At 62.9% G+C, this 114,619-nt stretch carries 98 protein-coding genes and 1 tRNA gene (2 of these 99 running past the window's edge); 47 read left to right on the forward strand and 52 right to left on the reverse strand.

All coding sequences use genetic code 11. From position 1 onward, the window contains the following. From ACFQ2F_RS11980 to ACFQ2F_RS11995, 4 genes are all read left to right on the forward strand, one after another. On the forward strand, window positions 1-198 hold the end of the coding sequence (locus tag ACFQ2F_RS11980; RefSeq protein ID WP_379090144.1) for a hypothetical protein. 342 nt of this gene lie to the left of the window's left edge; 198 of the gene's 540 nt are visible here — the last part of the coding sequence; its start codon lies beyond the left edge, outside the window; the stop codon is at window positions 196-198. A 14-nt stretch (window positions 199-212) separates the two neighbouring features. Continuing rightward, a complete protein-coding gene (locus tag ACFQ2F_RS11985; RefSeq protein ID WP_379090146.1) occupies window positions 213-686 on the forward strand; it encodes a hypothetical protein in 474 nt (157 codons plus the stop codon). Window positions 687-1,095: 409 nt separating this feature from the next. Beyond that, complete coding sequence (locus tag ACFQ2F_RS11990; RefSeq protein ID WP_379090148.1) at window positions 1,096-1,575, forward strand: hypothetical protein; 480 nt, start codon at window positions 1,096-1,098, stop codon at window positions 1,573-1,575. Next, complete coding sequence (locus ACFQ2F_RS11995; RefSeq protein ID WP_379090150.1) at window positions 1,572-2,339, forward strand: hypothetical protein; 768 nt, start codon at window positions 1,572-1,574, stop codon at window positions 2,337-2,339. The genes ACFQ2F_RS11990 and ACFQ2F_RS11995 overlap by 4 nt, the downstream gene beginning before the upstream one ends. Window positions 2,340-2,380: 41 nt before the next feature. Here ACFQ2F_RS11995 and ACFQ2F_RS12000 read toward each other — a convergent pair whose 3' ends face one another. Together ACFQ2F_RS12000 and ACFQ2F_RS12005 are read right to left on the reverse strand one after the other, a co-directional pair. Continuing rightward, window positions 2,381-2,704, reverse strand: a complete 324-nt coding sequence (locus ACFQ2F_RS12000; protein WP_379090152.1) for a hypothetical protein — start codon at window positions 2,702-2,704, stop codon at window positions 2,381-2,383. A gap of 94 nt (window positions 2,705-2,798) precedes the next feature. After that, window positions 2,799-2,875: transfer RNA gene (locus tag ACFQ2F_RS12005), tRNA-Ile, on the reverse strand. Between the two features lie 193 nt (window positions 2,876-3,068). On the opposite strand from ACFQ2F_RS12005, the gene ACFQ2F_RS12010 reads away from it, so the two are divergent. The 5 genes from ACFQ2F_RS12010 to ACFQ2F_RS12030 all read left to right on the forward strand — a co-directional run bounded on the left by ACFQ2F_RS12010 (window position 3,069) and on the right by ACFQ2F_RS12030 (window position 9,549). Further along, entirely contained in the window at window positions 3,069-3,818 is a 750-nt protein-coding gene (locus ACFQ2F_RS12010) for an SIMPL domain-containing protein (protein WP_379090154.1), read from the forward strand. A 163-nt stretch (window positions 3,819-3,981) separates the two neighbouring features. Further along, window positions 3,982-6,021: a protein-L-isoaspartate(D-aspartate) O-methyltransferase gene (locus tag ACFQ2F_RS12015; protein ID WP_379090708.1), complete on the forward strand. Its 2,040-nt coding sequence runs from the start codon at window positions 3,982-3,984 to the stop codon at window positions 6,019-6,021. Window positions 6,022-6,119: 98 nt separating this feature from the next. Next, a complete protein-coding gene (locus ACFQ2F_RS12020) occupies window positions 6,120-7,571 on the forward strand; it encodes an efflux RND transporter periplasmic adaptor subunit (RefSeq protein WP_379090156.1) in 1,452 nt (483 codons plus the stop codon). Then, window positions 7,568-8,320 carry an ABC transporter ATP-binding protein gene (locus ACFQ2F_RS12025; RefSeq protein WP_379090158.1) on the forward strand — a complete coding sequence of 251 codons (753 nt, stop codon included), beginning with the start codon at window positions 7,568-7,570 and terminating at the stop codon, window positions 8,318-8,320. The genes ACFQ2F_RS12020 and ACFQ2F_RS12025 overlap by 4 nt, the downstream gene beginning before the upstream one ends. Continuing rightward, entirely contained in the window at window positions 8,317-9,549 is a 1,233-nt protein-coding gene (locus ACFQ2F_RS12030; RefSeq protein WP_379090160.1) for an ABC transporter permease, read from the forward strand. Before ACFQ2F_RS12025 ends, ACFQ2F_RS12030 begins: the two co-directional genes overlap by 4 nt. Before the next feature lie 183 nt (window positions 9,550-9,732). Here the strand turns inward: ACFQ2F_RS12030 and panD are convergent, their stop codons facing one another. From panD to ACFQ2F_RS12045, 3 genes are all read right to left on the reverse strand, one after another. Continuing rightward, window positions 9,733-10,089, reverse strand: coding sequence for an aspartate 1-decarboxylase (gene panD / locus ACFQ2F_RS12035; RefSeq protein WP_379090162.1), 357 nt, complete (start codon window positions 10,087-10,089; stop codon window positions 9,733-9,735). Window positions 10,090-10,175: 86 nt separating this feature from the next. Further along, a complete protein-coding gene (locus tag ACFQ2F_RS12040; protein ID WP_379090164.1) occupies window positions 10,176-10,400 on the reverse strand; it encodes an excalibur calcium-binding domain-containing protein in 225 nt (74 codons plus the stop codon). 145 nt (window positions 10,401-10,545) lie between these two features. Then, window positions 10,546-11,007, reverse strand: a complete 462-nt coding sequence (locus tag ACFQ2F_RS12045; protein WP_379090166.1) for a hypothetical protein — start codon at window positions 11,005-11,007, stop codon at window positions 10,546-10,548. Between the two features lie 297 nt (window positions 11,008-11,304). Between ACFQ2F_RS12045 and ACFQ2F_RS12050 the strand changes: the two genes are divergently transcribed. Together ACFQ2F_RS12050 and ACFQ2F_RS12055 are read left to right on the forward strand one after the other, a co-directional pair. After that, a complete protein-coding gene (locus ACFQ2F_RS12050; RefSeq protein WP_379090168.1) occupies window positions 11,305-11,946 on the forward strand; it encodes a L,D-transpeptidase in 642 nt (213 codons plus the stop codon). A 361-nt stretch (window positions 11,947-12,307) separates the two neighbouring features. Further along, window positions 12,308-12,442 (forward strand): hypothetical protein, encoded by a 135-nt coding sequence (locus tag ACFQ2F_RS12055; protein ID WP_379090170.1) that lies wholly within the window; start codon window positions 12,308-12,310, stop codon window positions 12,440-12,442. Between the two features lie 489 nt (window positions 12,443-12,931). Here ACFQ2F_RS12055 and ACFQ2F_RS12060 read toward each other — a convergent pair whose 3' ends face one another. Next, the gene (locus ACFQ2F_RS12060; protein WP_379090172.1) at window positions 12,932-14,425 is read right to left on the reverse strand and encodes an RNA-directed DNA polymerase; all 1,494 of its coding nucleotides are present in this window, start codon (window positions 14,423-14,425) and stop codon (window positions 12,932-12,934) included. A gap of 283 nt (window positions 14,426-14,708) precedes the next feature. Here ACFQ2F_RS12060 and ACFQ2F_RS12065 point away from each other — a divergent pair, with 283 nt between their 5' ends. After that, window positions 14,709-15,533 carry a lytic murein transglycosylase gene (locus ACFQ2F_RS12065; protein WP_379090174.1) on the forward strand — a complete coding sequence of 275 codons (825 nt, stop codon included), beginning with the start codon at window positions 14,709-14,711 and terminating at the stop codon, window positions 15,531-15,533. 378 nt (window positions 15,534-15,911) lie between these two features. Then, window positions 15,912-16,295 (forward strand): hypothetical protein, encoded by a 384-nt coding sequence (locus ACFQ2F_RS12070; protein WP_379090176.1) that lies wholly within the window; start codon window positions 15,912-15,914, stop codon window positions 16,293-16,295. Here ACFQ2F_RS12070 and ACFQ2F_RS12075 read toward each other — a convergent pair. The 3 genes from ACFQ2F_RS12075 to ACFQ2F_RS12085 form a co-directional block, all read right to left on the reverse strand. Further along, window positions 16,292-18,298, reverse strand: a complete 2,007-nt coding sequence (locus ACFQ2F_RS12075) for an alpha/beta fold hydrolase (RefSeq protein ID WP_379090178.1) — start codon at window positions 18,296-18,298, stop codon at window positions 16,292-16,294. The genes ACFQ2F_RS12070 and ACFQ2F_RS12075 overlap by 4 nt on opposite strands. 67 nt (window positions 18,299-18,365) lie before the next feature. After that, window positions 18,366-19,601 (reverse strand): aminotransferase, encoded by a 1,236-nt coding sequence (locus tag ACFQ2F_RS12080; protein ID WP_379090180.1) that lies wholly within the window; start codon window positions 19,599-19,601, stop codon window positions 18,366-18,368. A gap of 443 nt (window positions 19,602-20,044) precedes the next feature. Next, a complete protein-coding gene (locus ACFQ2F_RS12085; RefSeq protein ID WP_379090182.1) occupies window positions 20,045-20,572 on the reverse strand; it encodes a hypothetical protein in 528 nt (175 codons plus the stop codon). Between the two features lie 148 nt (window positions 20,573-20,720). Between ACFQ2F_RS12085 and ACFQ2F_RS12090 the strand changes: the two genes are divergently transcribed. Next, window positions 20,721-21,005, forward strand: a complete 285-nt coding sequence (locus ACFQ2F_RS12090) for a hypothetical protein (protein ID WP_379090184.1) — start codon at window positions 20,721-20,723, stop codon at window positions 21,003-21,005. Between the two features lie 224 nt (window positions 21,006-21,229). Further along, entirely contained in the window at window positions 21,230-21,475 is a 246-nt protein-coding gene (locus tag ACFQ2F_RS12095; protein WP_379090186.1) for a DUF3072 domain-containing protein, read from the forward strand. Between the two features lie 188 nt (window positions 21,476-21,663). Here ACFQ2F_RS12095 and ACFQ2F_RS12100 read toward each other — a convergent pair whose 3' ends face one another. Further along, the gene (locus tag ACFQ2F_RS12100; RefSeq protein ID WP_379090188.1) at window positions 21,664-22,365 is read right to left on the reverse strand and encodes a zinc metallopeptidase; all 702 of its coding nucleotides are present in this window, start codon (window positions 22,363-22,365) and stop codon (window positions 21,664-21,666) included. A gap of 194 nt (window positions 22,366-22,559) precedes the next feature. Then, window positions 22,560-22,832 (reverse strand): hypothetical protein, encoded by a 273-nt coding sequence (locus ACFQ2F_RS12105; RefSeq protein ID WP_379090190.1) that lies wholly within the window; start codon window positions 22,830-22,832, stop codon window positions 22,560-22,562. Window positions 22,833-23,645: 813 nt separating this feature from the next. Between ACFQ2F_RS12105 and ACFQ2F_RS12110 the strand changes: the two genes are divergently transcribed. The 4 genes from ACFQ2F_RS12110 to ACFQ2F_RS12125 all read left to right on the forward strand — a co-directional run bounded on the left by ACFQ2F_RS12110 (window position 23,646) and on the right by ACFQ2F_RS12125 (window position 29,510). Then, window positions 23,646-24,272 carry a hypothetical protein gene (locus ACFQ2F_RS12110; protein ID WP_379090192.1) on the forward strand — a complete coding sequence of 209 codons (627 nt, stop codon included), beginning with the start codon at window positions 23,646-23,648 and terminating at the stop codon, window positions 24,270-24,272. A 350-nt stretch (window positions 24,273-24,622) separates the two neighbouring features. Beyond that, on the forward strand, window positions 24,623-26,695 hold the full coding sequence (locus tag ACFQ2F_RS12115) for a pyrophosphohydrolase domain-containing protein (RefSeq protein ID WP_379090194.1): 2,073 nt from the start codon (window positions 24,623-24,625) through the stop codon (window positions 26,693-26,695). An 85-nt stretch (window positions 26,696-26,780) separates the two neighbouring features. Then, the gene (locus ACFQ2F_RS12120) at window positions 26,781-28,028 is read left to right on the forward strand and encodes a putative DNA modification/repair radical SAM protein (RefSeq protein ID WP_379090196.1); all 1,248 of its coding nucleotides are present in this window, start codon (window positions 26,781-26,783) and stop codon (window positions 28,026-28,028) included. A 33-nt stretch (window positions 28,029-28,061) separates the two neighbouring features. Then, window positions 28,062-29,510 carry a UdgX family uracil-DNA binding protein gene (locus ACFQ2F_RS12125; protein WP_379090198.1) on the forward strand — a complete coding sequence of 483 codons (1,449 nt, stop codon included), beginning with the start codon at window positions 28,062-28,064 and terminating at the stop codon, window positions 29,508-29,510. A gap of 20 nt (window positions 29,511-29,530) precedes the next feature. Here the strand turns inward: ACFQ2F_RS12125 and rpoD are convergent, their stop codons facing one another. Together rpoD and dnaG are read right to left on the reverse strand one after the other, a co-directional pair. Continuing rightward, the gene (gene rpoD / locus ACFQ2F_RS12130) at window positions 29,531-31,540 is read right to left on the reverse strand and encodes an RNA polymerase sigma factor RpoD (RefSeq protein ID WP_379090200.1); all 2,010 of its coding nucleotides are present in this window, start codon (window positions 31,538-31,540) and stop codon (window positions 29,531-29,533) included. Window positions 31,541-32,127: 587 nt separating this feature from the next. Continuing rightward, window positions 32,128-34,077 carry a DNA primase gene (gene dnaG / locus ACFQ2F_RS12135; protein WP_379090202.1) on the reverse strand — a complete coding sequence of 650 codons (1,950 nt, stop codon included), beginning with the start codon at window positions 34,075-34,077 and terminating at the stop codon, window positions 32,128-32,130. Between the two features lie 231 nt (window positions 34,078-34,308). Between dnaG and ACFQ2F_RS12140 the strand changes: the two genes are divergently transcribed. After that, window positions 34,309-34,542 carry a hypothetical protein gene (locus tag ACFQ2F_RS12140; RefSeq protein ID WP_379090204.1) on the forward strand — a complete coding sequence of 78 codons (234 nt, stop codon included), beginning with the start codon at window positions 34,309-34,311 and terminating at the stop codon, window positions 34,540-34,542. Between the two features lie 172 nt (window positions 34,543-34,714). Here the strand turns inward: ACFQ2F_RS12140 and ACFQ2F_RS12145 are convergent, their stop codons facing one another. Next, complete coding sequence (locus tag ACFQ2F_RS12145; RefSeq protein ID WP_379090206.1) at window positions 34,715-35,164, reverse strand: GatB/YqeY domain-containing protein; 450 nt, start codon at window positions 35,162-35,164, stop codon at window positions 34,715-34,717. A 249-nt stretch (window positions 35,165-35,413) separates the two neighbouring features. Between ACFQ2F_RS12145 and carA the strand changes: the two genes are divergently transcribed. Continuing rightward, window positions 35,414-36,637, forward strand: coding sequence for a glutamine-hydrolyzing carbamoyl-phosphate synthase small subunit (gene carA, locus ACFQ2F_RS12150; protein ID WP_379090208.1), 1,224 nt, complete (start codon window positions 35,414-35,416; stop codon window positions 36,635-36,637). Here carA and ACFQ2F_RS12155 read toward each other — a convergent pair. Beyond that, window positions 36,634-37,881, reverse strand: coding sequence for a YihY/virulence factor BrkB family protein (locus tag ACFQ2F_RS12155; protein WP_379090210.1), 1,248 nt, complete (start codon window positions 37,879-37,881; stop codon window positions 36,634-36,636). The two genes, carA and ACFQ2F_RS12155, sit on opposite strands and share 4 nt — an antisense overlap. Before the next feature lie 215 nt (window positions 37,882-38,096). Here ACFQ2F_RS12155 and carB point away from each other — a divergent pair, with 215 nt between their 5' ends. Both carB and greA read left to right on the forward strand, forming a co-directional pair. Further along, complete coding sequence (gene carB, locus ACFQ2F_RS12160; protein ID WP_379090213.1) at window positions 38,097-41,513, forward strand: carbamoyl-phosphate synthase large subunit; 3,417 nt, start codon at window positions 38,097-38,099, stop codon at window positions 41,511-41,513. Between the two features lie 129 nt (window positions 41,514-41,642). Beyond that, complete coding sequence (gene greA, locus ACFQ2F_RS12165) at window positions 41,643-42,116, forward strand: transcription elongation factor GreA (protein ID WP_379090215.1); 474 nt, start codon at window positions 41,643-41,645, stop codon at window positions 42,114-42,116. Between the two features lie 24 nt (window positions 42,117-42,140). On the opposite strand, the gene ACFQ2F_RS12170 is transcribed toward greA, so the two are convergent. After that, window positions 42,141-43,127: an AraC family transcriptional regulator gene (locus tag ACFQ2F_RS12170; protein WP_379090217.1), complete on the reverse strand. Its 987-nt coding sequence runs from the start codon at window positions 43,125-43,127 to the stop codon at window positions 42,141-42,143. Between the two features lie 164 nt (window positions 43,128-43,291). Here ACFQ2F_RS12170 and ACFQ2F_RS12175 point away from each other — a divergent pair, with 164 nt between their 5' ends. Continuing rightward, window positions 43,292-43,756, forward strand: a complete 465-nt coding sequence (locus ACFQ2F_RS12175) for a cupin domain-containing protein (protein WP_379090219.1) — start codon at window positions 43,292-43,294, stop codon at window positions 43,754-43,756. A 58-nt stretch (window positions 43,757-43,814) separates the two neighbouring features. Continuing rightward, window positions 43,815-44,699, forward strand: coding sequence for a class A beta-lactamase (gene bla, locus ACFQ2F_RS12180; RefSeq protein ID WP_379090221.1), 885 nt, complete (start codon window positions 43,815-43,817; stop codon window positions 44,697-44,699). Here the strand turns inward: bla and glk are convergent. Continuing rightward, entirely contained in the window at window positions 44,696-45,706 is a 1,011-nt protein-coding gene (gene glk, locus ACFQ2F_RS12185) for a glucokinase (RefSeq protein WP_379090223.1), read from the reverse strand. The two genes, bla and glk, sit on opposite strands and share 4 nt — an antisense overlap. Window positions 45,707-45,950: 244 nt before the next feature. Here glk and ACFQ2F_RS12190 point away from each other — a divergent pair, with 244 nt between their 5' ends. From ACFQ2F_RS12190 to modC, 8 genes are all read left to right on the forward strand, one after another. Further along, on the forward strand, window positions 45,951-46,874 hold the full coding sequence (locus ACFQ2F_RS12190) for a LysR family transcriptional regulator (RefSeq protein WP_379090225.1): 924 nt from the start codon (window positions 45,951-45,953) through the stop codon (window positions 46,872-46,874). Window positions 46,875-47,146: 272 nt separating this feature from the next. Next, window positions 47,147-47,620: a formate dehydrogenase subunit gamma gene (locus ACFQ2F_RS12195; RefSeq protein WP_379090227.1), complete on the forward strand. Its 474-nt coding sequence runs from the start codon at window positions 47,147-47,149 to the stop codon at window positions 47,618-47,620. After that, window positions 47,617-49,176 (forward strand): formate dehydrogenase beta subunit, encoded by a 1,560-nt coding sequence (locus tag ACFQ2F_RS12200; RefSeq protein ID WP_379090229.1) that lies wholly within the window; start codon window positions 47,617-47,619, stop codon window positions 49,174-49,176. Before ACFQ2F_RS12195 ends, ACFQ2F_RS12200 begins: the two co-directional genes overlap by 4 nt. A gap of 59 nt (window positions 49,177-49,235) precedes the next feature. Continuing rightward, window positions 49,236-52,088, forward strand: coding sequence for a formate dehydrogenase subunit alpha (gene fdhF, locus ACFQ2F_RS12205; RefSeq protein ID WP_379090231.1), 2,853 nt, complete (start codon window positions 49,236-49,238; stop codon window positions 52,086-52,088). A gap of 16 nt (window positions 52,089-52,104) precedes the next feature. Beyond that, a complete protein-coding gene (gene fdhD, locus ACFQ2F_RS12210) occupies window positions 52,105-52,932 on the forward strand; it encodes a formate dehydrogenase accessory sulfurtransferase FdhD (RefSeq protein WP_379090233.1) in 828 nt (275 codons plus the stop codon). Continuing rightward, on the forward strand, window positions 52,922-53,215 hold the full coding sequence (locus ACFQ2F_RS12215) for a formate dehydrogenase subunit delta (protein WP_379090235.1): 294 nt from the start codon (window positions 52,922-52,924) through the stop codon (window positions 53,213-53,215). Before fdhD ends, ACFQ2F_RS12215 begins: the two co-directional genes overlap by 11 nt. Window positions 53,216-53,278: 63 nt before the next feature. Next, window positions 53,279-53,974, forward strand: coding sequence for a molybdate ABC transporter permease subunit (gene modB / locus ACFQ2F_RS12220; protein WP_379090237.1), 696 nt, complete (start codon window positions 53,279-53,281; stop codon window positions 53,972-53,974). Then, entirely contained in the window at window positions 53,971-55,074 is a 1,104-nt protein-coding gene (gene modC / locus ACFQ2F_RS12225; RefSeq protein ID WP_379090239.1) for a molybdenum ABC transporter ATP-binding protein, read from the forward strand. Before modB ends, modC begins: the two co-directional genes overlap by 4 nt. Window positions 55,075-55,101: 27 nt before the next feature. Here the strand turns inward: modC and ACFQ2F_RS12230 are convergent, their stop codons facing one another. The 7 genes from ACFQ2F_RS12230 to ACFQ2F_RS12260 form a co-directional block, all read right to left on the reverse strand. After that, window positions 55,102-56,121, reverse strand: a complete 1,020-nt coding sequence (locus tag ACFQ2F_RS12230; RefSeq protein ID WP_379090241.1) for a PQQ-dependent catabolism-associated beta-propeller protein — start codon at window positions 56,119-56,121, stop codon at window positions 55,102-55,104. Window positions 56,122-56,253: 132 nt separating this feature from the next. Then, the gene (locus ACFQ2F_RS12235) at window positions 56,254-57,627 is read right to left on the reverse strand and encodes an ABC transporter substrate-binding protein (protein ID WP_379090243.1); all 1,374 of its coding nucleotides are present in this window, start codon (window positions 57,625-57,627) and stop codon (window positions 56,254-56,256) included. 30 nt (window positions 57,628-57,657) lie between these two features. Then, window positions 57,658-58,182: a c-type cytochrome gene (locus ACFQ2F_RS12240; RefSeq protein WP_379090245.1), complete on the reverse strand. Its 525-nt coding sequence runs from the start codon at window positions 58,180-58,182 to the stop codon at window positions 57,658-57,660. Between the two features lie 742 nt (window positions 58,183-58,924). Beyond that, entirely contained in the window at window positions 58,925-60,658 is a 1,734-nt protein-coding gene (locus tag ACFQ2F_RS12245; RefSeq protein ID WP_379090247.1) for a quinoprotein dehydrogenase-associated putative ABC transporter substrate-binding protein, read from the reverse strand. 327 nt (window positions 60,659-60,985) lie between these two features. Next, window positions 60,986-62,908, reverse strand: a complete 1,923-nt coding sequence (locus tag ACFQ2F_RS12250) for a PQQ-dependent dehydrogenase, methanol/ethanol family (protein ID WP_379090249.1) — start codon at window positions 62,906-62,908, stop codon at window positions 60,986-60,988. A 604-nt stretch (window positions 62,909-63,512) separates the two neighbouring features. Continuing rightward, window positions 63,513-64,172, reverse strand: coding sequence for a response regulator transcription factor (locus ACFQ2F_RS12255; protein WP_069095618.1), 660 nt, complete (start codon window positions 64,170-64,172; stop codon window positions 63,513-63,515). Continuing rightward, window positions 64,169-65,614, reverse strand: coding sequence for an ATP-binding protein (locus ACFQ2F_RS12260; protein ID WP_379090252.1), 1,446 nt, complete (start codon window positions 65,612-65,614; stop codon window positions 64,169-64,171). Before ACFQ2F_RS12260 ends, ACFQ2F_RS12255 begins: the two co-directional genes overlap by 4 nt. A gap of 444 nt (window positions 65,615-66,058) precedes the next feature. Between ACFQ2F_RS12260 and ACFQ2F_RS12265 the strand changes: the two genes are divergently transcribed. Both ACFQ2F_RS12265 and ACFQ2F_RS12270 read left to right on the forward strand, forming a co-directional pair. Further along, a complete protein-coding gene (locus tag ACFQ2F_RS12265) occupies window positions 66,059-66,415 on the forward strand; it encodes a hypothetical protein (protein WP_379090254.1) in 357 nt (118 codons plus the stop codon). A 288-nt stretch (window positions 66,416-66,703) separates the two neighbouring features. Then, on the forward strand, window positions 66,704-67,003 hold the full coding sequence (locus ACFQ2F_RS12270) for a hypothetical protein (RefSeq protein ID WP_379090256.1): 300 nt from the start codon (window positions 66,704-66,706) through the stop codon (window positions 67,001-67,003). Window positions 67,004-67,130: 127 nt separating this feature from the next. Here ACFQ2F_RS12270 and ACFQ2F_RS12275 read toward each other — a convergent pair whose 3' ends face one another. From ACFQ2F_RS12275 to ACFQ2F_RS12335, 13 genes are all read right to left on the reverse strand, one after another. Further along, window positions 67,131-68,393: an ABC transporter substrate-binding protein gene (locus tag ACFQ2F_RS12275; RefSeq protein ID WP_379090258.1), complete on the reverse strand. Its 1,263-nt coding sequence runs from the start codon at window positions 68,391-68,393 to the stop codon at window positions 67,131-67,133. Window positions 68,394-68,611: 218 nt separating this feature from the next. Then, window positions 68,612-69,622: a beta-propeller fold lactonase family protein gene (locus ACFQ2F_RS12280; RefSeq protein ID WP_379090260.1), complete on the reverse strand. Its 1,011-nt coding sequence runs from the start codon at window positions 69,620-69,622 to the stop codon at window positions 68,612-68,614. Window positions 69,623-69,627: 5 nt separating this feature from the next. Next, window positions 69,628-70,152, reverse strand: a complete 525-nt coding sequence (locus ACFQ2F_RS12285; protein ID WP_379090262.1) for an SRPBCC family protein — start codon at window positions 70,150-70,152, stop codon at window positions 69,628-69,630. Further along, window positions 70,143-71,183 carry a vWA domain-containing protein gene (locus ACFQ2F_RS12290; RefSeq protein WP_379090264.1) on the reverse strand — a complete coding sequence of 347 codons (1,041 nt, stop codon included), beginning with the start codon at window positions 71,181-71,183 and terminating at the stop codon, window positions 70,143-70,145. The genes ACFQ2F_RS12285 and ACFQ2F_RS12290 overlap by 10 nt, the downstream gene beginning before the upstream one ends. Beyond that, the gene (locus ACFQ2F_RS12295) at window positions 71,180-71,839 is read right to left on the reverse strand and encodes a hypothetical protein (RefSeq protein WP_379090266.1); all 660 of its coding nucleotides are present in this window, start codon (window positions 71,837-71,839) and stop codon (window positions 71,180-71,182) included. Before ACFQ2F_RS12295 ends, ACFQ2F_RS12290 begins: the two co-directional genes overlap by 4 nt. Further along, window positions 71,839-72,882: a vWA domain-containing protein gene (locus tag ACFQ2F_RS12300; protein WP_379090268.1), complete on the reverse strand. Its 1,044-nt coding sequence runs from the start codon at window positions 72,880-72,882 to the stop codon at window positions 71,839-71,841. The genes ACFQ2F_RS12295 and ACFQ2F_RS12300 overlap by 1 nt, the downstream gene beginning before the upstream one ends. 3 nt (window positions 72,883-72,885) lie before the next feature. Continuing rightward, on the reverse strand, window positions 72,886-73,902 hold the full coding sequence (locus ACFQ2F_RS12305) for a nonribosomal peptide synthetase MxaA (protein ID WP_379090270.1): 1,017 nt from the start codon (window positions 73,900-73,902) through the stop codon (window positions 72,886-72,888). After that, a complete protein-coding gene (locus ACFQ2F_RS12310) occupies window positions 73,899-74,783 on the reverse strand; it encodes a DUF58 domain-containing protein (protein ID WP_379090272.1) in 885 nt (294 codons plus the stop codon). Before ACFQ2F_RS12310 ends, ACFQ2F_RS12305 begins: the two co-directional genes overlap by 4 nt. Before the next feature lie 10 nt (window positions 74,784-74,793). Then, window positions 74,794-75,876, reverse strand: coding sequence for an AAA family ATPase (locus tag ACFQ2F_RS12315; protein ID WP_379090274.1), 1,083 nt, complete (start codon window positions 75,874-75,876; stop codon window positions 74,794-74,796). A gap of 158 nt (window positions 75,877-76,034) precedes the next feature. Next, a complete protein-coding gene (locus tag ACFQ2F_RS12320) occupies window positions 76,035-76,334 on the reverse strand; it encodes a methanol dehydrogenase [cytochrome c] subunit (protein WP_379090276.1) in 300 nt (99 codons plus the stop codon). An 89-nt stretch (window positions 76,335-76,423) separates the two neighbouring features. Further along, window positions 76,424-76,981, reverse strand: a complete 558-nt coding sequence (moxG, locus tag ACFQ2F_RS12325) for a cytochrome c(L), periplasmic (protein WP_379090278.1) — start codon at window positions 76,979-76,981, stop codon at window positions 76,424-76,426. Window positions 76,982-77,040: 59 nt separating this feature from the next. Continuing rightward, window positions 77,041-77,967, reverse strand: a complete 927-nt coding sequence (gene moxJ, locus ACFQ2F_RS12330) for a methanol oxidation system protein MoxJ (protein WP_379090280.1) — start codon at window positions 77,965-77,967, stop codon at window positions 77,041-77,043. Between the two features lie 78 nt (window positions 77,968-78,045). Continuing rightward, the gene (locus tag ACFQ2F_RS12335) at window positions 78,046-79,938 is read right to left on the reverse strand and encodes a methanol/ethanol family PQQ-dependent dehydrogenase (protein ID WP_379090282.1); all 1,893 of its coding nucleotides are present in this window, start codon (window positions 79,936-79,938) and stop codon (window positions 78,046-78,048) included. A gap of 515 nt (window positions 79,939-80,453) precedes the next feature. Between ACFQ2F_RS12335 and ACFQ2F_RS12340 the strand changes: the two genes are divergently transcribed. From ACFQ2F_RS12340 to ACFQ2F_RS12360, 5 genes are all read left to right on the forward strand, one after another. After that, window positions 80,454-81,062: a hypothetical protein gene (locus ACFQ2F_RS12340; RefSeq protein WP_379090284.1), complete on the forward strand. Its 609-nt coding sequence runs from the start codon at window positions 80,454-80,456 to the stop codon at window positions 81,060-81,062. Next, window positions 81,059-81,511, forward strand: a complete 453-nt coding sequence (locus ACFQ2F_RS12345) for an FKBP-type peptidyl-prolyl cis-trans isomerase (protein ID WP_379090286.1) — start codon at window positions 81,059-81,061, stop codon at window positions 81,509-81,511. Before ACFQ2F_RS12340 ends, ACFQ2F_RS12345 begins: the two co-directional genes overlap by 4 nt. A gap of 72 nt (window positions 81,512-81,583) precedes the next feature. Next, the gene (locus tag ACFQ2F_RS12350) at window positions 81,584-83,122 is read left to right on the forward strand and encodes an ATP-binding protein (RefSeq protein ID WP_379090288.1); all 1,539 of its coding nucleotides are present in this window, start codon (window positions 81,584-81,586) and stop codon (window positions 83,120-83,122) included. Next, window positions 83,119-83,784, forward strand: a complete 666-nt coding sequence (locus ACFQ2F_RS12355; protein ID WP_379090290.1) for a response regulator transcription factor — start codon at window positions 83,119-83,121, stop codon at window positions 83,782-83,784. The genes ACFQ2F_RS12350 and ACFQ2F_RS12355 overlap by 4 nt, the downstream gene beginning before the upstream one ends. 317 nt (window positions 83,785-84,101) lie before the next feature. Beyond that, the gene (locus ACFQ2F_RS12360; RefSeq protein WP_379090292.1) at window positions 84,102-84,560 is read left to right on the forward strand and encodes a hypothetical protein; all 459 of its coding nucleotides are present in this window, start codon (window positions 84,102-84,104) and stop codon (window positions 84,558-84,560) included. A gap of 111 nt (window positions 84,561-84,671) precedes the next feature. Here the strand turns inward: ACFQ2F_RS12360 and glnT are convergent, their stop codons facing one another. From glnT to ACFQ2F_RS12395, 7 genes are all read right to left on the reverse strand, one after another. Beyond that, entirely contained in the window at window positions 84,672-85,979 is a 1,308-nt protein-coding gene (glnT, locus tag ACFQ2F_RS12365) for a type III glutamate--ammonia ligase (RefSeq protein ID WP_379090294.1), read from the reverse strand. A 33-nt stretch (window positions 85,980-86,012) separates the two neighbouring features. Beyond that, entirely contained in the window at window positions 86,013-87,353 is a 1,341-nt protein-coding gene (locus ACFQ2F_RS12370; RefSeq protein ID WP_379090296.1) for an FMN-binding glutamate synthase family protein, read from the reverse strand. After that, on the reverse strand, window positions 87,353-88,042 hold the full coding sequence (locus ACFQ2F_RS12375) for a GltB/FmdC/FwdC-like GXGXG domain-containing protein (RefSeq protein WP_379090298.1): 690 nt from the start codon (window positions 88,040-88,042) through the stop codon (window positions 87,353-87,355). The genes ACFQ2F_RS12370 and ACFQ2F_RS12375 overlap by 1 nt, the downstream gene beginning before the upstream one ends. Next, window positions 88,042-88,944, reverse strand: coding sequence for a class II glutamine amidotransferase (locus tag ACFQ2F_RS12380; protein WP_379090300.1), 903 nt, complete (start codon window positions 88,942-88,944; stop codon window positions 88,042-88,044). Before ACFQ2F_RS12380 ends, ACFQ2F_RS12375 begins: the two co-directional genes overlap by 1 nt. Window positions 88,945-89,070: 126 nt before the next feature. Next, entirely contained in the window at window positions 89,071-89,685 is a 615-nt protein-coding gene (locus ACFQ2F_RS12385) for a helix-turn-helix domain-containing protein (protein ID WP_379090710.1), read from the reverse strand. A 438-nt stretch (window positions 89,686-90,123) separates the two neighbouring features. Then, window positions 90,124-90,276 (reverse strand): hypothetical protein, encoded by a 153-nt coding sequence (locus ACFQ2F_RS12390; protein WP_379090302.1) that lies wholly within the window; start codon window positions 90,274-90,276, stop codon window positions 90,124-90,126. A gap of 12 nt (window positions 90,277-90,288) precedes the next feature. Continuing rightward, window positions 90,289-91,656 (reverse strand): ammonium transporter, encoded by a 1,368-nt coding sequence (locus ACFQ2F_RS12395; RefSeq protein WP_379090304.1) that lies wholly within the window; start codon window positions 91,654-91,656, stop codon window positions 90,289-90,291. Between the two features lie 625 nt (window positions 91,657-92,281). Here ACFQ2F_RS12395 and asnB point away from each other — a divergent pair. Both asnB and ACFQ2F_RS12405 read left to right on the forward strand, forming a co-directional pair. Then, window positions 92,282-94,210, forward strand: a complete 1,929-nt coding sequence (asnB, locus tag ACFQ2F_RS12400; protein WP_379090306.1) for an asparagine synthase (glutamine-hydrolyzing) — start codon at window positions 92,282-92,284, stop codon at window positions 94,208-94,210. A gap of 57 nt (window positions 94,211-94,267) precedes the next feature. Continuing rightward, on the forward strand, window positions 94,268-94,726 hold the full coding sequence (locus ACFQ2F_RS12405) for a DUF6790 family protein (protein WP_379090308.1): 459 nt from the start codon (window positions 94,268-94,270) through the stop codon (window positions 94,724-94,726). A 36-nt stretch (window positions 94,727-94,762) separates the two neighbouring features. Here ACFQ2F_RS12405 and ACFQ2F_RS12410 read toward each other — a convergent pair whose 3' ends face one another. Further along, the gene (locus tag ACFQ2F_RS12410; RefSeq protein ID WP_379090310.1) at window positions 94,763-97,054 is read right to left on the reverse strand and encodes a hypothetical protein; all 2,292 of its coding nucleotides are present in this window, start codon (window positions 97,052-97,054) and stop codon (window positions 94,763-94,765) included. Between the two features lie 193 nt (window positions 97,055-97,247). On the opposite strand from ACFQ2F_RS12410, the gene ACFQ2F_RS12415 reads away from it, so the two are divergent. Further along, on the forward strand, window positions 97,248-100,256 hold the full coding sequence (locus tag ACFQ2F_RS12415) for a hypothetical protein (protein ID WP_379090312.1): 3,009 nt from the start codon (window positions 97,248-97,250) through the stop codon (window positions 100,254-100,256). A 22-nt stretch (window positions 100,257-100,278) separates the two neighbouring features. Here the strand turns inward: ACFQ2F_RS12415 and ACFQ2F_RS12420 are convergent, their stop codons facing one another. The 7 genes from ACFQ2F_RS12420 to ACFQ2F_RS12450 form a co-directional block, all read right to left on the reverse strand. Then, window positions 100,279-101,649, reverse strand: a complete 1,371-nt coding sequence (locus tag ACFQ2F_RS12420; RefSeq protein WP_379090314.1) for an NAD-dependent succinate-semialdehyde dehydrogenase — start codon at window positions 101,647-101,649, stop codon at window positions 100,279-100,281. A gap of 58 nt (window positions 101,650-101,707) precedes the next feature. Then, entirely contained in the window at window positions 101,708-102,940 is a 1,233-nt protein-coding gene (gene doeA / locus ACFQ2F_RS12425; protein WP_379090316.1) for an ectoine hydrolase, read from the reverse strand. Further along, window positions 102,937-104,184, reverse strand: a complete 1,248-nt coding sequence (locus ACFQ2F_RS12430) for an aspartate aminotransferase family protein (RefSeq protein WP_379090318.1) — start codon at window positions 104,182-104,184, stop codon at window positions 102,937-102,939. Before ACFQ2F_RS12430 ends, doeA begins: the two co-directional genes overlap by 4 nt. A 26-nt stretch (window positions 104,185-104,210) precedes the next feature. After that, window positions 104,211-105,458 carry a N(2)-acetyl-L-2,4-diaminobutanoate deacetylase DoeB2 gene (gene doeB2, locus ACFQ2F_RS12435; protein WP_379090320.1) on the reverse strand — a complete coding sequence of 416 codons (1,248 nt, stop codon included), beginning with the start codon at window positions 105,456-105,458 and terminating at the stop codon, window positions 104,211-104,213. 70 nt (window positions 105,459-105,528) lie between these two features. Next, window positions 105,529-106,848, reverse strand: coding sequence for a multidrug effflux MFS transporter (locus ACFQ2F_RS12440; RefSeq protein WP_379090322.1), 1,320 nt, complete (start codon window positions 106,846-106,848; stop codon window positions 105,529-105,531). Window positions 106,849-107,074: 226 nt separating this feature from the next. After that, entirely contained in the window at window positions 107,075-109,069 is a 1,995-nt protein-coding gene (locus ACFQ2F_RS12445; protein WP_379090324.1) for a transglycosylase domain-containing protein, read from the reverse strand. Between the two features lie 34 nt (window positions 109,070-109,103). Continuing rightward, on the reverse strand, window positions 109,104-109,586 hold the full coding sequence (locus ACFQ2F_RS12450) for an SH3 domain-containing protein (protein ID WP_379090326.1): 483 nt from the start codon (window positions 109,584-109,586) through the stop codon (window positions 109,104-109,106). 373 nt (window positions 109,587-109,959) lie between these two features. Between ACFQ2F_RS12450 and ACFQ2F_RS12455 the strand changes: the two genes are divergently transcribed. The 4 genes in view from ACFQ2F_RS12455 to galT are tightly spaced (at most 33 nt apart) and all read left to right on the forward strand, a layout consistent with a single transcriptional unit that may run on beyond the window. Then, on the forward strand, window positions 109,960-112,338 hold the full coding sequence (locus tag ACFQ2F_RS12455) for a phosphoketolase family protein (RefSeq protein WP_379090328.1): 2,379 nt from the start codon (window positions 109,960-109,962) through the stop codon (window positions 112,336-112,338). Between the two features lie 17 nt (window positions 112,339-112,355). Next, the gene (locus ACFQ2F_RS12460; RefSeq protein ID WP_379090330.1) at window positions 112,356-112,718 is read left to right on the forward strand and encodes a SpoIIAA family protein; all 363 of its coding nucleotides are present in this window, start codon (window positions 112,356-112,358) and stop codon (window positions 112,716-112,718) included. A gap of 33 nt (window positions 112,719-112,751) precedes the next feature. Further along, entirely contained in the window at window positions 112,752-114,008 is a 1,257-nt protein-coding gene (locus tag ACFQ2F_RS12465; RefSeq protein WP_379090332.1) for a glycosyltransferase, read from the forward strand. 31 nt (window positions 114,009-114,039) lie between these two features. Further along, a protein-coding gene (galT, locus tag ACFQ2F_RS12470; RefSeq protein WP_379090334.1) for a galactose-1-phosphate uridylyltransferase crosses the window boundary here: on the forward strand, window positions 114,040-114,619 show its 5' portion. It continues 398 nt past the right edge of the window; only the first 580 of its 978 coding nucleotides appear in the window; its start codon is at window positions 114,040-114,042; its stop codon lies beyond the right edge, outside the window.

A 114,619-nucleotide genomic window follows, 5' to 3' on the forward strand; every position in this document is an offset into this window, starting at 1 on the left:
GACAGGGAGCGCGCGTACCGCCGCGCACGCACCCGCGAGATCGCGGCTCAGAACTGGCACGAGGCCGAGCGAGCCGCCGCGGCCGGTGACCACCGGCGCGCCAGGCGGAAGCGCCACGACGCGCTGCGCGCCCGCCACCTGGCGGAGCGAGAGATGAACCTCCGCCCGTCGCTGCGCGGCTTCGACTTCCCTGGATAGAAAGGAGACCACCCATGCCACTACCTCAGCGAAGGAAGCGCATCATGCGCGAGTTCACCATCGACGAGCTATCCGCCGTCGATCGCCCCGCCCAGCAGCACGCCACCATGGCCATCATGAAGCGCGATGAAGGCGACGAGCCCGCTGCCCCGATCGCGGACGGCAAGGACGACGTGGCGCACTTCGACAGCTTCGAGCAGGCCGTCGAGCAGCTGGCTGCGATCCTGTCCGGCGGACGGACCGAGGCGATGAAGAAGGTCGCCCGCGAGCGACCCGACCTGCTCCAGAAGTACAATCAGGACGGCCGCGATGCCTTCCAGAAGGCGCAGGCCGAGGCGAGCCGCCCCGCAGAAGTATCGAAGGCGAAGGAGGACTTCGATCTTCTGGTCGATGGCATCATGGACGAGCGGAAGGTGAGCCGTACGCAGGCGATGACCATCGCCCGAGCCAAGCACCCGGCCGCCTACAGGCGCTACCAGGAGGCGTAACGTATGACCTTGAGGGCCTAGCCGCCTTTTCCACGGCCTGGTCCTCGGAAGCTGGCGCAGCGGGTTAGGATCGCCGTCTTCGGCCCGCAGCAACAGCTCTTGGGAGAGGGCCGTGTCCGTCCTTCGGCGTCAGTCGCGGGCGCGGTCCCCTCCCGTCCCATGGCCCGGTCCCACTCCTGCCGGGCTCCGGGCGCGCGTGGTTCTTCTCTGGCTAGGCGCGCCACCTCCCAGAGGCCGCGGCACCCGGGGCGCACAGGCATCGCCCCGGACCCGCGGTCTCGTTAGGAGGCATAGTCGAACAGGTATGACGCGGAACCGTGTTTGTTCCAGAGTGTGGAACATCGGACTACCACCCCAGTGCGAATCGTGCTAGCCGTGCTATCCGATAGCACGATCTGTGAGGTGGGTAATGACAACGGACAAAGACGAGCCGAGAAGGCAGGCAAAGGTTGAAATCAACGTTGGAGATCTGAGGTTCTCTGGTGAGGGTGATGAGGAGTGGCTCGGCGAGCAGGTTGCGAAGCTCCTGAAGGCGGCTGAACAAATTGGCAAAACAGCAAGAGTGGATGCGGAAGAGCCTTCTGGTCCCTCACCCGCCGCACGGTCATCTGGAAGCACGCCCTCACTCGCAAGCTACATCAGAGCCAAGGGGGCAGACTCCAATCAGATCCTGCGGTTCTTGGCGACTGCTGCCTGGCTTCAGAAGCGTGGATCTGAAAACCTCACAACGTCTAGCGTAGCGAAGGCTTTGACTGACAACCAGCAGAAGCGGCTAGCCAACGCTTCTGACTGCCTCAACAAGAATGTCAAGAAGGGGCTCTGCGAGAAAACCAAGGACGGCTTCTTTATCACTCCAGAAGGTTGGGACTCGCTGGGCGAAGAGCAATGAGCCCTGACGATGCCCTTTCCGTGATCCCCGACGGTCTGCGGAACCCGTTACTGACTGAGTACGAGTCAATCGTCCAAAACTACGTGGAGCATAGGTGGAAACCATCTGAGCTGAGCGGAGGCCACTTCAGCGAAATCGTCTACACAATATTAGATGGGTATTCCGGGGGAACCTATGCGTCACAGCCCACCAAGCCGCCCGACTTCGTTGGCGCCTGCCGAAGGTTGGAACAGAACGCAGACGCGCCTCGAAGCTTCCAAATCCTAATCCCGAGGCTGTTGCCGGCCCTGTACGAAGTTCGCAACAACCGGGGCGTGGGGCACACCGGAGGGGATGTTGATCCCAATCATATGGATGCGACCTTTGTCCTGACCAGCTCAAACTGGGTGATGAGCGAGCTAGTCCGCGTATATCACAGCCTGACTACTCAGCAGGCCCAGCAGGTTGTAGACGGCTTGGTAGAGCGAAGGATCCCGCTTGTGTGGGAGGGCACCAACATGCGGCGGGTCCTCGACCCAAAAATGAATCTGAGATCACAGGTTTTGGTATTACTCGCGACGTCACCCCTGGAAACGAGCACAGCAGAATTGCTTAAGTGGACTGGCTATCAGAATCCAACCTACTTCAAAAAGCTTTTGCGGGATCTTCACAGGCAAAGGCTGGTCGAACTCTCAAAGGACGAAGCAACCGTCCAAATTCTGCCGCCGGGAAGCCATCAAGCAGGGGAAATTGTACGCTCCGCGAACACGGCTTGGGGGGCATGACTGCGGCGCCACCTATAGTCAGTCGGAAGGGCGCCCAAAAATTACTTCACTTTGAAGCGCGGGCTCCTCACCAAGTCCTGCTTCTCACTCGGCAGGATAGCAGGCCTCATCGGCACCGCCCCCTGCAGAAACTCCAACGAGTCGATGCTCACCGTAGGCCTAGCTGCGGGCTGGTCTAAGAAGTGCATGTCGCCGTTTTTATCGAGTCTGAATCGGTTCCTGTGCGCTTGGCGATCAGCGAACACTGCGATGCCATCCGCGATCTTGGCGATGCGGTATTCTTTGTCTTCGATGATGCACAGGTGGCCGACGCAGGGGCCGCGCTTAACATTCCATAGCCGAATTGCCCTTTCATCTTCGTCCATGAGCCGGATTCCTCTTAAGGTCGAACTTAAGGCCTTTCGAAGGTAGGCATCGCACTTCTTCCCGTCAAATGCGACATAAGCCACTGAAAAGGTTTGGTGGGCCCGGGAGGACTCGAACCTCCAACCAGACGGTTATGAGCCGTCGGCTCTAACCAATTGAGCTACGGGCCCCCGTGCCCCCTTTCGGCTCGACAGCCATGCGGCTAACACCGTAACCGCCAAGGAATCTCCGGGCTGTCGCGTCATAGCAGAGTTCGAAACGTTCGCGAATATTTTCGAAATGCCAAACTTCTGTCCGAGCGATTGCGCTAAGGGGGGCGCCACTGCATGTTGCGCCCGCCGAGACACCCCAAGGAGAACTCTCATGATCCCGTTCCATTCGAACTCCAGCCCCACGCGTTTTGCGGCGCTGACCGCAGCCCTTGTCCTGACCCTCGGCAGTCTTTTGGCATCGCCGGCCATGGCGGACGATAAGGAGCAGCCGCGCACCATCAGCATCACCGCCGAAGGCGTTGTGGAATCCGCCCCCGATCTCGTGGAGATCACCGCCGGCGTGGTAAGCGAGGGCAAGACGGCCAAGGCGGCCCTCAAAGAGAACACCGAGCGGATGACCAAGGTGGTCGCGGCGATGAAGAAGAACGGCGTCGCGCCGAAGGATCTTCAGACCAGCACCTTCAGCGTCCAGCCCGTCTACCAGACCCACCACAAGCCCGAGGAAGGCCGGACCACGCGCAAGCTCACCGGCTATGAGGTGGTGAACCAGGTGCATCTCACGGTGCGGGAGGTTGGTAAGCTCGGCACGATCCTGGACGAGCTTGTGAGCCTCGGCGCCAACAAGATCGACGATATCAGCTTCGGGCTGGACGACCCGACCGAGCAGAAGAACGAAGCCCGCAAGCAGGCCATGAAGGCGGCGATCGCCAAGGCGGAGCTCTATGCGAAGGCTGCGGGCGCCAAGCTCGGCAAGGTGATGTCGATCTCTGAGAACGATTACGGCCCCATGCCGAAGCGGAGCGCCATGCGTATGGAAGCGGCCGATGCCGCGCCGGCCCCAATCGAAGGCGGCACGACGGCGACATCCATCCAGCTCAACGTCACTTGGGAACTGGAGTGATCTGGGAACTGGAGTGATCTGGGCGCTGGAGCAGCAGACGGGCGCAAGCTGGCTGGTACAACATGCCTCTTGCAACCGTCGCCCAGGGGCCCAAGATCGATAGATGAGAGTTGTAGACCGGCCTTACGGGCCGGTCTGGCCGACCAACTGGTCTTCAGTCGAGATGGCACCGCCACAAACAAATCCGCGCCATGCCGAACACCGTGCTTTCATGGTGGAGCGGCATCTGCGCGCCCGTGGTATCCGCGATCCCCTGGTGATCGCGGCCATGGGTGAGGTGCCGCGGGAAGCTTTCGTCTCGGGCGAGCTGGAAGAGTTCGCCTATGAGGATTCGGCTCTGCCCATCGAGGCGGGCCAGACCATCTCCCAGCCATACATCGTCGCCCGCATGGCGGAGCTCGCCACGCTCGAGCCCACGGACAAGGTCCTGGAGGTCGGCGCGGGGTCCGGCTTCGCGGCCGCCGTGTTCGGGCGCATCGCAGCCCAGGTCTATGCCATCGAGCGTCATGAGGAGCTGGCCAACCTGGCGCGGTCGCGCATCGCGCGGCTCGGCTACGACAATGTCGAGATCATCTGTGGCGACGGCACCAAGGGGTTCGCCGAAGAAGAGCCGTTCGACGCCATCATCGTCTCCGCCGGCGGCCCCCGCGTGCCCGAAGCCTTGAAGCGGCAATTGGCGCCGGGCGGGCGGCTGGTGCTTCCCGTCGGCACAGGCCGCATGCAGGAGCTGATCCGGGTCACCCGCAACGAGGACGACACGTTCGAAGAGGAAAGCTTCGGCGGCGTCGCCTTCGTGCCGTTGATCGGGGAGGAAGGCTGGCCCGACCAGAATGCCGACGACGCAACCGAGATGGACTCTCAGCCGGGTCCCCTCGCCGCGCCGATCCAGGCGCGCAGGACTCTTGAAAAGCGCGGGCCCAGCCAGCTGATGTCGGAGGCGGCGGAGCCCTTCGCCGAGCTGGACGAACTTGCTCGCATGGTCGATCGCTTCGCCGACAGGCGCATCGTCATGCTTGGCGAGGCAACCCATGGCACGTCCGAATTCTATCAGGCGCGCGCAGCGATCACCGAACGGCTGGTGCGGCAGCATGGGTTCAATATCGTCGCTGTCGAAGCCGATTGGCCTGACGCTGCTGTCTACAACGCCGTGATCCAAGGCCTCCCCCGTCCCCGCCTGCCCGAGCGGCCCTTCTCACGCTTCCCCACCTGGATGTGGCGCAACGCCGAAGTCGAGGCGCTTCTGAAACGCCTTGCGGCGGTGAACGCCGAGATCCGTGGGCCTGAGCGGCGTTGCGGCTTCTACGGGCTCGACATCTACAGCCTCGCCACCTCGATCGGCGCGGTGCTAGACTATCTCGACCGGGTGGACCCGGAAGCCGGTAGGATTGCGCGCGAACGCTATAGCTGCCTGGCGCCCTGGCGGGCAGAACCGGCCCGCTATGGCCGCATGGCCATCTCCCGCGGCTACGAGGCTTGCGAACGGGCGGTGGGCCAGGCCCTGCAGGACCTGTTGGCCAAGCGGCTGGACTATCTGCATGACGACGGCGAGGCCTTCTTCAGCGCCGCCCAGAACGCCCACATCGTGGCAGGCGCCGAGGAGTATTACCGGACCATCTATTACGGCGGGGCGCTCTCCTGGAATCTCCGCGATCAGCATATGTTCGACACGCTGGAACGTCTGCTGGAGCATCGCGGGCCCGGCTCCAAGGCGGTCGTCTGGGCCCACAACTCCCATATCGGGGATGCGCGCGCGACCGAGATGGGCCAGGTGCGCGGTGAGCACAATATCGGCCAGTTGGCGCGGCAACGCTTCGGCGATCAGGTCGGGCTGATCGGCTTCGGCACAGATCGCGGCACTGTGGCGGCGGCGTCGGACTGGGACGCGCCCATGGAGGTCAAGCGGGTGCGCGCGGCCCGGGACGATTCCTTCGAAGGCGTCTCGCGGGCCACCGACATTGCCGCCTTTCTGCTGGAAACGGGGCCCGGGCAGCGGGAGGAGATTCGCACCGCTCTCGCCGAGCCGCTGCTGGAGCGCGCCATCGGCGTGATCTACCGGCCGGAAAGCGAGCGGCTCTCCCATTATTTCGAGGCGGAGCTCTCCAACCAGTTCGACGCGTGGATCTGGTTCGCCGAGACCCAAGCCGTCACCGCCCGGCCCCACGCCGAGCACGGGCCGGAAGAGACTTACCCGTTCGGCCTATAGGCCCCCTCGCCTTTTCCTGGACGTTTTGTAAGACTCCGCGCCTCCGGCTTCATGATAAGCCGGGGATGGATGGGTTTGATTTCTGACTGGGATTTCCGATGCGGCTTGCTCTGATCCTGCTGGCGATTCTGATCGCCGGCGGCGGTGGCTATTACTATTGGCAGGGCCAATCGCAGAACGGCTTCGAGGTGCAGACCGCGCCGGCGAAGCGCGGCGATATCCGCCGGGCGGTCTCCACGACCGGCACGGTGACGCCGCTGGTGACGGTCAATATAGGCTCCCAGCTTTCCGGCAATATCGGCAGCATCAATGTCGATTACAGCGACAAGGTGAAGGCCGGCGACGTGCTGGCCAGGATCGAGCCGTCGACCTTCGAGACCAAGGTGAAGGAGGAGCGCGCGGCCGTCGCCATCGCCAAGGCCAATGTCGCCCTGCAAGGCGCGGAGGTCGAAAAGGCCGAAGCGAATCTCATCAAAGCGAATCTCGATCTCGACCGGGCGAAGAAGCTGGTGGAGCGCGGTGCGAGCTCGCAAGCCACCCTGGACGAGGCGGTTGCCGCCCAGGCCGCCGCGGAAGCCGATCTCGCCATCGCCAAGGCCAATGTGGAGAACGCCAGCGCGACCGTCGATCAGAAGGAGGCGACCCTGGAGAACGCCGAGGTCGATCTCGCGCGCACCTATATCCGCTCCCCCATCGACGGGGTGGTAATCGAAAAGGCGGTTGAGGTCGGCCAGACCGTGGCGGCGAGCTTCACCGCGCCGGAGCTCTTCATCATCGCCCAGGATCTGTCCCAGGTGCAGATCGAGGCGGAGGTGGACGAGGCCGATATCGGACAGGTCACGGCGGGCGATACGGTGAGCTTCTCCGTCGACGCCTACCCGTTCGAGACCTTTCCGGGCAAGGTCGACCAGATCCGTCTTGCGCCCACCGATCTTGAGAATGTCGTCACCTATACGGTGATCATCACGGCTGCGAACCGCGAGGGAAAGCTGCTGCCGGGCATGACGGCCAATGTCTCCATCGTCACTGGCGAGCATGACGACGTGGTCACCGTGCCGAGCCAGGCCTTGCGGTTCGAGCCGCGCGGCGCCGCGGAGGCCCTGGTGCAGCAAAGCGACGACACCTCCACGGAAACGTCCGGCGGAAGCGATCCGGAACAGCAGAAGACGATCCGGCAGCTGAAAGAGTATCTCGATCTGAGCGAGGAGCGGATTGCGCGCATCCGTGATGCACTGGCGGCGGAATTCGAGCGGAGTTCGGAGGAGCAGCCCGGGCTCGGCGTGCCGTCCCGCGGCGAAGAGGACGAGCGCAACCGGCTCCGTCGTAACAATGTGCTGCGCACCCAGCTTTCGGCAGAGGAGTACCGCCAGTTCGAGATGGGTCAGCGGCAGGCTCACGGCCGGCGCGGCACGGTGTGGCTCTACGAGAACGGCAAGCTCGTGCCCCGCGACGTGCGGCTCGGCCTGGCGGACGCCACCGACACGGAGGTGCAGGAAGGGCTTGAGGCCGGCACCGACGTCGTGATCCGGGTGCGCGAGAGCAGCGAATGAACGAGGCGGCGCCGCGAAAGAGGGCGCAGCGGCGCACGACGTCGCGCCGCCGGACGAGCGCGAAAACCGCAGGCGCGGCGCAGATCGTCGCGCGGGATCTCTGCAAGACCTATGTGATGGGCGGAAGTGAAGTGCACGCCCTGCAGGACGTGACCCTGGAGATCGCGGCGGGCGAATATCTCGCCGTGACCGGTCAGTCCGGCTCCGGCAAGTCGACGCTGATGAATCTGATCGGCGCGCTCGACCAGCCGACCAGCGGGACGCTCACGGTAGAGGGCGACGACCTCGGCAGGCTGAATTCCAATGCCTTGGCTCAGTATAGAAACGAGAAGATCGGCTTCGTCTTCCAGACCTTCAATCTCCTGCCCCGGACCTCCGCCCTGGATAACGTGGCGCTGCCCCTGCTCTATGCGCACGATGCGGGCGACGCGAAGGCGCGGGCTCGGGCGAGCCTGGAGCGGGTCGGGCTGGCGGAGCGTGCAAACCACGAGCCCTCGGCGCTTTCCGGCGGGCAGCAACAGCGTGTAGCCATCGCCCGCGCCCTGGTGAACGAGCCGAAGATCTTGCTCGCAGACGAGCCCACGGGCGCGCTGGATTCCAAGACCACCGAAGAGATCATCTCGCTGTTCGAAAGCCTGAACGAGAGCGGCATCACGGTGATCGTTGTCACCCACGAGCTCGACATTGCGGCCCGGGCGAAGCGGCAGATCACCTTCCAGGACGGGCGCGTGGTGGAGGACCGGTCATGAGCCTCTTCGCCTCCCTGAAAGTGGCGCTCATCGCACTCCGCGCCAATGCGCTGCGCAGCTTCCTTGCCATGCTCGGCGTCATCATCGGCGTCGCCTCGGTGATCGTGATGATCTCCATCGCCACCGGCGCGTCGCAAGCCATCGAAGAGCGCATCCAGTCGCTGGGCACCAATGTGCTGATCGTCTTCCCCGGCTCCACCCGGAGCGGCGGACGGCGGGGCGGTGCGGGCACGGCGCTGGCCCTGTCTGAGCGTGATGCGCAAGCGATCCGCCGGGGCGTGCCCGGTGTGGCGGGCGTCGCCTCCATGCTGAACGGCTCGGCCAGCGTGGTGGCCGGCGCGAAGAACTGGACCAGCAGCATCCAGGGGGTGAACGAGGACTATATCTCCGTGCGTAACTGGCCGCTGCTGGCGGGCCGGAACTTCACGCCCGCCGACGAGCAGTCGGCCGCCAAGGTCACCATCCTCGGCCAGACGCTTGCGAAGGAGTTGTTCGGTACCTCCGACGTGGTCGGCGAGCGCATCCGCATCAAGAACGTGCCCTTCACGGTGATCGGCGTGCTGACCGAGAAGGGCCAGTCCGGCTGGGGCCGCGACCAGGACGATATCGCGCTGATGCCGTTATCGACGGCGCGGCGGCGGGTGGTCGGCGGCGACGAAACCGTGCCCGACAATGTCGAGATGATGATGGTGCAGTTTCAGAGCGAAGAGGACATGGAATACGGCCAGGCGGATCTGGAGCGGCTGCTCCGCCAGACGCGCCGGGTACGCCCGGGGGAAGCGGACGATTTCCGCATCATCGACATGGCGGAGTTCATCCGCACCCGCAGCGAGATGCAGGCGATCCTGAGCGTGCTGCTCGGCGCCACGGCCGCTATCTCTCTCGTGGTCGGCGGCATCGGCATCATGAACATCATGCTGGTCTCGGTGACCGAGCGGACGCGGGAGATCGGCCTGCGCATGGCGGTCGGCGCGCGGCGGCGTGACATCCTGGTGCAGTTCCTGATCGAGGCGGTGACACTATGCGTGACCGGCGGGCTGATCGGGCTCGCCAGCGGCGGTGCGGGGGCGCTCGCTCTGTCTGTGTGGGGCCAGTTCCCAGTCGCGATCTCGCCCAGCCTCGCGGTGATCGCGCTTCTGTCTGCGGGATTCGTGGGCGTGTTCTTTGGCTACTACCCGGCGCGGAATGCGTCGCGGCTCAATCCCATCGACGCGCTGCGGTATGAGTGATTGGAGCTGCTGCGCGCGCTCCAGTCACAGGCCCGTCATTGCCGGGCTCGACCCGGCAATCCATGCCGTTCCCATCCAGCTAATGCCCTGCCCCTCCAATGAACTCCGTTTCCGCTGAGCCGTAACGGCGTGGATGCCCGGATCATGTCCGGGCATGCCGATGGAGAAGGTTGGGAGATCGTCCTAGCTGACGCTGGCGATCTGGTTGCCCTCGTCGAACAGCACGACGGTGGGCTTGTAGTTACGGGCCTCTTCCGCCGGGATCTGGCAATAGGCGACGATGATGACCTTGTCGTCCTTCTGGACCAGGCGGGCGCCGGCCCCGTTCACCCCGATCTTGCCGGAACCGCGGGGCGCCTCGATAGCATAGGTCGTGAAGCGCGCGCCGGTATTGATGTTGAGCACATCCACCTGCTCGTGGGGCAGGATCCCGGCCGCATCCAGAAAATCCCGGTCGATGCCGATGGAGCCTTCGTAGTTGAGATCGGACTCCGTGACGCTCGCCCGGTGGAGCTTGGCTTTCAACATGGTCAGAAACACGTGGATACCCCAAGACTTCGTCTGCCGCTTGAGCCCCGGCCTATAGGGCAGAAGACGGCGCCATGCAATGAGGGTGGGCGCGAGGCCTAACGGGAGCAGCCAATCGAGGCCTGGATTGCCATCACGATCGCCCGGGTCGGACAGACATTCTCGCACGGGATGCCGTCGTTATCGCCATCGGCGCGCGGATGGGCGCCAGTGCACCAGGCATGGACCGCTTCTTCGCAGCTGGAGAACTCTTTGCACGTCACGGCTTGCGCGCTCGTCGGAGCGAGCAACATCGCAAGACATAGCAAGGCGCAGATACGCATACACACTGTCCCTCACGTCGAAGAGACAGCCGACCACAACCTTGAGTGTCTTTCAATTCCCCGGTTCGCGCAGGGTGCGCCACACATCACGGCCGTCATCCCGGATCAACCCGGGCATGACGAAGGTCGTGGGCGTCACCGCCGCTCAGTGATCGTCCTCGCCGCGGTCTGAGGGCGTGACCTGCTCGGCATCCTTGGGCATGCGTTCGCCGTGGAGCTTCGGCGGCGTATCCTTGTCGGGAAGCTCGCGCTTCTCGGTCTTCCGATAGCTCTGGTCGTCGCGGTTGTTCTGGTCGTCCCAGTCCTGGATCAGCGTCTTGATGGCCGCTTCCGTGGACGGCTGATCCGTCGAAGGGCGCACGGGCCCGGGATGGGCTTCGTCGGGCATGTCGCCGGTGCCGGCCTCGGCCGTGCCTTGGGTCCGGTTCGACAAGATCTCCTCGGCGTCCTTGTTCTCAGCGCGGATATTCTGGGTGGCGCCTTTGGGGGCTGCGCCGCTATCGGGCACGTCCGGCGGCTCGCCGCCCTCTTTGCGGATCTTGAACTCCTCGGGCGTACCGTAGGAGATCTCCTTGCCCTTCAGCCAATCGCCCACCTTGGTTTTCATCGCCAAACCTCCGATCTCGCGTTCTGCAATTCCGCCTCTGAAAAATCGCGCCTTGAAACGCAGCCGCCGCGCGCCACATTTCGGCTTTCAAATCGCCGCTTCGTAAGGGTAACGCGCCGGCGGCAAAGCCGTTCAGCGAGGGTTCATCGGATCTTTGAAACCATTAACGCTGTCGGCAGATGATGCCAGAATGCAACGGGGCTTGAGACAAATCGACCGCGGCGGCAAGCAAACCGCAACGAATTGCCTATATGGTCGTTACCGTCTTTCCCCCAAGGTTCAAGTGGTTGGCTTCAAATGGCTTATTCGAATTTTCGCGCTGCGCTGAACAAGCTTTTCAATCCCGTTTCGCTGCTCGTTTTGGGCGTCGCGCTCGCGCTGATGCTGGCGGTTTCCGGCCCGGCGCACGCCAATGTACGCATCAATATCGACAAGACGACCCAGAAGATGGACGTCTATGTGGACGGCCAGCCCCGCTATCGCTGGGACGTCTCCACGGGCCTGCAGGGCTACGACACGCCCTCGGGCAGTTTCACCCCCTTCCGCATGGAGGAGGATCACTTCTCGCGTCAGTATGACGACGCGCCGATGCCCTACTCCATCTTCTTCACCAAGCAGGGTCACGCGATCCACGGCACCATGGATGCCCGCTATATGGGCCAGGCCGCGAGCCATGGCTGCGTCCGGCTGCTGCCCAAGCATGCGGCGGTGCTCTATCAGCTGGTGAAGGACGAAGGCATGGCCAACACGACGGTGAGCATCACCGGCGATATCGGGCCGGGCCAGACCTTTACCGATCAGCGCCAGGACCGCCGGCGCTTCTATGACGACGCCTATCAGGATCGTCGCTATGCGGGTCCGGGCTACTATCAGGAATACGAATCCCGCGGGTTGTTCGGCAATCGCCGGGAGCGCCGGGGCGGCTTCTTCCGCCGCTAACCGCCGCGCATCTACGAGACGAGACGAAAGCGGGCCTCCTCGGAGGCCCGTTTTTTTGTTGGGAGGCTTCCCCGGCGGGGAGAGAGCAGGCTGCGGTCTGCCGCGAAACCTGTGCCCTGCCCCACCTTCGGCCGTCATCCCTGCGAAAGCAGGGATCCAGTATCCTCTGTGGTCGAAATAGCGAACGGCCGGTGGTTACTGGATTGCCCGGTCAAGCCGGGCAATGACACTCAGAACAGAAAGCCCAAAGCGGCACACAAATTCGCTCGCTTTTCCCCGCCGATAGGCGCATGGGATTCGGCACGAGCCCGCCGGTCCTCATCGAGGGCCGTGGAGCCGCCCCAACCCCCAGGAGACCGCCATGGCCAAGGGCCAGCAGAGAAGCAATCGCGAGAAGAAGAAGCCGAAGCAGGAGAAGGCCAAGACCACCGCGGCCCCCATCCCCTCCACCATCGAATCCCGCGGCAAGGTGGTGACCGGAACCAAGAAGAAGTAGGCGGGCGCGCCTTTCTCCTGTTCTCCCCCTCACCCCAACCCTCTCCCCCGAGGGGACAGGGAGCAGGCTGCGGTTTGCGGCACGGCGCGGCGCCCGTCCCAACCTCCGCCGTCATGCCCGGACTTGATCCGGGCATCCAGGGGCGAAGAGTTCAGAACAAGCAGCACTGGATTGCCGGGTCAAGCCCGGCAATGACCAAGGCGTGTGGGGCGCACCCACGCGCCGACCCTCGCCCGGCCGTCGGCAAACGAAGGCCCATCGCGGACGCGCTTGCGCGTCGCGCAACTTGAAATGCGTTGCCCTGGTGGTGACGTACCGGACCCCCGAGGCAGGTTCGTTACACCCGCGCGCGTTCGGCTCTCGCCGCTTTCGCGCGCGTCTGACCTCAGGCGCCGCCCCTAACCTCACGCTGAAGGCGAAATCCCCAGGCACACGTCCCTTATGAGAACAGATCGCAAGTTCAGGGAAAGGCTCGAAGCAGAACAAATCTCAGATGTCGTCGTCATCTTCATCAAACCAAAAATCGAAATCATCCGTCTCATAATCAAATGCGAAGTCTTCAATCGCGTAATCAGGCTCGTTATCTTCAGTCTCCTCGAAGACACTCGGCCTTGCATCCCAACGCAGCAAACTTCTCTGCTCTTGGAAGATCTTTGACTGAGCCGTCCCAATTTCATTAATTTCCCACGGCTCCATGAGGTCTAGATGCCGAAGTTCAAGCGCAAGCGGCCAAAACTCGTTTCGACTGTGGCTGCCCTCCAAGCGGCCCAATAGCTTGTTGGCAACATCGTCATCAGAAATCAAACCGTGGCGACCCATATGTAACAGCAACCCAAGAACTACTGGGCTGTTATTTTTCACAATCAGATCGCTAATTTTCTTAGTAATCCTGACATCCAACTCTTTAGCGAGCCATAGAGACCAAGCAACCTCCGAATCTCGGCTCAGAGAAGCTGATTGATAGGAAACGGAACGGATAACATCCCGCCAAAGCCTGCGATCCAACTTGTCGCCTCTCCGCCCCCTCCAGGCGATCACACGGGCAACGTAATCGAACGAATGGGGGAACTGAATGGCGCAGTGGGCCAAAAAGTGTTCTAGAACATCCCAATTGTAGGTCCAGCTTTTTAGCCTGTCTATTATCCTAATCGCGTGTTTTATTATTCCGTCATCGTTATCTTTAAGGGCTATCTCAATAATCTGGCCGAATGTAGCGACAAGATCGGAAGATGATGCATTACCCAGTAACGCCTTCTTCAGCGCCCTCTCAACTTCTAGCATACCCGAATCTGCCAGAATCTTGTTGAATTCTATAATTCTAGTCTTAGACTCATTAATATCTAAATTGTAGTACCTGAGTGCCGTGCGCAGTTTTGCCAGCCTATCTTCGCATTCTTCAAAGCTCGTCCCTCCGATCCAGTAATCATCGACATGCCGGACGTATATTGATCTCGGAGACAACGACAGAAATAACTTGTCGACAGCGGATAGAATTATCTCTCCGATTACTCTTGATGTGTCGGGACCGACAGCCAATCCCAAGGTCTGTTGTCCCTGCGATTGACGCAGTATGTAATCAAGCCGGTTTCCATATACTTCTGAGGAATTTGCACCTCGATCTTCCTTCGAAGCTTCGTAACCATTTATCGCCCACGGTATACTGTGCGTATAAACTGATGGATAGAATCTTGATACGTCCGTAACTACACAATATTTAAATCTTGAGAAAGCGGACAAGCGGATCCTGGGCAGTTCCGAGTGTGGAGTAATCTGCAAAGCTCTGGATCCCGTTTCCTTAAATTCGGGTTTAGACTGAGATCCTTCAGCCGATTCAAATATTTTTTCTATATCGTTCCAATGTTTTTCTATAAAAAACGATTGATCGTGAATATATACCGGATGCGGAATTCCAAATAACCTTCTTGTTCCACCTCTTTTACTAGCATCATAAGGAGCGTGGTGCCCGACGCACTTTCTGTTCACCAGGTATCTGCCTGCCTCGTTATAGACTGTGCTACGTCTTTTGACTGGAAGATCGGCGGCATATTTTCAGGTAAAAGCCCCCGTTCCAAGAAACTCGAAATCGATGGTTTTGACATAACCCCTCCGGGTGCGTCGCGGGATAGGCTGATCGCGCCCTATACGTGTGGTATTTGGCTGCCTCACAACTGTAGCGGGGAACTGACTTCTCAGCCACATTCCCTCAATCTTTCGGTGGTAGGCTCCTCTCCAGTTATGCGTGTGTGATCTGAGGGATCTGCAGAAAATGCGTGGATGGAATGGTTTTGCGGGCGCGCTGGGCTTGTGTCTGCTCGCTTTGTGCGTGGTGGGTTTCGGCAGCGCGGCTAAGGCCGCCCAGTGCGGGAACACGGCCGCCGGGTTTGAGACCTGGAAGCGGCAGTTTGCGGCCGAGGCGCAGCAGCGCGGGATCGGCCGGCGGGGCATCCAGGCCCTGATGGCCACCCAATACTCCTATGGGACGATCAAGGCCGACCGGGGCCAGCACTCCTTCAAGCTTTCGCTGGACCAGTTCATGCAAAAGCGCGGGGCGGCGACCATCGCAGCCCAGGGGCGGTCCAAGAAGGCCCAGAACGCCCAGCTTTTCGCGGCCATCGAGCAGCGCTACGGCGTGCCCGCGGGGCCGCTGATCGCCATCTGGGGGCTGGAGACGGCCTTCGGCGGCTATATGGGCAACCAGAACACGCTGTCTGCCGTGGCGACGCTGGCTTACGACTGCCGGCGGCCGGACTTCTTCGAGCCGCATCTGATGGCAGCCCTGCAGCTGATCGACCGCGGCTGGCTGAGCCCGTCCCAGCGGGGCGCCATGCATGGCGAGGTGGGCCATACCCAGTTTCTGCCGGCCAATATCGTCCGCTACGGGGTGGACGGGAACGGCGACGGGCGCGTGGACCTGAACAACCGGGCCGATGCGCTCGCCTCGACCGCCAACTTCCTGCGAGGCCATGGCTGGCGGCCGGGCGCGGGCTATCAGCCGGGGCAGCCGAACTATTCGGCGATCCAGGGCTGGAACGCGGCAAGCGTCTATCAGCAGACCATCGCGATCGTGGGCCGCCAGATCGACGGGGGTTAGAGACCTATTCCCACGTCATGCCCGGACTTGATCCGGGCATCCAGGGGCTGCAACCACCGCGCCAGCCGCCCTGGATTGCCGGGTCAAGTTTACGACCGGGTCCGCAAGCGGAGCCCGGTTGCCCGGCAATGACGAAGGTGAGCGGGCGAGGTCGTGCGCCATTCTCTGCTGTCATCCCTGCGAACGCAGGGATCCAGTATCCCCTGTCGTGCCGATCACGACCGGCGGTGGTTACTGGATTGCCCGGTCGAGCCGGGCAATGACAAAGGAGTATGAGGCCACTCATGCGCCCACTGCCCCTCCCCCACATATGGCCATTGCTCCGTCAAAACCCGCCGCTATGATGCGCGCGCTTCGCACCATTTTGAGGGACATTCCATGCAGACCAGCCGCGCCGCAGCTAAGGGCACCACGCTTTACAGCATGGGCGGGATCCTCCTGATCGCCATTGCGGCCGTCGCCGCGCTGATGACCAAGCCGTCGTTGGAAAGCTTCGACCAGCACCTGAACACGGAGCTGCGCTCGGAGGTCGCGAAGGCGCTCCAGACGAAGCAGCAGGATGGCGGCGTCGTGGGGCTGGTGATGCGGTTGGGGTGCACGGTGGATGTGGATGCCTGCGTGCGGCTGCTGCGCTCCCAGATGCAGGTGGACGAGAAGGATCTGGTGGTCGCCCGCTATGTGCGGGTGCTGACGCGCCAGGAGGAGAAGAACTGCCTCGGGGCGTTCAACACCTGGTTCTGCACCGGCTTCAACGACCGCTAGGGGCTCGCCGCTTCTTCCTCGAAGGTCCAGTAGCGGCCGGCATCGATCTCGACGGGCGAGAGGCGCTTGCGCTCCTCGGCCCGCTTCTTCCGCATGATCAGATCTCGCAGATCGCCCAGCACGGATACGGAATCGGCGTAGTAGCTGTGGCCGACGAAGTCGGTGCTGGTGGCGCTGGCATCGATGGTATCGACGCCCGGCGCAAGCGTGATGCCGCCTGCCGTGTCGCCGGCCCGCCGATAACCGGCGAAGCTCTTGGAGGCCATCAGGGCATAGTCGCCGGAGGAGGCGTAAAGCGTGGCCCGGCGCTCACCGGCCAGGATCTTGGGCGCGATATCCCTGCTGAAGGTGTCGGCATCGATATCGGGGGCGGCGAGGATGATCTCGTCGAACTTCTCGCGAAGCTTGGGCTCTTCCAGGAACAGCTCCTTCAGGGCGCCGGTCAGCACCCGCGTCCCCATGCTATGGGCGATGAGATAGATGTCATCGGCGCCCGAGCGCTTCGCGAAATCCTTCAGGAAATTCTGGAAGTCGTGGCGCGACCATTCCGCATTGGTCTCGTCCACCTTGTAGCTCGAATAGCTCGCCTGGGACGGCCAGCTATAAAGCACGGGCGCGCCGCCGAAGCCGAGATCGTAGGCCATTTGGGCGGTCCGGCGCGTGGCGTCGACGAAGGCGACGTTGTAGCCGTGGACGAAGATGAAAGCGGACTTTCGCCTTGAGCTCTTCACCCGCTCCTGAACGTCCTTGAAGAAGGCTTTCTTGTCCTTCTCGTCCAGGGAGAGGAGCACGACGAAGCGCTCCGGATCCTCGCACCATTCCAGACGCCAGATGGAGGGCCGCTCCACCTCCCCCATGCGGTGGTCGCGGGGGATGGAGACCTCCGCCACGCCATAAGTGAGGGGCCCGCGATCGCCGCCATAGGCCTCGGCCGGATCTTCGTCACCGGTCCGTTTGCGGTCGGTCGCGTAATAGACCCGCACCACGGCGTAGGACGGGTGTTCGACACTGAAGGCGGCCTCGCCCGTCCGCTTGGTTTGCAGGGCCTCCGCCTCTGCATAGAGCTTCTCGGCGTTGGCGCGCAGCCCCTGCTCCTCATATAGGCCGGCCAGCGCGTAGAGGCTTTCGATCACCAGATCGTCGGTTTCCTCCAGGGCGGCCCGGCGGATGGCGAGGGACTGCTTCAGAAGCGCTTCGGCCTCGTCCTCCCGGCCGTTGGTCTGATAGAGCCGGGCGAGCTGATCCAAGCTTTCGGCCGACTCCAGGCTGTTCTCGCCGAACGCCTTCTCCCGGATGGCGAGGCCTTCCTTCAGCAGCGCTTCTGCCTGGTCGATCCTGCCCTGGGTCTCATAGAGGAAGGCGAGCTCCAGCAGCGCCGGGACGATCGGGGGCTGGTCCGGGCCGTAGCGTTCCTTGGTGAGGGTCACGTAGCGCTGGGCGAGATCGAGAGCTTCGCCAGGCTTGCCGGCCTGGCTGAGCTCGGCGATGCGCCGGGGCATCATCTCCAGGTCGCCGACGCCATCCACCTCTGCCTTGATGGTCTCGGCGCGGACGATCAGCGCGTTCGCCTCATCCTCCCGGCCCTGATCGAAATAGACGCCGGCGAGATTGTGCAGGCTGGTGGCGACCAGGGCATGATCGGGCCCGAAGACACGCTCGCGGATGGTGAGCGCCCGCTCCAGGAGCGGTGCGGCCTTGTCGTAGTTCTGCTCCCGGCGGAGCATCCAGGCGAGCCATGTGACGGCGGTCGCGTATTCGGCGCTGTCCTCACCGGAAGCCGTGCGGGCCTCAGCCACGTATTTCCTGGCCAGGGCTAATGCCTCGGCCGCCTCGCCTGCTTGCGCGAGCCCGGGGATCTGACGGTTGAGCTCGGTGAAATCGGGCGGAGTTTCCGCGGACGCCGGCACGGCGGCGGCCCCCAATAAAAAAACGGCCAGGGCGAGCCCGCAAAGGACACGCCCTGACCGCTTCGATGTCTGAGGCAGGCGGCGTTTCTGATCCATCTCATTCTCCCCTTGGGAGCCGGACCCGCCGCCCGTCCTCTATCCGTTCAAGCTAAGCTGCCAAAGCCTACGCAGCCTTCTTGGCGTAGTAGGACTGCAGACCGGCCATCACCTTGGGCTTGTCGAAGTCGGCGCCCATCTCGAGCATCCGGTCGGCGAAGCGGCTGACGATCTCGGTGATCTGCTCTTCCGACAGCTGGTTCAGGATACCGATACGGATCTGGACCGGCTCCGACAGGGTCGGCCAAATGCCGAAACCTTCGGCGCGGGCGCCCTGCACCAGCTCCTTCTCCTTGCCCTGCATGCTGTCCGGCAGGCTGCACACGACCAGGCTGGTCATGTTGGAGGTCACCTTGCAGCCCATGGCCTCGACGGCCTCGCGAAGCGCCTTCTCGTGATAGGCGTAGGAGTCGGCCTTGGCGGCCTTGCCGTAGGCGAGGATGATGCGCAGGGCCTCGTGGAACGCAGCCACGGCGTAGCAGGAATGGGTCTGGTGATAGACCGGGTTCTCGACATCCTTGCCGTCGATGATGCCCCAATGGCGCGCATCGAGGATCGGGTGGTTCACGAAGGTGTAGCAGCCGCGCTTCTTGACGACATCGATGGCCTTGTCGGTGAAGGACACCGGCGCATAGGTCAGCGGCAGGGAGAGCACACCCTTCTGCGGACAAGACGCCCAGGCGGCAACGCCCGGATAGTCGTCGATGTTGAAGTCGGCCACGCCGAGGGACGACACGGCGTCGACCAGACCCATCACGTCATGCTTTTCGCAGGCGTCGGAGAAGCCCTGGATGTCGTTGATGCGGCCCGAACCGGTCTCCCAGTGCGCCATGAACGCCCACATGGGCTTATGCTCGGCCAGAGCCTTCTCGACGATCTCGCCGGTGACGGATTCGCCGTGGGGCACCGTGATGGTGATCACATTGGCCGGCTTGGGATCCAACGAGTTGGCCGAAAGGTCTTCCAGGGAAGAGGCCTTCATGCGGATGGTCAGATCGTCGATGCTGGAGAAGGTGCCGTTGACGAAGCAGACGACCTTGTCACCCGGCAGGATGAGGCTCTGCATGCAGTCCAGGCCGGTCCAACCGGTGCCGGCAACGCCATAGGTATAGACGTTCTTGGTGCCCCAAAGCTCGCGAAGCATGAACTTCGCTTCCTTCATGCCGCGCAGCACGTCTGCCTGCATGTGGTCGGCGACACCCGTCTTGGCGAAGCGCTCAAGCACGCGGGGGTCGGTGTTGCCCGGCCCGGGGCCGGCGGCGAGCGTTTCGGGAATTTCAAGCGGGGGATAAATCTCAGTCATCGGAACACCTCAACTTAGATAGCGTCTTGGATATTTGGTCCGGTCCGCGAACGCACCGGCTGGAGTCGTCGCCGGCCCGTTATGGCCCGGCTGGATATGTCGCCCGGCCTCCTGAAGGACGGGTTCGATACGTCGTTCGATCCGATTGGATCGGTTGCCGATCCTTCGGAAGGATCGATTTCGGACCGGATGGTATGCCGCCCTCCCTCGGAGACGCGCGCGCCTCCTCCGGCCCTCAGGGTGGTCGTAAGAATTCGGGGTAATCGTGTAGCTGGAAGGTGGCATTCGGGCAAGAGGCGGGATCGTTTTTCCCGAAAATGCGCGGTTCCTTCGCAGGTGCGAAACGTGCGAATGCCCAGACGGTTGCGCGCCCGGGCATCCGATGTCTGTCGCGATTTACAGCGCCATCCTTAGAGCGCTTCGCGAAGCTCGAGGCGGCTAGCTCAGCACTTGTTGCCGAGGGTGACCACGCAGCCGACGCCCTTGCCGGTCTCCTTGAGCACCGTGCCGCCGCCTTTGACGACGCCGGAGCCGACCTTGCCGGCGCCGGTGGCAACGCCTTTGCCGGCATTCATGGCGCCACTGGCGACGCCCTTGCCGACCTGCGCACCGCCCTTAACGACGCCCTTGCCCATCTCGCCGGTGCCTTTCACGACACCCTTGGCCGTGCCGGCCGGGCCTTCCTTCAGCCCTGCGCCCATCTCACCGACGCCGCGGGACACGCCGCCGCCGACCTCACCGGCACCGCCGACCACGCCGCGGCCGACTTCGCCGGCGCCTTTGGCAACGCCCTTGCCGGTCTCCATGGCGCCGCTAGCGGCACCAGCGCCGGCCTGGCCTGCGCCCTTGGCGACGCCTGTGCCGGCCGTGGTGGCACCCTGAACGGTGCCCTGCACGGGCTTGGCTTCCTGGGCATGGGCCGGAATGGCAAAAGCGGCGACCATCACCGTCGAAAGAAGTAGAGTACGCATAGGATATCCTCCCTCAAACTCATGTCGTAAATATAGGGGCGGCCGCGGGAAATCCGGGCCTAACGCCATACACATAAAGCCCCTTATGCATCGCCAACGTGTTGATTTGGCGGCAAATGCTCCGCCCTTTTTACCATCGTTCTTATCAATGGGTAAGCACCTGTCCCCCGCCCCATTCCGCTTCTTCCCCACCGCGCTCCGCTTCCTGGCCGCCCTTTACGAGATCGGCATCGACGCGGCCGAAGGCGCCATCGTCGGTTTCATCGTCTTCGTCTTTCTCGTGTGGACCTGGCCCTACCCGCCGCCGGACTGGGCGGTCGGCACCCCCCAGCTTGCCTGGGGCCTGGGCTTTGCGGGCGCCGGGGCGGCGATTGCCGGGGTGCGGAGCTGGCTCGGCCGCAAGAGGCGCCTGGCGCGCGGGGATGAGGACTGAGTGAGGCGTGGAGTTCGGTGTCGCTCCTCATGGTGAGGGCGCGAGCGAAGCGGAGCGGGTCTCGAACCATGAGGCCACATCCTTCGAGACACGGCCTTCGGCCGCCCTCAGGATGAGGAGGAACGTTGGGCAATGGCGCTAGCGCCAACCTCAGCGGGAACTCTGCCTGCGCCCTCCCCGTTCGATCCTCAACAAATCGAACGAACCAGAAAGGGAGGAGACCCATGGCCGGCGACGAAAAGCTGACCGAGCTGAACCCGAAGCTGCACCGCAAGAACCCCAACAATGCGGATCACGACACGCAACAATGGGGCAAGGGCAATCACCCCATGACCGGGGCGCAAGCGAGCTATCTCAAAGCCATCGCGGAAGAGGCGAACGAGCCGGACACTTATCGCGAGGATATGACGGAAGCGGACGCGACCGCAGAGATCGACCGGCTCCGCGAAAAGCTGGGCATGACGGGGTAAGCGAGAAGAGCGCAAGGCGCGCGCTGCACTTTCGGTCGTCACCCCCGCACTGGACGGCGCCAGTTGTCACCTCTCCCCGCCGGGGAGAGGTCGAGCACGCTGTGCTCGGGTGAGGGGGATAAAGAAGCGGAGAGGTTCGCCCCCCTCACCCCAACCCTCTCCCCACAGGGGAGAGGGAGTTCGCCCCCTCACCGCCGCGCGGAGGCTCCCGCGCCCCGCGAGAACAGCATGAAGATATAGAACAGCCAGACGCCGACGGCGGAGACGGCCGCGGACACATAGGTCCAGGCGGCGGCGTCCAGCACCTTATCGACGCTTTCGATCTCCTCCGGGCCTAAGATCCCCTGGCGCGCCAGAAGCTCCTTGGCCCGGGCGCTGGCGTTGAACTCCACGGGCAGGGTCAGAAGCGCGAAGAAGAAGGACGAGCCGAACAGGATCACGCCCGCCCAGGTGAGCCAGTTCATGCCCAGCACAAGCCCGGCAACGAACAGCCAGGGCGCGATCTTGGACGCGATCTGCACCAGGGGCACCACATAGGTGCGCGCCTCCATGGGGAAATAGTCTTTCGCGTCCTGCACCGCGTGGCCCGCCTCATGAGCGGCGATGCCGGCGGCGGCGATGGACGGCGTGTAGAAGACCTTCTGGCTCAGGCGCAGCACCTTGTTGCGCGGATCGTAATGGTCCGAAAGCTCGCCCTCGACCGGCTCGATCCGCACATCCTGCAGCCCCTTCGCATCGAGCAGGCGGCGGGCGACCTCCGCCCCCGTGATCCCGCTCGGCGTCTTCACTTGGGAATACTTGGCGACGTTGCTCTTGATGCGCGCCTGCGCATAGAGCCCGAGCAGGAGCCCCGGCCCGACAAACAGCCAAAACAGCGGATCTTCGAACATGGGAGCCCCCCGAGTTGTTTGCGCTCAGCAGCCAGCCCCGGCCGCTTGTGGTTGAGGAAACGCGGAAGCGGCGCGGTGGTTCGGGAGCTTCTCCTCTTGAGAGGGGAAGTCTTGAAAGGGAAGATGCCCGGCCAACCGGGCTCCGCCTTACGGAACCGGTCTTAAGCTTATGCCGGGCATTCCATCATTAGCGGTTAGCAGCGGCGGCCGAAGGTCACCGCGCACTTGAAGCCGCCGCCGATGCCGCGTCCGGCTCTCGCCGCACCACGCCCGACGCCGCGGCCGGCGGTTTCAGCGCCGCGCGCCACACCGCGCCCGGCCCGGGCCGTTCCGCGCCCGACGCCCTCGGCGGCGTTCGCCGTGTTCTTGCCGAAGCGCTCGAAGATCCGCGCCTCGGAATGCCCCGGCAACGCCACCAGCGTGCCGAACGCGAGCAACAGAGCCGCAAATATGGAAAGTCTCATCATCGTCTCCTCCTCAGGATCAAAACTTGGTGTGATGCGAAGTCCTGGAGGGGACGGATGGTTCCGGGGATTCGACGGGCTCTAAGCGCTGCAACTCTTGTCGAGCCATGGCCAAGGAGCCTCTGATCTCAAGACAGCACGACCAAGGAAAAGCCATTTGGATCGAGGAGCGGGACCGATATAATGGTGAGATTCTACCGCGTCGTTTGTGGCGGCGGTATGTGTAGGCAATGTAGAGAACGGCCAGCCCCAAATGCGCTTTAGTTCATCGAAGCATGGAACGAGTAGATTTCTATGGCTTACTCACCCATCGGCGCATCACGTTAGGCCAAGTCACGACATAGTATTAGATGAAAGCGAGAATTTCATAGCTTTGCCTACGATTGGGGCGTTGGTCGTAGGGTGGCTCTTGGTTGTGCCACGTCGCCCAGTTCCCTCAATGGCTTGTCTCACTGACACTGAGCAGGTTGAACTAAGAAACTTTGTTGGTCGCCTCAGCAAGAAGCTATCTGGTTTCAACCAACAAGTATTCCGATTCGAACATGGTGGCGCTCGAGGTAGCCGATTGGCTTGCGGAGTCGAGCAGGCCCATCTGCATCTGATAGCTTTAGATTTTGATCTCTATAGATTGGCGCTGTCGCAATCAGAGGTCGTGTGGCAAGAGTTGAGCCGAGACCAATCTATCAAGAAATGGCAGGACGTGGACTATCTCTACATTCGATCTGCTGATGATCGAGTCGCTGTAGGATCACCCTCCCATCCACAATCTCAATGGTTTCGCCGTCTGATCGCTAAGGCTCTAGGAGTCCCGGAATTATGGGACTACAAGAAGCACCCGGCTCTCTCGAGGGTGGACGAGACGGCGTCCCGTTTTGCGCCATGAGCCGGCCCCCCGACCAGTTGGACGATCCGACTGATGGTCGTCCAGTAGGCGACTGGAGATCAAGATATTCAGGTGGCGCATGGTGCCAAATCTGCAGTGAATTAGCTTATCTTCTTTTGATGCTCTTCGCAGCGATAACCCTTTTATTCTTTATCGGATGCTCGTTAGCAGCTGAAAGCGCTGAGCACAGGATTGTCTGGCTTGAGAGCGCAATTCCGGAAGGAATGCTGGTTTGGATCGCGGTGGGTTTATCTGGTTCTATTGGCGGAATAACTTTTACGTTGAAGTGGTTATACCACTCTGTTGCAAACAATATTTGGAACCAAGATCGGGTGCTCTGGCGTATAATCGTTCCTGTGATTTCAGGATTGGTGTCGACCTTCCTCGCGTTTGTTATTTTCTCAAATATAGTTTTCTTGATCAGAGGTGAGTCGCTAGGAAATGTATTTTTCGCGATGGGCTTCGGATTTGTCTTCGGATATTTTTCAGATAGCGCTCTCGCCTGGCTGAAAAAGCTAGCAGATAGCGTGTTTGGCCGTACTGACCCAACGCCCGAATAACCGACCCAATGAGGCAGCACACACTCGCTCAGAAGACCACGCAGATCAGAACGTTTTCGGAATTCCAAAGTATTGCGACTAGATTCGGCGCTAAGGCTGCGGGATTGGTGCAAGTGCCGGAAGCTTGGTGTCCGCCTTTTCTGTGCTTACCAATTCTGGTTCACGCAGCTTGGCGGAACGGAAGTCACTGCGGGCCGGAGTTACTACGCGAAATTGACGAGTGGCTTGACGCTCACCGGCAGATCTCTCCCGACGGCTTCATGATCCGATCAAGCGCGGTCCGAGAATCTATAGGAGAACGCGGCCGCTATCTGAGTATTGCGCTCCCAGCAAGTACAACGACCAGCGACGTGATCTCTGCCGCCTCTGAGGTTTTCTCACATGCCGGAAAGCATAGTCAGGACGAGATCGCCCTCATACTCCAGAAGCACCTAAAGGTTGATAGTGCGGGACATTTATCGAACGAACGTCGCATCAGCCCAACACGAAATCAGTGGAAGTATGAGACTTTCAGCCCGGTGTGGGGCGCTCCTGAAGGGCTCAACTCTAAGTTCGCGCCACCAATTGACGACCTCAAGTCGATCCGCGGTGTTCGAGGAATCCCCCATCAGTCGCTTCGCTCAGTTGCACAGTGGATAAACTCTAAGATTATCCCGAGGTGTCACATGGAGTGGATCGTTAGCTCCGGTGCCCTGTGGATTGTGCAATTGGATCTCGAATGGGAAGAAACGGATCAAGGCAAAGATCCGGCAGACGCGACAATGGTTGCGGAAGGGCTTCGGCCTATATCAACGGCGTCCAAAATCTTTAAGGCGTTCACACCAGGTGACCGTACATCATGGCCAAAATTGAAGAACCTTGAAGATTTCGATTTTGGAACAACACGATCTGGGCCGCGCCTTTATTTTGCTACGGCCGAGCAATTACAGCAGGCGCTAGCTACGTCGGGGCCACTCTTGGAAACAGAGATTGACGAGCTAACGGCTGGTCGTGCGGTCTTACGTACTGATCTTGATCGCACTGACAGTGGGATTCTCAACCTGCCTCGTACAGACACAGTAGATGGGCGACTTGCTGTCGCCTGGCTAAGAGATACCCTTCCCCTCCTCTCCGAGCGCTTCGGATCACTATCGGGTCTTGCAGTAATCTTACATGCTTTCTTGCCGGCTAGGGCGGCCGCTTGGGCGTACTTCGACCCGGGTACGCCGATCGCATACGTAGACGCGCTCTGGGGTCTGCCGGACGGGCTTCAGGTCCTGCCTCACGACTCCTTCCAGGTCGATATCCGGCGTGGTCGGGTCATTTCGCAAAAGATTCGATTCAAACCACGCTTCCTTTGCGAGGCGCCGGACGGAACCTGGCGTTATACGGAGGTTTTGAGGCTGAAGGGACGTAGCCAAGTGCTATCGCATGAGGAGGCCATCGAGATCGGCCTTCGCACAGCCAGCATTGCTGAAAAGTTGGGGCAAGATGCGCAGATAATGTGGTTCGTCGGCATTCCAAACGCGTACGGCGTCGATGCAAACCTGCCTTGGTATCGTGCTCGTGAAAAGGCTCAGCAAGCACCACGCTCCGCTCGCCGATACAGGCCCGTACCGGTATCAAAACAGGACGATTTAGCGACCCTCCCACAGGGAGATGTAATGATTAGGTTGGACCCTGAGGCGCCATTAATTCGCGATGACGCATTTCTCGATGAGGTCATAAGGATAGCCCAAGCTCGCAAACTACCAGTCGAGCTCCAGGGATCGCTTCTTAGCCATACATACTATCGGCTATCGAATGGGGGCGTTCCAGTCGTGCTAGCAGAACCCTACTCAAAATACTTCCGCACACGGGGACGTCGGGTTTTTGGCAAACTGGTTCGAGATAGAGTGCCTGTGGGCATTAAGGCTGGCGGAGAGCATGTCTCCGAAGCACGTTTGGCATCCGACGACGCTTTGCCCGGACTCTTCGCGAAGCTCGTGGAGGAAGGTCAAGAATTACTCCAATCATCAGACAAAGACTCTCAGGTCGAGGAGCTTTCTGACCTGCTGGAGGTTGTCCGCGGCTTGGCATTTCAAGCTGGTGCCGAGTGGGAAAAAGTCAATCAGGCTGCAGACCGCAAACGGGAAACACGAGGCGGGTTTCAGGAAAGGAGAGTGTTGCTCGAGACCTCTCTGCCAAAACCCCAAGCCGATGCACAGCTGGATCCTCGGGAAATTAAACTCCACGAGTTCTTGCGGGTGGAGGAAACAGGCAGTTTCGCGTCAGTCCCCATAGCGGCTTTGGTATCGAAGCAAGGATACGCATCCGCAAACTTCGAACTAGATGGGCAGCCGCTTGTTCTGACGCTCCGACTATCAGGCTCCAGGATTGAACTACGCTTAGAGGAAGAACCCTCTGACGAGACCAATCAGGGCGACCTGTTTTCTGCTGCTTAGAGCAACGTTCCCAAAGGGACTGGTCCGGTCAAATCCCAGCAGGCGCTACCTTGACAAGAACAAAACATGAACATATGCTGTGGGGATGGCGCTTTCGGTTCTTCAGAAGCTAGAGATCCTCGCCGATGCGGCGAAGTATGACGCGTCCTGCGCGTCGTCAGGGGGTGCCAAGCGCAATGCGCGGGGCGGCGGGATCGGCTCGGTCACCGGCGCCGGGATCTGCCACGCCTATACGCCGGACGGGCGCTGCGTCTCGCTGCTGAAGATCCTGCTCACGAATTTCTGCATCTACGATTGCGCCTACTGCGTGAGCCGCCGCTCTTCGGACGTGGCGCGGGCGCGCTTCACCGTCGACGAGGTGGTTCGCGTCACCCTCGACCTCTACCGGCAGAACTGCATCGAGGGGCTGTTCCTCTCCTCCGGCATCGCGCGCTCGGCCGAAGAGACCATGGAGGATCTGATCCGTGTGGCGCGGAGTTTGCGCGAGGCGCACGGCTTTCGCGGCTATATCCATCTGAAGACCATTCCCGGCGCCGACGAGGCGCTGATCGCAGACGCCGGGCGATACGCGGACCGGCTTTCGATGAATGTGGAGCTGCCGACCGAGCCTTCCCTGACGCGGCTGGCGCCGGAGAAGTCTGGCCGCGAGATCCGGGTCGGGATGGCAGCGACGCGGATGCGGATCGACGCGGCGGCCGAGGATCGCGCGGCATTCCGGAAAGGTCGCGGGCGGGCAAAGCCGCATCGCTTCGCGCCGGCCGGCCAGAGCACGCAAGTAATCGTGGGCGCGGACAACACGTCCGATGCGGACATCCTGACCGCGAGCTCTTCCCTCTACGCCTCCTACAAGCTGCGGCGCGTCTATTACTCAGCCTTCAGCCCGACGGGACACGCGAGCGCCGCCCTGCCCTCTACGCCCGCGCCCATCCTGCGGGAGCATCGGCTCTACCAGTCCGATTGGCTGCTCCGCTTCTACGGGTTCGGCGTGGACGAGCTCCGCGGGTCCATGCCCCACGGCATGCTGGACCTCGCCATCGACCCCAAGCTTGCCTGGGCATTGCAGAACCGGGACAGGTTCCCCGTTGATGTGAACAGCGCCTCCAAGGAAGAGCTGCTGCGCGTGCCCGGGCTGGGCACCAAGGCGGTGCAGCGGATCGTCGCCTCGCGCCGGTCGGGGCGTTTGCGGCTCGACGATGTGGCGCGGCTGACGGCTTCGATAAAGCGCGCGCGGCCGTTCCTCTGTGCTCTGGACTGGCATCCCGGCGCGTCACTCGATCATGCCTTCTTGCGCGACCGTCTCGCGCCGCAACCCGTTCAGCTTCCGCTTTTGTGATCTCGCTTTGTTGAGCTTGTAAGGACGACCCACATGTATCTCGTAAGTCTCCCTGCCGATCTTTCCGCCGACGATGCGCCATTCCGCGATGCTGTCCGGCGCGCGCTGTCTCTCAACCTCTCGCCGGAGAAGGTGAGTTTCAGCGCCAATGGGCAAGCCAGCTTGCTCGGGTCCCTGCCCGACGCTAAGGCAGAGCCGCTCACGGTGCCGCCGGGCTATCGGGAGCTGATGCAGCTCGCCATCCTGCACAGAGCGGCCGACCGCTACGATCTTCTCTATGAGGTGCTCTGGCGGCTGAAGCATGGAGAGGCCGGATTGCTGTCGCGTGCGAGCGATCCGGCAGTTTCGCGGCTTCAGGGCTACGCCAAGGCGGTGCGGCGAGACATCCATAAGACCCATGCCTTCGTCCGCTTCGCTGAGACCCAGGACAATATGGGCACGCTCCATGTCGCGTTCTTCGAGCCGAAATACTTCACCCTCCGCCGGTCGGCGCCCTTCTTCCGAGACCGGTTTGCCGGCATGCGCTGGCGGATCGAGACGCCGATCGGCACGGCAAGCTGGGATCGCGAGACGTTGCGCTTCGGGCCAGCAGTCGACGCACCGCGCAAGCCCCAGCCGGTGAACGAAGAGAGCGGCGACCTCTGGAAGACCTACTACCGGACGACCTTCAATCCGGCCCGGCTGAGGGTGGATGCCATGAGGGCCGAGATGCCGAAGCATTACTGGCGCAACCTGCCCGAGGCCGCGCAGATCCAAGACATGATCCGCGAGGCCGGCGCCCGGGAGCAGAGGATGCTGGAGAGCAGGCCTTCGGCCGCGCCGCGTTTCGCGGAGCGCATCGCAGAACGGCGGGCCTTCGCTGAAGAGGCTCAGCCGCCGCTCGCGTCGCTAGAGGCGATCAAGCACTCGGCCAGCGCGTGTACACGCTGCCCGCTTCATTCCGGCGCCACCCAGACCGTGTTCGGCGAAGGACCGAAGGATGCCGCGCTTATGCTGGTGGGTGAGCAGCCGGGCGACCGGGAGGATCTAGCCGGCCGTCCCTTCGTGGGGCCTGCGGGCCAGTTGCTGGACCGGGCGCTAAAGGATGCGGGGATCGTCCGCGAAGAAGCCTACGTCACCAACGCGGTGAAGCATTTCAAATACGAGCCGCGCGGCAAGCGGCGCATCCATAAGAGTCCCAATGCCAGCGAGGTCTCGGCCTGCCGCTGGTGGCTGGATGCGGAGATCGCGGAACTGCGTCCACGGCTGATCGTGGCGCTGGGCGGGACCGCCGGGCTTTCCCTGTTCGGCCGGCAAGTGTCGGTGACCAAGGAGCGAGGCCAGATCTTTGAGAGCGGCCAGGCTCGCGTGCTCCTGACCGTGCACCCGTCCTATCTGCTCCGGCTTCCGCCCGAGGAGAGGACTCGCGAATACGCCCGCTTCGTCGCCGATCTTACGATCGCCGCGCGCGTCCTGTCAGGACCGGTGGAGGTGGCGGCGTAACCGCCGCCCCATGCAGCCTGCTAGTTGTCCAGGAAGGAGCGCAGCTTCCGCGAGCGGCTCGGGTGCTTCAGCTTGCGAAGCGCCTTGGCCTCGATCTGGCGGATACGCTCGCGGGTCACGGAGAACTGCTGGCCGACCTCTTCCAGGGTGTGGTCGGTGTTCATGCCGATGCCGAAGCGCATGCGCAGCACGCGCTCCTCGCGCGGCGTGAGCGATGCCAGCACCCGGGTGGTCGTCTCGCGGAGGTTGGACTGGATGGCGGCGTCGATGGGGAGCACCGCGTTCTTGTCCTCGATAAAATCGCCGAGATAGGAGTCTTCCTCATCGCCGATGGGCGTCTCCAGGGAGATCGGCTCCTTGGCGATCTTGAGAACCTTGCGCACCTTCTCCAGCGGCATGGCCAGCTTCTCGGCCAGCTCTTCCGGGGTCGGCTCACGGCCGATCTCATGCAGCATCTGGCGCGAGGTGCGGACGATCTTGTTGATCGTCTCGATCATATGCACCGGGATACGGATGGTGCGGGCCTGGTCGGCGATGGACCGGGTTATGGCCTGGCGGATCCACCAGGTAGCATAGGTGGAGAACTTATAGCCGCGGCGGTATTCGAACTTATCGACCGCCTTCATCAGGCCGATATTGCCTTCCTGAATCAAATCAAGGAATTGCAGGCCGCGGTTGGTATATTTCTTGGCGATGGAGATCACCAGTCGGAGGTTCGCCTCGACCATCTCCTTCTTGGCGATGCGCGCCTCGCGCTCGCCCTTCTGCACGATGGACACGATGCGGCGGAACTCGCCGATCTGAAGCCCGGTCTCGGCGGCCAGGGTCTGGATCTCGGTGCGGATGTCCTTGATGAGGCCCTTCTCGTCGCGCACGAAATCTGACCAGCCGCGCTTCTTCAGGCGGCCCACCCGGCGCAGCCAGTTGGGGTCGAGCTCGTTGCCGCGATACTCCTCCAGGAAGTCGCCGCGGTCGACGCGATAGCTCTCGGCGAGGCGCAGCAAGCGCCCCTCATAACCCATGAGCTTCTTGTTGATGTCGTAGAGGGTCTCGACCAGGCTCTCGATACGGTTGGCGTTCAGCGAGAGCGATTTGATCTCGGCGACGATCTCGTCCTTCAGGGCCTTATAGCGCTTCTCCTGGGAAGAGGAGAGCTGCTCGTTCTTCATGGCCTTCTCGACGAGCTGGTCCTGCAGCTTGCGGAGCTTCTTGTAGTTGGTGGCGACGGTGTCGAAGGTCTCCACGACCTGAGGCTTCAGCTCGGCCTCCATGGCGGCGAGAGACATGTTGTTCTCCATGTCGTCATCGTCGTCGTAATCGTCGGAGTCGCTGTCGGAATCGGAGTCTTCGCTGTCCTCGTCGTCGTCGGATTTCTCGTCGGACTTTTTGGCCTCGGTGTCCTCGCCCTCTTCGCCTTCACTCTCGCCCTCGCCGGCCGGGGTCGGCTTGGCGTCGGGGCCGGCATAGGTGGCTTCCAGATCGATGATGTCGCGGAGCAGAATCTTTCCTTCGTTCAGCTCGTCGCGCCAAATAATGATGGCCTGGAAGGTAAGCGGGCTTTCGCAGAGCCCTGCGATCATGGCTTCGCGGCCGGCCTCGATCCGCTTGGCGATGGCAATCTCGCCCTCTCGGGAGAGCAGCTCCACGGAGCCCATCTCGCGCAGATACATGCGCACGGGATCGTCGGTGCGGTCGGTCGGCTCTTTGGTGGTGGTCTCGCTCTTGGCGACGGCCTGGACCTTGGCAACCGCGCCGCCTTCGCCTTCGGCTTCCTGCTCCTCGGCCTCGTCGGAATCGATCACGTTGATGCCCATGTCGGACAGCATCGACATGGTGTCCTCGATCTGCTCGGAGGAGACTTCTTCGGAAGGCAGAACCTCGTTTAGCTCGTCATAGGTGACGAAGCCGCGCTGCTTGGCGGTCTTGATCAGCTTCTTGACCGCGGCATCGGACATATCGAGGACGGGACCGTCCTGCCCTTCGCCTGCGGTTTGATCCTGGGTCTGGGCTTCAGCTGTCTTGGTTGCCATTCAATAACTCCAAAGCGCCGGGTGCGCGCGTGCCCGGTCTTGATCTATCGCGGTCTCGGGCGTCTTTCGCCCCGCCGGCTCACTCACCGTTCGCCGGCACGAATCCCTCGCCCTAACTGCTTCGCGTTAACCGGCAATTAAGCATGGCGGCCGGCCTCCGGCTTTTTGCCTCCGGGTCGCATCCATATGCTCCTCACCGGCCGTCGGGCCACGTGCACCACGGCGCTCCCACTCGCATCCGTCTCGCCACGCAGGCGGGGGTTCGCCTTCCGGAATAACGCCATGACGGGAACCAACGCGCGTTTGCAAAGACAAGTCCGATCGCACGTCCGGTCGAGCAGCTCGCTGCCGAAGCCAGGGTTCACGCGCCATTTCCCACCCCAAGCGCTGTCCCTGGCGATTCTCAGCTATGCAATTGGCGAGGGAAAGGGGCAGAGTCAAGGCCGCAGACACGAAAGTCGCAGCCTGTGGCAAATCCCCCTCGCCCACATCCCTTCGCTCAAAGGATTTCATCGCTTTAGCGGCGCTTTCTTCGCGCTGTGCTGCGGCGGGCGCGGGCGGCGCAGCACGCCACTGGAATACACACGTCACGGGCGCCGGCCCCGGTTGAGGCCGATGCGCTCCCGGCGCACCCGGGCGATGGTTTCCGCCAGGCGTTCCTTGGCCTCCCGGTCGCCCGCATCCTCATGGGCCTCGGCCACGCCGTCATTGGCCACCTGCTCCTGGAGCATGACGAACTGCTCGAACTCCGCATCGCTCGCTTCGGAGAGGTAAGGCGCGATCTCCATCAGCTCCTTCTTCAGGGTCGGCAGGGCCCGCCAGCGGAACAGAAGATCGCGGAATTGCTCCTCCACCTCCTCGTCTTCCGTATCGGGCTGCAGGAAGGTGATGCGGCTGAAGGCGCTCTCCTTGGCAATGCGGTCGAACAGCTTGGCGTGGCGGCTGTCGCGCAAGGCGTCGGCCAGTCCGTCCGGCGTCACCTCGGGCTCCGCCAGGATGATCTCGGCGAGCTCGTCCAGAAGCGCGGCAAAGGGTGCGGCGCGCAGCTCAAGAGACGCGATCTCCTCGCCGAAACGCTCCAGCAGCCAGGGATGGTTGAGGAGCGACAGGATGATGGTGATGGCGAAGCCGCGGGGGGATGTCGGCAAATCCCGGATACGGCGCACCTGATCGGGCAGCGGCCGGGGCGCGCGGCCGAAGCCTGTGCGGGCCGGCACATTCGACCGCGCGGCCGGCCGATCATTGAAGCGCGGGTTTTGTGGCCGCTGGGCTGCCCAGAGCTGGGCCAGGCGCGATTTGATCTCGCGGCGGTAATGCTCACGCACCCGTCCGTTGCCGATGCTTTCCAGAAGCCGCTCCAGGCGCGCTTCGAGCGCCGCCTTGCGCTCCGGCGTGTCGAGGGCTTGCGCGGAGATCTCCCGGTGCCAGACGATCTCGATCAGGGGCTTAGCCCCGGCGAGGCAGGCGGCGAAGGCTTCCGGCCCCTCCGCCTTCACAAGATCGTCGGGGTCGTTGCCTTCGGGCAGAAAGGCGAAGCGGAAGGAATGGCCCTCTTTGAGGACGGGCAGCATGCGGTCGATGGCGCGGGCAGCGGCCCCCTCGCCCGCCTGGTCGCCGTCGAAGCAGATGACGGGCTCCGGCGCGAGCTGCCACAGAAGCTGCATCTGGCGCTCGGTGAAGGCGGTGCCAAGCGTCGCGACCACATTGGGAAATCCCGCCTGGTCCAGGGCGATGGCGTCCATATAGCCTTCGACCACGATGATCTCGCGTTTCTCATGAGCCGGCCCGCGGGCGCGGGCGAAATTGAAGACGGATGAGCCCTTGTCGAAGAGCTTGGTTTCCGGCGAGTTCAGATATTTCGGCTGGCCACCCTCCTCCAGGGTCCGGGCGCCGAACGCGATGACCTGGCCGCGGGAATCTGGAATGGGGATCATCAGCCGATTGCGGAAGCGGTCATAGGAGGCGCGCCCGTCATCCGGCTTGATCAGGAGCCCCGCCTCAAGAAGCTGGGTCTCGGTGAAGCCCTTGCCGATGAGCGCGTTCTTCAGGAAGTCGCGGGAGCCCGGCGCGAAGCCGATGCGGTAGTCCTGGATCGTCTTGTCGGAGAGGCCACGCCCCTTGGCGTAGTTCCGCGCATGGCGGCCTTCCGATTGCACGAACTGCTTCTCGAACAGGGCGGCTGCCGCCTCCATGGCGTCGATCAGGGAGAGCCGCTCTTTCTCCGCCTTCTCGAACTGGGGATCGGGCTTGGGCATGGGGACGCCCGCCTCGCTCGCCAGGCGCTCGACGGCTTCCGGGAAGCTCAACCCTTCCGTCTCCATGAGGAAGCGGAAGATGTCGCCGTGATTGCCGGAGGAGAAGCAGTGATAGAAGCCCTTTTGGTCGTTGACCGTGAAGGAGGGCGTCTTCTCCTTGTTGAAGGGGCTGAGGCCAACGAACTCCCGCCCGCGTCGTTTCAAGTTCACGCGCCGACCCACCACCTGCGAAACGGGCAGGCGGGAGCGAATGTCATCCAAGAAAGAATCGGTAAAACGCATGTTCCTGATTCGGCCTCTTTCGGCCAGCTAACAGATGAGAAGCGCGGAAATCCAAGGGTTTAGGCGTCTTCTACCCGTTATTCACCGTCAGAACAGAGCATGAATGTATGGCAGGAGCGCGGAACGGAGCCGCCAAACATTTGCGGGTTACCAAAAAATGAACGGGATTTTTACGCCCGAGTGTCCTAAATCCGGGGGCACGCTTACCGTGTCCCGGACTTGCCACTCGCCATGCTTATTGCCGCCATCGTCATCATCGTCCTTGCGATCGCCCTGATCGGCTATCTCCTCTGGAAGTCGCCGCGCCGCCTATCGGCGGCCGATTTCGCCTTCGCTCTTTCGCCAGTGCTGATCGGAGTCCTGATCGTCGTTCGCTGGCCCCACGACCCGCTGGCGGTGGGGCTTGGGCTCATCCTCGTGCTGATCGGGGTCTATTCAGCGAACCGGCTGCATACCGGGCATTAGGGGCCGGACTCGGCACTTTACCCATCGTCATGCCCGGACTTGATCCGAGCATCCACGCCGTTACGGCGCAGCAAACTGCGCGCCCTACTGGGAACTCCGGCGCTCGCTGAGAGGGAACGGCCTGGATTGCCGGGTCAAGCCCGGCAATGACGAATTTGTTGAACGAGAAGCCTTAGCCCAGCTTGGCTTTGACGGCCGAGCCGGCCTTGGCGAAATCCATCTGGCCGGCATATTTGCCTTTCAGCTCGCCCATGACCTTCCCCATGTCCTTGATGGAGTCCGCCCCGGTGGCGGCGATGGCCTCGTCGATGGCCTTCTCCATCTCCGCATCGGAAAGCTGCTTGGGCAGGAACTCGTTGATGATCTCGATCTCTTCCGCTTCTTGCGCGGCGAGCTCATCACGGCCGGCTTCCGCATAGACTTTCCGAGACTCCTCCCGCTGCTTCACCATCTTGGTGAGGGTGGCGAGGATTTCCGCATCGGTCGCCTGCTCCTTCCCCTCGCCGCGGGCGGCGATGTCCCTATCCTTGACCGCGGCGGAAACCATGCGAAGGGTCGAGAGGCGCCGCTTGTCCTGGGCCTTGAGGGCGTCTTTCAGAGCGGAATTGATCTCGTCGCGCATGGGAGTGGCCGGAAGCTTGGGGAAAGATGGGCCAGAGGCTATCTGACGCGGGATTCTCGCGCAACTTCTTTTGCGGCTCTAACACACTGGACTCATTGCGCTATTTTAGTCCGCATGGACGGTCGGTGCGTTGAACCGCGACCGGCGCGTCCGCCGGCGCTTGAGTGGCGCGAGATTCGGGGCTTGCACCGGAGGCCCGCATGGACGATTTCTCCTCCCAAGACTTGCACGGATGAGAGTCGACATTCCATGAGCGATATCGAGAGCAAAGCGAGGGACGCAGGCGCGCCCACCGCCGTTCCCGGCTGGGACGATCAGGGGCCGACCGCCCTTCTGGTTCTGGCAGACGGAACGGTCATCGAAGGGATGGGCGCCGGCGCCACGGGCGTCGCCGTCGGCGAGGTCTGCTTCAACACGGCGATGACCGGGTATCAGGAGATCCTGACGGACCCCTCCTATACCGGCCAGATCATCACCTTCACCTTCCCCCATATCGGCAATGTCGGCGCGAACCCGGAAGACATCGAGACCGCGAACCTCGCCGCCGCCTCCGGCGTGCAGGGCTGCGTGCTCCGGGCGCCGATCACGGAGCCGTCGAATTATCGCTCGGCGCAGCACTTCAACGAGTGGCTGAAGGCGCGCGGCATCATCGCCATCACCGGCGTCGACACCCGCGCGCTGACCGCGCTGACCCGCGAGAAGGGCATGCCCAACGCGGTGATCACCCACGCGCCGGACGGCGATTTCGACCGCGAGGCACTGAAGCGCCAGGCCGCCGAATGGGGCGGCATGGTCGGGCTCGATCTCGCAAAGGATGTCAGCACCGCCCAGACCTATACGTGGGAGGAAGGCGCCTGGGAGTGGAACGAAGGTTTCACCCGGAAAGAGCCACCGCGCCATCACGTGGTCGCCATCGATTACGGGCTGAAGCGGAATATCCTGCGTGAGCTGGCGGCGGCCGGCTGCAAGGTGACCGTGGTCTCCGCCACCACGAGCGCCGAGGAGATCCTGGAGCGGAACCCGGACGGGATCTTCCTCTCAAACGGGCCCGGCGATCCGGCAGCCACCGGAGAATACGCCGTGCCGGAGATCAAGAAGCTGGTGGACTCAGGCAAGCCGGTCTTCGGCATCTGCCTCGGCCATCAGATGCTGGGGCTGGCGCTCGGCGGTAAGACGTCCCACATGCGCCAGGGCCATCACGGCGCGAACCATCCGGTGAAGGATTATCTGACCGGCAAGGTCGAGATCACCTCCATGAACCACGGCTTCACCGTGGACCGGGAAAGCTTCTCCGACGAGATCGAGGAGACCCATGTCTCCCTCTTCGACGGCTCCAACTGCGGGCTGAAGCTGAAGGACCGGCCGGTTTTCTCGGTGCAGTATCACCCGGAAGCCTCCCCCGGCCCCCAGGACAGCCACTACCTCTTCACGCGCTTCGTGGAGATGATGGACGGCGCGAAGGACAGCTCCTAGCTCTCGGCGTTGGCGCCGACCGTATCGGCCATCACAGCGCCGCGATCTCCCATCGGCTTCTCGGGCCGGGTGGTTGTGTCCCTTGCGGTCTGGTGCTCGATCTCCGCGTTGATCTCCGCACCCAGCAAAATGATGATGATGGAGAGCCAAAGCCACATCATCAGACCGATGGCGGCGCCGAGCGAGCCATAGGTGGCGTCGTAGTTGGCGAAGTTCGACAGGTACCAGGAGAATAGCGCCGAGCCACCCAGCCAAGCGAGCGCGGCGAACAGGCTGCCGACGCTGAGCCAGCGCCATTGGGGACTCGCCCGCGAGGGGCCGTAGCGGTAGAGCAGCGCCAGCCAAACAAGGACGATCACCACAAGGGCCGGCCAGCGGAGGATGGAGATCAGCTGCCCGGCATAGCTTTCGAATCCGACCCAGGAAAGCACGAGCGGCAGGATCACGATGGCGTTGATGGCGGCGATCATGAAGGCGAGAGCGCCGAGGGTGAAGGCGAAGGAGATCAGGTTCAGCTTGATGAAGCTGCGCTTCTCCTTCTCGTCATAGACGACGTTCAGGGCGTCCATGACCGCCTTAATGCCGGCATTGGCGCTCCAGAGCGCAAGTCCCAAGCCGAAGAGGAAACCGAAGCTCAGGCTGGCGTTGCGGCTGTCCGTCAGACGGCTGATCTGATCCTGGATGATGTCCAGCCCGCCTTCGGGCACCACGGCGGCGATGGTGTTGATGTGCTCGGTGATGGTGTCGGGGCTTGCCGTCAGACCGTAGATCGAAACGAACGCGGCGAGCGCAGGAAACAGCGCCAGCAGCATGTAGAAGACGACGCCGGCGGCCACAGCGAGAACCCGGTCGTCGCCGATCTGGCCCACGACGCGCCAGAAGACGTCTCTCCATCCCTGGAAGGGCATATGGAAGGGGCTCGGCGCCTTGCGCCCGCGATTGTCTTCCTTGGCGCGCGCGGCATGAACGTGCTCCGGCTCTTCGGACGGCCGAATCTTGAAGGCGCCTTCCTCGTCGCCGTCTTCCGAAGCGGATTTCTTGCCGTCTTCAGCCTGCCCGTCTCCAGCCTGCCCGTCTTCGGGCAGCACGCGGTTCGGCTCGGCCTGTGCCTTTTCGTCGGAAACCCTGTTTTTCGGAGCAGCGCCGATGCCGGCAACCCGGGCAAGCTGATTCACCAGCGTGACGGCGCCAACGAGCATCAGAAGCTCGAGCCAGAAGGGTGTTTTGTCTTGCCGTGCGAACATGTCCCGGAGCGATAACACCACAGTGCTGACAAGGTTTCGGGGAGTCTTGCGTTTACACAAGCAGTTATTTCCGGGGATGCGGCGCCTTCGGTCCTTTCCTGCAGTTTGAATCTGGTCTAAAGAGCGCTCCTAGCCCTCATCTATAAGGCTGTCACATCCGGCTCACAGCGTTCGGCGCGACAAGAGCCGGCCGGCACAAGCACGCTTAGAGCCCTATGCCCAAACGCGAAGACATAAAGTCCATCCTGGTGATCGGGGCTGGACCCATCGTCATCGGCCAGGCCTGCGAGTTCGACTATTCCGGTACCCAAGCCTGCAAAGCCCTGAAAGAAGAGGGCTATCGGGTCATCCTGGTGAACTCGAACCCAGCCACCATCATGACCGATCCGGACGTGTCGGACGCCACCTATGTGGAGCCGATCACGCCCGCTTTCGTCGCCAAGATCATCGAGAAGGAGCGCCCCGACGCCCTGCTCCCCACCATGGGCGGGCAGACGGCACTGAACACGGCGCTCTCGCTGCAGAATTCCGGCGTTCTCAAGAAGTACGGCGTGGAGATGATCGGCGCCAATGCGGAAGCCATCGACAAGGCGGAAGACCGGGAAATGTTCCGCGAGGCGATGTCGCGGATCGGCCTGCAGTCGCCCCGCTCGCTCCTGGCGACGGCCACGGACCTGAAGCGCGCCGACAAGCAGAAGCGCCAGGCGGCGCTCGACAAGATCGCCGCCTCGGACATGAGCGAGGCGGAGAAGGACGACGCGATCGCCGCGTTCGAGAAGGATTGGGCGCAAGGCGAAAGCGAGCGCAAGCGGCGCTATCGCGACAAGGGAATGATCGAGGCGCTGGAAGCGCTATCCGAGATCGGCCTGCCGACCATCATCCGCCCCTCCTTCACGCTCGGCGGCACTGGCGGCGGCATCGCCTATAACCGCGACGAGTTCATCGAGATCGTGGAGCGCGGCCTCGACGCCTCTCCCACCTCGGAGGTGCTGATCGAGGAATCGGTTCTCGGGTGGAAGGAGTACGAGATGGAGGTCGTCCGGGATAAGGACGACAACTGCATCATCATCTGCTCCATCGAGAACATCGATCCCATGGGCGTGCATACGGGCGATTCCATCACCGTCGCCCCTGCCCTGACCCTGACCGACCGCGAATACCAGATCATGCGGAACGCCTCGCTGGCGGTGTTGCGCGAGATCGGGGTGGAGACCGGCGGGTCCAACGTGCAGTTCGCCGTGAATCCGGAAGACGGACGGCTGGTCATCATCGAGATGAACCCGCGGGTGTCGCGCTCTTCGGCGTTGGCCTCGAAGGCCACCGGCTTTCCCATCGCGAAGGTCGCCGCCAAGCTCGCCGTCGGCTACACCCTCGACGAGCTCGCCAACGACATCACGGGTGGGGCGACGCCGGCCTCCTTTGAGCCGACCATCGATTACGTGGTCACCAAGATTCCGCGCTTCGCGTTCGAGAAGTTCCCCGGCTCCGATCCGGTGCTCACCACCTCCATGAAGTCGGTCGGTGAGGCCATGGCCATCGGCCGAAGCTTCCCGGAGAGCCTGCAGAAGGCGCTTCGCTCCATGGAGACGGGGCTCACGGGCCTCGACGAGTATCACTTCGAAGGGCTCGGCCAGGGCGACGACAGCAACGTGATCCGGGCGGCGCTCGGCACGCCAACGCCGGATCGGCTGCTCAAGGTGGCGCAAGCCATGCGGCTCGGCTTCGACCAGGAGCTGGTCTACGAGTTCTGCAAGATCGACCCGTGGTTCTTGGGACAGATCCAGGACATCCTCCATTGGGAGGAACGGGTGCGCACTCACGGCCTGCCCGATAACGGCCCGCAGATGCGCAAGCTGAAGGCCATGGGCTTCTCTGACGAGCGGCTTGCGACCCTGACCGGCATGCCTGTGGAGGACGTCTCCAAGCACCGGCGCGATCTCGACGTGCACCCGGTCTATAAGCGCATCGACACCTGCGCGGCGGAGTTCGCCTCCCCCACCGCTTACATGTACTCGACCTACGAAGCGGATTTCGCCGGCGAGCGTGCCTGCGAGGCGCGGCCGTCGGACAAGGAGAAGATCATCATTCTCGGCGGCGGACCGAACCGCATCGGCCAGGGCATCGAGTTCGACTATTGCTGCTGTCACGCCGCCTTCTCGCTCTCGGCGAGCGGCTACGAGACCATCATGGTCAACTGCAATCCCGAGACGGTCTCTACCGATTACGACACCTCCGACCGGCTCTATTTCGAGCCGCTGACGGAAGAGGACGTGATCGAGATTATCCGCAAGGAGCAGGAGAACGGCAGCGTCAAAGGCGTGATCGTGCAGTTCGGCGGCCAGACGCCGCTGAAACTCGCAGCAGCCTTAGAGGCGGCCGACGTGCCGATCCTCGGCACGGCGCCGGACGCCATCGATCTGGCCGAGGACCGCGACCGCTTCCAGGCGCTGATCCAGAAGCTGGGCCTGCGCCAGCCGATCAACGGTATCGCGCGCTCCCAGCAGGAAGCCATGGATATCGCACGGTCAATCGGGTTCCCGCTGATCGTCCGGCCGTCCTATGTGCTGGGCGGGCGCGCCATGGAGATCGTCTTCGAAGAAGCCCAGCTTGAGCGCTACATCACCCAGGCCGTGGTGGTTTCCGGCAAGAGCCCGGTCCTGATCGACAGCTATCTGCGCGACGCCATCGAGGTCGACGTGGATGCGCTGTGCGACGGCGAAGACGTCTTCATCTGCGGCGTGATGGAGCATATCGAGCAGGCGGGCGTCCATTCCGGCGACAGCGCGTGCTCGCTGCCGCCCCACTCGTTGTCCGACGAGGCGATCGCCGAGATTGAAAAGCAGACCAAGCAGCTCGCCAAGGCGCTGCAGGTGGTCGGGCTGATGAACGTCCAGTACGCCATCCAGGACGGCGAGATCTACATCCTGGAGGTGAACCCGCGGGCGAGTCGCACGGTGCCGTTCGTCGCCAAGGTGATCGGCCGACCGATCGCGGCCATCGCAGCCCAGGTGATGTCCGGCAGGAAGCTCTCGGAGTTCGATCTCGCCAAGCGCGATCTCGACCATATCGCGGTGAAAGAGGCGGTCTTCCCGTTTGCCCGCTTCCCAGGCGTCGACCCCGTGCTGGGGCCGGAGATGCGCTCCACCGGCGAGGTGATGGGTATCGACAAGGATTACGGCATCGCCTTCGCCAAGAGCCAGCTCGGCGGGGGCAGCAAGCTACCGCTGTCCGGCACGGTCTTCATCTCGGTGAAGGATGCCGACAAGGCGGGCATGGTGGCGCCGGCGCGGGAGCTGGCCGAGATGGGCTTCACCATCCTGGCCACTCGCGGTACGCGGCGCTTCCTCGACGAGCAGGGAATTCCGTGCGAGCGGGTGAACAAGGTGCTGGAGGGGCGGCCCCATATCGTGGACGCCATCGCCAATGGCGAGGTGGACATGGTGTTCAATACCACCGAAGGCATGAAGGCGCTGGCCGACAGCTTCTCCATCCGCCGGACGGCCTTGCTCTACCATATCCCTTATTATACAACGCTTGCTGGCGCTTTAGCCGCGACTGAAGCGATCAAGGCGCTCCGAGCCGGAAGCTTGGAGGTGAGGCCGCTGCAAAGCTTCACCGCTGCGCGTACCTGATAAGCGCTTCTATTCTCGATTTGATTTGCGCTTTCATTCGCCGCGTTGTTGGCGAAGGGTTTCTTTTGTGACTTTAATTTGAAGACCGATATCCGGTGGTTCCGGAAAATGCCGAGGAGCTAGCTGACGATGGAAAAGGTGCCGATGACCGCGGAGGGCTTCGAGGCGCTTGAGGCTGAAATCAAGCACCTGAAGACCGTCGAACGCCCGCGTATCATCAAAGCGATCGCCGAGGCGCGCGAGCATGGCGACCTGTCGGAGAACGCCGAATATCACGCGGCGAAGGAACAACAGGGCATGACCGAGGCGCGCGTCGCCGACCTCGAGGACAAGCTCTCCCGCGCCGAGGTGATCGACGTCTCCAAGCTTTCCGGCAATCAGGTGATGTTCGGCGCGACTGTCACGCTGATCGACGAGGATACCGAGCAGAAGGTGAAGTACCGGATCGTCGGCGAGATCGAGGCGAACGTGAAGGAGGGCAAGATCTCCATCGGCTCTCCGATCGCGCGCGCGCTTCTGAACAAGCACAAGGGCGATGTGGTGGAGGTCTCCACCCCGGGCGGCGGCAAGTCCTACGAGATCGTCAAGGTCGAGTTTAAGTAACCCGACCGGCTCTCCCTCTACAGCCTATTGGGTCAGGCGGCGCCGCCAGCTAAGCGGCGACTCGCCCGTCCAGCGCCGGAAGGCTCGGGTGAAATGGGCAGGGTCCGAATAGCCGAGCTCATAGGCGATCTCGGTGATCGGTACGTTCACCTCCCTCAGCCGGTCCCGCGCCTCGTCCAGCAAGGTTCGCTGGGCCAGCGCTTCGAAGCTCATCCCCTGCTCCGAAAGACGGCGCTGCAAGGTCCGGCGTGAAAGGCCGAGCCTGCCGGCCACCCTGTCGATGCCCGCATCGCCCTGGTCGAGCTGCAGCAGCAGGATATGCCGGACCACCGCAGCGAGCTCCGTCTCGGGCGGAACGGCCGGATAGTCCGGCTCGCGATCTTGGGGTGGACGCGGATTGGGCAGCTCCAGCAGCCCGGCCGGGAAGACGACGGCAGCCCGATCACCGCTGACGACATCGCCCGCAACGACATCCTCGATCTGCCGGCGGCCGTCGAACCGGCCCGCCACCTCCACCCGATGGGGCGTCCATTTCGGCCCGGCGAAGTAGCGAAGCAGCGCGATCATGTAGCCGATGGCCAGCATCTCGTTCTTCTGCTGACCCAAGCCCAGATTCTTCGTCACGCAATAGGTCCACTTGGCCCATCGCCCTTCCACGGTCAGCGCGATGGTGGTCGCGCCCTGCAGGAGGCTAGCCAGCGAACGGCTGCTTTCGAGGATCGCATCGCCAAGGGTCGGCAAGGTGATGAGGTGCGCGCCATAGGCGCCGAGGCCCGGAATACCGGCTTCCGTCGAAAGGCGGACCGCCAGGCTGTGATCGCCGATGCTCCGCGCCGCCGTCTCGAGCAGCCGGAACTGATCGCGCAGCAGGATCAGGCGATGGGGTTGCTCAAGCAGGGTGAGGGGCAGCTCCGCCTTCTGAAAGACGCTCACGATGGAGCCGCCGGACGCCGCGACAATATCGGCGATCGGCCCGACCGTGCTGGCCTTGGTGAGCGCGTAGCTGCGCATCGCTGCTTCCCCTCGCATCCGGCTGGCGCCGATCTTTTGGCACCAAATGGCAAGTGCATTCCGTCGGGAATTCTACCGTCCCTCCCCATCGCTGCCGATGGGAAATTGCCCAAAGAAGAATGCCCCGGGCCGGCAGGAAACGATAACCCGAAAAGGAGGATGCAATGCCCACCAAGGCGTTCGACGACACTCACATCAATTGGCGGACCATCGACGGTATCGATCACCTCGCCTACCACATCTGCGAGGTCGACGCCGAGAACGGCACGGTCGATCTGCTGTTCAAGTTCGACGCCAACTCGAAGATCGCGTTGCATAATCACATGGTGCCCTACCGGACTCTGATCCTGCAGGGCGAGCTCCGGATCTATCGCGCCAACGGCGAGCTGAAGGAGATCCGGCCCGTTGGCAGCTATGTCTCCGCCGGGCCCGGCGAGAGCCACACGGAAGGCGGCGGCGATCAGGACGTCATCGCCTTCTTCTCCAACCGCAATGTGAAGGATGTGGTCTACGAGATCCTCGACGAGAACCGGGAGGTGGTCGCCACGTTCGGTATTCCGGAGTTCTCAGCCCTTCTGGAAGAGCAGAAGGCGGCCGGCGAACAGTGCAACGAGCCGTTCCCGGTCTAGCGCAACAAGGAAAGCGGCCGGACGCTTTTCGGTCGCTTTCCTGCTCTAGACGAGCGCCATGATCACTCGCCGTACCTTCGTCCAAGGCGCCGCCGCGCTCTCGCTCCTCGCCGTGCCAGGTGTCGCCCGCGCCGCCACTTTCGCCCTCTCATCCGATGAGGGACTCACCTCACAATTCGCTGGAATCGAAAAGCAAACCGGCTGCCGCCTCGGCGTTTCCGTCTACGATAGCGGATCAGGCATGCGGGCTAGCCATCGCGGCGATGAGCGGTTTCCCATGTGCAGCACGTTCAAGTTTCTCGCCGCCGCGGCGGTGCTGAAACAGGTGGACGAGGGCAAGGCGTCTCTCGACGAGACATTCCTGGTGACCGAGGACGAGATGCTGGAATACGCACCGGTCACCGAGAAGCAGATCGGCGAGAAAATGACCCTCGGTGCGCTCTGCGATGCCATCGTGACCTGGAGCGACAACCCGGCCGCCAATCTTGTTCTGAAGCGTCTCGGCGGTCCGCAAGCCGTCACGGAGTTCGCCCAGTCCCTCGGGGACGACAAGACCCGGCTCGACCGCTACGAGCTCGCGCTCAACAACGTGCCGCCCGGCGACAAGCGGGACACGACCACGCCGAACGCCATGGTCCACACGCTCGACAGTCTCGTTCGGGGTGACGCCCTCTCCGACGGATCGCGCCGGAGGCTGATTGGCTGGCTGGTGCATAATCACACAGGCGACAGGCGAATCCGGGCGGGGCTGCCGAAAGACTGGCAGGTCGGCGACAAGACGGGCACGGGGCCACGCGGCTCCACCAACGATGTCGGCGTGGCCTGGCCGCCCAACGGCAAGCCGGTTTTCATCGCGGTCTATCTGACCGACAGCGAGGCGGAGATCGAAAAGCGGGAAGCGGCCATTGCTGCAGTGGCCGAGGCGGTGGTGAAAGCGCGCTAGGCGACGCCGATCAGGGCCTCGTCGCCCCGGCGGATGGCTTCACGGAGTGCTGCCGCCGCGCCCTGAAGCGCCGGTGCTTTCGCGCCGATGACGTAGATTGGGATCGAAGACAGGAACGCTTCGCGCATCCGCCCCTTGGCTTCGAAGTGACTGCGGAATTCGCCCTTCTTCAGAATGTCGAGGATGCGCATGGGGATGCCGCCACCGAGATAGACGCCGCCCCGAGCGCCCAGCATGAGGGCTGCGTCGCCTGCGAAGCTGCCGAGCCAGGCCACGAAGTGCTCCAGGGTCTCCACGGCGACAGGATCGCTGCCCGCCTTCGCCCGCTCCACGATCTCAGGCGCGTCCAGATCCTCCGCCTCCTGGCCGCGTTCGGCCGCGACACACTGGTAGAGATCGCAGATACCGAGTCCCGAGATGACGCGCTCGGCCGAGAGATGCTCGCGGTCGCTCATCATGCGGTTCAAGAGCGAGATGTGGCCGAGATGGACCGGCGCCAGATTGATATGGCCTCCCTCGCCCGGCACGGCGATCCAGCCCGCTTCCGACCAGACGAGGCCGGCCGTGCCGAGACCCGTTCCGGGACCGAGCACCAGCTTGGTGGCCTTTTCCACCGGCGCGACACCGCCGATCTGGGTGAGGTCTTCGTCGGCGATATAGGGGAGCGACATGGCCAGCGCCTGAAAGTCGTTCAGCACCAGCAGCCCGTCGAGCCCCATGGCCTTCGCCAGCGCCTTGCGCTCGAAGCTCCAGGGCGAGTTGGTGAAATCGACGGTCTCGCCGGTGACGGGAGCCGCGACTGCAAGCGCCGCCTTCTTGGGCGGATTGGCAAGCGACTTGGCGTAGCCGGTCGCCGCCTCGACGATGCTTTCATGCTCGGCGCATGAGAAGCTCTGAAAATCGGAAAGCTTAAGCGTCGTGAGATCGGCGACGGCGAAGCGCGCATTGGTGCCGCCGATATCGGCAACGATGGCGCGGGTGGCCGCGGTATCGATCGAATCCTGCAAACTCTCATCCCCTCGCCTGCGCACGCATCCGCAATGCAACGCCTTCAGCTAACCTCAAGGTCCGCTCTCGTCTCGGTCGCATCTATGACCCGATGATGAGGGCAAACCCGCGCCGATGTGTCGTCATCGCGCAACGCGTCTGCTTTAACGGAAATGCTTTGTCTATTGAAGGGGATGGCCGCAGAGATCAGAATTCAAATGCGCTTGGGGACGCACGCGGTGAGAGGAGGCCTTTCGAGGCGGCATGATCGACAAACTGGAATTTATTATCGCCCTGGCCCGGGAGCGGCATTTCGGTCGGGCGGCGGAAGCCTGCGGCGTCAGCCAGCCGACCCTGTCTGCCGGCATCAAGCAGCTCGAGGAGGTGCTTGGCGTGCTTCTCGTGCAGCGCGGCTCGCGCTTCCAGGGGCTGACCCCTGAGGGCGAGCGCGTGCTCGACTGGGCGCGGCGGATCGTCGGCGACACGCGCGCCATGCGCCAGGAGATCGAGTCGCTGAAACATGGGCTTACGGGCCATATTCGGATCGCGGCGATCCCCACGGCCCTTGCCATGGTGGCCATGATCACGACGCCCTACAGGTCGCGCCATCCGAATGTCAGCTTCACCGTGCTGACCCGGACCTCCATGGAGGTGCTGGGGATGCTGGAGAATCTGGAGATCGATGCGGGGCTCACCTATCTCGACAACGAGCCGCTCGGGCGGGTGAAGGCTGTGCCGCTCTATGACGAGCATTACCGGCTCCTGCTGGCGGCGGACCACCCGCTTGCCGGCCGCTCCTCGGTCACCTGGGAGGAAGCCGGCCAGATCCCGCTTTGCCTGCTCACTCCGGACATGCAGCACCGCCGAATCATCGACGGCCTGCTGAGCGCGTCGGGCACCCAAACCGTGCCGACCCTGGAATCGGATTCCATGGTGGCCCTGTTCGCCCATGTGCGGACCGGTCAGTGGGCCAGCGTCATGCCGGCAAAATTGGCGCAAGTCATGGGCTTAACGGCGACCATGCAGGCGATCCCCATCGTGGAGCCGGAGGTCTCTCACAGCATCGGTCTGGTGGTGCCCCAGCGCGATCCCATGACCCCGCTGATCAACGCGCTCGTACAGGAGGCGCAGCAATTGGCACCCATGCTGAACGACCTCGCACCGCCGCCGACGGCGAAGAGCTCCTAAGGCCGCGGGCCGAAAAAATATTCTTGAGAAATTTGGAGGTACCCCTGCCCCTGTCGCACCCCCGGCAGGACGGGCTGGGCCTCTGTTCAGAGCCCTTCAGTTCCTAGAATCTCTCTATTATTTCAATTGCTTATTCGTTGGGCACTTGTCGCGCCGGCATGACACCGCCGTATCAAAACGATAGGCAAATCCTATCGGCCGATAGGGTCTCTTTGTTGATTCTAAAGGGGTTTATCGCCATCTTTTGGATGAGTTCTAGGGAGCAAAGCGGCATGCACAATTATGAGCCATTCGAAGCTGACCGCGCCGCCGAAATAATCGATAAGCACAAGGCGCGCGAAGGAGCGACATTGCCCATCCTGCACGATATGCAGGAGGTGTTCGGCCATATACCGGACGCAGCTGTGGTGATGATCGCTGAAGCTTTGAATCTGTCACGGGCCGAAGTTCATGGCACTGTGACCTTTTACCACGATTTCCGGAAAGAGGTTCCGGGCCGGCGAGTCCTGAAGGTTTGCCGGGCGGAATCCTGCCAGGCGGCCGGCGGCGACGCCATCGCCGACCAGATCGAAAAGCGTCTCGGCGTGGAGCTGGGCGGCACGACGACAGACCGCCGGGTAACTGTGGACGCCGTCTATTGCCTCGGCCTCTGCCATAGCTCCCCCACCGCAATGCTGGACGACAAGGTTTACGCCCTTCTCGACGAAGAGAAGACGGATGCCCTCTGCGCGGAGGCCGAGCGATGAGCGTGAAGCTTTTCATTTCCCGCGATGCGGGCGCGCTGGCGCTGGGCGCCGAAGAGGTGGCCCGCAAGATCGCCGACAAGGCCGAGGAAAAGGGTCTCGATATCGAGATCGTACGTCCCGGCTCCCGCGGCATGTTCTGGCTTGAGCCGCTGGTCGAAGTCGAGCGGCCGGAAGGTCGGATCGGCTACGGCCCGATCGAGGAGAGCGATGTCGACGGGCTGTTCGATGCAAACTTTCTCGAAGGCGGCGATCACGACAAGAGTCTCGGGCTTGTAGAGGAAATCCCCTTCTTCAAGAGTCAGACTCGCCTGACCTTCCAGCGGGTTGGCATTGTCGATCCGCGCTCGATCGAGGATTACAAGGCCACCGGCGGCTATGTCGGCCTGAAGAAGGCCATCGAGATGGGGCCGGAAGCCATCGTGGAGGCAGTCACCAAGTCGGGCCTGCGCGGCCGCGGCGGTGCGGGCTTCCCCACCGGCATCAAGTGGCGGACCGTGAACCAGGCCTCCGCCCCGCAGAAATACATCGTCTGCAACGCCGACGAGGGCGATAGCGGCACCTTCGCCGACCGGATGCTCATGGAAGGCGATCCCTTCATGCTCATTGAGGGCATGACGATCTCCGGCATCGCGGTGGGCGCCACCAAGGGTTACATCTACATCCGCTCCGAATATCCCCACGCCATCGAGGCCATGAACGCGGCTATTGAGAAGGCGCGAGAAGAAGGCACCCTGGGCGATAACATTCTCGGCTCGCCCTACTCCTACGACATGGAAGTGCGCGTGGGCGCCGGCGCCTATGTCTGCGGCGAGGAGACTTCGCTGCTGGACAGCCTGGAAGGCAAGCGCGGCGAAGTTCGCGCCAAGCCGCCGCTGCCGGCCCATATCGGCCTGTTCGGCAAACCGACGGTGATCAACAACGTGCTGTCGCTGGGCGCGGTACCGCACATTCTCGCCGACGGCGCGGAGTATTATCAGGAGTTCGGCGAGGGCAAATCCCGCGGAACTCTGCCGATCCAGCTCGCCGGCAACATCAAATATGGCGGCGTCTACGAGACGGCCTTCGGCGTGAGCCTGGGCGAGCTCGTCAACGAGATCGGCGGCGGCACGCGTTCGGGACGACCGGTGCGCGCGGTCCAGGTGGGCGGCCCGCTGGGCGCCTATTTCCCGCCGGAACTGTTCGACACGCCGTTCGGCTACGAGGAATTCGCCGCCAAGGACGGACTGATCGGACATGGCGGCGTCGTCGTATTCGATGACACGGTGGATATGGCGAAGATGGCCCGTTTCGCGATGGAGTTCTGCGCCATCGAATCTTGCGGCAAGTGCACGCCTTGCCGGATCGGTTCCTCCCGCGGGATGGAGCTGATGGACAAGATCGTGGCGAACGACGACCGGGCGGCCAACCTGATCGTGCTGGAGGATCTCTGCAACACGATGAAATTTGGATCACTTTGCGCCCTTGGCGGGTTTACCCCCTACCCAGTGATGAGCGCATTGACACATTTTCCGGAGGATTTCGGCGCCGATCCGTCGCGCCTGGAAGCCGCCGAGTAGAGACGAGAGACAACCCAGACTGAGATGAGATCTTTGGGATTTGAGGTGAGGACGCACACATGTCGCTGATTCAGGAAACCGATTACGGCACCCCCCGCTCGAAATCGGAAGAGATGGTGACGCTGACGATCGACGGCGTCGAGCTATCGGTACCGGCGGGAACCTCCATCATGCGCGCGGCGATGGAGATGGGGACGGAAATCCCCAAGCTTTGCGCTTCCGACATGCTGGAGTCTTTCGGCTCCTGCCGGCTCTGCCTGGTGGAGATCGAGGGCAAGGCGGGCACGCCGGCGTCCTGTACCACCGAAGTGGCGCCGGGCATGGTCGTGCATACCCAGACCGACCGGCTGAAGCGCCTGCGCAAGGGCGTGATGGAGCTCTACATCTCCGAACATCCGCTGGACTGCCTGACCTGCTCCGCCAATGGCGATTGCGAGCTTCAGGATCAGGCCGGCGCGGTCGGCCTGCGCGATGTGCGCTACGGCTATGACGGCAAGAAGCACCCCAATTCGGGTGTCGACGAATCCAACCCCTATTTCACCTACGAGCCTTCCAAGTGCATCGTCTGCTCGCGCTGCGTGCGGGCCTGTGAGGAAGTTCAGGGCACGTTCGCGCTCACCATCGCCGGCCGCGGCTTCGACAGCCGGGTTTCGGCCAGCATGGAAGAGCCCTTCATGGATTCCGAATGCGTCTCCTGCGGCGCCTGCGTGCAGGCCTGCCCGACGGCGACGCTGAACGAGAAATCGGTCATCGAGATCGGCACGCCGGAGCATTCGGTGGTCACCACCTGCGCCTATTGCGGCGTGGGCTGCGCCTTCAAGGCGGAGATGCGCGGCGAGGAAGTCGTCCGCATGCTTCCCTACAAGGACGGCAAGGCAAACCGCGGACATTCCTGCGTGAAGGGCCGCTTCGCCTGGGGCTATGCGAGCCACAAGGACCGCATCACCAAGCCGATGATCCGCGAGAAGGTCACCGATCCGTGGCAGGAGTGCTCCTGGGAAGAGGCGATCCAATTCGCCGCCAACAAGTTCAAGGGCATTCAGGAGAAATACGGCAAGGGCGCCGTGGGCGGCATCACGTCTTCCCGCTGCACTAATGAGGAGACCTATCTGGTCCAGAAGCTGGTGCGCGCGGCCTTCGGCAACAACAATGTCGATACCTGCGCCCGGGTCTGCCATTCGCCGACCGGCTACGGTTTGAAGACGACCTTCGGCACGTCTGCCGGCACCCAGGATTTCGACTCGGTAGAATATTCCGACGTCGTGATGGTGATCGGCGCCAACCCGACGGACGGCCATCCGGTGTTCGCTTCGCGCATGAAGAAGCGTCTGCGCGAGGGCGCCAAGCTGATTGTCGCCGATCCGCGCAAGATCGATCTGGTCGAGAGCCCTCATGTGAAGGCCGACCAGCATCTGCAGCTGAAGCCGGGCACCAACGTCGCCCTGCTCACCTCCATGGCCCATGTGGTCGTGACCGAGGGGCTGGTGAACGAGAGCTTCGTGCGCGAGCGCTGCGACTGGGAGGATTTCCAGGAGTGGGCGAGCTTCGTGGCCGAGGATCGCAACAGCCCTGAGAACATGGAGCAGTACACCGGCGTTCCGGCCGAGACCGTGCGCGGCGCGGCCCGTCTCTATGCCACGGGCGGCAACGCGGCGATCTACTATGGCTTGGGCGTTACGGAGCACAGCCAGGGCTCCACGACGGTGATGGCCATCGCCAACCTCGCCATGGCGACCGGTAATATCGGCCGCGAGGGCGTTGGCGTGAACCCCTTGCGCGGTCAGAACAACGTGCAGGGCTCCTGCGACATGGGCTCCTTCCCTCACGAGCTTCCCGGCTACCGTCATGTGTCGAACGACCATGTGCGCGAGCTGTTCGAGGAGCTTTGGGGCAAGCCCATCGACAAGGAGCCGGGCCTGCGCATCCCGAACATGATGGATGCCGCCATCGAAGGCAGCTTCAAGGGCATGTACATCCAGGGCGAGGACATTCTGCAGTCCGACCCCGATACCAAGCACATGGTGGCCGGGCTTTCGTCCATGGAATGCGTCGTCGTGCAGGATCTCTTCCTGATCGAGACGGCAAACTACGCCCATGTCTTCCTGCCGGGCTCCACCTTCCTGGAGAAAAACGGCACCTTCACCAACGCCGAGCGCCGCATTCAGCCGGTGCGCAAGGTGATGGCCCCGAAGAACGGCTATGAGGACTGGGAGATCACCCAGATGCTCGCCAACGCCATGGATTATCCCATGAACTACAGCCATCCTTCGGAGATCATGGACGAGATCGCGGCGCTGACCCCGACCTTCGCCAATGTCAGCTTCGACAAGCTGGACAAGGAAGGCTCGATCCAGTGGCCTTGCAACGACAAGGCGCCGGAGGGTACCCCGGTCATGCATATCGACGAGTTCGTGCGCGGCCGCGGCAAGTTCGTCATCACCGAATACGTGCCGACGGACGAGAAGAGCGGTCCCCGCTTCCCGCTACTGCTCACCACGGGCCGTATCCTCACCCAGTACAATGTGGGCGCACAGACCCGCCGCACGGCGAACTCCGAATGGCATGAGGAGGACGTGCTGGAGATCCATCCGCACGATGCCGAGCAGCGCGGTGTCCGCGATCAGGACTGGGTGAAGCTGCAGAGCCGGTCGGGCGCCACGACGCTTCGGGCGAAGATCTCCGAGCGTATGGCCCCGGGCGTGGTCTACACGACCTTCCACCACCCGAAGACGCAGGCCAACGTGGTCACCACGGAGTATTCGGACTGGGCAACGAACTGCCCCGAATACAAGGTGACGGCGGTACAGGTCATGCCGTCCAACGGGCCCAGCGAGTGGCAGGAGGAGTACGAGGAGTTCACCCGCAAATCGCGGCGGATCGCCGAGACTCCCGAGGTCGTTGCAGCCGAATAGGCAGGAGGTCTCGCAAGTGGCCTCTCCGGTCGCAAGAGTTCCTCGCAGCGTTTGGCGGCAGGCGGGCTCCTCAGAAGGGGCCCGCGCTGTGCCTGAGGAAACGGCCGTCGCCTTCACCTACGATGCCGCGACCTATGCGGTGATGATGGCGACGCCCTCTGACCTGGAAGATTTCGCCTACGGTCTGAGTTTCACCGAAGGGGTGGCCAGGCCCGACGCCATAAAAGAGCTCGAAGTGGTGGAGAGCGAGGTCGACGGTATTCCGACCATCGAACTTCGCATGTGGCTGAACGCGGAAGCCGGCACCGGCTTCGCCGAGCGCCGCCGCAGCCATGTCGGCCCCACGGGGTGCGGGCTTTGCGGCATCGAGAGCCTGACCGAGGCGCTGAAGGCGCCGCCAGCGGTCGGCAAGGGCCGTGTCTACAGCTTCCAGCAAATCATGCAGGCGGTGGAGGCCATGGGGCCTCTGCAAACCCTCAATCACGAGACGCGCGCGGTGCATGCCGCCGGCTTCTGGTCGCCCGATTCCGGTATCGGTCCGGTGCGCGAGGATGTCGGCCGGCACAACGCCCTCGACAAGCTCGCCGGCGCCCTGATCCGCGACGGCCGGGATGCGTCGGACGGTATCGTCGTGCTCACCAGCCGGGTTTCGGTGGAGATGGTGCAGAAAGCGGCCGCCATCGGCGCGCCCGTAATTGCCGCCGTCTCTGCGCCGACGGCACTCGCCATCCGCATGGCGGAAGCGGCGGGCATCACATTGATCGCGATTGCAAGAAAAGACGGTTTCGAGGTGTTCACCCATCGGGACCGCGTCCAAGGGGAACGTACAAGCGATGTCGCATAGCACTGTCGATCGGCTCGTCTATATGGCGAACCAGATCAAGGACTACTTCAAGTATCAGCGGGACGCCGACCCGGCCGAAGAGATCGCCGATCATCTGCGTCTTTTCTGGGACCCGCGGATGCGCCGGCAGATCATCAAGCATTTCGAGAAGACCGGCGGCGAGGGCCTTGAGGGCCCTGCCCTGAAGGCAATCGAGCTGCTGCGCGACCACGAAGCCGATCCCGACTATATGCCGACCACGGCGACGGCCGATCCCAGCGGCGGGCGCGAAGACCCCGGTTAGGCCGGCGCCTTCTCCGCGCAGGGAGCGCACGCTTTCCTCACGCCGATCCTATAGAGTGCCGCCGTGCTCGATCTCACTCCTCAAGAGCTGACCGCGATCGGCTTAAGCCTGAAGGTTGCGAGCTGGGCAACGCTCGTGGCGCTTCCTCTGGCCGTTCTCGTCGCGCTCGTGCTTTCCCGATGCCGTTTCCTCGGGCGGTCCCTGCTGGGCGCGCTCGTGCTGCTGCCTCTGGTGCTGCCACCGGTGGTGACCGGCTATGCGCTTCTGCTGCTGTTCGGGCGCCAAGGGGCGGTGGGCGCATGGCTCGCCGATAATCTCGGCCTCGTCTTCGCCTTCCGATGGACGGGCGCGGCCCTGGCTGCGGGTGTCATGGGCTTTCCCCTCATGGTGCGTGCAATCCAGCTCTCGGCGGAGGCCATGGACCGGGGGCTTGAAGAGGCCGCCGGCACGCTGGGCGCAAACCGCATCTTCGCCTTCCTCACCGTGACCCTGCCCCTGATCGCGCCCGGCATCATCGCCGGCGCCATTCTCTGCTTCGCCCGGGCCATGGGCGAGTTCGGTGCGACCATCACCTTCGTCTCCAACATTCCGGGCGAGACCCAGACCCTACCGACGCTGATCTATACGCTGACCCAGGTGCCTGGCGGCGAGGCGGCGGCGCTGCGCCTGACCCTGATCTCGGCGGCGATCTCCATCACCGCGCTGTTGCTTTCCGAGTGGATAGCGCGCGCCGTCAGCCGGCGGGTGAAGGCGTCATGAGCATCGAGTTCGAAGCGCGCGGGAAGATCGGCGATCTGGCCCTCGATGCGGCCTTCGAGAGCGACGGGCGCCTGACCGCCCTGTTCGGCCATTCCGGGGCCGGCAAGACCACCATCGTCAACGTCATCGCTGGCTTAAGGCGTCTGCCCCATGAGCGGGTCGTGGTGAATGGCGACGTGCTGAGCGACACGGAGCAGAGCATTCATCTGCCGCCCCACAAGCGGCGGATCGGCTATGTGTTTCAGGACGCGCGGCTGTTCCCCCATCTCACGGTCCGGCAGAACCTGCTCTACGGGTTCTACTTCGCGCGCGGAAAGTCCCGCACCAGCTTAGGCGAGGTCTGCGCCCTGCTCGGCCTGAGGCCGCTGCTCAAACGCGGCGTAGGGGCGCTATCCGGCGGCGAGAAGCAACGGGTCGCCATCGGCCGGGCCCTGCTGGCCCATCCGCGCCTTCTCCTCCTAGACGAGCCCCTCGCCTCTCTGGACGAGGCGCGCAAGCAGGAGGTGATGCCCTATCTGGAGCGGCTGCGGGACGAGGCAGGCGTGCCGATCATCTATGTGAGCCATTCGGTCGCCGAGGTGGCGCGCCTCGCCACGACCCTGGTTTTGGTGGAAGCCGGTAAGGTGACCGGCCAGGGCCAGGCCCAGGAGATGCTGAGCCGGCTCGATCTCGGCCTCTCGGAAGAGCGGGATACGGCGGCGGTGCTGGAGGGCACGGTCGCCGCGCACGACAGCGAAGCGGGGCTGACGACCCTGAAGACCGGCGCCGGCGAGCTTCGCGTTCCCCTCATGGGAAAGCCGGAAGGCGCTGCTGTCCGCGCGCTGATCCGGGCGCGCGACGTGATGATTGCCACGCGGCGCCCATCGGGTTTGAGCGCGCTCAACGTGCTGCCGGGCACTGTGAAGGAGATCGGTCAGGCCCATGGGCCGATCGTCGAGATCAGCATCCATTGTGGAGAGGCGACGCTGGTCGCGCGCCTCACCCGCTATTCGGTGGACAAGCTGAAGCTCGAGCCGGGCCGCAAAGTCTATGGGATCGTGAAATCGATTGCCTTCGACCCGGCAACAACAGGCGGCGCGCCCCAGCCAGACAAGAGCTGAACCGGAAGGCGCGCCTGCCCTGATTGCCTATTTGGTCTGAGGCGGGTTGGCCTTCAGGGCCTCTTCCGTGGGCTCGCCTTCCCAGACGGCGACGCCCCACGGCAGCCGGCCGACCGGCACGGACTTCACCGCTTTTTGGCTGTCCACGTCGATGACCGTCAGGTCGTTGGTGAGGCCGTTGGCGACATAATAGGTCTTGCCGTCGGGCGACAGCTCACCATGCCAGGGCCGCTGGCCCACGAGGATGTAGTCTTCGACCTCGTAGGTTTCCGTATCGATAACCGCGAGACGGTTCGCCGGCCCCAGCACGGTGTAGAGCTTCTTGCCATCCTGGACGAAGTCCATGCCCACGGGCTGGAGCAGCTCGGGCCGCACGCCTTCGACGTCGAAGCGGATGACTTCCTTGATGGTCCAGTCGGACGTGTCGATGACGGAGATCGTGCCGCCAACCTCGGAGGACACCCAAAGTTCGCTACCGTCGGCAGTAAACTTCGCCTCGCGCGGGCGGGTGTCGACCAGGATATTGGCGATCAGCTCATTGGTGGCGTTGTCGATGATATGCGCCATCGACGTGCTTTCGGACGTGATCGCCGTGTATTTGTCGTCGGGGCTCACGCCCACGCCTTCGGGCTCCACGCCCACCGGAACCTCGGCGAGCACCTCGCCGGTCTCGGTGTCCATGATAGTGGCGAGAGAGTCGTCCTCATTGGCGATGTAGAGGATCTTGCCGGAGGAGTCAGTGGACATGAGCTCCGGATCCGGGCCGGAATTCAGGGTGTGGATGATCTTGAGGGATTTGACGTCGATCACATCGATGGTGTCGCCGTCGCCGGCCGCCACGTAGAGCTCGTCATTCTTCGGGTTCTTGATGATGCCCCGGGGGCGGCGATGGGTCGGCACGGTCGCGATCGGTTTGAGGGTTTCCGCATCGACGACGGTGACGGTGTTGTCCTTCTCGTTCGAGACGAAAATGGTCGTCGCGAAAGCGGGGGTCGCAATGCTCAGCGACAGAGCGGCAGCGGCGGCTGCGGTGATCAGGCGTTTCATCTCCACTCCCTTGCGGATGTTCCTTTGCGGATGCTTCTTTTCCGGATGCTCCTTGTTCGGGTCTTCTTATCCGGATGTTCTTTTTACGACGGTGGCCGTCCTCGGTTTGATACCCGAAATACGGGCGGAACCCTAGTTCTGCTCGAACTCACATAGGGATTCGCGCTCGTCATATCCAAGCGTGTCGGTGAGATAGTTCGGATGCAGGAAGCCCTCTTGGGGCGAGATGGTGACCACGGTCCGGCCACCGGCCAGCAGGATCGGCTGGCGGAGCTGGTGGTTCCAGGAGCGGAAGTTCATGGCCTCGCCCTTGAAGCCAGCCACCTTGTATTCGTCGCTGAGAAGAACATCGCGCAGCTCCTGCACGTCGGTCTTGGCCGAGCGCACGGCCGCCTCGCCCAGGGCCCGGACGGCAAGCCAGGCGGTGTAATCGCGCTCCACGGCGTTCCGGTCGGCCTTGTCGTTCAGGGCGCGCTGGAAAGCCATGCCGCCATATTCGGTATACGCGTCATCCCAGGCCACGGGACGCAGACCTTGGGTGCCCACGACCGGCTTTGGGTCGTAGCTGCGGAACAGTAGATACTCACCGAACCCATCCTGGGTGTCGGAGACCCAGATCACGTCGTGATTCGGCGCGCCGCGCGTGGCGATGGGCATCTGGCTCTGAACCTGCTGATGGCCGGAATCGAGCCGGCGGGAGCCGGTGTCGAACTGATAGACCCGCTCTTCGACGATCTTGCCGCCATAGCGCTTTGCGGTGCGCTTGGTCGCTTCGGCGAATTGCTCGTCCTCGGGTGCCTTACCCTTGATGAGGAACCAGCTCGGCCACTGCTTCAGGATGAGATATTGCCCCAGAGCGTCGGCGCGCATGGCCCAGCTCGGGATGATGTGCATCGTGTTGAAGCGGCAGTCCTTCTGGCGAAGCCGGTCGGCACTGTCGCGAATATTCAGAATGATGGAGCCCTTGGCCTCCGGCAGGTCGGCCACTTTCAGGAGATCGTCGGCTTCCAAATCCGCGACGATCATGCGGTCGCCGTCCTTCAGAAGCTCCTTGGCCTTGGCGACCACGTCGCCGTCGCCGGGTACGATGGCTTCAGTGAGATTGAACTTCTGGCCGGTGAAGCGGCCGGTACGGTTGGTGTCGTCGATGCCGACGCGCGCGCCCTGGATACCCTTATCGGTGATGATCGGCTCGGCGATCGTCAGGGGCGGCGGCTCAGCATACTTCTTACCGAGATAGACGATGTCGTAGGTTTTTTCGGCGGCCTTGGCCTTGGTGTCCTTGTCCGCCTGCTCGGCTTTTGCCTTGGGATCCATGCCCTCGGCCTCGATCCCCTTGCCCTTTTGCAGAGCGGACGGATCGGGGAGCTGATGGGGCGGTGCAGGCGTGGTCGTCTCCTCATCTTGAGCGGCCGCCAGCGTGGCGCCGCCCAAAGCGAGGAAGATCGCCAAGCACAGGGCGCGCTTGGCGATCTCAAAGCTTCTGCGATTGTACGCTCTCAGCATGATGCGAGACCCACAATCACCCACGCGTCTTTAGTCGAAGGTGGGCGGAGGCGGAACGTTGGATTTACCGCCCGGGATGGAGGACGGGTTGATGCTCCGGATCCAGGCGATGATCTTCCAGAGATCGTCCGCGGTCTTGATGGAGGAGCCCATGGCGGGCATGGGGCCAACCACATTCTCGGAGCCCACACGCTTCATATCGTAATGCTCCTGGAGACCGGCGCTTCCCTCCGTCACGAGACGGAACAGGGTGTCGTCATCGCTGCCGTAGACCCAAACGGAATTGGTCAGGGGCGGGCACATGCCACCGCCACCGCCGCCGCCATGGCAGCCGTTGCAGCTCAGGCCCATGTAAAGCTGGTGGCCCTCTTCGGCATATTTCTCATAGTCTTTTTCGTAGGGGCTATGGAGGGAGCCCTTTTCCTTATAACGCTCCACGGCTTTCACCGGCGACATGGTCCAGTCCGCACCGGCAGCCTTCGATTCCATATTCACGCTCGCCACGCCCAACACGCAGATCGCGAGCGCAGCCAATCCGATAATCAATTTGCGCACAGTTACGTTTCCTCATCTGGTCTAGTTCGTTGTTGTTAGGCGGGTGGGAGATTTTCCCAATTCCACCGAACCTTTCCCGTCTTGTGCCGGGAAAGACGACCTAGACGTTCCATACCATATGGCGCCCCCAACCCAAAAGGCTAACCGCCTGTAGAATGGCAGAAAACCGCGCGAAACGGTTACCATTTCTACATTTTCGGGGATGGGGAAACCGGGCGTAAACGCCGTCGTCAAACCTATGAGCGAATTGCCGGCCTGCGGTACCTTCTACAGTGCCTCGGCGGGCAGAACCGCATCCGCGCTCGAGAAGCACGGATTCTTCCATGAACTTCCCCGGCATTGCCGGCAGGGCCCGGATCGGACAGGGGCGGATAATCTCCCGCCGATTGCCCGATAGGCTTGAAGTATCATGGAGCATGCAAGCCTCCGCTTCGGACCCAAACCGAGATGAGCCCAGTTGACCATTCACTCATAGCCTACATCTCAGCGTCTTTGCCTGCGACTTTCTGACCAACAAGCCGTCCGGGACGCGCGTGAGGCCCGGCATTCTACACGCGCCGTCTTCCCCATCATCCTCCGGACGATCACAATGACTTCACCAATTCACACGCAATTCTGATCAGCGATGTTCGAGCGCTGCTTAGTCTTCGAAGAGACTGTCGCAACACTTCACAAAAAAGGCCGCGCATAGTCTGCGCGGCCTTTGCCAAGATGGTCTTCTGACGAGACTGAAATCCAGCAGCTACTGCTTGGACGTCTCCTCATCCTTGGAGTTGCTCTGCGCCCGCTTCTGCAGGGCACGGCCCAGCACGGTGATGGCCTGCTCGGCCGCCTGGGCATCGTTGAGCTTGGCAATATCGAGCGCCGTCTGGCCCATGCTGTTCTCCGCATCGATGTCGGCGCCGGAGTTCAGCAGCAGACCGATCACCGGGGCATTGTCGCGGGCCGCGGCGATCATCAGCGGCGTGGTTCCTGCCTTCGACTTGGCATTCACATCGGCGCCCTTCTTGATCAGATCGCGGGCCAGATCGATGGGCCGGGTGCTGCCGGGCACGAACATGGAGCCTTCCGCGGCGCGCTGCTTGGCCGCGGTGATCATCAGCGGCGTCAGCTCTTCATCTCCCACGGCGATGTCGAATTCGGCGCCCGCGTCGAGCAACAGCTTGGCGGTCTCGTAACGCTGCTCCTCGATCGCCAGAGCGAGCGGCGTATAGCCTTCGGCGCTGCGCTTGTTAAGATCGGCGCCGCCTTCGATCAGGACTTCCGACGATTTCACGTCATCCCGGATGATCGCGTACAGCAACGGCGTCATACCGACATCGTCGGCCTGATCGGGATCCGCGCCGAGCTCCAGAAGAAGCTCCACGGTTTCCGGGCTCTTGGAGCTCGCCGCCATGTGGATCGGCGCACTGCCTTGATTGTTTAGAGCGTCGATCTCGGCGCCCTGCTCCACCAGGAAGCGAATGCGGTCGGCATCGTTGGCCGTCACCGCGTTGAACAGCTCCTGGGTTGGATCGGCACCTTCTTCGAGCCAACGCTTCAGCTTCTCTTCGGTGACGCGCTGGTCTTCCGAGGCGAGCTCGGGATGGGCCTTGAATTCAGACTGGGGAATCTGGGTGTAGGTGCCGTGAGACGGCAGATCGCCGGCGATATAGCAGCGGCTGCACTGCACCAGCGGCACGCCGTATTCCCGGAGCACCTCCTCGATCTCGCCCTTCTTATCGTCGAGGGCGAAGTCGAGCATGTATTTCAGGAGCACATCGGTCTCGCGGACGCCCAGCGCCAGCGAGAACTCGAGCGGAACGGTGTCGTCGTCGAGATTGATAGGCTCGATCTGGACATCCTCCCCCTTGATGGTCTTCACCCAACCGGCGAAGGGTCCCCACACGCCCGCGACGTCTACATCGCCGTCGATGGCGCGCTGAATGATGTACCAGGGCTGATGCTCGGGAACGAGATCGGCATCGTGGCTCTGGACCTGCTTGACCACGTTTTCGTGGATGCCGCGCTTGTTCAGCGCCTGACGGATGGCTGAGGTCTGGAAAACGCCGATCTTAAGATCCTTGAGCTTCGGATCGTCGAGGCCGGTGAGCTCGAGACCCTCCTTGGTCGGCCAGACCAGCACATAAGCGGACCGGTAGAGCGGCTCGGTGGTGAGCAACCGGTCGTAGTCGGCGGGGATGTCGAGCATGACATCGCACATGCGCTGGCTGAAGGTCTCGCGGGTCAGGCCGCGCTCGATGAAGGGGCGCCAGTGGTACCTGATATCGGCGCCAAGCGCCTCGCCCAGAATCTCGATGATCTTGTTCTGAAAGCCCTCTTTCTGGATGTTTGAAAGAGGCATGTTGCCGGGGTCGGCGCAGACGTGAATCTCTTTTAGCCGCTTGTTCTTGTAGGCGGCCTTCGCAGCGGCGCGGGTGGCAATCCGTTCGGCGGGGCTAAGCTCTTCGTAGGTCTTGTCCAGCTGACGGGCCAAGGGCTCTTGGGCGGCAGCCGGCTGAGAAGCCAGGGCGCCGAGGCACAAGGCGCTCGCAAACAGAAGGGCGAAGGGGCTTCTTGAAGTGGGGGATCTTCTTGAGGCGAGGGATCTTCTTAGGGCCATGGGATGCTCACTCACTGCCGTTGGTTGGGCGAGCCTGCCGAAGAAGGTCCTATGAGATGCTCAGAAGACGGTCCGGCAGAAAACCCGCGTCAATGCTTCTACGCAATCGCGGGGCTCACCGATCAACATAAGGCTTAAATAAGAAGTGGCGCCCGATGCCACAAGGACACCGGGCGCCGCAACCTTAAGCGTTAGCTTCGATTACTCGAAGACGCGGAAGGTGTTGAGCGAACCACCCTGGGGAATCTTGTCCAGGTTGGCAGCTTTTGTCATGGCCGTGGCGCCGATGGCACCGAACTTGTCGTTCAGGTCCAGACCAGCGGTCACAGGCAGGCCGATCCAGCCACCGATGCCGGAGAAGACCGACACATACTGCTTGCCGTCCACCTTGTAGGTGATCGGGTTGCCGATGATGCCGGAACCCAGCTTGCGGCTCCACACGACCTTACCGGAGTCACGGTCGACAGCGCGGAAGTCACCGCCCAGCGAACCGTAGAACATCAGGCCACCGTCGGTAACCATGGTGCCGCTCCAGTTCGGATACTGGTCCGGAATCTCCCAGACAGTCTCGCCCGACAGCGCGTCGAACTTCTTGATCTTGCCGGTCACGCCAGGCTTCTCAGGATACATGTACACGTTCGCGAACACGTAGACAGTGCCCTGGTTCGTGTGCGTGCGCTCCTGAGGCTCAAGCTCCATGCACCAGTTGTTGGTGGGCATGTAGAAGATGTTCGGCTCCTTGGGATCGACAGAACCAGGCTGCTGGTCCTTACCACCCATGGCAGACGGGCAAGACTGAACGTTACGGCCAACCTCGAGCGGAGAATGCTCGCGGACCTTGATCGGACGACCGGTCTCCATGTCGATCTTCTCGGCCCAGTTGGTGGTCACATACTTGTGAGCCCGAAGCAGGTCACCGTTCGTGCGATCCATCACATAGGCAAAGCCGTTACGATCGAAGTGGGTCAGGGCCTTAACTTCCTTACCGTCGATTTCCATGTCGGTCAGGAAGTTTTCGTTGATGCCGTCATAGTCCCACTGGTCGAACGGGGTCATCTGGTAAGCCCAGACAGCCCGACCGTCTTCGACGTGACGTGCGAAGATGGTCATCGACCACTTGTTGTCGAACTTGCCAACACCCTCGCCGAGCTCGTCCGGATTGGTCGAGTTGCACTCTTCGTGGGTCTTGTCAGGGCAACGATACTGCGGGCTCCACAGACCGGGGTTACCGGTGGAGTAGTACACCAGCTTCAGGTCCGGATCGTAGGAGTACCAACCCCAGGCAGCACCACCGCCGAGCTTGTAGTCGTCGCCCGGGAAGGTCTTGATGCCAAGGTCATGGCCGGCAACACCGTAATGCGGGTTGTCCTTGTTGGTGTTCTCATCAAGGCAAACCTGATCATCGGTACCCGTCGAATGGCAGAGCCAAGCCTGCTTACCATCTTCAAGATTGTAAGCAGTGATACGACCGCGGGCAGCGAACTCGTCACCACCGAAGCCGATGATCACCTTACCGTCGGCAATCAGCGGAGCCGGGGTGATGGTCTCACCACGCTCGGGCCATGCGCTCTTGACCACCCAGACTTCCTTACCGGTCTGTGCGTCAAGCGCGATCAGCCAGCCGTCCAGGGTGCCATAGACGAATTTACCGTCGGCGTAGGAACCGCCGCGGTTGACGGTGTCGCAGCAAGCCCGCGGGATAGCGGATTCGTCACGATCCGTCGTCTTGACGTAGTGCCAGATCTGCTTCGGGTGATCCGGATCGGAAAGATCCAGAGCCTGCACCACGTTACAGTTGGCCATCGACGGGCAACCGCTGATGAAGAACATCATCGGCTTACCGCCAACATCCTTGATCACGAGAGGCTGACCTTCGTGACCGCGCAGAGCACCGGTCGACTGGTTCCAGATCATCTGGAGGTTGTCGACATTGTCGGTGCTGATGTCGCTCAGCTCGCTGTGGCGGGTCAGGGCGAAGTCACGACCAGGGGCAGGCCACTGATCGGGGTCCTTCATCCTTTCCAGCTGCTCGGCATCGGTATCGACTGCCATAGCCTGACCTGAGAAAGCCATCATCATCGCGACGACGCCTCCCAGTACCAGACCATATTTTCCATACTTCATCTCTGTCTCCTCTCCCTAAGCTACTCAGTTCAGAGAATTTTGCTGAGTTCGCTGTGGTCGGCCCTGAGGGCCCTTTTTGGCTTTATGCCCTAACGGGGGAACCAGGCCCGACCGAGTTCCGAGAATTGGCTGAGGTTGCCCGAAAGCGCTTATCAGATCGAACGCGCCGATTGCTTCTTGGGCCCGCTGATGACGACATCACTTTGTGACACCTCACGAGGACTGCAGCTTTCCGCCGCAGAGTGATTTTGTCCAATTCAAAAGTGGAAATTGGGCGCAACACTCATTGGCAAGCTGCACCCTCATCATTGCCAATTGTTTCCCCTTTGCAAGTGAAAAGTGCCGTTCCGTCGCACCCCCTCCGGGACAATTTGCTATTGCGCTGCAACATTTTAGGCGCGCGAAGTGCGACGGATTTCATCGAGGGCCACGAGCCCAAGCGACTGAATCATTTGAGTTTTGTGGGGCGCCCGGAGTACCGCTTTTGGCATACCACGGGCGATGATGCGGCGCGGTTAAGCTTCTGATCAAACTACCAAGGTTTGCAATCGGCTGATTGAGGAGTTCAATCGATGTACGCGCTTAGGTCGGCCGACTCGGAGGCTTAGGACCAGGCTTTCGGCGGCTTGGCCGAGCTGGACGGCATGTGCTGGATGGCGATCCGCATGAGTTCCGCCAGCGTGCGCACGCCGAGCTTCGCCTTGAGCTGCGTGCAGGTGTTGGCGACGGTCTTGTAGCTGACGTGGAGCTGCTCGGCGATGACGCCATAGGGCTTGCCCTCGGCCACCAGAGCCAGGGTCTGAAGCTCGCGGACGGTCATCTTCTTCAGCGGATTGGAGGTGCCGCGCGCCTCCATGAAAGCGACCTCGGAGGCGAGGTCGTGGCTGATATAGGGCTTGTTCTCACGCACCTTCTGGAAGGCCTTGAGCACCTCTTCCGAAGAGGTGTCCTTCAGCACGTAACCCGTGGCGCCGACCTCGAGAGCACGGCTCACGATGACGGGGTCGGAATGCATGGTGAAGACCAGGATCGGCGTGGTGGTGTCGTGCAGGCGCAGGCGGCGGATGAAGGAGAGCCCGCCTAGGGCCCCGGTCCGCATGGCGAGGTCGACGATCAGCACGTCCGGCTTCTGATTGCGGTAGAGGCGGAAACCGTCCGCCAGGCTCTGGGCCTGGGTGATCTCGGACACGCCGGAATCTTCCAGGAGCTGCCGGCAGCCCTGCAAGACGATGGGATGATCATCGATGATAAGCACGCGTGTCACGACAGTCCTCCAACGAGCTCAGATGTTTTAGCTTTCGGTTCGGGTTCGCCCTTGAGCGGGATCTCGATCAGGAGCCTGGTGCCGCGGCTGCGGCTGCTCACGATCTCGCAGGTTCCCTCCAAGGCGCGGACCCGTTCGTTCATAGTGGTCAGGCCGAAGCCTTTCGGCGTCGCTGGCGCCATGCCCTCGCCGTTGTCGCGCAGGCTCAAGCGGAGCAGCGGCGCTCCCGGCTCGCTGCCGTTGGGCTTCCCTTGCGCCTCGCCGAGATCAATGAAGATGCGCTCGGCGCGGCCGTGGCGGATGGCGTTGGTGACGCCTTCCTGGATGCAGCGATAGATGGTGAGGTCGGTCTGCTCGCCGTAGCTGGGGGCAAGCTCGCCGATATTGGCATTGATATCGGTCTCGGGGTGGCTGCGCTGATGGCTGGCGATGAGCTCCTCCAGAAGGTCGGAGAGCTTTACCTGCCCCAGCGGGCCCGGCCGCAGCCGCTTGATGAGGCCACGGTTCAACTGCTTCAGCCGTTCGGCGATGGATAGGATCTCGCCGGCCCGCCGGGAGATCTCGTGGGTCGACTTTTCGTCAGGCCCCTGCATGCGCTTCAGGGAGGAGGCGTTGGCGGTGATGCCGAACAGGCAGGGCCCCGCCTCGTCGTGCAGCTCGTTGGCGATCTCCCGGCGCTCGCTCTCCTGCACGGAGATGAGCTGGCGGTAGAGATTGCTGTTCTCCTCCTGAGCGACATCCAGAGCGCCGGCCAAGGTATTGAAACTATGGGTGATGACGGCGAGCTCGCGCACCTTCGGCAGCGGCAGGCGGGTGGCGTAGTCGCCGCTCTCCAGATTGGCCATGCCGTGGGAAAGATTGGCGAGCGGCTTCAACAGCCGGCCAAGCACGATGTAGAGCAGAACCAGGATCAGCAGCTCCAGGCCGAGCCAGATCATCACCAGGGCGGAGAAGTCCGACCAGGCCTCGGCGATCTCATCCGCCGGCTCGCCGACGATCACAACGGGGTTCATGCTGTCGGTGGTGACCACGCGAACGGCGCGGTTCACGAGCCGCGGGCGCACCAGCTCAGCATACCATTCCGGCGCCCTCTCCTCGTCGAAGAGCAGCCGCTGGCTATCCTGCGGGGCGACCTCGGTGAAGTGCCCCATGGAATCGATGAACATGATGCGGACATGGCGCAGATGCTTAAGCTGGACGGGGAGCTGATCGCGCAGCTCGTCGAGACGGCCTTGGGCGGCAAGATCCCGGACGGTCGCGGCGACCAGGCGTTGGGCCACATCGAGGGAGGCCTCGATCTCGACCTTGGTGGCCGTGCGGGTGTTGAGGATGGAAACGGCACCAGCGATCAGGGCCGCGATCAGATTGATCACACCCACGGCAACGAGGAGCTGGGTCCGGACCGGACGGTCGTACCAGGCTCTCTGCAAAAACCGCTGCAACACGCTTCTACCAGTCCTTTGCAAAAGGGACTTCCGGGGTTTCCCCGGCGGATATCCCGTTTTCCTTCCGGCGGGTCGGTTTTACTTGCAGGACCTCGGGCATTCGCAATGCCAGAGGCCCGTTAATGCTTAACTTTCACAGGTCAGCGGGACCGACCGCGCAAACTGAGCCTTAAGTACACTGGATGACGCATGGGCGGAAAAAAGCAATGGCAGGTTTGCTAAACTCGTTGCCAAATCTTCCCGCCCCCTAACGGCCTGAAGCTTGCTCTCAACCCGTTTCGCCTCCTCGAAAGCCTGCCCGATCTGTCGAACGCAACGCCTTTGTGGCGTCCGTATCGCTTGGGATTGGCTCCGCAACGGCGTCCTGCAACAGGAACATCGGGCGCTGCCAATTCATTGAATCTGGGTAGAAACGATCCAATCGGGAAAGGAGGAAATGCTATGCGACTTGCTACTTTTGCTGCAGCAGCTCTCGTAATGAGTGCGGCAGGCACGGCCATGGCCGAGGATCCCTCCGGCCGTCCGGGTGCCGTTCTCAGCGAGGACCAGTGCAAGGAAGTCTGGAGCATGACCGAGCGCGACGGCGATACCCTGTCCAAGGGTAAGGCCGAGCCCTTCGTCCTGAACTACGAAATGGTCGACACCAACAACGACAAATCGATCAGCCAGGACGAGTTCATGAAGGGCTGCTCGAAGGGCTGGATCCAGGCCAAGGGCGACGTTCAGCCTATCGAGGGCGACACGGACTCCGAGGCGCCCGTGAATCCGGGTGACCCGAACTACGAGGGCGGCGAGTAATTGGTCCGCTCACGAACCTCGGCTCGATGAATCTATTGTTTCGTAATTGAGAGCCGATGACCTGAACAGCCGGCGCGTCTCCCGCCTCTCACGGCGGGTGATGCCGCCGGTTTTCTTTTGCGAAGAGCGTCTTGGTAAAAAGAATTGCACAACTAAGCGGCATTTCCATTTCGATTTTCGGCGATTTTTTACGTCTGCGGGTGCAAGTTCCCGGGTGCAACCGGCAATTCTGCCCGGGTAATTCTGCTCGGAAAGGGCAGGATTGCGATTCTCTAGGAGGAGACCCCCATGAAAGTAGCGATCGTAGCGGCAACGGCTCTGATGCTGGCCAGCGGTGCGGCTCTGGCCGCCGATGATGGCGACCCGTCCGGCCGTCCGGGCAAAGTGCTCGATTCCGACAAGTGCCAGGCTGTCTGGGACATGACCGAGCGCGACGGCGACACCCTGTCCAAGGACAAGGCCGTGGATTTCGTCGTGAACTACGAGATGGTCGACACCGATGGCAGCGGCGACATCTCGGCCGACGAGTTCAAGGCAGGCTGCAACAAGGGTTGGATCAAGCCCAAGGACGGCACGGACGCCGAATAGGCTCCACCCTTGCGAAGGCGGTCTTTGAAGCCGCCATTCTCTCCCAAGATTCTACCGGGGCCGTTCCCCAGTCCGTTCGCGGATTGGGGCGGCCTCTTTTTTTGCCGGGACGGTTCCTGACCGGGCGCTACATCCGGCCCGCCAGGGTATCCATCTCGCATTTCGATTCCGGCTCGTCATAGCCCAGGGTATCGGCGAGGTGCCGGGGATGGAGGAAGCCCTCCTGGGGCGAAGTGGAGACCAGCGCCCGGGGGGCTGCGATCAGCAGAGGCTGGCGGAGCTGGTTGTTCCAGGGGCGGAAGGAGAGCCCCTTCCCCTTGAAGCCCGCGACCGTGAAGGCATCGGACAGAAGATACTTCCGCAAGCCCGGCGCGTCGGTCTCGTGGGAGCGTAGGGCCGCCTCACCGAGGGCGCGGACGGCAAGCCAGCCCGCGTAGTCCCGCTCGGTCATGTTGCGACCTGCTGCGCGCTCAAAGCGCTGCTGGAGCTGGGTACCGGCATACTCCTCATAAGACCGGTGCCAGGCGGTGGCGGTGAGCCCTTGAGTGCCAACGACGGGGCGCGGATCGTAAACGCGATACGGGAGGTATTCGCCGAAACCCTCGACCGTGTCGGCCACCCAGACCACGTCGTGCTCGGCGGCGGCCTGGGTCGCCGCGGGCATCTGAGTCTGGATCTGCTGATGGCCTGAATCGGCGCGCTTGTTGCCGGCCTCGAACTTGTAGGCACGCTCCTCGACGATATCGCCGCCGAAGCGCCGCGCAGCCCGCTTCACCGCCTTGGCGTAGGCGATGTCAGATGGCGTGGTGCCCTTCAGGAGGAACCACTTGTCCCACTTCTTCCAGATCAGATATTGCGCAAGAGCGTCGGCCCGCATGGCGTTGCTGGGCAGAATATGGAAGACGTTGGGGCGGCAGGATTTCTGGCGCAGATCGTCGTCGCTGGAGCGGATATTGAGGATCAGCGCGTCCTTCGCGCCCGGCACGTCCGAAAGCGCCAGCAGGTCTTGGGGCTCCAGGTCGGCGATGATCAGATTCTGCCCCGATGCCAGCAGCGGCTTAGCTTCCGCGGCAATGTCGGCATCGCGGGGCAGCACCTCTTCCTTCAAGGTGAAATGCTGACCGAGGAAGCCACCGGTGCGGTTGTTCTCCTCGATAGCGACCCGGGCACCCGCCACGCCCTTGTCCTCGATCTCCTTGTCCATGAGCGAGAGCGGGATCGGCTCCTTGTAGTCCTTGGTGAGATAGGTGATGGCGTATTCGCTGCGGGGCTTGCCGCCATCCTTACCCGCTTGCGGCGTGGCCGCTTCGTCGCCGGACGGGGCTGCGCCGATGAGGCCGGCCACCAGAACGAGAGACGCCGCGCGGCCGAAGAAGCGCATCTTAAGCATTGGAATCGCTTTCTTTTGTTCGGGTCGGTCTGCGCCCGTTCGGGACGCATGGCGCGTATTCAGGCGCGCCTGCCGGACAGCACGCCGAGGCATGCAAGTCCTCCGGTCGTGAGAGAAAGCGTAGCGGAAGCGACCGGGGTGATGCTTTCCAAAGCCTGAGGAGAACTCTTCTCAACTTGCTTGCCGATTTATCCCGCGCGCCGTTCCGTCTAAAAAGCTCAATTCGTCCGCGCGGTGGCGTCCCGGCCGGGTGCGACGACGGCGAGGCTGCGGGCACCATCGCCTATATCGATGCGGGTGAACTCCTCGCCGGTCTCCGTATTGAGCACCGATATATCGCCGGAGAACCAGTTGATGATGTAGGTCTTCCGGCCGTCGGGCAGGATGGCGACGCTCTCGGGATAGCGCCCGACAGTGACTCGCTGGACGACCTCCAGGATCTCGGAATCGAGAAAGTCGACGGTGCCAGACTGCTGGTTGGCCACGAGGGCTTTGTTGCCGTCGGGCGTCACGGCCACGCCGTAGGGCATCTTGCCGGTCCTGACGGTCGCCACCTGTTGCAGCCCGCCGGTGTTGAGCACGGTGACGTCTGAGCTTTTCACATTGGCGACGTAGAGCCGGTCGCCTCGGGGCGAGGCTGCGAGCGCAAACGGTGACTTGCCAACCGCGACATTGGCGATCACCGAAAGCCGGTCCGTATCGATGACGCTGACACTGTCCCCTTCCCGGTTGGCGACGAAAATTCGCCTTCCGCCGGCGGGCGCCACGAGATGGGCGGGCGATTTTCCGGTCGGGATCTCCGCTTCCTTGGTGCAGGTGTCGGCGTCGAGAACCGTGAGCAGGTCCCTGTTCCAGTCACTCACGTAGAGGCGGCCGTCGGCGGTCGCGGCGATCCCGAAGGGTTCGCCCTTCACTTCGCAGATCCGGGGCGACCGTAGACCTGCGCCTTCAAGCACGGTGATCTTGCCTTCGTCGGGATGGCTGATGAACAGGCGCTTGCCGTCAGGGGCCGCAGCGATGACCGCAGGGCCCGGGGCCACCTCGAACGTGTCGACGATATCGTCGGTTTCCGTATCGACGACGGAGACGGTGCCGGCATCCTGATTGGTGACGTAGAGCAGCGGATGGGCCGCTTCCGCCTCACGCGCTTCAACACTGGCGTTCAAGACCGAAAGGCAGCCGATCAGCACACCTACCCGCGCCACCATCTGGATGCCGGAAAACACCATAGGTCTTATTCGCCCCCTTCGACTTTCGCCTTCAACCCTTCGAGCCCGGTTTTAAGGAACTCGTTCATGGCGGCAATAGCGGCTTCGTCGTTCTGGGATTCGGACGGGAAGTTTCCGGTGTCGGCGCGATAGAAGCGGCCGATCCAGCTGACCTCGCTACCGCCGTCGGCTTCGTTCACATCCAGGGTCGCGGAATAGAAGCTGACCGGGAAGTTTTCGATATCCGGCGTGTCGAGGCGATAGGAGTAGCTCATCTCCTCTTCGTTCGTGTCGTCGAGGCTGTCGACCAGGGTGCCGCCGTCCTTGAGGGTCACGGTGCGCGTACCGTCGGTGGTCTCCACCTTCTCCACCATGGGATGCCAGTCGGCCATGCCGCCGAACTCCTTCGCCACGGCCCAGACTTCGTCGGGGGTCGCCTCGATGGTGATGGTCTGCTCGGCCTTCTTGGGCGTCGGACCATGGGCGAGTGCCGGCGCGGCAGAAGCAACAAGAAGCGCCGCAGCGCCGAGAATGAGGTTTCTTACAAGCATGCGAATCCTTCTTTCGTTCTGATTTTGGGGATGATGTTGAAGCTGTGGCCGCTCGCGGCCGGGGTCCTGCGGGAGAGCCTCTCCTTCAGGGGCACGGCCCCGTAGAGAAGAACCAGCAAGACAAGCGCTGCGGCCGCCGGGTACGGCCGAATATCGGTGGCGACGACGACCTCGCGCGGCTGGGCTGCGCGCTCGACTTCCGCGACGAGGCTGCTGGCGTTCGTCATCTGCGCGTAGTCGAGGCCGGTCTGGGCGGCGATCGCCTTCAGGTGCTCTTCCTTGAGCTGACCGAGATGCTCGTTCCCCTCCTTCATGTCGCCGAAGGGATTGTTGCGGGGGTGGTAGCCCGGCCGCTCCTTGGCCGTGGGCGGCGCCATGCCGAAACGGGATTCCTGGAGCACGTCGTCGGGTCCGTAGACGCCGACCTCATTTCCCTCGTCGTCGAATTTCGGAATGGGCGTCAGCTCGCGTCCGCCGACACCGACCAGGATGCCTCTGACCTCGCCGGGCTTGCCCTCGAAGGGATCCATGCCCGTATAGGGCAGCGGCGGCGCCTCGTGGCCGTCGGTCATGAACATGAGGCTCGCATCGAGCCGGCCGGCCAGATCGATGGCCCGGTGGACGCCCTTGGTGATGTAGCTGTCGGCATCCCACGCCATGCGCCAGTCGATGCTTTCGATGGAGGCGTCGATGGAGGCGAAGTTCTCGCAGACCTCCATGGGGTCGAAGAGCACGAAGACGCGGCGCTCGGCGAAGATACCGAGGCCAAAGCGGGACTGGCACGGGAGGCCGGCGATGAATTCGGGAAGCACCGTCTTGATGGCGTCCATACGCCTTACGGTCTCGCCGCGAAGCTGCACATCCCGCGTGTTCATGCTCATCGAAATGTCGACAAAGGCCATGATGTCATAGGCTTCGCGGTCGAGCCTGACCTTGGGCAGCAACAGGCCTGCGAGCAGGATCGCCAGCGCTGCGGCGATCAGCCAGAAGCGCAGATCGCGAAAGGCGGGGCGGTTGCGAAGCCAGCTCATGGCGCCCCCTTGGGCACGCCCGGCAGCTCCATCCAGAGACGCGTCTCGGGCTTCTCGCCTTCATCGTCGGCCGGGGCTTGCGCTTGTGGGAGATCCCGCACCAGACGCATGGCGACGGCGAAATTGAACCGCGCATCCCACGCGTCGGGCTGGAGTTGAAGCGCCCGGCGGTATTCGTCCTTGGCGAGGTTCACCAGCGAGATCGCCTTGGCGAAGGTGCCGCGATCGATGAAGTCGTAGGCATGGCGCATGCGCGTGTTGGCCATGTTGTAGAGAAGACCGGCGCGGTCGGCATCTCGAGCGCGGAAGCTCGCCTGATCGAGTACCGGCTGAGCTTCGGCCATGCGGTCGCGGGTCAGGAGATAGTAGCCGCGGGCCGCGAGCAGACGGGACGGCGCCTTGGTGAGATCGACCTCGACATTGTCGCCGTTCAGAAGCGTGACGATATCGGCGTTGGTCTGGCGCGCCGACGTCCAGAGCCAGCCGGTATAGACGCACGCCCCGATACTGGCGACGAGCAGCAGCCAGAGCAGCGGTCCGCGTAAGGCACCTGCTTCCGGCACCCAATGGGGCAAGGCGGACTCTGGCTCATGCCCGGCATCATGGGGCGGAGCAGTGCGCGCGCGGGGTTCTTGTCTGCCGGACTCTTGAGCCATCAGCTTTGTCCTCCATAGAGATGGCGGGCCGAAGCGGCGGGCGCTGCGAGCCGCGCCTCGGCGAGCTTGGCGATGAGCAGCAGAAGCATCGCGATGGCGGCGACCAGATAGGCGAGGCCCGACAAATCCTTCTGGGGAATGCGCTCCGAATAGCGGATGGGCCCGCGCTCCAGCCGGTCGATGGCCGCCGTCGCCTCCTCAACGGCCGCCGGGTTCTCCGCCTCGAAAGCCTGGTACGGAATGTTCAGGCTCTCGAAGAAGAGATGCAGGTGGCGCTCGGGCATGGCGTAGGCCGTGTCCTGATCGTTCGGCCCCGGCTCGTCGAACGGGCCGCTATGGCCTTCGGTGCGCAGGAAGATCCAGTAGAGATTGACCGGGCGCTTGGTGAAGGCGGCGCGGAGCTGCTCCTGCACTTTCCGGTCGATGACGGCAGCGCCGTCGGACACCAGCACGATGGCCCGGCTGCCGCCGATATTGTCCACGTTGCTCTCGATGTCCTCCTCGTGCATCGACAGCGCCATGGCGAGGCCGCGGGCGACATCCGTGTAGGCAAGGCCCGGCAGGTCGATGGCGTCGATGGCGGCGAGCGTCGCCGACTTATGGTCGGAGAGCGGCAGCACGAACATGGGCGAGGTGGAGAAGGCCGCGATGCCGATGCGGTCGTGATCGCGCTTCTGGACGAAGTCCTTCAGGAAAGTCTTGGCGGCGGTGGATTTGGAAAAATCCTCACCCGTCGGCACGCTACCGGCGAAGGTGTTGTCCATGCTGGAGGAGCGGTCGAAGAGGAGCATGATCTGTGCCCCCTCCCCCAGCCGCTCGATACTCTCGCCGAGCCTGTGGAGACCGGCGAGCCCCAAGATCAGGGCTGCGATGGCGATTGCGCCGATGGCCCGCAGACCGATCCCGATGGCGGTCGAGAGCGGGTCCCGGTCGATCACGCGGAGGGATGGATAGCTTTCCGCCGTCTGGGCGCCGAACACGAACGGCAGGAGCGCTAGAGGCAGAAGCCAGAGCAGCGACGGATTTGAGAAAGCGAGATCCATGGCTCAGCTTCTCCGCTCCATGGCGCCGAGCTTGCCCGCCAGGCTGGCGATATCGACTAAGGGCATGACGGCGCTGGCGGCTTGGGTATCGCCCTTGAAGAAGGCCTGCCGGGAAGCCTCGTAGAAGCGCTCGATCTCGGAGGCGTATTTGCCGAAGGCCGGATGCTTATCGAGGAAGGCGGGCACGTCCTCGGCGAAGACGCGATGACCGGCCGTCGTATCGAAGGCCCGGTGCAGGGCGAGAAGTGATGCCCGATAGTGATCGGCATCGGCGCCGCCACGCTTCTGCGCGTTGATCTGGCGGGCGGCCACCGTGAAGGGCCGGGACGGACGGCTGCGGAAAGGCCCCCATGCGTAGTGGTGAGCCAGCAGCACGGCAAAGAGCGCGACGGCGAAGCCGGAGAGGGCGAAGAAGAGCGCCAGACGCTCCACATTCAGGGGCTTTGGCGCGCGGTCTGGCTTCAGGAAGCCCACCGGGCCTTCGGGCGGCTCTTGGGTCTGGATCTCCCGCAGAGGGGACATGAGGAACGACCATGACGGGATGTGCGCGGTCGCCATGGCCTGCTCATCTCCGGCCTGCTCGTCGCCAACCTCGTCGTCCGCGGTCTCACCCGCACCCTTCTCCGCGGCGAATTGCAGGGTGAAGCCCGGCAGGTCCCGCCGCTTCACCTCCAGAGGCACGTAGAAGGTCTGATATGTGAGGGTGATCAGATAGCGCCGTTCGGCCCCGCTCTCTTCCGTCTTCACCTTCACGGTGCGGAGATCGAGCCAATAGTTCAGCGGGCCTTCCGGCGGCACGGAGGCATCCTGCAGGTGATAGCCCTTATCGACGGCGACGTAGATCTCCCGGGTGATGATGTCGCCTGGGAAATAGCCGAAGTCGCGGGGCTGGCTGGCCCGAATAGCATGCACCACGCCGGAGATGCCCACCTCTTCCTGGGCGCGGCCGGGATCGGCCGGCCCGATGCAGGCGATAGCGAGAATGCCGAGAGCCAGGGCGAGTCCGCAGAGCCTCCTCATGCCGCCTCCCCCATCAGGTAGTCGGTGAAGTGCTCCCAATCGACCGGGGTCTGCAGCTCGCAGGGCGGGCGGCCATAACGGCGCGCGATACGTCCGATGGTCTCGCGCTGCTGGGCGGCTTCGGCGATGAGCTTTTCGCGCAAGGAGGGCCGCATGGCGAGAAGCCGGCGGCGGCCCGATTCCAGATCCTGCAAGGTGACGAGGCCCCAGGCGGGGAAGTCTTCCGTCTCCTTGGCATCGCGCAGGACGATGGGCACGACGTCGTGTCCGGCCAGCGCCTCGAAGAGCCGCTCGATCATCCCGGTCGGAAGATAGAAATCTGAGATGAGGAAGACGAGCTTGCGCTTGCCCGAGAGATAGTTCGCGGCCTCGAACAGACCGTCCACATGCTTGCCGGAGGGCTGATAGGAGCGAAGCCCGCGGATCATTTCCGATTCGCCTGCGCGGGACCGGGTCGCCGGCATAAAGAGGTCCGGCACGATATGGCCATCGCAGCCGATCAAGCCGAAGGAGTCGCCGATGCGCCGGGACGAGGCAGCGAGTGCGCCGCAGATATCGGCCACGGCTTGCATCTTCCGGCTGTCGCCTACGAAGCCCATGGAGCCCGACAGATCGACCAGGGCATAGAGCGTGATGGCGCTCTTTTGCTCGAACCGCTTCACATAGAGATTGCCGAAGGGATCGCGCATGGAATGGCGCAGATCGATGCGGCGCGGATCGGGCGAGCGGAGCAGCGAGACGTAGTCCCGCAGCAGACCGCCGGCGCCTTCGATGGTGCCACGATGGGCTCCGATCCGGACGGCGGAACTACGCCACGCCAACCGATAAGGCAGATCGACCGATTGCCGCGCGGTTGGCTCTTGCGGCAGCGCTTCCTTCATCGCGCGACTTTCATGGCGCCGGCACCGTGTCGAACACGGCGGCGAAGAAGCGGCGGATGATGTCCTCGCGCCGGAGCTCGTAGATCGGATCGAGGAAGACGCGGTGGCCCATGGATTCGGGGAACACCTCGCGCAGATCCTCAGGCACGACCATGTCGCGCCCGTTGAGCCAGGCGGCCACGCGGGCGGCGCGGAGCAGATAGCTCATGCCGCGCGGGCTGGCACCGCCCTGGACGAGGCGGGCCATATCGACGCCTTCCAGGTCGATTCCGACGGAGATGGGATCGCGCAGGGCCTGCCAGAGATCCAGCGCATAGCGCTCCAGCGCCTCGCTGGTGGTGACGCTCTCCTGAATGGTGCGGGCGACTTGATCCATGGATTCGAAATCCAGGATGTCGGGCGCGACGGTCTGGATGAGGCTATCGACGTCATGGAAGCGCGTCTGAAAGGCGAGCTCCCGGCGAACCTCGCGGTCGTCCGGCAGCTCCATGTTGATCTCCATGAAGAAGCGGTCGCGGGCCGCAGCCGGCAGCTCGAAGGTCTCTTCGCGCTCGATGCGGTTCCTGTCGGCGAAGACCTGGAGATAGGGAAAGGAGTATTCGCGATTGAAGGCGGTGACGCTCCGCTCGGCCATCAAACGCAGGAGCAGAGAATGCACCTGGGGCCGCGCGCGGTTGATCTCGTTGAAGAAGAAGATGGCGAGGTCGCTGCCATGGCGCAGCACAGGGCCGGGATCGACCCGCGGCCGCCCATCCTCACCGAGATAGGTGTAGTAGATCAGATCGGCGGGCATCAGATCGATGGTGCCCTCGACGCGCTCGAACGCGCCGCCCAGGCCGCGCGCCACGGCGCGGAGCAAGGTGGTCTTGCCGACGCCGACATCGCCTTCCAGCAGCACGTGGCCGCGGGCGAAGATCGCAATGGTCAAAAGCCGGATCACGCGGCTCTGGCCAACGATGGCGCCTGCGATCTCGCTTTCGAAGTCTTGAGCTTTATCGCGCCAGACGTTTAGGTCGATGGCGCTATCTTTTGTCTGCTTGTTGCGCGCCTGGCTGCTCCCAGGCGCGGGCGTTCCGGACGGTCCCGACGACATCTCTTCCCCTCATTCCACCGTTCGCGTTCAACGCTCCCTATCGCTGCCCGCGCGGCGGTTCTTAAGTTGAAGAGGGTGCAGCCGAGGCTGCACCCCACCCCTCAATCAGAGGCCGAGGCCTCGAAATCGAGGGTTAGCTCTGGGAGAAGCGGACAGAGCTAATCGAGTTTCGAGACGTCGTAGACCCACTCACCGGTCTCCTTGAAGTGCGCGGTACGCTTGGCGTTGCGCTCTTCCATCTCGGTGATGGAGTTGCTCTGCTTGGCAAGCTCCTTCGGGTCGTGCTTGGGATCGTATTTCGAGCCCTCCACCTTTTCCGGATAGCCCGGCTTCGGCTCCCAGCAGTTGCCGGGCGCCTTGCAGTTGGTGCCGTCATAGGCAAGCGCCCCGGCGGTGGACATGGTCAGCGCGGCGGCGGCAGCCAGCACCACGCCGGTCAGTTTCGTCTTGGCAGTCATGGGTCAGTTCCTCCGTAGTCACTCTTCGCTGCTTGGCGGATTGGTCCGCCTTTTTCTCCGGGACAATCGCAACACCCAGCGTCAGGCCGTTACGACTTGCCCTCGGGAACCTTGCATTCTCCTGTGGCCTCGACGCTGGTCGGATGCTCGGCGTCATAAGGCTCAAAGTTCGCTTTCTGCTCCTCGGTAAGCCACGTGGCTTCCGCGGGGTCGTCCTTGTAGAAGTGCCGGATCCAGGCGATCACCTTCAGGGACTCGTCCACACCGAGATCCGAGTGCGGGCCCATCATGGAGCGCGCGCCGCCCCACATGGTCTCGAACAGACCCTTGTCGGTCTTGTTCTTCGGATAGGTGTAGTAGTCGTCGTTGAGGCCCGGTCCGATCTTGCCTTCGCCCACATGGCCGTGACAGCCGGAGCATGAGGCGAGGAAGGTCTGCTCACCCTCTGCAAGACAGTTGGGGACCTCGGTGTAGAGGTTCTCGCCCGTCTCGAGGAAGTGCTGGGCAGCTGGCGTATCCGCTCCTTCCGCGTCGCTCAGATCCAGGGCCTCGCCCGTGATCGTGTGGTTGAAGGTCAGCTCCGCAGCCGCGATGAGCGGCATGGAAACCAGGGCGGCCGACAAGGCCAATACTTTCAAAGCTCTCATTCTCAACCTGTTGTTTTCTTTTGAATTGCTCCCTGAGGCGTCCCCCAAAACGCCTCTCCTTACGATTTGGATTCCGGCTTCTTCTTCTCTGGAATTTCCTGAAGCGGAATCCCCTCCTCCTCCAGCACGGCCTGGATCTGCGGGCGGCTCTTCTCCAGTGCCGCGTTGAGCTCCTTCAGAAGCTCCTCGTCGCCTTTGCGGACGCCCATGGCCTGGCTGAAGTGGAACGGCACCGGCTCGCCGTCGACGCGGTAGTTCTCGTCCGGCACCGGCGTCATCTTCACCGCGTCGTCATTGGTGACGTAGCGCGCGATCTCAGGTGCGAAGACGATGGCGACGTCGGCCTTGCCGCTCTTCAGATCCGTGATGAACGTCGTCGGATTGATGCGGACATAGGCGTTGCGCCGGCTTTTGAAGTTGGTCAGGGACCGGTGGTAGTTGAAGTTCCGGTTATAGAGTCCGACCTTCTTCAGCATGGTCTCCACGGGTCCGCCCGGATCGAAGCCGATCGGATGGGCCTCGTAGAGGTCCTTGCTGTCGAAGGAGTCGATCTCCAGATCGGAATCGGCCGGCTGCACGAAGACATAGGACGTGCGGTAATACGGCTCAGTGGTCAGGACGCGCGGATCGCCGTCGTCGAGACCGATCACCACGTCGCACTTCTTCTCGTTGAGCATGTCGCGCACGAGATAGATCGCCGGACGGTCCATCCAGACGAACTCGACGTCGCGGCCCATCTCGTCGGCGACGATCTTGGCGATCTTGTTCTCGAAGCCGTCCTCGTCCTCGGTGGAATAAGGCGCTTCGGTGCTGGAGGCGCAGACCCGCAGCACATCGCTGCTCGCGGCCTTCTCAGCCTCTTTCTTGGCGGTGTCGTCAGCGGCGTGACCTGAGGTGGCCAGGCCGGCGATGAAGGCGGCAGCCACAAGCGCGGGCGCCAGCCTCGAGGTGTGTTTGATGAATTCCATGGTGCTTCTCTCTTTCATGGGATTTTCCTGGGGGGCCTTCGGATTGCGCAGGGGATCCGTCCCGCCGGCAGGACCGGCGGGACGGAAATCGCCTAGCTAGTTCCGAATGACATCGGTCGAGTACTCATCCAGGGTCGGATCGTCGTACGGGCCCTTCCCATCGAGGGAGAAGACCAGCAGACCGCCACCCTGTTGGGTCCAGTTCTGCAGCTCGCGGAACGCACCCACAGCACCCAGACCAGCAGTCGGGTCATCGAGGTCGAAGACCAGACCAACGCCCGGCCAGCCGCCAACACCGTAGTAGATGCCGACATACTGCGTGCCGTCGTGCTCGTAGGTCATCGGGTAGCCGATGGCGCCAGACGGCATCTTGAACTTCCACAGAAGCTCACCCGTCTCGCTGTTGCGGGCTTTGAAGTAGCCGTCGAGCGTGCCGTAGAAGACCAGATCGCCAGCGGTGGCCATGGTGCCGCCCCAAGCAGCGAAGCGCTCCATGACGGACCACTTATAGGTGCTGCTGTCGGCGTCGTAGGCCTTCACCTGGCCAAGACCCAGGTAGTTCTGACGGTCGCCCTTCGGGCCGGGGTACATCGACAGGGTCGCACCGACGAAGAACTGGCCGGCACGATACGGAAGCATGAAGGGCTCCCAGTCCATGCAGATGTGGTTGATGGCCAGGTAGAAGAGCTCCTTCTCCGGGTCGTAGGAGTCGTGAGCCTGGTCATGATAACCCATGGCCGACGGGCAGATGTCGGTGCCCTTGTGGTCCATGCGGGTGCCATACTCAGGATCGCGAACCGGGATGCCCGTCTCCATGTCGACATGGGTCCAGACGTTCACGGTGTCATCCAGGAAGTCAGCCCGAACCAGGTCACCGTTGGTGCGGTCCAGGGTGTAGATGATGCCGTTACGATCCGGATGGGTCAGGAGCTTCTTGTCCTCGCCATCGATCTTCTGATCGCTGAGCATGATGACGTTCACGCCAGCGTAGTCCCACTCGTCATGCGGGGTCTTCTGGTAGCCGAACTTCAGCTCGCCGGAGTCGGCATCGCGGGCCATGATGGTCATGGTCCACTTGTTGTCGCCCGGACGCATGGTCTCGTTCCACGGCGACGGGTTGCCCGAGCCGTAGTAAATGAGATTCAGGTCCGGATCGTAGGCATACCAACCCCAGTTGGTGCCGCCGCCGATCTTCCAGGCATCGCCTTCCCAGGTCGCCAGGCCGAGGCCCTTCTGACCATACTGCGGGTTGGCGCTGTTGAAGTCGTCGCCGATGCCGATGTCCTCGTCGGGACCGGTGGCATACATGCGCCACACCTGGCCGCCGTCGTGGGCGCTATAGGCAGTGGCATAACCGCGAACGCCGAGCTCGGCGCCCGAGGAACCGACGATGACCAGGTCCTTAACGACGTAAGGCGCAACGGTCAGGGTCGAACCGACCTTGATGTCGGAATTCTCCACCTTCCAGTACAGGCTGCCGTCCTCAGCCTTCAGCGCGACGACGTTACCGTCGAGCTGATTGCTGATGATCAGCGGAGGCGTGTCACCGCCGCCCGGGAAGTAGGCCAGGCCACGGTTGACCAGGTCGCAGCAAGCCACGGAACGGGCTGCCGGATCCTGCTTCGGCTTGTACTGCCACTTGATCTTGCCCGGGTTGTCGAGGTCCAGGGCATAGACGTTATTCGGGAAAGCCGAGTTGATGTACATCACGCCGTCCACGACAAGCGGCGTGCCCTCATGACCATTCAACAGACCGGTCGAGAACGTCCAGGAGACCCGGAGGTCTTTGACGTTCTCGGTGTTGATCTGGTCCATCTCGCTGTAATTATCAGCGGTGTAGTCCTTCCCCGGCATCACGTAGTTGGCGTTGTCTTTCGACAGCTCGATGAGCTTGTCGTTCGCAACGGCTGCGGATGATCCGAGGAAGCCAACGGCAAGTGCGACGCATGACGCTGACGCAATCGTGCCGAAACGTTTAAGTCCGTTCATATGCTGAACCCTCGCGTTTTCGCTCCCAACGGGTGCGGAGTTGAAGGCCGCATGCGCCACTCCAAAAGAGCGCCGCAACAGCCTCTCTCCGCCTCTCATTCGGCGCCGGACAGCACTCTTGGATGGAGCTGATGCCTTGCGCCTATCGCAGTCCGGATTGGCCCGGACCTTTCGCAAAGGCGCCGCCATCTATGGGGACGACGGAAAGCCTTTTCGGCGATGTGGGCATCGTAGGGGGAGGGTCGCGCTTCCGTCTTTGGGAGGGTTCCTAGACTCGAAGCAGGACGAGTTCTCAAACCGCGGCGGACAAAGTGATCGCTCGGGTCTGGATAACTTCTAACGAAAGGCGGGAGGAAAGATCAGCGTGGCGGGAAAGAATGGCAATGGGATTGAGACCCACCTGCAAGCCAGGAAGTGGCACACTTGGCGGGACTCTTCTCGCAATGATCCCAGCCGCTTATCGCGCTTCGCTGAGGTCGCCGAGAATAACGCCTCTAAATTGAAAGACGACCCTCGTGGCTGCGTTTTCTCCGCTACCGATTGCCGCAACGGCATCTGCACGCCCCGGCTACATGGCTCAGACCGTAGCCTTGCTCGGCCGCTTGTCGCGCGCCGCCGGCCTCGCAACAGCCCTCGGGCTGGCGGGGATTCTTAGCGCCTGCGGCGACGATGTCTCCGCGCCTGAACAGGCAGAGGAGATCCCGACCGAAACCACGCAAAACAAGGAGCTCGCCCAGAAGGGCTGGCTGACCGTGCACGACAAGATCTCGCCCGCCCGATGGCTAGCGAGTCGCGAGGCTGGTTACGACGTCGAGTTGGACGATCCCCGGGTGAAGGAGCTGCACAAGAGGTTGCAAGACGCCAAGGGCGTCTTCGGCACGCCTTATCGGATGACGGCGAATCGTGCGGTCCAGTTGGAGCAGATGATCGATGAGGCCGGCTGGGAGCATGAGGATGCGGTCGATCTGATCGTGACCTTCACCGATGTCGGTGAATCGGACACCGCCGGTCAGGGTTTCGGCCAGATCGCGCAGGCCTACTTCCACCTCCGCAAATCCGGGCTCAGCCACGAGGAGGCGCTCCAGAAGATCAAAGAGGAAGCCAAGGAGGACCCCCAGCAATGACTCGAGCTCTTCACGTGAACCGTTTTCTGCCCCTCGCCCTCGCCGCTGTTCTGGCGGCATGCCTGAGTCTCGCTCAGGCGCTTGCTTCACCACAGACCTATTACACGGACTCCGGTCTGGGCGTGGGCGACATCACGGTGGGTACGGGCCCGCAGCCGCGGCCCGGGCAAACGGTCGTCGTGCACTACACGGGCTGGCTCTACGAGCGCGGCACCAAGGCGCGCAAGTTCGACAGCTCCGTGGACCGGGGCGAGCCCTTCTCCTTCACACTCGGCAAAGGCCAGGTGATCGAGGGCTGGGATGAGGGCGTCGCCAGCATGAAGGAAGGCGGCAAGCGCACCCTGATCATCCCGCCGGAGCTTGCCTATGGCGAGAGCGGTGCGGGCGATGCGATCCCCCCGAACGCCACGCTCATCTTCGATGTCGAGCTCCTCGATGTGAAGGACTGACGCGCAGCGGACTGACAGCGCCGGGCCGGGCCTCGAAAGGGGGCGGCCCCCGCACAGCTACATGACAAGGTGATGCAAGTGCTCAAGATGGGCTGGCAAACGCTCTGGTACGGGCGGACGATACGAACGCAGCTGCTGGTCGCCATCGGCGCGATCAATCTCTGCGCGCTCGCGATCGCCGGCATCGTCACGATCTATAATGCGCGTCACGCCACGAAGGTGGAGGTCTCCGCCTCCATGGAGCTCGCCAAGCAGTTCGTGCAGGCGACCATCCGCAGCGTGGAGCCGGACGGGCGCTACGGGCTTCTGTCCCAGAAGGTGACCCAGCTTTCGGAGCGGCTGCAGCTCGCCCAGCTCCGCCATGTGCGCATCTATATGGCGAACGCCGCCGGCGATCTGACGCCCATGACGGGGGGAGCGCCGGCGCCGTTACCCTCGCACGACGAAGAGGCCGCGCCGCCGGCCTGGTTCGAAGCGCTGGTGACGCCGGAGATCGAGACCAGCGCTCTCAACGTGATCCAGACCGATCCGGTCAGCGGGCATCTGATGGTGACCGAACGCCCCGAGCAGGCCGGTAAGGTCTGGGATCTCGGGACCGTGGTGATCCAGGGCGCACCGGAGGACGAGATCGCGGAGGTCTGGGAAGACGTCTCCAGCCTGTTCCTGCTCTGGCTGCTGCTCGACGCCGCCATGCTGCTGGTCTTCTACATTCTGCTCGGGCGGATGCTCGGGCCGCTGGCCTCCATCGCCCGGGGCATGTCGCAGCTCGAGGACGGACAATACGCGACCCGCCTGCCCCGGCCGCGCGTCGTGGAGCTGGCGGCGCTCGCCGACCGCTTCAACTTCCTAGCCGAGACGCTGGGCCGGGCCCGGGCGGAGAATGCCCGGCTCTACGAGCAGCTCATCACGGTGCAGGAGGACGAGCGACGCGAGGTGGCGAGCGAGCTGCATGACGAGGCGAGCCCCTGCCTGTTCGGCATCACGGCCAACGCCTTTTCCATCGAGCAGCTGGCCGGCAAGCGGAAGGACAAGCGCACAAGTGAGATCAAGAGCCACGTCTCGGAGATCCTCAAGATTACCGAGCATCTGAAGGCCATGAACCGGGTGCTTCTGAAGAAACTGCGTCCCATCGCGCTCGGCAAGATTCCCATCGCCGACGCCATCACGGATCTCGTCAACGAGCTCGCCCAGCGCTTCCCCGATGTGGAGATCGACCACGCGATCAATGTGGACGCAAGAAGCTACGGCGAGAAGATCGACCTGGCGCTCTACCGCTGCGTCCAGGAAGGCGTGACCAACGCCATCCGCCACGGGCGGGCGGAGCTGGTTCAGGTGATCCTCACTGAGAAAGACGGCGGGCCGTCCCGCGGCGGGAAGGACCTGCCCCGCACGGCGCAGCTCACGATCTCCGACGATGGGCAGGGTATCTCCGCCGACACGCCTGTCGGCTTCGGCATGACGGTGATGCGCGAACGCATCCATGCGCTCGGCGGCAATTGCGCGGTGCAGACCGCGCCCTCCCAAGGCACGACCCTGAAGGTGCTCGTGCCGCTCCAGGTTTCGCACGGTTCGGCTCAACAAAATCAACCAGAAATCGAAATGCACCAATGACCCAAGTTCTGATCATCGACGACCATCCGATCGTTCTGGAAGGCACCAAGAAGCTTCTGAAGTTCGCGGGCGTCAAAGGCATTCTCGGCAGCCAGACTCTGGCCGAGGGCTTCCGTCTCTATCGCGCCAAAAAGCCCGACGTGATCATCGTCGATCTCGCCATGCGCACGGGCGCGCTGGGCGGACTCTCCTTCATCCGGCGCCTTAGGCTGCACGACCGGCGCACGCCGATCCTCGTCTTCAGCATGCATAACGACCCCTTCATCGTGAGCCGCGCACTCAAGATCGGGGCGAACGGCTATATCCTTAAGGACACGCCGTCGGAGGAGATCCTGAAGGCCTTCGACCGGGTGAAGGAAGGGCTGCCCTATCTCGGCCACGACATCGCGTCCGAGGTGGCGTTCCTTGAGGCGAAGGGGAGCGCGTCGAATCCGTTGCGCGCCATCAGCGTGCGGGAGCTGCAGATCCTCTCCCTCATCGCGGAAGGTAAGCCCTACTCGGAAATCGCCGAGGAGCTGCATGTCAGCTACAAGACCGTCGCCAACACCTGCGGGCAGCTTAAGGCCAAGCTCGGGGTGAAGTCCCTGTCGGAGCTGATGCGCATCGCCATCGAGCATCTGCCGTCGCGCTCGGGCACGTCGAGCAAGAGCTATCGGGACTAGCCCTACGCCGACCAAGACGAGACTTCGTGAAAGCTCTGGATTTTTGCCTCGGCTCCATCATGTCTGTTGATTATTGGCTGCACCGCACCCCCGAATCGTTCTTAGATCGTTCCATTTGCGGGGTGGTCCGACACAGGGGGTTCGGATGCGAGGGGGATTCATTCTGGTAATAGTCGCTACCTGCTGCCTATTTGCAGCGGGTTGCCGGACTGTGGAGACTGAGCAGCGTTACTCCCCGCTTGCTCCACCCGATTTCAAAGAACAGCCCAGTGACGAACAACTAGACCGCCTCGAACGAGAAATGTCGGAGGTTCCTCATGTGGAAATGGTGGCACACTAACCTAGTTAAGCCCTTCGTCGCCCGGGCAAAGGCACAGTTCATTAATTGGCTCGTGCAAGGGGCAACCACAGTCTTTTTGTACTTTCTTTTAGCTGGTGCGAATGGGCTTTACCGGATTTCCTGGCAGGAGGATAACTCGGCGGAACTCGCCGCAGGCCAGACTTATAAGTCTAGAGGTTTTTCGGCCTTCAGAGCTAAGAAGCCGAGGTTAGCCCATCTGAACTACCGTGAAGCTGCCAAGATTTACCGCAAGCTAGCCGATGTGGGCGACCCCAATGCACAGATCGAACTGGCAAAACTCTCGTGTCTTGGCTGGGGGATGGCGAAGAATCGACCGTATGCCGAGTATCATTTTCGGCAATCGGATCTAGAGCGCGCGACGCGTTTGCGTCTTTTGTCGGTCCCGGATCTCGCCGAGTGTGTTCCTACAACCTAGCAGGTACTAGGTAAAAAAAATCGGCCGCTCTCCCCGCTCCGCCTCCTGTGCGCATGAGGCGGTTTGGGGAAAGCGGCCGAGTTCGTTCTCAACCGTTGCGGCACACGCCCGCTAGCAATCCAGCGTGTTCTTCCGCTCCCAATCGGTCAGCGACTTGGAGAAATCGTTCCACTCTTGCTTCTTCAGCTTGAGGAAGGAGGAGATGAACTCTTCGCCGAGACGTTCGCGCAGGACTTCCGACTTCTCCAGCTCGCGCAGGGCGTCGAGCATGTTCAGCGGCAAGCGCTTGCAGTCAGTGACAGTGTGGCCCAGCTCGTACATGTCGATGTCGAGCCGCTTGCCGGGATCGCGCTTGTTGTCGATGCCGTCGAGACCGGCCGCCAGAACCGCCGCACCGAAGGAGTACGGATTCACCGCACCGTCGGCGAGACGGAACTCGAAGCGGCCGCCGCCCGGAATACGGATCATGTGGGTCCGGTTGTTTCCGGTATAGGTGACCGAATTAGGCGACCAGGTCGCGCCGGACGAGGTGCGCGGCGCATTGATGCGCTTATAGGAGTTCACGGTCGGGTTGGTGATGGCGGCCATCGCGGGCGCTTCTTCCATCAGACCGGCGATGAACTGATAGCCGAGCTCGGAGAGACCGAGTTCGTCGTTGTCGTCATCGAACAGGTTCTTTCCGTCTTCCTTCGACCACAGCGACACATGCATGTGGCAGCCGTTGCCGGTCAGGTGCGAGAACGGCTTCGGCATGAAGGTCGCGCGCAGGCCGTGTTTCTCGCAGATCGACTTCGTCATGTATTTGAAGAAGACATGGCGGTCGGCGGTGACGAGGGCGTCATCGAAACCCCAGTTCATCTCGAACTGGCCGTTGGCATCCTCGTGGTCGTTCTGATACGCGCCCCAGCCGAGCTCGAGCATACAATCGCAGATCTCGCTGATGACGTCGTAGCGGCGCATCAGGGCCTGGGTGTCGTAGCAGGGCTTGGCCTGCTGGTCGCGCTCGTCGGCTAGCTCCTCGCCATCGGGGCTGATGAGGTGGAATTCGCATTCCACCCCGCTTTTCATCTGGAAGCCTCGCTTATCGGCCTCCGCAATCATCCGCTTAAGGGTGTTCCTCGGCCCCTGCTCGACGAGCTCGCCGTCCATCATCAGGTCGCCGGCCACCCAGGCCACCTCGGGCTTCCAAGGCAGCTGGATGACGCTTTCCGGATCCGGCATGGCGATCATGTCGGAATGGGCCGGGGTCATGTTGAGCCAGGAGGCGAACCCTGCGAAACCGGCGCCATCTTCAGAGATCATGGTGATGGCTTCGGCAGGCACCAGCTTGGCCCGCATTACTCCGAATAGATCAACGAAGCTGATCAAAAAGTATTTCACGCCTCGCTCTTTGGCGAATGTAGCGAGATCAGTGGCCATGGCTGATGTTTCCTCTCCTACTCTACTTGTTCCCTAGAATTGGTCGCCCGATTTGCCGGGGATCCAGTTGGTGCCGGCAAGCGGCACTTGTGCCATCGCAGCCGCCTCGACGCTGAGCGCGACGAGATCTTCCGGCTCCAGATGATTGACGTGATTCTTGCCGTTTGCCCGGGCGATGGTCTGGGCCTCGAGCGTCAGGACCGAGAGATAGTTGGCCAGACGGCGACCGCCTTCGACCGGATCGAAGCGCTTGTAGAGCTCCGGGTCCTGGGTGGTGATGCCGGCCGGGTCCCTGCCCTCGTGCCAGTCGTCGTAGCAGCCGGGCTTGGTGCCGAGCTTGGCGTACTCTTCGGCGAGATGCGGAGAGTTGTCGCCAAGGGCGATCAGGGCCGCACAGCCGATGGAGACCGCGTCCGCACCGAGCGCGAGGGCCTTGGCCACGTCGGCGCCCGTCCGAATGCCGCCGGACACGATCAACTGAACCTTGCGGTGCATGTCGAGATCCTGCAGTGCCTGAACCGCCGGACGGATCGCGGCGAGGATCGGGATGCCGATATGCTCGATGAAGACCTCCTGGGTCGCCGCGGTGCCGCCCTGCATGCCGTCGAGGACGACGACGTCGGCGCCCGCCTTCACGGCCAGAGCCGTGTCGTAATAGGGGCGTGACGCACCGACTTTGACGTAGATCGGGACCTGCCAGTCGGTGAGCTCACGCAGCTCGCCGATCTTGATCTCGAGGTCGTCGCAGCCGGTCCAGTCCGGGTGGCGGCAGGCCGAGCGCTGGTCGATGCCTTTCGGCAGGGTGCGCATCTCGGCGACGCGATCGGAGATCTTCTGGCCGAGCAGCATACCGCCGCCGCCGGGCTTGGCGCCCTGGCCGACGACGACTTCAAGCGCGTCGGCCTTGCGGAGATCGTCGGGGTTCATGCCGTAGCGGGAGGGCAGAACCTGGTAGACGAGGGTCTTGGAATGACCGCGCTCTTCGGGTGTCATGCCGCCGTCGCCCGTGGTGGTCGAGGTGCCCACGGCATTGGCGCCGCGGCCCAGGGCCTCCTTGGCCGGTCCCGACAGGGAGCCGAAGCTCATGCCGGCGATGGTGATCGGAATCTTCAGTTCGATCGGCTTCTTGGCGTAGCGGGTGCCAAGGGTCACCTCGGTGGAGCATTTCTCCCGGTAGCCTTCCAGCGGATAACGCGTCATGGACGCGCCGAGGAAGAGGAGGTCGTCGAAATGCGGGACCTTCCGCTTCGCGCCGGCACCGCGAATGTCATAGATGCCGGTCGCAGCCGCGCGCTGAATCTCGGCAATCGCATACTCGTCAAACGTCGCCGACGGCCGCGGCGGCGAATGGACCCAGCGTCCCTCACCACTCATTAGTACGCCTCCAAATTATCGATCTTGAAATTGTAGAGCTGACGGGCAGAGCCGTAGCGTTTGAACTCGGAGACATCGACCTCGTCGCCGATCCCCGCCTCGTCCAGAATCTTGCGCAGGAGCTCCTTGTCCTTGTCGCGGAGCTTCTTCTCGATGCAGTCGGCACCGAGGCTTTTGACGCTGCCGCGCACGAAGAGCTTCGCTTCGTAGATGGAGTCCCCGAAGGCATCGCCCGCATCACCCAGCACGACGAGATTGCCGGCCTGGGCCATGAAGGCTGACATGTGGCCAACATTGCCTTTGACGACGATGTCGACGCCCCGGTTTGAGATGCCGCAGCGGGACGATGCATTGCCGTCGATAACGACCATGCCGCCGATGCCCGTGGCCGCAGCCGAAGACGAGGCATCGCCCTTCACATGGATCTTGCCGGACATGATGTTCTCGGCGAGGCCGACGCCGGCGCTGCCGTTCACGACGACTTCGGCCTGCTTGTTCATGCTGCCGCAGTAGTAGCCGACCGAACCGTCGATCTCGACGGAGATCGGCGCATCGATGCCCGAGGCGACCGCGTGCTTACCGCGCGGATTGAGGACCTTGAACTCGGCCTTCTCGGAAGAGCCCTGGAGGTCGTGCAGCTTCTGATTCAGCTCGCGAAGCGGCGTCTGTTCCAGATCAACGGTTTCCATTAGCTCCGCTCCCAGAAATATACGGTTGCGGGCTCCGGCTCCCAGACCTTGGCATCCTCGATGCCGGGCAGAGCGGCAAGAGCGCGATATTCGGACCCGAAGGCGACGTAGTCGTCGGTCTCGGCGAGAACCGCCGGCTTGCAGGCGATGGGATCGCGCAGCACGCCGAAGCCGTTCTCGGTGCCGACGACGAAGGTGTAGAAGCCGTCGAGATCGTTCAGGGAGCTTTCCAGGGCCTCCCCCAGGCTGGCGCCCTGCTGCATCCGCCAGGTCAGATAGACGGAAGCGACCTCGGTGTCGTTCTGGGTCTGAAACTCCATGCCCTTGCGCTTCAGCTCGCGGCGCAGAGCGTTGTAGTTGGAGAGCGAGCCGTTATGGACCAGGCACTGATCGATGCCGGTGGAGAACGGATGGGCGCCGGCTGCGTTCACGGCCGACTCGGTGGCCATGCGGGTGTGACCCACGGCATGGCTGCCCGTCATCTGCTCCAGATGAAAGCGATCGGCGACCTTATTGGGACGGCCGATATCCTTGAAGATCTCCATCCGCGTGCCGCGGCCGAAGACCTCGATGCCTTCGCCGCCGAGACGCTCGATGGCCTCCTCGGCTGCAGCCGCATGATCCGCCGCAACGGTCATCACGGCGTGGTTGCCGTGAAGCTCGGGCGAGACATGGGATTCGATGTCGTGAGACACCGTCTCGGCAAGCTTGTTGAAGTCGTAATCGGGCTCCGAAGAGCGCACGGTTAATTTGATATGGCCCTCGTCGCCGGAGCCATAAATGGCGAAGCCAGCGCTGTCGGGGCCGCGATCGCACATCGTCCCCAGCATGGTTGCGGTCAGGCCGCCAAGCTGAGGCTCAAGAGCGCGATTCTTCAGAAAAAGACCGACGATTCCACACATGGGTAGGTATGAGCACTCTCAAAAATAGGGGTTGCGTGCCTCGGCATGAGGCGATGACGCAAACCTATGGGGCGCCTCCCCACCTGTCAACTGTCAGGAATATTTTTTTCCTACTAGGAAAGTTCGTTAAGTCGGCTGGCGCGGATAAATGATGATCGAAAGGTAGGTCATGGGGAGTTCGAGAAGCTCTTCGGGGCCGTGTAAGGCCGTGGAATCAAAGAATAAAGCGTCGCCGGGTGAGAGCGTGTAAATCTTGTCCGCGTGGCGGTAGAGGGATTTCCCCGTTAACTGATAGATGAACTCCACGCCGACATGCTGGAAGAGGCTGTAGGGCTCTGCTTCCTCGGTCAGGGTGATGAGATAGGGCTCCACGACGATGTCGCCGGAGATGGAGTGGCCGAGCAGGTGATACTGGTGGCCGGCCTTGGTGCCGCGGCGCTCGATCGCCACGCCGCTTCCGGCCGGAACATAGGAGCAGTCCCGCTGATCCTCGTAGCTCTGGAAGAACGACGTGATGGGCACGTTGAGCGCCCGGGAGAGCGCCTCCAGGCTCTCGATGGAGGCTGAGACGGCGCCGTTTTCGATTTTCGACAGCATGCCGGCGGAGATGCCGGCCTGGTCGGCGAGCTCGGCGCCCGTGAGGTCGAGCTTGCGGCGGAGCGTGCGCACCTGAAGGCCGATGGCCTTGGCGAGAGACCGGGTCGAGGCGCCCCGCGGGGCCGACGATCCGGTATGGAGCACATCGTCCTCCACCTCGCCGAAAGTGCCGAATTCGGCTCCGGCACCGGCAATGGTGTTCGGATGGAGAACCCGGCGCGCTGGCCGCGTTTCCTCAGGCTGATTTTGTGGCTTGAGTTTGCTTGCTTTTTTTCTTTCCGGCATGCCTTTCCCCGCTCGCCCCTACCCTAGATTCAATTGGTACAAAACCGACATCCGTCATGTCTATCGCGGCAACTGAAGATTGTAGCAGATAGAGGCGATTCGAGCGCCGGGCTGGACCTTCGAAAAGGGCTGCGTGGCGCGTGGCCGAACGAGGCGGTCTTATTGCCGCTTGGAAAATTGGCACAGCAGCCTAGGCCAAAATATTCCAAAAAGAAGGGACCGCCTAAGCTTTACGAACGCGGTCCCCAAAAGGAGACCGGCGCGCCCCTTTCGGAACGCGCCGGCCAAGTCACTCTACTAGTGGAGGGTAAACGACCGGTAGAGGAACCAGAGTGCGATAACCACGCTCAAGATCAGGCAGATCGTTGCGAGCGTCGGGCTATTGGCAAAGCTGTGAAACGCGCCCTCAGCATTCACGTAGCCCTCGGCATCTTCAAAAGGTGAACCCATTTTCCGTCTCCTTTAGCTCTTCGCAGGCGCTGCGAAGGTTTGTTCCGGATAGGCGTTAACGCCCAGCTCTTTAAGGTCGAGACCTTCCTCTTCGAACTCAGGCGAGACACGCAGCAGCCCCATTGCTTTCAGGAGCAGGCTGACGAGGTAGCCCGGAACGAAGCCCAGCAGGATGGCGCCGATGAAGGTGCCGCCAAGCTGGCCCAGGAGGTTGATCGGAGGCTGACCGGCCTGCTGGATGTATCCAGCAGCGAAGATGCCCGGCAGAATACCGCCGATCATGCCGACCAGACCGTGAACCGACACGGCGCCGACCACGTCGTCGATGCCCATGTTTTCCACGAAGGCAACGAACTTCGGCATGAGCCAAGCACCGGAGAAGGCCAACACGATCACGAGCGCCGGATGGTACAGGTCGATCCCGCCGGCCACGGTGATGATGCCCGCCAGACCACCGGAGATGGTCAGGAAGGGATCCGCCTTGGACGACACGTAGGCACCGATCAGACCGGCGGAGAGCGCCAGCGTCACGTTCATTGCCAAGGTCGCCAGGGTCGTGGGACCGCCATAGATGGTCGTCAGACCGGTGTAATCGGGCAGGAAGATCACGCAGTCGGCCAGGAAGAAGAAGAAGCCGATGAAGATCAGGAACAGCCCGATAAGGGTCAGCGAGATATTGTGCGGCAGGATCGGCTGCGGCTTGCCGTCAATGTACTTGCCGATACGCGGCCCGAGATTGATCAGCACGCCAAGCGCGAACATACCGGAGACGCCATGCACGACGACGGCGCAGCCGAAGTCATGCCAGCCCCACTCGGTGGTCCACCAGCCGTAGTAGTTCCAGCCCCAAGCCGCCGCGACTACCCAGCAGAAGCTGCCGAGCACGATGGCGAGGATGTAGTAGCCGCCCATCTGAATGCGCTCGATCACCGCGCCCGACAGAATCGAGGCCGTGGTCATGGCAAACAGTGCGAAGACCATCCAGAAGACGCCCGTGAGCTCGTCCGACTTGGTCGGGGTGAGCGCTTCGGACCAGGGGTAGGAGCCAACCACCAGGCCATAGGCATCGGACGCGACTCCGCTCAAGGAGCCGGGATCCGTCCAGGGTCCGAATAGCGGACCGGTGACCGGAAATAGTGGGAAGGCGTTGTAGACCCAAAAGCCAAAGAAGAAGAAGGTGATACCGACGATCGGAACCGTCATCAGGTTCTTCAGCATCGTGGCCAAGAAGTTCTTGGACCGTGCCACACCGCCTTCGTAGGCCAAGAAGCCGACGTGGATGAGAAGCATCAGCACGCCGGTGATGTAGTAATAGGCTTCCGCCGTAAACAGTTTCAGAAATGGTAGGGCCTCTAGGCCCTCAATTGCTTGCTCTTCCATTCAGAATCCCTCCGTTGAACCCGCAGCAAAAGGCTAACGACCGGTTAAGCAGGTTTCGTGCCAAGAAATAAAAATTCCGCTTAGGAATTTCGCCAGAGGCCTGAAATCGTTGAAGAAGCGCGCGGAGTCAGGGTGGCAAAGGACCGCCGAGTCCCCTCGGTCCACCATCCGAAATAAGGCGCCTTTGGGGCACACCCGCCGCCGTATGTCTGTGCAAAGGGAAGAAAATTGCCCAATTAATTAGCAGATCTCTGTCAGCGCGCTTGGAGCCGGGAGCCGACCAATCGGCCGCGGAATTTCGGCTTGTCATCGACTTTGCGATCCGGCACGGTCCGTTCCCGTTTGGGGGCAACTTCCAACATAGAGATAAAGCGACCGAGCATCCGTCATCTGAACGGGGCAGACTGGGAACGCCCCAGGCTGGAGACCCGGTAAGCCAATGCCGAACGCTTTGCCTGTGGGCTGAGCCAGAAAGCGCTTGCAGCTCCGCGCCAAGTCAGCGGATCACAAGGCAGTGGATCAAACGTTTAAGACTACGGATCAAACGAGACGCTCAACCGGCGACCGCGCGGATGGCACCTGCCCCGGCGGCCAATAGCCAGATAAGCAGAAGAGCTTTTCGCCCATGTGTGGAATTGCCGGGATCTTGACCGGAACCAAAGCCTCGTCCGACGACCTTGCCACCGGCGTGCTGGCGATGACGGAGGTGCTGCTCCATCGCGGCCCCGATGCGGGCGATCACTGGCTTGACGAGGAGAGCGGTCTGGCGCTTGGCCACCGGCGCCTCTCCATCATCGATCTTTCCGAGACTGGCGCCCAGCCCATGACCTCCGGCTCGGGGCGTTACGTCATCGTCTATAACGGCGAGATCTATAATTTCGGCGATCTGCGCGAGACGCTCTCCCAAGAGGGCCAGAGCTTCCGGGGCACGTCCGACACGGAAGTGATCCTGGCGGGCTTCGATGCTTGGGGGATCGAGCCGACCCTGAAGAAGCTCATCGGCATGTTCGCCTTCGCCGTCTGGGACCGGACCGAGCGGGTGCTGATCCTCTCGCGGGACCGGCTGGGCATCAAACCGCTCTACTGGACCGATACGGGCAAGGGCATCCTGTTCGCCTCCGAGCTCAAGGCGCTGCGCGCCCACCCAACCTTCCGGGTGGAGATCAATCACGGGGCGCTCGCGGGCTTCCTGCGCCAGGGTTATATCGCCCAGCCCAAGACGATCTATCGCGGCGTGCAGAAGCTGGCACCCGGCAAGATGCTGATCCTGCGGCCCAAGCAGGAGCCGAAGCTTGAGAGCTACTGGACCCTCGCCGACGTTGTGGAGGAAGGGCTGGACCAGCCGTTCGAAGGCGACGCCGAGGAAGCGGAAGATGCGCTGGATGCGCTGCTGCGCGACGCCGTGGGCCGGCGAATGATCGCCGACGTACCGCTGGGGGCGTTTTTGTCCGGCGGCATCGACAGCTCGCTGGTGACAGCGCTGATGCAGGCCCAGTCCACGACGCCGGTCAAAACCTTCTCCGTCGGCTTCGGCGAAGACGATTACGACGAGGCGCATCACGCCAAGCAGGTGGCGCAGCATCTCGGCACCGATCACACGGAGCTCTATGTCAGCCCGGAAGAGGCGCTCAACGTGGTGCCGAAGTTGCCGGAGATTTATGACGAGCCGTTCGCCGACGCTTCGCAGATCCCGACCTATCTGATTTCCAAGCTGACCCGCCAGTCGGTCACGGTCGCGCTTTCGGGCGACGGGGGCGACGAGCTGTTCGGCGGCTATACGCGCTATCTGGCGGCGGCACGGTTCGGACGGCTGCTGTTCGGCCAGCCGGGCGGCTTGCGCAATGTGGAGGCCCGCGTGCTGCGGGCCCTGCCGCCCGCGTCCTGGGATGCGCTTGCGCGCGCTATCCCGGCGCGCCAGCGGCCGCGCCAGCTCGGCGACAAGATGCACAAGCTGTCCGATGCGCTGACCGGCACGCCGGAGACCTTCTACCGGAACGTGACGGGGCACTGGGAAGACCCGTCGACCATGGTGATCGGGGCGGCGCAGACGCCGATCCCCTACGATGCGGAGGAGGCACAGGCTTTGGTGCCCGACGCTGTCGAGCAAATGCAGTATCTCGACATGATGAGCTATCTGCCCGACGACATCCTGACCAAAGTGGACCGGGCCTCAATGGCAGTCTCTTTAGAGGTGCGCGTGCCCCTGCTCGACCACCGGGTCGTCGCCTTCGCCTGGTCGCTTCCGAAATCCATGAAGATCCGCCGCGGGCGCAGCAAATGGATCCTGCGCCAGCTGCTGGACCGCTATGTGCCGGCTCACATGGTCGAGCGGCCGAAATCCGGTTTCTCCGTGCCCATCGATAAGTGGCTGCGCGGACCGCTTCGGGATTGGGCGGAAGCCCTACTGGACGAGAGCCGGTTGAAATCGGAAGGCTTCTTCAAGCCCGAGCCGATCCGCCGGAAATGGCAGCAGCATCTTTCCGGCAAGAAGAACTGGCAGGCGGAGCTTTGGGACGTTCTGATGTTCCAGGCCTGGCTGGAACGCTGGAAGTAGCGCGTTTGCGGGATTACGCTCCCGGCTTCACAGATTCGGCTTTGGGGGCTTTTCCAAATGTCCTACATGATCGCGGCGATTCCGATGCTGCTCTATACGGCAGCGCTCATCTTGGGGCTCACCGGCACGCCGCTCGGCTTTGCCGATCAGAGCCTGCCTCCCCTCGCCCAATGGATCCTATTCCTGTCGCTCGGCATTCAGAGCCTGTGGGCAGCGTTCGCCCATTCCATGATGCGGCAGCGGGTGGCCGATTCCATCGGCTGGGACGCAAGCCCGTTCCAGCTCGAGATCGCAGGCGCCAATCTCGGCATCGGGCTCGGCGCCATCGCCGCCTCAATGCTGGGCGGGCCGGCCGCCTGGGCGATCTTCTTCGTATCCGCCGGCTTTCTGTGGAGTGCGGCGGCGACCCATCTGAAGGACATGTTCTCGGAGGCGAACTTCGCCATCAACAATGCGGGCCCCATCTTCTGGTGGGATCTGCTGACGCCGCTGACCCTGCTGATCGCAATTTGGTGATGGGTGACCGGGTAATCGGCGGCGCTCGCGCCTAACCTAGTTCACGCTCATCTCGGCCTGGAACTGCTTGGCCTCCTTCAAGGCCTGGGTGGCGTCCTTCAGCATCAAGGCCGCCCCGCCCGCGGCGAAGGCATCGCGGGTCTCGTCCAGCATCTCGATCCCGTCTTCCAGGTTCTTGCCGCCATCCTTGTTGAGGGCGGCAAGGGTCACCAGAGAATCGCCGAGCTGTAGTTCGATAGGCAGGCGATCGGCCACGCTCGCATTGCGCTCAATGAGCTTGTCGCGGGCGTCACGGAGCATCTCGACGGACTCTTCGAGCTGCCCGGCATTCTTCTTCAGGCGGCCGACCTCCCGGAGCGCGGAGCCTTTCGAATAGGCGTTCTGGTTGGCGAGGATCGGATTGTCGATACCGTCCGTCTTCTCCGCCGCATCGTCTGCGCAGGCCAGCGCGGCCACGGCCAGGGCCACATCGTCTTTCGCATGGGCCGCCGTCCGAAGTGCGCTGGAGGAGAGCGACTTGGCGTTCATCCAGCTGAACGCGTTGCCGAGCTGCTCGTACAAGGTTGCGGCGGCCTCGCAGCGGTCGGAGGCCTTTTCCAGGGTCTCGACCTTTTCAGACAGCGCATCGCCGTCGGCCGCCATGGCGCGGCCCTCGCCCAGATAGGACAAGCATTCGACGAAGGTGGTCTGGGCCTTTACCGGGATCTGATCGGCGCCCGCCTCTTTCGCGAAGCTGTCGGCCGCGGCGAGCGCTTTCTCGGCGGAGGATTCACCGCCTGCGATCACCGCATGGAGCCCATAGAGGATGGCGATCTGCGGCGCGATGCCGGCCAGCTCCTCGGTCCGCTGATGCTCCCGCAGAATGGGAACGACGGGCTCCAGGGTCTCGGCGCTCGCATAGAGGGCGCGGGCGTCGTAGCTGTCCCGCCAGCGGTTGTTGTAGGCGACGGAGAGCAGCGTGCGCACACGCACGACCTCACGGGGCGCCGTCTCGGCATCCAGCAGGTTCAGCGCCTGGCCGAAATCGGTGATCGCCGCGTCCAGATGCTTGGAGACCTCATCGCCTGAGGACAGGGACGCCAAGCTCAGCTCGATGCTGCCGAGATAGCTCTTGATGCGCGCGACGGAGAGCGGGTCTTCCGGCGCGTCCTTCTGCTCCATGAGCGAGTTGAAGAGCCGGTCGGCGCGCTTGAAATGATCCCGCGCGTCTTCTGCGCGGTCCAGCTTCGCGGTCAGATGACCGTCCAGCTTCTGCAGATTGCCGGCGAAATAGAGGAACTCGTTCTCGCTGATCTCGCCCAGCCCGTAGAGCTGCTCAATCAAGGCGAAAAGCTCGTTCGACGTCTGGAGCAGGCTCTCCACGGTCTCCGGCGGCAGGGGCACCCCCTGAACGGCCAGCGTCTCGAAATAATCGGCCATCATCTCGGCCACGAGCAGAACCTGTCCGGACGGCCAGCTCTCCGGGTTGGAGTCGTCCCCGAACAGCTCCTCGACGATGGCGATACCCTCATCGTTCTTGCTGTCGGCCACAAGCGCCGCGCCGATCTGGAGATAGGCCGTCTCGATCTTCTCCCGGATACGCTCGCGGCTCTTGGCATCGAGGGCATCGGGAAGATCGCCGCGCAAACTCTTCAGGCGGTCCATCCAGGCGAGCATGGCCTCGCGCTGCTCGGGCGTGAGATATTTGCCGCGCTGGTTCCAGGCCTTGTAACCGGCGCCCGCCACGACACCGGCGAGCGTCGCGCCGAGCCGGTCGGAGAACTCGCTTGGGATGCGCAAGGGATAGACCTCGGGCTGTGCCTGGCCGCCCCCTTCCGCCGGCTGGCGAGTCAGGATGCGAAGCTCGATCTGCTTCTCCGTCGGCACCGCCCGGCCCCAGATCAGAAGCTCGGCGTTCTGCGCCTCCAGCCAGGTGCGCCCCTCATTCGTAGCGTTGGCGATGTTCTGGGAGAGCCGCCCTTCGGCCGGAAGGGTCAGAGTCTTGGGGTAGAGATCAACCTCGACCGCCGCCTCGCCCGTCGCCGTCATGGGAAGCTGCTGCTCCAGGGCGGTACGGACACGCAAGGTGTATTCGCCGTCGGGATCGTTATCGAGCCGCGCCACCAGGATGCCGAGCCGGTCCTCGCTGAAGGGCTCAGGCATATCCGTCGGCAGGAACTCGTAGATATAACGGCCGACATCCCAGCCGCCGTAAATCACGCCGGTCACCAGCATGGAGACGATGGCCCAAATGGCTGGAATCACGATGAGATTTGAGAAGCCGCGCTGCTCGGACCACCAGTCCTTGGCCCGGCTGCCCGCGTTCTTCAAGGGGTTGGTGCCCTTCATAATCCCTCCCACCGGCCCTACGCTCGTCATTGAAATTACTGGAGGTTGGAGGTTTGGACAATCGGCTGCCGCCCTCTCGCATGCAGTTTCCGCGTTTTCTATAAAAATGAAAACGCTGGCGGGCGTGCAGAGCTTGGGTAAACTCCCCCTGCGGTAGGGTGGAAAAGGTTTTGTTGGGACGGGCGCATCTGTGATGGATGGCGAAACGGATGAGTGCGCGCCGCGGCGTTCGGCTAAGAAGCCCTCACTTTTTCGATGGATTTGGCCATCGGCGCTGCTCGCCGTTCCGCTGGCCTTTGCCGCATACGCGGTTCCGCTCGCCAGCACGCCCGCCCCTTCTTCCGCCCAGCTTCCCGCTTATTGCGCAGACGCCAAGCAGCCCGACCTCCCGCTGCCCAGCCAGACGGAGCCTGAGACCTATCAGCGGAAGCTGTTCACGTTCCTGAACGACCGAGCTTACGAAAAGCTCGGCTGGTGCGTCGACAAATCCATGGACGACAATCTCGTCCGGGACACCGGCCCTTACGTGAACAACGTCTATTTCGGCACTCATCCGGCGGTGCGGGTCTATTACTCGCCGAAGATGATGCAGTGGCTGCTCGGCGACCGGGACGGCCCGCCGGAGGACGGCGCCTTCATCGTCAAGGAGATGTTCGAACCGCCGGCCGCCCGCTACGAGGGGATGGACGAAACTCAAGTCGTCGAGAAGCTGAAATCCTGGACCATCATGGTGCGGGATTCGGCGGGCGCTCATGACGGGTGGTACTGGTCCAACCCGCGGAAGGGTGAGAGCAGCCCCCACGCCCACGAATACCCGTTCAAGTACCGGGAATCCGGCTTCGGTCAATATTGCCTGCGCTGCCATGCGTCGGCGGCGGATTACGGCACCTTCTCAAGCCTCAGAAACATCAAGGGCTTTCCCGGCGACCCCTTGCGCTTCCGGGTGGACGATTCTTGGCGGGATCATCATGCGTCTGCGAAGCCCTGGCAGCCGCATATGGAAGCCGAGGAAGAGACGGAAGAGATTGACGACACCGAGGTCGAGCCGGCCTATCGGCATCTGCCCGATCCGAGCGACAAGGATGCGATCGCCGAGCACCATCCCGGGTTCGAGCCCGCGACGCCAGACCCCGCTTTTCTGAAAGCCTATCCGCAAGTCGAAGATCCGGGCTTCGAGGATGTGCAGCGCTTCCCATCCGAGACCCACGACCGGGTGGTGGCGCATCCCGGAAGCGACGGTCCGGGTTTCGTGAGTTCGGACCAGTGCATGGGTTGCCATGGCGGCATCAACGGCAACCAGGGCACGGCGGCGGGCCCAGTCATGTTCTTCCAGACGGGCCCCAAGTATGGCGAGGGCTACAACGTCTCCCCTTACGGCGAATGGCGCTGGTCGCCCATGGGGCTCGCTGGGCGCGACCCGATCTTTCACGCCCAGCTCGACAGCGAGATCGCGATGCTGACGGAAGAGTTCGGCAAAGATGGCGAGGCGCCCGAAGAGCATATCGCGCATCTGCAGAACCTCTGCTTCAGCTGCCACGGCGCCATGGGGCAGCGGCAGTTGAAGGAGGATGCGCCGAAGCACGGCCTCGATCCGCTGTTCAAGCGCGACTACCTTTTCCTCACCTCGAAGGATACCGATAACCCTTATTCCAAATACGGCGCCCTGGCCCGGGACGGGATCAGCTGCGGGACCTGTCATCGCGCGAAGCGGAGCGAGGTGGTCGAGGGCATGTCGGAGTTGAAGAGCTACCTCACCCACAACACCACTGGCCGGTTCGAGACCGGCGCGCCGGACGAGATCTACGGGCCGTTCAAGGACGACGAGATCGTCACGCTGCCTATGAAGAACGCACTCGGCATCACGCCCAAGCATGACGGCTACATCCAAAGCTCACGGCTTTGCGGGTCCTGCCACCACGTCACCCTGCCCAATGTGGACATGCCGCTGGACAAGCACCGCGCCGACGATCTCGACGTCGGCGTGCCGGCGGAAATGTTCAAAGATTTCAAGCACTCCATCGAGCAAGCGACCTATCTGGAGTGGCTGAACAGCGGCTATCAGAACGAGTACCCCTCCGCCAATCCGACACCGGAGAAGGCTCAAAGCTGCCAGGGCTGCCATATGCCGAGCCATTTCAAATCGGCGGACGGCACCGTGGACGTGCCCCAGATCAAGACGCGCATCGCGGCCATTCAGGACGAGACCTATCCGGAAGCGGAGCATATGCCGCCGGTGGAGGAGATCCGCGTGCGCTTCCGGGAGGAAGGCTTCAAGCGCCACCGGCTCCAGGGGCTGAACGGCATCCTCATGGAGATCTTCCGGCAGAACAACGATGTGCTGGGCGTGCGGACCAAGGACTATATGACCGGGGCCGACGGGCTGAAGCTGGCGCTGGAAGAGGTCGCGGCGCAAGCGCGGGAGCGGACCGCCGATCTCGACGTCACGACTAGGCTCGGCGAAGACGGCAAGCTGATCGCAGAGGTGGAGGTGGTGAACAAGACGGGCCACCGTTTCCCAACCGGGGTGGGGCTACGGCGTGCCTTCCTTGAGCTGTTGGTGATCGACGGGAGCGAGGGCCGGGAGCGGGTCATCTGGGGCTCCGGCCGCACCAACGCGGTCGGCGTGCTGGTGGACGAGAACGGCGAAGTGCTCCCCACCGAGTTCTTTGAAGAGGACGAGACGGGCGCGCCGCGCTACCAGCACCATCACGAGGTGATCGATTCCCAGGATCAGGTGCAGGTCTATGAGGAGCTGCTGCAGAACGCGGCAGGCGACTTCACCACGAGCTTCGTGCACCGGGCGGACCACGTGAAGGACAACCGGCTTCTGCCCTTCGGCTGGCAGGAGAAGGGGCCCCTCCCCGAACAGTATTCGGAGCTGAAGGATTTCATCCACGCGACCCATCCGGGCAAGGATGCGGTCCGGGACGAGGACTATCGCAGTGGCAAGGGTCTCGACCGGGTGCGCTACGAGATTGAACTGCCGGAGGGTGTCGACGCGGACGATCTGACGGTTCGCGCGACCCTCTACTACCAGTCCGTTCCGCCTCATTGGCTGAAGGAGCGGTTCGAGACGGCACCTGATATGCCGGCCACAAAGCGGCTCTACTACATGGCGAGCCGGCTGAAGCTGGACGGCACGCCCATGGAGAATTGGAAGTTCAAGCTGAGGTCGAAAGAGGCCAAGGTTTCAAAGGACTAGCCTTGCCTCGACCGCTTTTGATTCAGCTTTTTACCGGTCCCACCCAGACCTGCTGAGCGTTCACGAAGGCATGGATACCGTGGGGGCCGAGCTCGCGTCCGTAGCCGGAGCGCTTGATGCCGCCCGAAGGCAGCCGCGGGTCGGTCTTCACGATACCGTTCACGGCGACCTGCCCCGCTTCGATGCGCTTGGCGAGCGCCTCGCCCCGTTTAGCCGTGGACCAGACACTGGCCGCGAGGCCGTACTCGGTGTCGTTGGCCATCTGGAGCGCATGCTCTTCGTCGTCGGCGCGGATCACCACGGCAACCGGACCGAAGGTCTCCTCCACGAAGGCGCACATGCCGGGCTTCACATCCGTGAGCAGGGTGACAGGATAGAAGTATCCGTCGCCCTGGATCGGCTCGCCGCCGAGCACGCAGGTCGCGCCCTCGTCGATGGTGGTCTTCACCTGACGGGCCAGCTCGTCGAGCAGATCCTTGCGCGCGATGGGACCGATATCAGTCTCCTCTTTCGCCGGATCGCCGACCTTCAGAGCCGCGAGGCGGTCCTTCAGCTTCCCGATGAACTCATCATAGACGGGCGCCTCGACGATGATGCGCTTGGCCGCGATGCAGCTCTGGCCCGCATTGATGATGCGGGAGATCTTGAGAATGTCCGCCGCCTTGTCGAGATCGGCATCGGCCAGCACGATGGAGGGGTCGGAGCCGCCGAGCTCCAGCACGGCCGGCTTGATCTCGGACGCCGCGATAGAGGCCACGGCCGATCCGCCCCGGGTCGAACCTGTGAAAGAGACGGCCTGGATACGCTTGTCCCGGATCACCTTCTCCACGGCTGGGGTCTCGAGCAGGAGGCTGTCGAATACGCCGTCCGGCGCGCCGACCTCTTTGAACACCTTCGCAATCGCCGCAGAGCAACCCGGCACGTGAGGATCGTGCTTCATGAGGCAGGTATTGCCGGCCATGAGGGCTGGCGCGCAGAAGCGGAAGGCCAGCCAGAACGGCGCGTTCCACGGCAGGATGCCCAGCACGGTGCCGAGCGGCAGGTGCTGGACGTAGCTGTTGGTCGCGTCGGAGCCGAGGGTGATGGGGGCGAGATAAGCTTCGGCGAAATCCGCGTAATGCTCTGCGCACCAGGCAGCCTTCTCGACCTCGGCGCGGGCCTCCTTGATGGGCTTGCCCATCTCCTCGGTCATCAGCGGCGCCAGCTCATCGACATGGGCGCGCATATGGGCGGCGACCGCCTTCAGAAGCTTACCGCGCTCCTCGAAGGTTTTCTCGCGCCAACTCTCATAAGCTTTCCGCGCCGCGGCGAGCTTTGCTTCTACGTCGGCGTCGGAATCAGGCGTCACCTCCCGGACCACCTTCGCGGTGGCCGGATCGATCGCTGTCAGCATCAAATGTCTCCGGTTGTTTCCCTGCCTAAGCCTGGCACTGCTTCGCCTGGGCCCTGCCCTAGCCTATCGCCGCGTCGCTGTCCTCGTCGGAGGACTCGTCGCCGCCTTCCACGGCATGCAGCCTGGTATCGCTCTTCGTGACGAACTCGCGCGCCAGGGTGAAGAAGGACTCGCACCCATCCGCCGTCACGTGAATCGTGTCGGAGATGCCCACGGTCTTGTCGCGGTCGACACCCCAGACCCAGGGAATGATGTGGAAGGTCATGCCTTCCTTCAGGGTACGGGAATCGCCTTGCATCAGGCTCAGGATGTAGCCCTCGTCCCAGCTGGGCGGAAAGGCAATGCCGATGGAATAGCCAGACCGGGTGATGAGATCGCCGCCGTGATCGGCGCTGGTGATGATATCGCGCACGATGTTGTCGGCGTCGGACACGGTGAGACCGGGACGGATCGCGCTCTCGACCTCCCGCAAGGCCTCCATCATGCAGCGCTGGGCACTCTCCATGGAGGGCGTCAGATCGCCGAGCACAACGGTGCGCATCATGGCGGTGTGATAGCGCCGGTAGCAGCCGCCCACCTCCATGAAGACGTGCTCGCCCGGCTTGACGGTGCGCCCTTCCCACGTCGCATGACCGATCATGGAGCGCGGTCCGGACACCACATAGGGCATGACCGCCGGCGGTTCGCCGCCGGCCTCGAACATGGCATGAGAAATGGCGGCGCCGATCTCGTTTTCGGTGACGCCGGGGGCACAGGCCTCGATACCGGCCTTCATGCCGGCCTCCGTGGCGATGGCCGCCTTCTTCATCACCTCGATCTCGGCGTGGCTCTTGCGGATGCGCCCTTCCTCCACGATGCCGAAGCAATCCATCAGCTTGCCGTCGGTGAAGGCGGTGCGGACGCGGTCCTGCTGATAGGCGGGGAAGAAGTAGCTGTTCCGCTCATACCCCACGGTGGAATAGGCGAGCCCCGCATCGCGCAGGCTCTCCACCAGGCTCTGTATGGCGTCGCCGTTATCGGCGTAGGGCCGTGTCTTATCCACCCAGGTGCGGGCGTAGACGTTGGACTCCTCCAGCTTGCGGGTGACCATGTAGCAATCGCCCGCAAGCGGCACGACCAGCGCCTGGAAGAAGGAGTAGCCGGTGGTCTGATAATCCGTGAGATACATGATGTTCTCAGGATCGGTGATGATCACCGCATCGAGCAGACGCTCTTCCATACGCTCGCGGAGCATGTTCAGCCTGCGCTGATACTCCTCCGGCGGGAAGGTCATGTCATCGCGTTCTCTCATGCTGCCTCCGCAAGCGACTGGGTGGATTTCTCCAGAATATCGAGACCTTCCTCGAGATCCGCATCAGGGATGGTGAGCGGCGGAATGAGCTTGATCACCCGGCCGGCGGGTCCGCAACCGCCGACGAGAAGACCGGCCTTGAAGCAGCGGCCGATGATCTCCTTGGCGACCGCGCCATCCTTGGTGTCGAGGCCCTGCATCATGCCGCGGCCGCGCACCTCGAAGCCCTCGCCGTGGGCGGAGGCGATCTTGTTCAGGCGCTCTTCCATCATCTCGCCCTTGCGCTTCACATCGTTGAGGAAGCTGTCATCCTCGAAATAGCGCATGGCCTCGCGGCCGGCGACGAAGGAGATGCCCTGGCCGCGGAAGGTGCCGGTGTGCTCGCCGGGGCTCCAGTGCTTGTCGTGCTCCGGCTTCACCAGGTTCATGGCGAGCGGCGTACCGAAGCCGCCGATGCCTTTGGCAAGAGTGATGATATCGGGGTCGAGACCCATGCCGTCGAAGCTGAAATAGGAGCCGGTGCGGCCGCAGCCGGCCTGGATGTCGTCGAGAATGAACAGCGCGCCGCGGCTCTGGGCGAAAGCCTGCAGTTCCTGCAGCCATTCCTTGGTCGCGACGTTGACACCGCCCTCGGCCTGGATCGGCTCGACGAGAACGGCGGCCGGCGGCTCATAGCCCGAAGACGGATCGGAGTAGATCGCCGACATCTCCTGGAGCGACTTTCCGAAGGGGAAGCGCTGCACATGGTCGAGGGGCACACCGGCGGCGTTGCGGAAATAGGAGTTTGCGGTGCAGGCGAGCGAGCCCAGGGTCATGCCGTGGAAGCCATGGGTGAAGGCGATCACGGTGGTGCGGCCGGTAACGCGGCGGGCAAGCTTCAGCGCGGCTTCGACGGCATTGGTGCCGGTCGGGCCGGTGAACTGCATCTTGTAGTTCCAGTCGCGCGGCTTCTGGATGGTCTCGATGAAGGCCTCCATGAAATCGCGCTTCGTCGAGGTCGACATGTCGAGGTTATGGGCGATGCCGTCGTCGTTCAGAAACTCGATGATCGCCTTCTTCATGCGCTCGTTGTTGTGCCCGAAGTTCAGCACGCCGGCGCCGGCGAAGAAGTCGATGTACGACTTGCCGGCCTCGTCGACCTGGCGCGCGTTGGAGGCCGACTTGAAGACCGTCGGGTAGATACGGCAATAGCCGCGGACCTCGGACTCCCACTGCTCGAACACTTCCATGTCGTTTGCCTGCATTCTTGATCTCCCCTTCCGTTGGCAGCCTAGTCTTGAAGCGCCTCGGGCGCAGATTGTTCCTTATGCTGAACAGTTGCGGCGTTCGGCAGCGGCGCGCCGGCCAGGCGCGCGAAACAGCGGGCGGCGACAGGAATCAACCTATCGTTGAAGTCGTAGAGCGGGCTGTGACAAGGCGAATCGTGGTCCTCGCCGTCATCGGCGCCGATCAGCGCGAAGGCGCCCGGAACCTCGCCGAGAAAATAGCTGAAATCTTCCGACGCCATGATGGGAACCGGGATCTGCGAGTCGTGCCAGTCGGGCCCGAGCTCGTCGGCAAGCGCGCCGCGCATTTCTGCCGATGCTTCGGGATGGTTTACCGTCGCCTCGTAGCGGGGAAAGATCTCGACCTCGGCCTCTACGCCATAGGCCTTGGCCGTGTCGCGGGCGATGTCGTCGATCAGGCCGTTGATCACGGCGCGGTCTTCGGCCCGGGCAATGCGGATGCTGCCGCCGATGGTGGCGGTCTCCGGAATGACGGTCTGCAGGCTGGGCGCTTCGATTGAGGTGACGCTGAGCACGGCGGGATGCTGGGGCCGAATGCGGCGGCTCACCACCTGCTGCAGGGCAAGGGTGATGGCGGCAGCTGCGAGCACGGGATCGCGGCAGGCTTCGGGCTGGCTCGCATGACCGCCCACGCCCGTCACATTGATCCGGAACGTGCCGTTGCCGGCCATGACGGGGCCTTCGGGACAGACGGCCTTGCCGAAGGGAATGGCCGGCCAGTTATGCCAGCCGAAGACGGCGTCGACCCCTTTAAGCGCGCCGTCGGCGATCATCTCGCGGGCGCCGTGGCCGCCCTCCTCCGCCGGCTGGAATAGCAGGCTGACAGGTCCGGGCAGTGCATCCTCATGACGTTTCAGCCAGACGGCGGCAGCCATCAAGGTCGCGGTGTGACCGTCATGGCCGCAGGCGTGCATGACGCCATCGCGGGTGGAGCTCCAGCCCCGGCCGCTCTTCTCGAAGATGGGAAGCGCATCGATATCGCCGCGCAGCGCCACGTGACGGCCGGGCTTGGCCGCAGCGATTGTGGCAACCGTGCCGGTCTTGGCACAGGCGCGCCAGGCGATGCCGAGCTGATCCAGGGCGGCGCGGATCGCGTTGGCCGTCTCAGTCTCCTGCCAGCTCAATTCGGGGTGGCGATGAAGATAGCGCCGAAATTGGACCGCGGCGTCCATGACGTCGTCCCACCCCTGGCCGGTCTCGGCAAAATTCACGGGATCAAGGTCCAAGCTCATAGATGAGACTTACGAGACCATCGCGCGCAGCACAAGCAACCGGTGCGGACTTACTTACGATGCCGCCGTCTTACGAACCCGCAGTGGTTGCGTCTTCCGGATCGGCGGTGCGCGGCTGGAAAAGGCGCCCCTGCTCCGTAATGAAGACCAGCACCAGTGCGGCGATTCCGCAGCCCAGGAAGCCCAGGGTGAGCGGCACGAGGGTGCCGTCGAATTGCTGTCCGACGATGAAGCCGATCACCGCGCCGCCGACGGTGGTGGTAAAGCCGACCACAGCGGAGCCTGTGCCCGCGATATGGCCCAACGGCTCCATGGCCATGGAGTTAAAGTTGGGCCCAATCAGGCCGAAGCAGAACATCAGCCCCGCCTGAAGGGCGGCGAAGGTCCAGACATTCTCATGGCCGTTCCAGGCGACCACGCCGTGGATCGCAGCAATCACGATGAAGCCGATCAGCGCGACATGGGAGACGCGCCGCGTGCCCATCTGCTCGACGATGCGCGAGTTCACGAAGGACGAGACCGCCATGCCGCCGGCAGCCAGGGCAAAGATGATGACGAAGAGATCGGGCGCGTTCAGGGCTTCGGCGAAGACCTGCTGAGCGGAGTTGATGAAGCTGAACAGGGCGCCCAGCATCAGCGCCATGGCCAGAGTATAGCCGAGCGCCATGCGGTCCGTGACCACGGTCTCGAGCGCGCGACCGATGCCCTTGGGCGAGATCGGGATGCGGTCCGCCGGATGAAGCGTCTCCTTCAGCCGCATCCAGGTCCAGATGGCCACGACCACGCCGAACAGGGCCAGCGCGACGAAGATCCACTGCCAGGGCGCGAAGAAGGCGATGGCCTGGCCGATGGACGGGGCGAGAATGGGCGCCGCCAGAAACACGATGAAGGCGAGCGACATGACGCGGGCCATATGGCGGCCCGAATAGCAGTCGCGGATGATGGTGATGGACAGCACGCGGGTGCCGGCGGCGCCGCAGCCTTGCAGGAAGCGGACGAGAATCATCATCCAGAGCGAACCGGCGAACGCAGTCGCGGCGCTGAAGACCACATAGATGGCGAGTCCGGCCATGAGCATGGACTTGCGGCCGAAGCGGTCGGCAAGCGGCCCGTAGATGAGCTGGGCACCACCGAAGCCGAGCAGATAGGCGGTCACGACCCATTGGCGGTCGTTCTCGGAGCCGATATGCAGCGCATGACCGATCTCGCCGAGAACCGGCAGCATGGCGTCAATGGAAAGCGCATTGGTCGCCATGAGCGCCGCCATGAGGGCGACGAACTCAGCGAACCCCATGCCGGGCTTCGAAGGCTTTTCCGCTGCCGGATTGGAGGATGCGGCAGGCGTGACGGCCGGTGCCGTCTCGACCCCGTCGCTAGAGGCTTGTTTCATCGGACTTTCTCGCTTGCCACCCTCAGCTTGTGTTCGGAGCCGGGATTCGCAAGGGTACTAAGGAAATCTGCCGCACATGTGCCGGACATGGCATCCGGGAGGGACGCTCTGCATCGGCCAACAAGATGACGCTGTAAAGGCCAAGGACTCGAACGACTGTCGGCGGCAGCGGCTTTCTGCGCCTCGTCCGTCGCCTTGGCAAGCTTTGCCGGCGGAAGATCCTCCTCTAACGGAAGATACCGCCAAAAATGCCGCGGCGGCCCCGGTCGCGATCCCGATCCCGTCCACGCCTCTCGCGTCGATCGCGCTCGAAGAAGCTGAACCCGTCGCGGCCGCGGCGATCACGGCCGGAGCGCTCATCGCTCAGCACGTCGGAGGCGAGCTCGACGGATTTGTCCTTCTGGGGCGGCCTGGCCGGGAATGCGGCGATATGGGGTAGCTTGCGCTCGAAGCCGTCGTCCTTCTCCATCGCATCGCGCATGAAGGTGGCCCAGATCTGCGCCGGCAGGCTGCCGCCCGTCACGCCCTTCATCTTCGAGAAATCGTCGTTGCCCACCCAGACACCGACGACGAGATTGCCGGCGAAGCCGACGAACCAGGCGTCGCGGAAGTCCTGGCTGGTGCCCGTCTTGCCGTAGGCCAGGATGGAAAGCTGCGCACCGTGACCGGACCCGCTGGTGACGTTGGCGCGCAGGAGCTTCCTGAGCGGCGTGCGCTTCTCAAGCTCCCAGGCGCCGGAGCCGTCCGGCGGAAGGACACGGTCTTCGGTCTCCTCGAAGCCGGTGATGCTCCAGGGCTTCACCGGATATGCGCCCGACGCGGCCGCCGCATAGGCCGAGGTCAGCTCCAGGAGATTCACCTCGTAGACGCCGAGCGCGAGGCTGGGCGTGACATGAAGCTCCGAGGTGATGCCGAGATCCCGGGCCGCTTCGATGACGGGTTTCCGGCCCACGGCTTCGGAGATCTGCACGGCGACCGTGTTGATGGAGGATGCGAACGCCTGGCGCATGGAGACCGGCCCGCGATAGCGGCGGCCGAAATTCTTCGGCTCGTAGTCGCCGATCTTGATGGGCTGGTCGACCAGGGTGCTGTTCGGCTTCAACCCGGCCCGCAAGCCTGCCAGATAGACGAAGAGTTTGAAGGCCGACCCCGGCTGGCGCTGCGCCTGAACCGCACGGTTGAACTGGCTTTCGTCGTAGTTCCGGCCGCCCACCATGGCCAGAACCCGGCCATCGGTGCGCATGACCACCATGGCGGCCTGGCTCGCCTTGCGCTGTGCGCCTTGCTTGGAGAGCACCGAGTCGATGGCTTGCTCCGCCATATCCTGAAGCTTCGGATCGAACGAGGTGTGGACCGGCAAGGGGGCGTAGTTGCCGTCCTTGGGCAGACGGACGGTGCCGGCGAGCCAATCGGCGTAATAGCTGCCGTCGGACGGGCTGGATTCGATATCCGGCAGGACGGTCTTGAGCTTGTCGCGCTTCTGAAGGTCGAGCTTGTCGTTCTCGACCATGGCTTCCAGCACGAGATTCGCCCGTTCCTTCGCCCTATCGGGGTTCTGGCGAAAGGCGCTGGGCGACTTCAGAAGCGCCACGAGATAGGCCGATTGCGGCAGGGTCAGCTTGTCCACCGGGGTATGGAAATAGCGCTCGGCGGCGGCGCGCAGGCCGAAGCACCCCTCGCCGAAATAGGCGCTGGAGAGGTAGCGCTCCAGGATCTCTTGCTTGGAGAGGCGCAGCTCCAGAGACAGCGCCATCCATGCTTCCTTCTCCTTGCGTTCGAAGGTGCGCTCGCTGGAGAGATAGGCGTTCTTGATGAGCTGCTGGGTCAGGGTGCTGCCGCCCTGGACGATATGGCCGGCGGCGCGGTTGGCCTGAGCGGCGCGGGCCAGCCCGATCGGATCGATGCCCGGATGCATAAAGAAGCGCCGGTCCTCCATGGAGACCAGCGCGTCGACGAAATGCTGCGGAAGTTCGGCGTATTTGACGGGCTCGGCGACACAGCCCCCTCGTCGGGCGAATTGGTGTCCCTGCTTATCCAAAAGGACGAGGGTCCGGTCGCTGGGCGGATCAAGGGCTGCGAGAGAGAAATCGTCGAGCAGCGGCGTCAGGGTCAGGTAGGGCACACCGATCAGGGCGCCGATGACCAGCATCCCCGTGACGAGAGCGGACAGGCATCCAGCCAAAAAGCGTCCACCCGCGATCAATCTCTCGGAGGTCTTCATCCTCACCCCTTAACTCGCGCCCCCGCGCCGAAGACTACTGAATACGCGTGGTCGTTCCCGGATTGGCGCGGAGAGAGGCGGGGTTGATGCGCTTCACGTATTTCTCGAAGACCCACCCTTGGGCGCCGGAGTCAGGCTCGATCACCTGGATCCAACCGCCGTCGCGGTCACCCATCTGGAGTTGGGAGCCGGCGAGCTGCACCTCGATCACGCGGTTGGAGCTGGAAGGGCCGGCGCGCATGTTCACGGCGTCGACAACCTCGACCCAGTCCTTTCTGGCCTGGCTGAGCTTCTGGGCGTCGTCCCCATGGGCAGCAGGGTTCACCACTTTCTCGCTTCTGCCGAGCAAGGCGGAGGTCGGCTCGCTGATGTCGGGATCTTCCGTCGCGGCCCCCACGGATTCGCCACCGCCGGTGTCTGATGGCCCAGCGAAGGTCTGGCCTGCCAAGTTCAAGCCGAAGACGGCAAACGCCATGGCGACGAGAACAGCGATGCCGGTGACGGCGGTGTATCTCATGGTCGGTGTCATCAACATTGCTAACCCGCTGGCCGGGAAAGCGTTCCCATAGTTGAGATGGAAAGCCAGTGCGAGGATTGCGTCTGACGACCCGCTGCTAGGGTTAAGACCGGGCAAAGCGGGACGCTCACGATCGGACGATTAATGACAAGAAATCTTCGTGCTCTTGGGTCAGGCTCTGATCTCTGACTTGTTGGATCGGACTCATGACCGTCAGATTTTCGGGCCAGGCTCGGCGATCGTCGAAGAGCATTTCATTGCCGCCCCGATATGACGCGCCCTTCCACCTCGCGCCGCCCGGCATAAGTCCTATGCTAACGGAGGACCACCTCCACGACCTGCCCAACCGGAAACACAGAAGACTGAGTTGCCGATGACAGAATCACTGCCCCAAACTCCGCTTTCCCAGGACGAGCTTCAGGCCATCGACGCCTATTGGCGCGCGGCGAACTATCTTTCCGTCGGGCAGATCTACCTGCTCGACAACCCGCTGCTGCGCACGCCTCTGACGCCGGAGGACATCAAGCCGCGGCTGCTCGGCCACTGGGGCACCTCGCCCGGGCTCAATCTCATCTACGCCCATCTGAACCGGGTGATCCGGGCGAAGGATCTCGACGTGCTGTTCGTGACGGGGCCGGGCCACGGCGCGCCGGCAATTGTCGCCAACACCTATCTGGAAGGAAGCTATAGCGAGCTCTTTCCCGACATCACGAGGAACGAGGACGGCATGCGGAAGCTGGTCCGCCAGTTCTCCTTCCCCGGCGGCATTCCCAGCCACACGGCGGCGGAGACGCCCGGCTCGATCCACGAAGGCGGCGAGCTCGGCTATTCCCTCTCCCACGCCTTCGGGGCGGCGTTCGATAATCCCGATCTGATCGTCGCTTGCGTTGTGGGCGACGGCGAGGCGGAGACCGGACCGCTGGCCACGGCCTGGCATGGCAACAAGTTCCTGAACCCCGCGACGGACGGGGCGGTGCTGCCGATCCTGCATCTCAACGGCTACAAGATCGCCAACCCGACGGTGCTCGCCCGGATCGGCCGGGAGGAGCTGACCGAACTGATGCGCGGTTACGGCTATCAGCCCTATTTCGTCTCGGGCGACGATCCGGCGGACGTGCACCAGCAGATGGCCGCCACGCTCGACGAGATTACCAACGAGATCCGCGCTATCCAGACCGCAGCCCGCGAGGGCGGAAAGAATGAACGGCCGCACTGGCCGATGATCGTCCTGGAGACGCCGAAGGGCTGGACCGGACCAAAGGAGGTCGACGGGCTTCCCACGGAAGGAACGTGGCGCTCCCATCAGGTGCCGCTCGCCAAGGTGCGCGAGAACCCCGAGCATCTGGAGATTCTGCAGAAGTGGCTCGAGAGCTATCGCCCGGACGAGTTGTTCGACGAGCAAGGCCGGTTGCGGGACAACCTCGCCGCGCTGGCGCCTGAGGGCACGAAGCGCATGGGCGCGAACCCCCATGGCAATGGCGGGAAGCTGCGGGTCGATCTGAAGCTGCCGGACTATCGGGACTTCGCCCTACCCGTCTCAGAACCCGGCGGGGCTCTGGGCGAGGCGACCCGGGCGGGCGGCGACTATCTGCGCGAGGTCATGCGGCTCAGCGCGGACGCACGAAACTTCCGGCTCTTCGGTCCCGACGAGACGGCCTCGAACCGTCTGGCTGCGGTATTCGACGTGACGGACCGGAGCTGGGATGCGGAAACGCTACCCACGGACGATCACCTGTCGCCCGACGGACGGGTGATGGAGATCCTGAGCGAGCATACCTGCGAGGGCTGGCTGGAAGGCTATTTGCTGACCGGACGCCACGGCCTCTTCTCCTGCTACGAGGCCTTCATTCACATCATCGATTCGATGCTCAACCAGCACGCCAAATGGTTGAAGGTGTCGAAGGAGGTGCCGTGGCGGCGGCCGATCTCGTCGCTCAACTACCTGCTGACCTCCCATGTCTGGCGGCAGGACCACAACGGCTTCAGCCACCAGGACCCGGGCTTCATCGATCATGTGGTGAACAAGAAGGCGGACGTGATCCGTGTCTATCTGCCGCCGGACGGCAATACGCTTCTTTGCACTCTCGACCACTGCCTGCGCACCACCAACACGGTGAACGTAATCGTGGCTGGCAAGCAGCCGGAGCCTCAATGGCTCTCCATGGACGATGCCATCCGCCACTGCCAGGAAGGCGCCGGCATCTGGTCCTTCGCCAGCAATGACCGCGGGGCGGAGCCCGATGTGGTGATGGCTTGCGCGGGCGATGTGCCGACCATTGAGACGCTGGCCGCGGTGAGCCTGCTGCGGGAGCATCTTCCCGATCTCAAGGTCCGGGTCGTGAACGTGGTGGACCTGATGCGCCTGCAGCCGGACTACGTGCACCCCCACGGGCTGTCGGATGCGGATTTCGATGCGCTGTTCACGCCCGACAAACCGATCATCTTCAACTATCACGGCTATCCGTGGCTCATTCACCGGCTGACTTATCGGCGCACTAATCACGGCAAGCTGCATGTGCGCGGCTATATCGAGGAAGGCACCACGACGACGCCGTTCGACATGGCGGTGCTGAACGGGATCGACCGGTTCGATCTCTTCATCGATGTGATCGACCGGGTGCCAGGGCTCGCCGAGAGCGCCGCCCAGCTTCGCCAGGCGATGAAGGACAAGCTCGCCGATCACCGCCGCTATATCGTGGAGCACGGTCAGGACATGCCGGAGATTCGCGACTGGAAATGGCCGGCCGCTTAGATGGAGGAGGCTACCCCATGATCGAGATGCTGGAAGGATTTCCCGACAATATCGTCGCCGTCGCCTATCGCGGCGAAATCTCGGCGGAGGACTATGAAAAGGTTCTGGTGCCGGCCGTCGAGAAGTGCCTGAAGGAGTACGGCAAGATCCGCCTCTATGCTGAGATCGGCTCCGATCTCAAAGGCATCGACGCGGGCGCCGCGTTCGAGGATTTCAGCGTGGGCATGAAGAACTATGTCCATTGGGAGCGCGTGGCCGTGGTGACCGATCACGATTGGATCGCCAACGCCGTGCGCTTCTTCAGCTTCATGATGCCGGGGGCGATGAAGCCCTTCGCGCCATCCGACAAGGCGGCCGCGACAGAATGGCTCGAAGCGTAAGCGCCAGCGACCCAAAGCAGACGAGGACGAATTATGGACGATACGGTCATCGGGATCGATGAGGAGAAGCCGGTCTTCCGGCTTCCTTCGGTGGAGGATTACGAGGATCTGATCGGCCCGGAAGCGGTAACTCGCATCCTGAGCAAGGCGTATGCCTTACGCGATCTGCATCTGATCAACGTCAACTCCACCTACTACGGCGGCGGCGTCGCGCAGATCCTGTCCTCTCTCACCTTGATGATGAACGCCGCCGGCATCCAGACCGGCTGGCGGGTGATCGAGGGACGGCCCGACTTCTTCAGCACCACGAAGAAGATGCACAACGCGCTCCAGGGCGACGAGATCGAGCTGACGCCGCTGAAGAAGAAGATCTATGAGGAGGTCGTGTTCGAGAATGCCGCGCGAATGCATCTCGACCACGACGTGGTGATCGTCCACGACCCGCAGCCCCTGCCCCTGATCCGGCATTACCGCAAGCAGTCGCCCTGGATCTGGCGCTGTCATCTCGACATGACCAATCCCAACCCGGAGCTGTGGGACTATCTCAGCCCCTTCATCGAGCAGTACGATGCGGTGGTGATGTCGCTTCCCGAATATGCGCAGAAGCTAACCACACCCCAGCGCTTCATCATGCCGGCGATCAATCCGTTCTCTTCCGTGAACGAGGATATGAGCGATGCGGAGATCGACGAGCGGCTCGCCCATTACGACATCCCGACGGATCTGCCTCTGGTCGTGCAGGTCTCCCGCTTCGACAAATGGAAAGACCCCCAAGGGGTGATCAAGGCGTTTAAGATCGCGCAGAAAGAAGTCGACGCCACGCTCGTGCTGGTCGGTAATGTCGCCACCGACGACCCGGAAGGCCAGGAGGTCTTCGAGGCGATCTGCGAGTGCGAGGAGGAGCGGATCATCGTGCTCTCCGCCCAGGACACCGCCCTGGTGAATGCGCTGCAGCGGCGGGCAGCCGTGGTGCTGCAGAAATCTCTGCGGGAAGGGTTCGGCCTCACGGTCTCGGAAGCCATGTGGAAAGGTACGGCCGTGATCGGCGGCAATGTCGGCGGGATCCGCTATCAGATCGTCGATGGCGAGAACGGCTATCTCGTCGACAGCATTGAGCAGGCGGCGTCGCGAATCGTGGCGCTGGTGCAGGACGAGGAGCTGCGCCAGAGGCTCGGCGATGCGGCCCGGGAGACCGTGCGGGAGAAGTTCCTGCTGACGCGCCTGTTCGAAGAGTGGCTCGACCTGATCGGCTCTTTCCAGGCGAAGTTCACCTTGCGGGGTCATCCGTGATCTACGCGCGGCTGCTCCGGGAGCGGGACAGTTGAGCGAGATCCGCCAGGACCCATGCACAGGTCAGCGGGTGCTGATCGCCAGCGGGCGCAAGCATCGTCCGATGGATTGGCGTGGCGAGGATGAGACGCCCCTCCCCGCTTTCGATCCCGATTGCCCTTTCTGCCCCGGCAACGAGGACAAGCTCCCGTCCATCATCGCAGAAGTTGCGCGAGACGAAACGCCCGGATGGGCCGTCCGCGTGGTGCCCAACAAATATCCGGCGGTGAGCGCGTCATCGGAAGCGGGGGCGCAGAGTGCGGCCTATGGCGAGCACCGGGTGATCGTCGAGACGCCGCGCCACGATCTCGATCTCGACCGGGTGACGCCGGAGCAGGCGGAGCTCGTGGTAGGTGCCTATCACGATCAGTTCTGCGAGCTCGCCGCGAAGCCGGGCACGAAGTCGGTCGTGCTGTTCCGGAATTTCGGGCCAACCGCCGGCGCCTCCCGCCAGCATGCTCATACCCAGATCATGAGCCTCGACGCCGTGCCGCCGAAGACGGATGCCACTTCACGCTGGCTTCGGGCGGCGTTCGAACGGCACGGCGAGAACGCTACGGCGCGGTATCTTC

This window comes from Methyloligella solikamskensis, assembly GCF_042676065.1.
Taxonomy (GTDB): domain Bacteria; phylum Pseudomonadota; class Alphaproteobacteria; order Rhizobiales; family Methyloligellaceae; genus Methyloligella; species Methyloligella solikamskensis.

Coding starts and splice junctions, on each gene's coding strand:
- ACFQ2F_RS12380 (WP_379090300.1), bottom strand. CDS start 88,944: ATGTGTGGAATCGTCGGTCTTTTTCTGAAGAATCGCGCTCTTGAGCCT.
- bla (WP_379090221.1), top strand. CDS start 43,815: ATGATCACTCGCCGTACCTTCGTCCAAGGCGCCGCCGCGCTCTCGCTC.
- ACFQ2F_RS12230 (WP_379090241.1), bottom strand. CDS start 56,121: ATGAAACGCCTGATCACCGCAGCCGCCGCTGCCGCTCTGTCGCTGAGC.
- ACFQ2F_RS11995 (WP_379090150.1), top strand. CDS start 1,572: ATGAGCCCTGACGATGCCCTTTCCGTGATCCCCGACGGTCTGCGGAAC.
- ACFQ2F_RS12450 (WP_379090326.1), bottom strand. CDS start 109,586: ATGAGATACACCGCCGTCACCGGCATCGCTGTTCTCGTCGCCATGGCG.
- ACFQ2F_RS12275 (WP_379090258.1), bottom strand. CDS start 68,393: ATGCTTAAGATGCGCTTCTTCGGCCGCGCGGCGTCTCTCGTTCTGGTG.
- ACFQ2F_RS12040 (WP_379090164.1), bottom strand. CDS start 10,400: ATGCGTATCTGCGCCTTGCTATGTCTTGCGATGTTGCTCGCTCCGACG.
- ACFQ2F_RS12370 (WP_379090296.1), bottom strand. CDS start 87,353: ATGAGTGGTGAGGGACGCTGGGTCCATTCGCCGCCGCGGCCGTCGGCG.
- carA (WP_379090208.1), top strand. CDS start 35,414: ATGAGCGATATCGAGAGCAAAGCGAGGGACGCAGGCGCGCCCACCGCC.
- ACFQ2F_RS12320 (WP_379090276.1), bottom strand. CDS start 76,334: ATGACTGCCAAGACGAAACTGACCGGCGTGGTGCTGGCTGCCGCCGCC.
- ACFQ2F_RS12280 (WP_379090260.1), bottom strand. CDS start 69,622: ATGGTGTTTTCCGGCATCCAGATGGTGGCGCGGGTAGGTGTGCTGATC.
- ACFQ2F_RS12100 (WP_379090188.1), bottom strand. CDS start 22,365: ATGTTCGAAGATCCGCTGTTTTGGCTGTTTGTCGGGCCGGGGCTCCTG.
- ACFQ2F_RS12190 (WP_379090225.1), top strand. CDS start 45,951: ATGATCGACAAACTGGAATTTATTATCGCCCTGGCCCGGGAGCGGCAT.
- ACFQ2F_RS12460 (WP_379090330.1), top strand. CDS start 112,356: ATGATCGAGATGCTGGAAGGATTTCCCGACAATATCGTCGCCGTCGCC.
- ACFQ2F_RS12265 (WP_379090254.1), top strand. CDS start 66,059: ATGCGACTTGCTACTTTTGCTGCAGCAGCTCTCGTAATGAGTGCGGCA.
- dnaG (WP_379090202.1), bottom strand. CDS start 34,077: ATGCGTTTTACCGATTCTTTCTTGGATGACATTCGCTCCCGCCTGCCC.
- ACFQ2F_RS12305 (WP_379090270.1), bottom strand. CDS start 73,902: ATGAGGAGGCTCTGCGGACTCGCCCTGGCTCTCGGCATTCTCGCTATC.
- ACFQ2F_RS12195 (WP_379090227.1), top strand. CDS start 47,147: ATGCACAATTATGAGCCATTCGAAGCTGACCGCGCCGCCGAAATAATC.
- ACFQ2F_RS12420 (WP_379090314.1), bottom strand. CDS start 101,649: ATGCTGACAGCGATCGATCCGGCCACCGCGAAGGTGGTCCGGGAGGTG.
- ACFQ2F_RS12095 (WP_379090186.1), top strand. CDS start 21,230: ATGGCCGGCGACGAAAAGCTGACCGAGCTGAACCCGAAGCTGCACCGC.
- ACFQ2F_RS11990 (WP_379090148.1), top strand. CDS start 1,096: ATGACAACGGACAAAGACGAGCCGAGAAGGCAGGCAAAGGTTGAAATC.
- ACFQ2F_RS12270 (WP_379090256.1), top strand. CDS start 66,704: ATGAAAGTAGCGATCGTAGCGGCAACGGCTCTGATGCTGGCCAGCGGT.
- ACFQ2F_RS12085 (WP_379090182.1), bottom strand. CDS start 20,572: ATGCGTACTCTACTTCTTTCGACGGTGATGGTCGCCGCTTTTGCCATT.
- ACFQ2F_RS12020 (WP_379090156.1), top strand. CDS start 6,120: ATGCGGCTTGCTCTGATCCTGCTGGCGATTCTGATCGCCGGCGGCGGT.
- fdhF (WP_379090231.1), top strand. CDS start 49,236: ATGTCGCTGATTCAGGAAACCGATTACGGCACCCCCCGCTCGAAATCG.
- ACFQ2F_RS12175 (WP_379090219.1), top strand. CDS start 43,292: ATGCCCACCAAGGCGTTCGACGACACTCACATCAATTGGCGGACCATC.
- ACFQ2F_RS12065 (WP_379090174.1), top strand. CDS start 14,709: ATGCGTGGATGGAATGGTTTTGCGGGCGCGCTGGGCTTGTGTCTGCTC.
- ACFQ2F_RS12125 (WP_379090198.1), top strand. CDS start 28,062: ATGTATCTCGTAAGTCTCCCTGCCGATCTTTCCGCCGACGATGCGCCA.
- ACFQ2F_RS12015 (WP_379090708.1), top strand. CDS start 3,982: ATGGCACCGCCACAAACAAATCCGCGCCATGCCGAACACCGTGCTTTC.
- ACFQ2F_RS12295 (WP_379090266.1), bottom strand. CDS start 71,839: ATGGCTCAAGAGTCCGGCAGACAAGAACCCCGCGCGCGCACTGCTCCG.
- moxG (WP_379090278.1), bottom strand. CDS start 76,981: ATGAGAGCTTTGAAAGTATTGGCCTTGTCGGCCGCCCTGGTTTCCATG.
- ACFQ2F_RS12075 (WP_379090178.1), bottom strand. CDS start 18,298: ATGGATCAGAAACGCCGCCTGCCTCAGACATCGAAGCGGTCAGGGCGT.
- ACFQ2F_RS12080 (WP_379090180.1), bottom strand. CDS start 19,601: ATGACTGAGATTTATCCCCCGCTTGAAATTCCCGAAACGCTCGCCGCC.
- ACFQ2F_RS12050 (WP_379090168.1), top strand. CDS start 11,305: ATGGCTTATTCGAATTTTCGCGCTGCGCTGAACAAGCTTTTCAATCCC.
- asnB (WP_379090306.1), top strand. CDS start 92,282: ATGTGTGGAATTGCCGGGATCTTGACCGGAACCAAAGCCTCGTCCGAC.
- ACFQ2F_RS11985 (WP_379090146.1), top strand. CDS start 213: ATGCCACTACCTCAGCGAAGGAAGCGCATCATGCGCGAGTTCACCATC.
- ACFQ2F_RS12430 (WP_379090318.1), bottom strand. CDS start 104,184: ATGCAGGCAAACGACATGGAAGTGTTCGAGCAGTGGGAGTCCGAGGTC.
- ACFQ2F_RS12045 (WP_379090166.1), bottom strand. CDS start 11,007: ATGAAAACCAAGGTGGGCGATTGGCTGAAGGGCAAGGAGATCTCCTAC.
- ACFQ2F_RS12000 (WP_379090152.1), bottom strand. CDS start 2,704: ATGGACGAAGATGAAAGGGCAATTCGGCTATGGAATGTTAAGCGCGGC.
- ACFQ2F_RS12410 (WP_379090310.1), bottom strand. CDS start 97,054: ATGAAGGGCACCAACCCCTTGAAGAACGCGGGCAGCCGGGCCAAGGAC.
- ACFQ2F_RS12465 (WP_379090332.1), top strand. CDS start 112,752: ATGGACGATACGGTCATCGGGATCGATGAGGAGAAGCCGGTCTTCCGG.
- ACFQ2F_RS12440 (WP_379090322.1), bottom strand. CDS start 106,848: ATGAAACAAGCCTCTAGCGACGGGGTCGAGACGGCACCGGCCGTCACG.
- ACFQ2F_RS12090 (WP_379090184.1), top strand. CDS start 20,721: ATGGGTAAGCACCTGTCCCCCGCCCCATTCCGCTTCTTCCCCACCGCG.
- ACFQ2F_RS12310 (WP_379090272.1), bottom strand. CDS start 74,783: ATGAAGGAAGCGCTGCCGCAAGAGCCAACCGCGCGGCAATCGGTCGAT.
- ACFQ2F_RS12350 (WP_379090288.1), top strand. CDS start 81,584: ATGCAAGTGCTCAAGATGGGCTGGCAAACGCTCTGGTACGGGCGGACG.
- ACFQ2F_RS12145 (WP_379090206.1), bottom strand. CDS start 35,164: ATGCGCGACGAGATCAATTCCGCTCTGAAAGACGCCCTCAAGGCCCAG.
- ACFQ2F_RS12155 (WP_379090210.1), bottom strand. CDS start 37,881: ATGTTCGCACGGCAAGACAAAACACCCTTCTGGCTCGAGCTTCTGATG.
- rpoD (WP_379090200.1), bottom strand. CDS start 31,540: ATGGCAACCAAGACAGCTGAAGCCCAGACCCAGGATCAAACCGCAGGC.
- ACFQ2F_RS12290 (WP_379090264.1), bottom strand. CDS start 71,183: ATGAGCTGGCTTCGCAACCGCCCCGCCTTTCGCGATCTGCGCTTCTGG.
- doeA (WP_379090316.1), bottom strand. CDS start 102,940: ATGAGAGAACGCGATGACATGACCTTCCCGCCGGAGGAGTATCAGCGC.
- ACFQ2F_RS12055 (WP_379090170.1), top strand. CDS start 12,308: ATGGCCAAGGGCCAGCAGAGAAGCAATCGCGAGAAGAAGAAGCCGAAG.
- ACFQ2F_RS12445 (WP_379090324.1), bottom strand. CDS start 109,069: ATGAAGACCTCCGAGAGATTGATCGCGGGTGGACGCTTTTTGGCTGGA.
- ACFQ2F_RS12215 (WP_379090235.1), top strand. CDS start 52,922: ATGTCGCATAGCACTGTCGATCGGCTCGTCTATATGGCGAACCAGATC.
- ACFQ2F_RS12140 (WP_379090204.1), top strand. CDS start 34,309: ATGCTTATTGCCGCCATCGTCATCATCGTCCTTGCGATCGCCCTGATC.
- ACFQ2F_RS12300 (WP_379090268.1), bottom strand. CDS start 72,882: ATGGATCTCGCTTTCTCAAATCCGTCGCTGCTCTGGCTTCTGCCTCTA.
- ACFQ2F_RS12395 (WP_379090304.1), bottom strand. CDS start 91,656: ATGGAAGAGCAAGCAATTGAGGGCCTAGAGGCCCTACCATTTCTGAAA.
- ACFQ2F_RS12455 (WP_379090328.1), top strand. CDS start 109,960: ATGACAGAATCACTGCCCCAAACTCCGCTTTCCCAGGACGAGCTTCAG.
- ACFQ2F_RS12415 (WP_379090312.1), top strand. CDS start 97,248: ATGGATGGCGAAACGGATGAGTGCGCGCCGCGGCGTTCGGCTAAGAAG.
- ACFQ2F_RS12105 (WP_379090190.1), bottom strand. CDS start 22,832: ATGATGAGACTTTCCATATTTGCGGCTCTGTTGCTCGCGTTCGGCACG.
- ACFQ2F_RS12285 (WP_379090262.1), bottom strand. CDS start 70,152: ATGCTTGTAAGAAACCTCATTCTCGGCGCTGCGGCGCTTCTTGTTGCT.
- ACFQ2F_RS12200 (WP_379090229.1), top strand. CDS start 47,617: ATGAGCGTGAAGCTTTTCATTTCCCGCGATGCGGGCGCGCTGGCGCTG.
- ACFQ2F_RS12250 (WP_379090249.1), bottom strand. CDS start 62,908: ATGAAGTATGGAAAATATGGTCTGGTACTGGGAGGCGTCGTCGCGATG.
- ACFQ2F_RS12375 (WP_379090298.1), bottom strand. CDS start 88,042: ATGGAAACCGTTGATCTGGAACAGACGCCGCTTCGCGAGCTGAATCAG.
- moxJ (WP_379090280.1), bottom strand. CDS start 77,967: ATGAAAGAGAGAAGCACCATGGAATTCATCAAACACACCTCGAGGCTG.
- ACFQ2F_RS12360 (WP_379090292.1), top strand. CDS start 84,102: ATGTGGAAATGGTGGCACACTAACCTAGTTAAGCCCTTCGTCGCCCGG.
- ACFQ2F_RS12010 (WP_379090154.1), top strand. CDS start 3,069: ATGATCCCGTTCCATTCGAACTCCAGCCCCACGCGTTTTGCGGCGCTG.
- modC (WP_379090239.1), top strand. CDS start 53,971: ATGAGCATCGAGTTCGAAGCGCGCGGGAAGATCGGCGATCTGGCCCTC.
- greA (WP_379090215.1), top strand. CDS start 41,643: ATGGAAAAGGTGCCGATGACCGCGGAGGGCTTCGAGGCGCTTGAGGCT.
- ACFQ2F_RS12235 (WP_379090243.1), bottom strand. CDS start 57,627: ATGCTGAGAGCGTACAATCGCAGAAGCTTTGAGATCGCCAAGCGCGCC.
- carB (WP_379090213.1), top strand. CDS start 38,097: ATGCCCAAACGCGAAGACATAAAGTCCATCCTGGTGATCGGGGCTGGA.
- ACFQ2F_RS12030 (WP_379090160.1), top strand. CDS start 8,317: ATGAGCCTCTTCGCCTCCCTGAAAGTGGCGCTCATCGCACTCCGCGCC.
- doeB2 (WP_379090320.1), bottom strand. CDS start 105,458: ATGAGCTTGGACCTTGATCCCGTGAATTTTGCCGAGACCGGCCAGGGG.
- ACFQ2F_RS12120 (WP_379090196.1), top strand. CDS start 26,781: ATGGCGCTTTCGGTTCTTCAGAAGCTAGAGATCCTCGCCGATGCGGCG.
- ACFQ2F_RS12110 (WP_379090192.1), top strand. CDS start 23,646: ATGGGACTACAAGAAGCACCCGGCTCTCTCGAGGGTGGACGAGACGGC.
- ACFQ2F_RS12025 (WP_379090158.1), top strand. CDS start 7,568: ATGAACGAGGCGGCGCCGCGAAAGAGGGCGCAGCGGCGCACGACGTCG.
- ACFQ2F_RS12170 (WP_379090217.1), bottom strand. CDS start 43,127: ATGCGCAGCTACGCGCTCACCAAGGCCAGCACGGTCGGGCCGATCGCC.
- ACFQ2F_RS12315 (WP_379090274.1), bottom strand. CDS start 75,876: ATGTCGTCGGGACCGTCCGGAACGCCCGCGCCTGGGAGCAGCCAGGCG.
- glnT (WP_379090294.1), bottom strand. CDS start 85,979: ATGGCCACTGATCTCGCTACATTCGCCAAAGAGCGAGGCGTGAAATAC.
- ACFQ2F_RS12405 (WP_379090308.1), top strand. CDS start 94,268: ATGTCCTACATGATCGCGGCGATTCCGATGCTGCTCTATACGGCAGCG.
- ACFQ2F_RS12390 (WP_379090302.1), bottom strand. CDS start 90,276: ATGGGTTCACCTTTTGAAGATGCCGAGGGCTACGTGAATGCTGAGGGC.
- ACFQ2F_RS12355 (WP_379090290.1), top strand. CDS start 83,119: ATGACCCAAGTTCTGATCATCGACGACCATCCGATCGTTCTGGAAGGC.
- ACFQ2F_RS12345 (WP_379090286.1), top strand. CDS start 81,059: ATGACTCGAGCTCTTCACGTGAACCGTTTTCTGCCCCTCGCCCTCGCC.
- ACFQ2F_RS12070 (WP_379090176.1), top strand. CDS start 15,912: ATGCAGACCAGCCGCGCCGCAGCTAAGGGCACCACGCTTTACAGCATG.
- ACFQ2F_RS12335 (WP_379090282.1), bottom strand. CDS start 79,938: ATGAACGGACTTAAACGTTTCGGCACGATTGCGTCAGCGTCATGCGTC.